The organism is Gemmatimonadota bacterium (assembly GCA_016713785.1).
Classification (GTDB): Bacteria; Gemmatimonadota; Gemmatimonadetes; order Gemmatimonadales; family GWC2-71-9; genus JADJOM01.
This window is the reverse complement of sequence record JADJOM010000001.1, coordinates 738561-852062: the sequence shown is the minus strand read 5'-3', so window position 1 is coordinate 852062 and position 113502 is coordinate 738561. Positions and strand designations below refer to the sequence as shown.

Annotated in this window: 100 protein-coding genes, 2 pseudogenes and 2 riboswitches (2 of these 104 running past the window's edge); of the genes and pseudogenes, 51 read left to right on the top strand and 51 right to left on the bottom strand. The window is 71.9% G+C overall.

Annotation, left to right across the window (positions count from 1 at the left end; all coding sequences use genetic code 11):
* Positions 1-100: the start of a M20/M25/M40 family metallo-hydrolase gene (locus tag IPJ95_03735; protein ID MBK7922728.1), read on the bottom strand. Its footprint begins 968 nt before the window's first position; only the first 100 of its 1068 coding nucleotides appear in the window; the start codon lies at positions 98-100; the stop codon falls past the left edge of the window.
* Between the two features lie 165 nt (positions 101-265).
* Between IPJ95_03735 and IPJ95_03730 the strand changes: the two genes are divergently transcribed.
* From IPJ95_03730 to IPJ95_03700, 7 genes are all read left to right on the top strand, one after another.
* On the top strand, positions 266-1978 hold the full coding sequence (locus tag IPJ95_03730; GenBank protein MBK7922727.1) for a hypothetical protein: 1713 nt from the start codon (positions 266-268) through the stop codon (positions 1976-1978).
* A 53-nt stretch (positions 1979-2031) separates the two neighbouring features.
* Positions 2032-3213 (top strand): aminotransferase class I/II-fold pyridoxal phosphate-dependent enzyme, encoded by a 1182-nt coding sequence (locus IPJ95_03725; GenBank protein MBK7922726.1) that lies wholly within the window; start codon positions 2032-2034, stop codon positions 3211-3213.
* A gap of 46 nt (positions 3214-3259) precedes the next feature.
* On the top strand, positions 3260-3625 hold the full coding sequence (locus IPJ95_03720; protein ID MBK7922725.1) for a hypothetical protein: 366 nt from the start codon (positions 3260-3262) through the stop codon (positions 3623-3625).
* 81 nt (positions 3626-3706) lie between these two features.
* Entirely contained in the window at positions 3707-5764 is a 2058-nt protein-coding gene (locus IPJ95_03715; GenBank protein ID MBK7922724.1) for a TonB-dependent receptor, read from the top strand.
* 18 nt (positions 5765-5782) lie between these two features.
* Positions 5783-6208 (top strand): hypothetical protein, encoded by a 426-nt coding sequence (locus IPJ95_03710; GenBank protein ID MBK7922723.1) that lies wholly within the window; start codon positions 5783-5785, stop codon positions 6206-6208.
* A 247-nt stretch (positions 6209-6455) separates the two neighbouring features.
* A complete protein-coding gene (locus IPJ95_03705; GenBank protein ID MBK7922722.1) occupies positions 6456-6974 on the top strand; it encodes a sigma-70 family RNA polymerase sigma factor in 519 nt (172 codons plus the stop codon).
* Positions 6971-7708, top strand: a complete 738-nt coding sequence (locus IPJ95_03700; protein ID MBK7922721.1) for an anti-sigma factor — start codon at positions 6971-6973, stop codon at positions 7706-7708. The genes IPJ95_03705 and IPJ95_03700 overlap by 4 nt, the downstream gene beginning before the upstream one ends.
* A gap of 4 nt (positions 7709-7712) precedes the next feature.
* Here the strand turns inward: IPJ95_03700 and IPJ95_03695 are convergent, their stop codons facing one another.
* The 5 genes from IPJ95_03695 to IPJ95_03675 form a co-directional block, all read right to left on the bottom strand.
* Positions 7713-9119, bottom strand: a complete 1407-nt coding sequence (locus tag IPJ95_03695; protein ID MBK7922720.1) for a HAMP domain-containing histidine kinase — start codon at positions 9117-9119, stop codon at positions 7713-7715.
* On the bottom strand, positions 9116-9805 hold the full coding sequence (locus tag IPJ95_03690; GenBank protein MBK7922719.1) for a response regulator transcription factor: 690 nt from the start codon (positions 9803-9805) through the stop codon (positions 9116-9118). Before IPJ95_03690 ends, IPJ95_03695 begins: the two co-directional genes overlap by 4 nt.
* Positions 9806-9818: 13 nt before the next feature.
* On the bottom strand, positions 9819-10343 hold the full coding sequence (locus tag IPJ95_03685) for a hypothetical protein (GenBank protein MBK7922718.1): 525 nt from the start codon (positions 10341-10343) through the stop codon (positions 9819-9821).
* Between the two features lie 151 nt (positions 10344-10494).
* Positions 10495-12003 carry a D-alanyl-D-alanine carboxypeptidase/D-alanyl-D-alanine-endopeptidase gene (gene dacB, locus IPJ95_03680; GenBank protein ID MBK7922717.1) on the bottom strand — a complete coding sequence of 503 codons (1509 nt, stop codon included), beginning with the start codon at positions 12001-12003 and terminating at the stop codon, positions 10495-10497.
* Positions 12004-12249: 246 nt separating this feature from the next.
* Positions 12250-13410 (bottom strand): acyl-CoA dehydrogenase, encoded by a 1161-nt coding sequence (locus tag IPJ95_03675; protein MBK7922716.1) that lies wholly within the window; start codon positions 13408-13410, stop codon positions 12250-12252.
* Positions 13411-13656: 246 nt separating this feature from the next.
* Between IPJ95_03675 and kdpF the strand changes: the two genes are divergently transcribed.
* The 5 genes from kdpF to IPJ95_03650 all read left to right on the top strand — a co-directional run bounded on the left by kdpF (position 13657) and on the right by IPJ95_03650 (position 21554).
* A complete protein-coding gene (gene kdpF, locus IPJ95_03670; GenBank protein MBK7922715.1) occupies positions 13657-13746 on the top strand; it encodes a K(+)-transporting ATPase subunit F in 90 nt (29 codons plus the stop codon).
* Positions 13743-15485, top strand: a complete 1743-nt coding sequence (gene kdpA, locus IPJ95_03665; GenBank protein ID MBK7922714.1) for a potassium-transporting ATPase subunit KdpA — start codon at positions 13743-13745, stop codon at positions 15483-15485. The genes kdpF and kdpA overlap by 4 nt, the downstream gene beginning before the upstream one ends.
* Positions 15486-15489: 4 nt before the next feature.
* Entirely contained in the window at positions 15490-17562 is a 2073-nt protein-coding gene (gene kdpB, locus IPJ95_03660; GenBank protein MBK7922713.1) for a potassium-transporting ATPase subunit KdpB, read from the top strand.
* Positions 17563-17571: 9 nt separating this feature from the next.
* Positions 17572-18153 carry a potassium-transporting ATPase subunit KdpC gene (kdpC, locus tag IPJ95_03655; protein ID MBK7922712.1) on the top strand — a complete coding sequence of 194 codons (582 nt, stop codon included), beginning with the start codon at positions 17572-17574 and terminating at the stop codon, positions 18151-18153.
* Positions 18154-20372: 2219 nt separating this feature from the next.
* Positions 20373-21554, top strand: coding sequence for a response regulator (locus IPJ95_03650; protein MBK7922711.1), 1182 nt, complete (start codon positions 20373-20375; stop codon positions 21552-21554).
* 8 nt (positions 21555-21562) lie between these two features.
* On the opposite strand, the gene IPJ95_03645 is transcribed toward IPJ95_03650, so the two are convergent.
* The 10 genes from IPJ95_03645 to IPJ95_03600 all read right to left on the bottom strand — a co-directional run bounded on the left by IPJ95_03645 (position 21563) and on the right by IPJ95_03600 (position 36108).
* Complete coding sequence (locus tag IPJ95_03645) at positions 21563-23335, bottom strand: bifunctional homocysteine S-methyltransferase/methylenetetrahydrofolate reductase (protein ID MBK7922710.1); 1773 nt, start codon at positions 23333-23335, stop codon at positions 21563-21565.
* A 53-nt stretch (positions 23336-23388) separates the two neighbouring features.
* Positions 23389-27060: a methionine synthase gene (metH, locus tag IPJ95_03640; GenBank protein MBK7922709.1), complete on the bottom strand. Its 3672-nt coding sequence runs from the start codon at positions 27058-27060 to the stop codon at positions 23389-23391.
* Positions 27061-27121: 61 nt separating this feature from the next.
* A riboswitch (SAM riboswitch) is annotated at positions 27122-27195 on the bottom strand.
* 26 nt (positions 27196-27221) lie between these two features.
* Positions 27222-27518: a DUF167 domain-containing protein gene (locus IPJ95_03635; GenBank protein MBK7922708.1), complete on the bottom strand. Its 297-nt coding sequence runs from the start codon at positions 27516-27518 to the stop codon at positions 27222-27224.
* A gap of 29 nt (positions 27519-27547) precedes the next feature.
* A complete protein-coding gene (locus IPJ95_03630) occupies positions 27548-28138 on the bottom strand; it encodes a YggT family protein (protein MBK7922707.1) in 591 nt (196 codons plus the stop codon).
* A 3-nt stretch (positions 28139-28141) separates the two neighbouring features.
* Positions 28142-28615 carry a hypothetical protein gene (locus IPJ95_03625; protein ID MBK7922706.1) on the bottom strand — a complete coding sequence of 158 codons (474 nt, stop codon included), beginning with the start codon at positions 28613-28615 and terminating at the stop codon, positions 28142-28144.
* Positions 28596-29570 (bottom strand): acyl-ACP desaturase, encoded by a 975-nt coding sequence (locus IPJ95_03620; GenBank protein ID MBK7922705.1) that lies wholly within the window; start codon positions 29568-29570, stop codon positions 28596-28598. The genes IPJ95_03625 and IPJ95_03620 overlap by 20 nt, the downstream gene beginning before the upstream one ends.
* Positions 29571-29680: 110 nt before the next feature.
* Complete coding sequence (locus IPJ95_03615) at positions 29681-30112, bottom strand: GNAT family N-acetyltransferase (GenBank protein MBK7922704.1); 432 nt, start codon at positions 30110-30112, stop codon at positions 29681-29683.
* Between the two features lie 214 nt (positions 30113-30326).
* Entirely contained in the window at positions 30327-31664 is a 1338-nt protein-coding gene (locus tag IPJ95_03610) for a YfcC family protein (protein MBK7922703.1), read from the bottom strand.
* A gap of 45 nt (positions 31665-31709) precedes the next feature.
* The gene (locus IPJ95_03605) at positions 31710-31979 is read right to left on the bottom strand and encodes a hypothetical protein (GenBank protein ID MBK7922702.1); all 270 of its coding nucleotides are present in this window, start codon (positions 31977-31979) and stop codon (positions 31710-31712) included.
* A 46-nt stretch (positions 31980-32025) separates the two neighbouring features.
* Positions 32026-36108: an AAA family ATPase gene (locus IPJ95_03600; GenBank protein MBK7922701.1), complete on the bottom strand. Its 4083-nt coding sequence runs from the start codon at positions 36106-36108 to the stop codon at positions 32026-32028.
* 258 nt (positions 36109-36366) lie between these two features.
* Between IPJ95_03600 and IPJ95_03595 the strand changes: the two genes are divergently transcribed.
* A complete protein-coding gene (locus tag IPJ95_03595; protein ID MBK7922700.1) occupies positions 36367-36801 on the top strand; it encodes a hypothetical protein in 435 nt (144 codons plus the stop codon).
* A 27-nt stretch (positions 36802-36828) separates the two neighbouring features.
* Here the strand turns inward: IPJ95_03595 and IPJ95_03590 are convergent, their stop codons facing one another.
* Positions 36829-37548, bottom strand: a complete 720-nt coding sequence (locus IPJ95_03590; GenBank protein MBK7922699.1) for a YIP1 family protein — start codon at positions 37546-37548, stop codon at positions 36829-36831.
* A gap of 86 nt (positions 37549-37634) precedes the next feature.
* Between IPJ95_03590 and IPJ95_03585 the strand changes: the two genes are divergently transcribed.
* Positions 37635-38192, top strand: coding sequence for a hypothetical protein (locus IPJ95_03585; protein MBK7922698.1), 558 nt, complete (start codon positions 37635-37637; stop codon positions 38190-38192).
* Positions 38193-38243: 51 nt separating this feature from the next.
* Here IPJ95_03585 and mgtE read toward each other — a convergent pair whose 3' ends face one another.
* From mgtE to IPJ95_03570, 3 genes are all read right to left on the bottom strand, one after another.
* Positions 38244-39590 carry a magnesium transporter gene (gene mgtE / locus IPJ95_03580; protein MBK7922697.1) on the bottom strand — a complete coding sequence of 449 codons (1347 nt, stop codon included), beginning with the start codon at positions 39588-39590 and terminating at the stop codon, positions 38244-38246.
* 89 nt (positions 39591-39679) lie between these two features.
* Positions 39680-40006, bottom strand: a complete 327-nt coding sequence (locus tag IPJ95_03575; GenBank protein MBK7922696.1) for a divalent-cation tolerance protein CutA — start codon at positions 40004-40006, stop codon at positions 39680-39682.
* 75 nt (positions 40007-40081) lie between these two features.
* Positions 40082-40459, bottom strand: coding sequence for a hypothetical protein (locus IPJ95_03570; GenBank protein MBK7922695.1), 378 nt, complete (start codon positions 40457-40459; stop codon positions 40082-40084).
* Between the two features lie 53 nt (positions 40460-40512).
* Here IPJ95_03570 and IPJ95_03565 point away from each other — a divergent pair, with 53 nt between their 5' ends.
* Complete coding sequence (locus IPJ95_03565; GenBank protein MBK7922694.1) at positions 40513-41319, top strand: phosphatase PAP2 family protein; 807 nt, start codon at positions 40513-40515, stop codon at positions 41317-41319.
* 86 nt (positions 41320-41405) lie between these two features.
* Here the strand turns inward: IPJ95_03565 and IPJ95_03560 are convergent, their stop codons facing one another.
* Positions 41406-42599 carry a saccharopine dehydrogenase NADP-binding domain-containing protein gene (locus IPJ95_03560; GenBank protein ID MBK7922693.1) on the bottom strand — a complete coding sequence of 398 codons (1194 nt, stop codon included), beginning with the start codon at positions 42597-42599 and terminating at the stop codon, positions 41406-41408.
* A gap of 540 nt (positions 42600-43139) precedes the next feature.
* Here IPJ95_03560 and IPJ95_03555 point away from each other — a divergent pair.
* From IPJ95_03555 to IPJ95_03520, 8 genes and pseudogenes are all read left to right on the top strand, one after another.
* Positions 43140-43574 (top strand): response regulator, encoded by a 435-nt coding sequence (locus tag IPJ95_03555; GenBank protein ID MBK7922692.1) that lies wholly within the window; start codon positions 43140-43142, stop codon positions 43572-43574.
* A gap of 124 nt (positions 43575-43698) precedes the next feature.
* Positions 43699-44511 (top strand): molybdate ABC transporter substrate-binding protein, encoded by an 813-nt coding sequence (modA, locus tag IPJ95_03550; protein ID MBK7922691.1) that lies wholly within the window; start codon positions 43699-43701, stop codon positions 44509-44511.
* Between the two features lie 50 nt (positions 44512-44561).
* Complete coding sequence (modB, locus tag IPJ95_03545) at positions 44562-45359, top strand: molybdate ABC transporter permease subunit (protein MBK7922690.1); 798 nt, start codon at positions 44562-44564, stop codon at positions 45357-45359.
* Positions 45325-46398, top strand: a complete 1074-nt coding sequence (locus tag IPJ95_03540) for an ABC transporter ATP-binding protein (GenBank protein MBK7922689.1) — start codon at positions 45325-45327, stop codon at positions 46396-46398. The genes modB and IPJ95_03540 overlap by 35 nt, the downstream gene beginning before the upstream one ends.
* A gap of 82 nt (positions 46399-46480) precedes the next feature.
* A pseudogene (locus IPJ95_03535) lies at positions 46481-46627 on the top strand (helix-turn-helix domain-containing protein).
* A 36-nt stretch (positions 46628-46663) separates the two neighbouring features.
* Complete coding sequence (locus IPJ95_03530) at positions 46664-46870, top strand: TOBE domain-containing protein (protein MBK7922688.1); 207 nt, start codon at positions 46664-46666, stop codon at positions 46868-46870.
* Positions 46863-47459, top strand: coding sequence for an ABC transporter permease subunit (locus IPJ95_03525; protein MBK7922687.1), 597 nt, complete (start codon positions 46863-46865; stop codon positions 47457-47459). The genes IPJ95_03530 and IPJ95_03525 overlap by 8 nt, the downstream gene beginning before the upstream one ends.
* Before the next feature lie 4 nt (positions 47460-47463).
* Positions 47464-48585 carry an ABC transporter ATP-binding protein gene (locus tag IPJ95_03520; GenBank protein MBK7922686.1) on the top strand — a complete coding sequence of 374 codons (1122 nt, stop codon included), beginning with the start codon at positions 47464-47466 and terminating at the stop codon, positions 48583-48585.
* A 7-nt stretch (positions 48586-48592) separates the two neighbouring features.
* Here the strand turns inward: IPJ95_03520 and IPJ95_03515 are convergent, their stop codons facing one another.
* The gene (locus tag IPJ95_03515) at positions 48593-49912 is read right to left on the bottom strand and encodes a hypothetical protein (GenBank protein MBK7922685.1); all 1320 of its coding nucleotides are present in this window, start codon (positions 49910-49912) and stop codon (positions 48593-48595) included.
* Between the two features lie 166 nt (positions 49913-50078).
* Between IPJ95_03515 and pruA the strand changes: the two genes are divergently transcribed.
* Positions 50079-51707 (top strand): L-glutamate gamma-semialdehyde dehydrogenase, encoded by a 1629-nt coding sequence (gene pruA / locus IPJ95_03510; protein MBK7922684.1) that lies wholly within the window; start codon positions 50079-50081, stop codon positions 51705-51707.
* 33 nt (positions 51708-51740) lie between these two features.
* Here the strand turns inward: pruA and IPJ95_03505 are convergent, their stop codons facing one another.
* Positions 51741-53036 (bottom strand): amidohydrolase family protein, encoded by a 1296-nt coding sequence (locus IPJ95_03505; GenBank protein MBK7922683.1) that lies wholly within the window; start codon positions 53034-53036, stop codon positions 51741-51743.
* A gap of 135 nt (positions 53037-53171) precedes the next feature.
* Here IPJ95_03505 and IPJ95_03500 point away from each other — a divergent pair, with 135 nt between their 5' ends.
* Positions 53172-53381 (top strand): hypothetical protein, encoded by a 210-nt coding sequence (locus tag IPJ95_03500; GenBank protein ID MBK7922682.1) that lies wholly within the window; start codon positions 53172-53174, stop codon positions 53379-53381.
* Entirely contained in the window at positions 53378-54160 is a 783-nt protein-coding gene (locus IPJ95_03495) for a hypothetical protein (GenBank protein MBK7922681.1), read from the top strand. Before IPJ95_03500 ends, IPJ95_03495 begins: the two co-directional genes overlap by 4 nt.
* Before the next feature lie 54 nt (positions 54161-54214).
* Here IPJ95_03495 and pqqE read toward each other — a convergent pair whose 3' ends face one another.
* The 6 genes from pqqE to IPJ95_03465 all read right to left on the bottom strand — a co-directional run bounded on the left by pqqE (position 54215) and on the right by IPJ95_03465 (position 62153).
* On the bottom strand, positions 54215-55684 hold the full coding sequence (pqqE, locus tag IPJ95_03490; GenBank protein MBK7922680.1) for a pyrroloquinoline quinone biosynthesis protein PqqE: 1470 nt from the start codon (positions 55682-55684) through the stop codon (positions 54215-54217).
* The gene (pqqC, locus tag IPJ95_03485; protein MBK7922679.1) at positions 55668-56417 is read right to left on the bottom strand and encodes a pyrroloquinoline-quinone synthase PqqC; all 750 of its coding nucleotides are present in this window, start codon (positions 56415-56417) and stop codon (positions 55668-55670) included. Before pqqC ends, pqqE begins: the two co-directional genes overlap by 17 nt.
* Before the next feature lie 7 nt (positions 56418-56424).
* Complete coding sequence (gene pqqB, locus IPJ95_03480) at positions 56425-57333, bottom strand: pyrroloquinoline quinone biosynthesis protein PqqB (GenBank protein MBK7922678.1); 909 nt, start codon at positions 57331-57333, stop codon at positions 56425-56427.
* Positions 57334-57686: 353 nt separating this feature from the next.
* A complete protein-coding gene (locus IPJ95_03475; GenBank protein ID MBK7922677.1) occupies positions 57687-59093 on the bottom strand; it encodes a sigma-54-dependent Fis family transcriptional regulator in 1407 nt (468 codons plus the stop codon).
* Entirely contained in the window at positions 59090-60619 is a 1530-nt protein-coding gene (locus tag IPJ95_03470) for a HAMP domain-containing protein (GenBank protein MBK7922676.1), read from the bottom strand. Before IPJ95_03470 ends, IPJ95_03475 begins: the two co-directional genes overlap by 4 nt.
* 76 nt (positions 60620-60695) lie before the next feature.
* The gene (locus tag IPJ95_03465; GenBank protein MBK7922675.1) at positions 60696-62153 is read right to left on the bottom strand and encodes a pyridoxal-dependent decarboxylase; all 1458 of its coding nucleotides are present in this window, start codon (positions 62151-62153) and stop codon (positions 60696-60698) included.
* A gap of 344 nt (positions 62154-62497) precedes the next feature.
* Here IPJ95_03465 and IPJ95_03460 point away from each other — a divergent pair.
* From IPJ95_03460 to IPJ95_03445, 4 genes and pseudogenes are all read left to right on the top strand, one after another.
* Positions 62498-62806, top strand: a pseudogene (locus tag IPJ95_03460) (tetratricopeptide repeat protein).
* A 250-nt stretch (positions 62807-63056) separates the two neighbouring features.
* A complete protein-coding gene (locus IPJ95_03455) occupies positions 63057-63614 on the top strand; it encodes a hypothetical protein (GenBank protein ID MBK7922674.1) in 558 nt (185 codons plus the stop codon).
* 121 nt (positions 63615-63735) lie between these two features.
* Positions 63736-66375, top strand: coding sequence for an insulinase family protein (locus IPJ95_03450; protein MBK7922673.1), 2640 nt, complete (start codon positions 63736-63738; stop codon positions 66373-66375).
* Positions 66376-66550: 175 nt separating this feature from the next.
* On the top strand, positions 66551-67372 hold the full coding sequence (locus tag IPJ95_03445; GenBank protein ID MBK7922672.1) for a hypothetical protein: 822 nt from the start codon (positions 66551-66553) through the stop codon (positions 67370-67372).
* On the opposite strand, the gene IPJ95_03440 is transcribed toward IPJ95_03445, so the two are convergent.
* From IPJ95_03440 to IPJ95_03425, 4 genes are read right to left on the bottom strand one after another with little or no spacing between them, the layout of a single operon-like run.
* A complete protein-coding gene (locus IPJ95_03440) occupies positions 67369-67833 on the bottom strand; it encodes an SRPBCC family protein (protein MBK7922671.1) in 465 nt (154 codons plus the stop codon). The genes IPJ95_03445 and IPJ95_03440 overlap by 4 nt on opposite strands.
* The gene (locus IPJ95_03435) at positions 67830-68264 is read right to left on the bottom strand and encodes a hypothetical protein (GenBank protein ID MBK7922670.1); all 435 of its coding nucleotides are present in this window, start codon (positions 68262-68264) and stop codon (positions 67830-67832) included. The genes IPJ95_03440 and IPJ95_03435 overlap by 4 nt, the downstream gene beginning before the upstream one ends.
* A 14-nt stretch (positions 68265-68278) precedes the next feature.
* Positions 68279-68587 carry an S-adenosylmethionine decarboxylase gene (locus tag IPJ95_03430; GenBank protein MBK7922669.1) on the bottom strand — a complete coding sequence of 103 codons (309 nt, stop codon included), beginning with the start codon at positions 68585-68587 and terminating at the stop codon, positions 68279-68281.
* 41 nt (positions 68588-68628) lie between these two features.
* Positions 68629-69087 carry a cyclic nucleotide-binding domain-containing protein gene (locus IPJ95_03425; GenBank protein MBK7922668.1) on the bottom strand — a complete coding sequence of 153 codons (459 nt, stop codon included), beginning with the start codon at positions 69085-69087 and terminating at the stop codon, positions 68629-68631.
* Positions 69088-69112: 25 nt separating this feature from the next.
* On the opposite strand from IPJ95_03425, the gene IPJ95_03420 reads away from it, so the two are divergent.
* The 4 genes from IPJ95_03420 to IPJ95_03405 are packed head-to-tail and all read left to right on the top strand — an operon-like array spanning position 69113 to position 72205.
* Complete coding sequence (locus tag IPJ95_03420; protein MBK7922667.1) at positions 69113-69715, top strand: CDP-alcohol phosphatidyltransferase family protein; 603 nt, start codon at positions 69113-69115, stop codon at positions 69713-69715.
* A gap of 42 nt (positions 69716-69757) precedes the next feature.
* The gene (locus IPJ95_03415; GenBank protein ID MBK7922666.1) at positions 69758-71317 is read left to right on the top strand and encodes an amino acid permease; all 1560 of its coding nucleotides are present in this window, start codon (positions 69758-69760) and stop codon (positions 71315-71317) included.
* Positions 71318-71333: 16 nt separating this feature from the next.
* Positions 71334-71747, top strand: coding sequence for an OsmC family protein (locus IPJ95_03410; protein MBK7922665.1), 414 nt, complete (start codon positions 71334-71336; stop codon positions 71745-71747).
* The gene (locus tag IPJ95_03405; GenBank protein ID MBK7922664.1) at positions 71744-72205 is read left to right on the top strand and encodes a hypothetical protein; all 462 of its coding nucleotides are present in this window, start codon (positions 71744-71746) and stop codon (positions 72203-72205) included. The genes IPJ95_03410 and IPJ95_03405 overlap by 4 nt, the downstream gene beginning before the upstream one ends.
* 62 nt (positions 72206-72267) lie before the next feature.
* On the opposite strand, the gene IPJ95_03400 is transcribed toward IPJ95_03405, so the two are convergent.
* Entirely contained in the window at positions 72268-72459 is a 192-nt protein-coding gene (locus IPJ95_03400; GenBank protein ID MBK7922663.1) for a hypothetical protein, read from the bottom strand.
* 273 nt (positions 72460-72732) lie between these two features.
* On the opposite strand from IPJ95_03400, the gene IPJ95_03395 reads away from it, so the two are divergent.
* Genes IPJ95_03395 through IPJ95_03385 form a run of 3 tightly spaced genes read left to right on the top strand, consistent with a single transcriptional unit; the run spans position 72733 to position 75638 of the window.
* A complete protein-coding gene (locus IPJ95_03395; GenBank protein MBK7922662.1) occupies positions 72733-73035 on the top strand; it encodes a hypothetical protein in 303 nt (100 codons plus the stop codon).
* Entirely contained in the window at positions 73011-73700 is a 690-nt protein-coding gene (locus IPJ95_03390) for a DsbA family protein (GenBank protein ID MBK7922661.1), read from the top strand. Before IPJ95_03395 ends, IPJ95_03390 begins: the two co-directional genes overlap by 25 nt.
* 30 nt (positions 73701-73730) lie before the next feature.
* Positions 73731-75638: a potassium transporter Kup gene (locus IPJ95_03385; protein MBK7922660.1), complete on the top strand. Its 1908-nt coding sequence runs from the start codon at positions 73731-73733 to the stop codon at positions 75636-75638.
* 90 nt (positions 75639-75728) lie between these two features.
* Here IPJ95_03385 and IPJ95_03380 read toward each other — a convergent pair whose 3' ends face one another.
* Complete coding sequence (locus tag IPJ95_03380) at positions 75729-76142, bottom strand: DUF411 domain-containing protein (GenBank protein ID MBK7922659.1); 414 nt, start codon at positions 76140-76142, stop codon at positions 75729-75731.
* 92 nt (positions 76143-76234) lie between these two features.
* Positions 76235-78193, bottom strand: a complete 1959-nt coding sequence (acs, locus tag IPJ95_03375; GenBank protein MBK7922658.1) for an acetate--CoA ligase — start codon at positions 78191-78193, stop codon at positions 76235-76237.
* 326 nt (positions 78194-78519) lie between these two features.
* Positions 78520-78612, top strand: a riboswitch (cyclic di-GMP riboswitch).
* Between the two features lie 96 nt (positions 78613-78708).
* On the opposite strand from acs, the gene IPJ95_03370 reads away from it, so the two are divergent.
* From IPJ95_03370 to IPJ95_03345, 6 genes are read left to right on the top strand one after another with little or no spacing between them, the layout of a single operon-like run.
* Positions 78709-79023 carry an STAS domain-containing protein gene (locus IPJ95_03370; GenBank protein MBK7922657.1) on the top strand — a complete coding sequence of 105 codons (315 nt, stop codon included), beginning with the start codon at positions 78709-78711 and terminating at the stop codon, positions 79021-79023.
* Between the two features lie 15 nt (positions 79024-79038).
* Entirely contained in the window at positions 79039-79407 is a 369-nt protein-coding gene (locus tag IPJ95_03365; GenBank protein MBK7922656.1) for a response regulator, read from the top strand.
* Positions 79394-80110 carry an ABC transporter ATP-binding protein gene (locus IPJ95_03360; GenBank protein MBK7922655.1) on the top strand — a complete coding sequence of 239 codons (717 nt, stop codon included), beginning with the start codon at positions 79394-79396 and terminating at the stop codon, positions 80108-80110. Before IPJ95_03365 ends, IPJ95_03360 begins: the two co-directional genes overlap by 14 nt.
* Positions 80103-80783, top strand: coding sequence for a heme exporter protein CcmB (locus tag IPJ95_03355; protein MBK7922654.1), 681 nt, complete (start codon positions 80103-80105; stop codon positions 80781-80783). The genes IPJ95_03360 and IPJ95_03355 overlap by 8 nt, the downstream gene beginning before the upstream one ends.
* Positions 80780-81481, top strand: coding sequence for a cytochrome c biogenesis protein CcsA (gene ccsA, locus IPJ95_03350; GenBank protein MBK7922653.1), 702 nt, complete (start codon positions 80780-80782; stop codon positions 81479-81481). Before IPJ95_03355 ends, ccsA begins: the two co-directional genes overlap by 4 nt.
* Positions 81471-81650: a hypothetical protein gene (locus IPJ95_03345; GenBank protein MBK7922652.1), complete on the top strand. Its 180-nt coding sequence runs from the start codon at positions 81471-81473 to the stop codon at positions 81648-81650. Before ccsA ends, IPJ95_03345 begins: the two co-directional genes overlap by 11 nt.
* Before the next feature lie 135 nt (positions 81651-81785).
* Here the strand turns inward: IPJ95_03345 and fabF are convergent, their stop codons facing one another.
* The 6 genes from fabF to IPJ95_03315 are packed head-to-tail and all read right to left on the bottom strand — an operon-like array spanning position 81786 to position 86762.
* Entirely contained in the window at positions 81786-83036 is a 1251-nt protein-coding gene (gene fabF, locus IPJ95_03340; GenBank protein ID MBK7922651.1) for a beta-ketoacyl-ACP synthase II, read from the bottom strand.
* Between the two features lie 54 nt (positions 83037-83090).
* Entirely contained in the window at positions 83091-83549 is a 459-nt protein-coding gene (locus tag IPJ95_03335) for an SRPBCC family protein (protein ID MBK7922650.1), read from the bottom strand.
* Positions 83549-84244 (bottom strand): methyltransferase domain-containing protein, encoded by a 696-nt coding sequence (locus IPJ95_03330; protein ID MBK7922649.1) that lies wholly within the window; start codon positions 84242-84244, stop codon positions 83549-83551. The genes IPJ95_03335 and IPJ95_03330 overlap by 1 nt, the downstream gene beginning before the upstream one ends.
* Positions 84241-84732 (bottom strand): flavin reductase family protein, encoded by a 492-nt coding sequence (locus tag IPJ95_03325; GenBank protein ID MBK7922648.1) that lies wholly within the window; start codon positions 84730-84732, stop codon positions 84241-84243. The genes IPJ95_03330 and IPJ95_03325 overlap by 4 nt, the downstream gene beginning before the upstream one ends.
* A complete protein-coding gene (locus IPJ95_03320; protein MBK7922647.1) occupies positions 84729-85952 on the bottom strand; it encodes an FAD-dependent oxidoreductase in 1224 nt (407 codons plus the stop codon). Before IPJ95_03320 ends, IPJ95_03325 begins: the two co-directional genes overlap by 4 nt.
* Positions 85953-85997: 45 nt before the next feature.
* Positions 85998-86762 carry a DUF92 domain-containing protein gene (locus tag IPJ95_03315; protein ID MBK7922646.1) on the bottom strand — a complete coding sequence of 255 codons (765 nt, stop codon included), beginning with the start codon at positions 86760-86762 and terminating at the stop codon, positions 85998-86000.
* Positions 86763-86891: 129 nt separating this feature from the next.
* On the opposite strand from IPJ95_03315, the gene IPJ95_03310 reads away from it, so the two are divergent.
* The 7 genes from IPJ95_03310 (at position 86892) to IPJ95_03280 (ending at position 100625) form a co-directional block, all read left to right on the top strand.
* Positions 86892-87485, top strand: a complete 594-nt coding sequence (locus tag IPJ95_03310) for a hypothetical protein (GenBank protein ID MBK7922645.1) — start codon at positions 86892-86894, stop codon at positions 87483-87485.
* Positions 87485-88660 carry an aminopeptidase P family protein gene (locus IPJ95_03305; GenBank protein MBK7922644.1) on the top strand — a complete coding sequence of 392 codons (1176 nt, stop codon included), beginning with the start codon at positions 87485-87487 and terminating at the stop codon, positions 88658-88660. Before IPJ95_03310 ends, IPJ95_03305 begins: the two co-directional genes overlap by 1 nt.
* 597 nt (positions 88661-89257) lie before the next feature.
* On the top strand, positions 89258-92395 hold the full coding sequence (locus IPJ95_03300) for a TonB-dependent receptor (protein ID MBK7922643.1): 3138 nt from the start codon (positions 89258-89260) through the stop codon (positions 92393-92395).
* Between the two features lie 89 nt (positions 92396-92484).
* The gene (locus tag IPJ95_03295) at positions 92485-96495 is read left to right on the top strand and encodes a T9SS type A sorting domain-containing protein (GenBank protein ID MBK7922642.1); all 4011 of its coding nucleotides are present in this window, start codon (positions 92485-92487) and stop codon (positions 96493-96495) included.
* A 55-nt stretch (positions 96496-96550) separates the two neighbouring features.
* Positions 96551-97672: a PorV/PorQ family protein gene (locus IPJ95_03290; protein ID MBK7922641.1), complete on the top strand. Its 1122-nt coding sequence runs from the start codon at positions 96551-96553 to the stop codon at positions 97670-97672.
* Positions 97673-97746: 74 nt separating this feature from the next.
* A complete protein-coding gene (locus IPJ95_03285; protein MBK7922640.1) occupies positions 97747-99207 on the top strand; it encodes a GWxTD domain-containing protein in 1461 nt (486 codons plus the stop codon).
* Positions 99208-99284: 77 nt separating this feature from the next.
* A complete protein-coding gene (locus IPJ95_03280) occupies positions 99285-100625 on the top strand; it encodes a hypothetical protein (protein ID MBK7922639.1) in 1341 nt (446 codons plus the stop codon).
* Between the two features lie 352 nt (positions 100626-100977).
* Here IPJ95_03280 and IPJ95_03275 read toward each other — a convergent pair whose 3' ends face one another.
* The 3 genes from IPJ95_03275 to IPJ95_03265 all read right to left on the bottom strand — a co-directional run bounded on the left by IPJ95_03275 (position 100978) and on the right by IPJ95_03265 (position 106347).
* Positions 100978-102375 (bottom strand): aryl-sulfate sulfotransferase, encoded by a 1398-nt coding sequence (locus tag IPJ95_03275; protein ID MBK7922638.1) that lies wholly within the window; start codon positions 102373-102375, stop codon positions 100978-100980.
* Between the two features lie 169 nt (positions 102376-102544).
* On the bottom strand, positions 102545-104344 hold the full coding sequence (locus tag IPJ95_03270) for an ATP-binding cassette domain-containing protein (protein ID MBK7922637.1): 1800 nt from the start codon (positions 104342-104344) through the stop codon (positions 102545-102547).
* Between the two features lie 104 nt (positions 104345-104448).
* On the bottom strand, positions 104449-106347 hold the full coding sequence (locus tag IPJ95_03265) for a protoheme IX farnesyltransferase (protein ID MBK7922636.1): 1899 nt from the start codon (positions 106345-106347) through the stop codon (positions 104449-104451).
* Between the two features lie 223 nt (positions 106348-106570).
* Here IPJ95_03265 and IPJ95_03260 point away from each other — a divergent pair, with 223 nt between their 5' ends.
* A complete protein-coding gene (locus IPJ95_03260) occupies positions 106571-107932 on the top strand; it encodes an amino acid permease (protein ID MBK7922635.1) in 1362 nt (453 codons plus the stop codon).
* A 116-nt stretch (positions 107933-108048) separates the two neighbouring features.
* Here the strand turns inward: IPJ95_03260 and nadC are convergent, their stop codons facing one another.
* From nadC to IPJ95_03230, 6 genes are all read right to left on the bottom strand, one after another.
* The gene (nadC, locus tag IPJ95_03255; GenBank protein MBK7922634.1) at positions 108049-108921 is read right to left on the bottom strand and encodes a carboxylating nicotinate-nucleotide diphosphorylase; all 873 of its coding nucleotides are present in this window, start codon (positions 108919-108921) and stop codon (positions 108049-108051) included.
* Positions 108921-109523 (bottom strand): DUF2911 domain-containing protein, encoded by a 603-nt coding sequence (locus IPJ95_03250; GenBank protein MBK7922633.1) that lies wholly within the window; start codon positions 109521-109523, stop codon positions 108921-108923. The genes nadC and IPJ95_03250 overlap by 1 nt, the downstream gene beginning before the upstream one ends.
* A gap of 20 nt (positions 109524-109543) precedes the next feature.
* Entirely contained in the window at positions 109544-110563 is a 1020-nt protein-coding gene (nadA, locus tag IPJ95_03245; protein MBK7922632.1) for a quinolinate synthase NadA, read from the bottom strand.
* Entirely contained in the window at positions 110560-112158 is a 1599-nt protein-coding gene (locus tag IPJ95_03240; protein ID MBK7922631.1) for an FAD-dependent oxidoreductase, read from the bottom strand. Before IPJ95_03240 ends, nadA begins: the two co-directional genes overlap by 4 nt.
* Positions 112159-112240: 82 nt before the next feature.
* The gene (locus IPJ95_03235) at positions 112241-113317 is read right to left on the bottom strand and encodes an LptF/LptG family permease (protein MBK7922630.1); all 1077 of its coding nucleotides are present in this window, start codon (positions 113315-113317) and stop codon (positions 112241-112243) included.
* Positions 113318-113502 carry the 3' end of an LptF/LptG family permease gene (locus IPJ95_03230; GenBank protein MBK7922629.1) on the bottom strand. The gene runs 1354 nt beyond the window's last position, so only the last 185 of its 1539 coding nucleotides appear in the window; its start codon lies off the right edge, out of view; it ends in the stop codon at positions 113318-113320. It abuts the gene before it with no gap.

Below are 113502 nucleotides of genomic sequence, written 5' to 3'. Positions count from 1 at the left end.
CGGCCTGGGCCCGCCACGCGCGGGCGGGGAGGGTCTCGTAGGAGGATGGGCCGGGCGAGTCGAGCAGCGACTTGAGGAAGGTCAGCGAGCGCGATTCCATGATCGTTTCGATGGTGGACGGGGAAGGGGAATCTGGCGCGACACCGCCGATTGTCCAGCGGGCGCGACAGGAGTGACGAGGATCACTTCTATAGTGGTAGCGGCGTCGTTGAGCCGGGGGCCCCGAATGCCGATACTGGGGGTAACCCAATAACGAGTGACGTTCGTGCCTGCTCTGCGTTCTCACGCCGCCCTTGCCATTGCCCTGCTTGCCGCCTGCGCCGCCCCGGAAAAGAGTGGAGGTCTGGATCCCGAGCCGGTCCTCGAGCGGGTGGTGATCACCCCGGCGAATGTCGCGCTCGCCGCCGGGGATTCGTTCGACTTCGCCGCGGTCGCGGAGTATTCCGATGGCAGTTCCGGCTCAGTGCCGGTGAGCTGGGCCTCGACGGGAGGGACCGTCACCGGCGCGGGCGTCTACCACGCGGGGGTGGCCGCCGGGTCGTTCATGGTGATCGTGGTCACCGCTGACTTCCTGCACGCGGACACGGCCGTCGTATCGATTGCGGGCGCGGGCGGCCCCTCCCTCGCTGGGCTCAGCGTCCAGCCGGCGTCCCTGACCCTCGACCCGGGGGCCACGGCCGGCTTCAGCGCCGTGGGCAGTTTCAGCGACGGCTCGAATGCCGCGGTGGTTGCTTCCTGGAACGCGACCGGTGGCTCCGTCACGCAGGGGGGCAGCTACCATGCGGGCGCCGCCGCCGGGGCCTTCCGGGTCATCGCCTCGCACCTGGGCTTCACCGACACCGCCCTGGTGACCATTCGGGACACCACGACACCGGCACCCACGCTGACCGCAGTCACCGTGACGCCCGCCGCCGTCACGGTCGACCCGGGGAGTACCACCGCCTTCAGTGCGACGGGCAGCTACAGCGACGGCTCCTCGGGAGCCGTTGGCGCATCATGGACGGCAACCGGTGGCACCGTGAGCCAGGGGGGGAGTTACCAGGCGGGGGCCACGGCGGGGTCGTTCCGGGTGGTGGCGGGGTATCAGGGCCATGCGGACACCGCGCTGGTGAGCATCCGCGACACCACGACGCCGGGCGGAGGCACCGTCCTGCTCACCGAGGGCTTTGACGACGCCAGCGTCTCGGGCCGCGGGTGGTACGACAACACCAACCCGGCCGTGGTGGCGACCGGCCAGCATGGCGGCGCGGGGGCGCTGCAGATGGCCTGGGCCACGGGGAGCACCACGCCGGCCAAGGGCGCGGCGGTGCGCCACCTCTTCACGGCCACGGACCGGATCTACGTCAGCTACTGGGTCAAGTACAGCACCAACTGGATCGGGTCCGGCGTGAACTACCACCCCCACGAATTCCACGTCATCACCGACCAGGATGGCGCCTTCGTGGGCCCGTCGGCCACCCACCTCACCACCTACATCGAGCAGAACTACCAGAATGGCGGGGTCCCCCGCCTGTCGATCCAGGACGCGCTGAACATCGACGTCACCAAGCTCAACGTGAACCTGACCGGCGTGACGGAAAACCGCGCGGTGTCCGGCTGCAATGGCTCGACCGACGGGTATCCCGACTCGTGCTACCAGTCCGGGACGCAGTGGCGGAACGAGAAGATCTGGAAGGCCGCTGCCCCGGCGTTCCTCCCGAATCCCGGTCCCGGCTACAAGGGTGACTGGCACCGGGTCGAGGCGTACTTCCAGCTCAATACGATCCAGGGCGGGAAGGGCGTGGCCGACGGCATCGCCCAGTACTGGTTCGACGGGCAGCTGCTCATCGACCACCAGAACGTGCTCTTCCGCACGGCGCAGCACCCGACGATGAAGTTCAACCAGTTCGTGATCGCGCCCTACATCGGGACCGGGTCCACGGTGGCCCAGGCGATGTGGATCGATGATGTCGTCCTCGCCACGGCGCGGGTGCCCTGAGGGAGGCGCGCCCGGCGCTGGGAGCGGGTCCCGGCCACCGCTAGATTGCCCGCATGACCCCTCCCCCCGCCCGACGGACCCACGCCTTCCGTGAGTCGGTGATTCGCGGGATGTCGCGCCTGGCCGCCCAGCACGGCGCGATCAACCTGGCGCAGGGCTTCCCCAACTTCCCCGCGCCCGACCTCCTCAAGGAGGCCGCGGCGCGGGCCATCCACGACAATATCAACCAGTACGCCATCACCTGGGGCGCCCGGCGGCTCCGCGAGGCGGTGGCGCGGAAGTACCACGCCTGGTACGGGATGGCCGTGGATCCCGACGCCGAGGTGACCGTGACCTGCGGCGCCACCGAGGCGATGATCGCCACGCTGATGGCGCTGATCGACCCGGGCGACGAGGTGATCGTCTTCGAGCCGTTCTACGAGAACTACGGGCCCGACACCATCCTCTGCGACGCCGCGCCGGTGTTCGTGCCGCTCCTGCCCGGGGCGCCACTCGACCTCGACCGCCTGGCCCGGGCGTTCGGCCCGCGCACCCGGGCAATCATCGTCAACACACCGGCCAACCCGAGCGGCCGGGTGCTCACCCGCGAGGAGCTCGAGGGGATCGCGGTGCTGTGCCAGCGACACGACGCCTGGGCCATCACCGACGAGATCTACGAGCACATCCGCTACGGCGCGCCTCACGTCCCGATCGCCACGCTCCCGGGCATGCGCGAGCGGACGGTGACGATCAGCGGCGCGAGCAAGACCTTCAGCATCACCGGCTGGCGCCTGGGCACGATCGTGGCCCCGGCCGGCGCCACCGATGCCATCCGCAAGGTGCACGACTTCCTCACCGTCGGCGCCCCGGCGCCGCTGCAGGAGGCCTTCGCCACCGCCCTCGACCAGCTGGGCGCGGACTACTACGACGGCATGGCCGCCGGGTACCTCCGCCGCCGCGACCTGCTGGGCGACGCGCTGGCACGGGCCGGCTTCCGGTGCACCCTGCCGGAGGGCGCCTACTACATCCTGGCCGACTTCTCCGGGCTGTCGGATCTTCCGGACACGGCCTTCGCCGAGTGGCTGGCGCGGGAGCGCGGGGTGGCCCCGGTGCCGGGGTCGTCCTTCTTCAGCCGACCGGAACTCGGCCAGCGCCTGGTCCGGTTCGTCTTCTGCAAGACGGATGACCTGCTCGTCGAGGCGGCCGCGCGCCTGCAGGGGCGCGGGGGCCGCGACGCCCGGGATGTCCAGCGGTGACCCCGGTCATTTGCGCGCAAGCCGGACCGTCCCTATCGTTGGCGCCATGACGGTTGCCCTGCGCCCCCTCCGCGGAGCCCTCGCCTGCTGGCAGGTGCTGCTGCTGCTCGCGCTCCAGCTGAGCGACGGCAGTGGGGCGCACAATTGTCCGGCCCACGACCACGCGGCGCCCAGCGGCCTCCACGGCGCGCACCATGGCCCCGCGCCGGCCCAGCCCAACGACCATCCGGGACCCTGCACCTGCCTCGGCGCGTGCCATGGTGCCGCCCTCGCCGGCGCGCCGTCGCGGGCCGTCCAGCTCACGACGATCATCCCCGCCCGTGCCGCCGCGTATGCCCCCCGCCTCGCCGCGCCGCCGCGTGTGGCGCCCCGGCTCCTTCCCTTCTCCGTCGGCCCTCCCTCCCCCGCCTGATCCCGTTCCCGTCCGTGTGCGCGCGCGCCATCCTGGCGCGGCGCGCAACGTGACACTCGCCTGACATTCGCAAGGCTTGCCATGGCCCCGCTGGTGCCTGGCGCGCCGGTCCTCCGGGCCGGGGCGCTGCTCGTCCTCGTCCTCGCCGCCACCCCGCTCGCCGGGCAGGCGCGGGACACCGTGCCCGTGGTCCTCGAGACGCTCGAGGTGACCACGGAGCGGATCCGTGCCGTGCCGCCCCCCGAGCTGGTGGTGTCGGTGCCCGGCGCGGTGGTGCAGAAGCAACAGGCGGCCAATGCCTATGACCTGGTGCGGCGCGCCGCCGGCCTCGAGGTGCACGAGCAGGGACAGGGGCCGGGCTGGGCGTCGGACGTGGTGATACGCGGCTTCACCTCCGACCACTCCTCGGACGTGCTGCTCGTCCTCGACGGGGTCCCCATGAACCTGCCGCTGCACGGACACGTCGAAGGCTACGCCGACTGGAGCATCCTCTCGGCGGCGGCGGTGGGCGGGCTCCGGGTGATCCATGGCAGCGCGAGTCCGCTCTACGGGAACTTCGCCTTTGCGGGAGCCGTGGAGGTGCACACGATGGTCGACGCCACCGGCAGCGCGGCGTCGATCGGCGGGTCCAGCGCCGGGGAGGCCGCGGGGTGGTTCCGCACCGGGCGGCGGGGGGCCAGCGGCGGGAGCCTGGTGGCGGTGGATGCCCGACGGGAAGGGGGCTGGCGGGACAACAGCGCCAGCTGGCTCGGCAATGTCCTGCTGCGCGGCTGGCGGCGGCTCGGGAGCCGCACCCGGCTCGAGGGCGGCCTGGCCGCCTACGGGGCGGGGTGGGACTCACCCGGTTTCCTGTCGGTGGCAGACTACAACGCGCATCGCCTGACCCGCGCCGCCGACCGCACCGACGGCGGGTCCGGCGGGCGGGTGGTGCTGCAGGGCACCCTGCTCCACCCGCTCGCCAACGGCACCCAGCTCGACCTCCAGGGCTGGGCCCAGGGCGTCCGGTCCACGGTGTTCCTGTCCATCGCCGAGGATGGCGTGGTGGCGCAGCAGGAGGAACGGGACCGCCGCGCTGCGGTGGGCTTCGCCGGCAGCTGGCGGGCCCCGGCGGGCGCGGGCGACCTGGCGCTGGGCCTCGACGGCCGCGCGGATTGGGACGACTACCAGCTCTACGGGACCGTGCGGCGGGACCGGGTCGAGACCCGCCAGCTCAACGACGGCGGGTTCCGGCAGGGCGGGGCCTATGCCCGGTGGCGCGGATTCGTGTTCGGCCGGCTGCAGTACGACCTGGGCCTGCGCGCCGACCTGCTGCACGTGCGCGTCCGCGACCAGGCGATTCCCGGTGATCCGTTCCACTCCCGGACGCAGGGAGCCGTCTCCCCCAAGGTGGGGGCCCGGCTGCTGCTCGGCGGGCCGTGGAGCGCCGTGGCCACCGCCAGCCGCGGGTTCCGCAGCGCCATCGGCACGATCTCCGATCCCAAGCAGCCGCTGGTCACGGCCTGGTCCGGTGAGCTCGGGCTCCAGGTGACCGCCGAGCGCGTCTCCGGGCAGCTCTCCCTGTTCCAGACCAACGCGCGGAATGAGCGCATCCTCGATCCCGTCTCCCTGCAGCTCTCCGACGCCGGGACCAGCCGGCGTCGCGGGATCTCGGGAGCCATCGGCGTGGCCATCACCCCGCGGGTCCGGCTGGCGGTGGAGGGCACGTTCAACGATGCCAGGATCACCGGCGCGACCGGCGAATCCGCCAGGACGCTGGTCACCCCCGGGAGCCTGGTGGCGCCGCCGCGCCCCAGCTTCCATGACGTCCCGCTCACCCCGGGCGCCAGGGTGCCGGGCGTCGCCCGCTACCACGGCCGCGCGGAGCTCACCCTGCAGGCCACCGCGACCGTCGAGGGCCGGGCGCAGCTCCGGTGGACCGGGCCCTTCACCCCGATCGGCGAGCCGGGGGTACGGACCCGCCCGTATGCCATCTCCGACATCGGCGCGTCGCTCCGGCTGCGCCGCCTCGGCACGCTCGACCTCGACCTGCAGAACCTGTTCAACGCGCGGTACCCGGAGATCCGCGCGTCCGGCTTCATCAACCCCGGCGCGCCGCGGACCCTCCGGGCCGCGCTGCGCCTTCCCCTCGCTGGATCCTGATCACTGGAGAATCCCGACATGTCGATGCCCCACCGCCTTCCCCGCCTAGCCCTCCTCGCCGTCGGCGCCGTCCTTGCGGCGTGCAGCGACAGCAACGAGCCGGCCGCCGAGGACCACACCCCGGTCCGGTTCGAGGTCGCCGTGAATGGGACCCTCGTCACCGATGACACGCTCCGCCTGACCACCGGCGGCACTGACAGCGTCCGGGTGACGTTCTACAACCAGTCCGACGAGAACCTCGACGTGGCGGAGGACGAGCACTTCAGCCTGCTCACCTTCACCCCCGCGGCGGGACTCACCGCCACGATGGATGCCGCGCACCACTTCCGGCATGGGGTCGCGGTCACCGCCACCGCCGGCGACACGGGCACCGTCGCCATCGGATACGGGCATGACGCGCTGGCCGATGAGCACACCTTCTCGCTGGCGTTCCTGATCCAGTAGCCGCCGGGAGATCCGGCCGCCCGCGCGCCTCGTTGCAGGGACAGGGACGATCCCCCGGGATCGTCCCGCCTGCAGCGGGGCGCGTTGCGTTCCGGCTCTGGCGCCCGGGACGGCCGGGGTGCCATTCTTGGCCGTGCCCGATTTCCGACGGTCGTCCCCACGGGATGAGTCTTCCGGTCCGCGCCTGCTGGCCGCGGAGCGGGAGCGTGGCCTGCTCGCCGGCCTCCGGGCCCGTGACGAACGGGCCCTGGTGGAGCTGGTCGATCTGGTCACGCCCTGGTTGCTGGCCGTATCCGAGGCGATGCTCACCGACCGGGACGAGGCGGAGGAGGTCGTGCAGGAGACGTTCACCATCGCGTGGCGCCGGATCGACCTGTTCGATGCCGCGAGCGGGCGGCTGGTGCCGTGGCTGCTGCGCATCACGCGCAATCGCGCCGTCGATCGCTTGCGCGCGCGACGACGCCAGGTGGAGAAGGTCCGGCGGCTGGAGGCGCACGGCGCCCTGGGTACGGGGAGCGTGGCCGCGACGGAGCCGGACGAATCCGCGGCCCCGGGCTGGCACGTGCACACCGCCGTCCACCACGCGCTGGCGGCCCTGCCGCCGGAGCAGCGCGAGGCGGTCCAGCTGGCCTACTTCGAAGGGCTCACCCATTCGGAGATCGCGGGACGCCTCGGCGTTCCGCTCGGTACCGTGAAGACCCGGCTGCGGCTTGCCTTCGACAAGCTGCGCGCCGGGCTGGCCTCGATCAGGGATTGGGTCGTATGAACCCGCATGCATGGTTTGTCGAGCAGCGCGCCGCGTTCGTGGCCCGGGCCCTCGCGCCCGACGAGGAACGCGCCTACCACGAGCACCTGGCCGGCTGCGCCGAGTGCCGCGAGGCGGTGGAGCAGCTGGAAGGGGACCTGGCCTGGCTGCCGATGGGGCTCCCGCCCGCGGCCCCGCGGCCCGGGCTCAACCAGCGGCTGGTGGCCGGCGCGCTCGGGGCACGGCGGGGGGCGCCCCGGTGGTGGGTGCCCGCGGCGCTCGCCGCCTCGCTGGTGCTGGCTGCGGGTGCCTGGTTCTGGGCGCTCGCGACCACCCGTGCCTTCGAGACCCAGCTGGCCGGCGAACGGGCCCGCCTGGCGGAGGAGCTGGCGATGGTGCGCGACACGCTGGGCATCATCCGGGGTGCCGCGATGGTGCGCCACGCGAGCATCGCGATGGACGGCCGGCAGGGCGGGCTGCTGATCTTCGCGGACGAGCGGACCCATCGGTGGAACGTCGTGGTCTACGGGCTCCCGGTGCCGCCCGCCGGCGAGACCTGCCAGTTCTGGTTCATCACCGAGTCGGGGATGGTCCGGAGCGTCACCGTGCCCTCGGACGGCCGGACGCCCGCCTTCCTGACCCTGCCGATGCCGCCCAATGCCCGGCACGTGATGGGGGCCGCGCTCACCATGGAGCCGGCGGGCTCCAGCGGCGGGGCGCCGGCCGGGGTGCAGCTGGCGCACCTGATGCTCTGAGGGGTCAGGCGGGCGGGGCGGGGAGTCGGAGGGTAAAGGCGGCGCCGGGCTGCACCGGGTCCAGGCGGAGGCTGCCGCCATGGGCCTCCGCGATCGATTGGGCGATGGCGAGTCCGAGGCCGGTGCCGGGTGCGGCGGTACTGCCGCGGGTGAAGCGCTCGAAGATCCGCTCGCGCTGCTCGAGCGGCACCCCGGGCCCGAAGTCCCGCACCGTCACCCACGAGGTGCGCTGCCCGTCCTCCCCGCTGGTCCCGGCCGACAGCTCCACGGGGGAGCCGGGGGCATGCAGGAGGGCGTTGTGCACCAGGGCCATCAGCGCCCGCTCCAGCATGCTGCGGTCGCCCAGCACCGGGGCCGCCTCGAACTCGCCGTGGCGCAGCTCGCGCCCGGCCGCGGTGGGCAGCGCGCGCGCCCGGGCGAGCACGGGATTCACCAGGTCGTCGAGGTAGAGCCGGTCCCGGGCCGGGTGCAGGGCCTGGCTGTCGCCCCGGGCGATGAGCAGCAGGTCGCCGACCAGGACGCCGAGCTCATCCGCCTCGGTCGCGATGCGCGCCAGGGCCTCGCGGTCGCCCGCCGGGTCGGCCGCCGCGCGCAGCGTGACCTCGGCGTCGCTGCGGATGATCGCCACCGGCGTGCGCAGCTCGTGGGCCACGTCGGCGAGGAACGTCCGCTGCCGCTCCGCGACGCCGCGCTCCCGCTCCAGCGCGGCCCCGAGTCGCTCCACCAGCAGGTTGAGCGCGTCGGTCAGGGTGGTGATCTCATCCCCGGCCGCGTGGGGCGCCAGCCGGGTGAACCGCGCCGCCCCGTGCTCCACCTCGCCCGCGATCCGCTCGGCCGACTCCGCCACCCGCACGATGGGCCGCAGGACCAGTCCCGATGCCCAGGCGCCGCCGAGTGCGCCCAGGACCAGGATCAGCGGCAGCACCGTCACGAGCGAGCGTCGCAGGCGCACCAGTCGGCGCTCCAGCGGCAGGGTGCTCATCGCGATGACCACCTCCGTGCCCGCCAGCGGCACCCGGACCACGCGGGCCGGACCGTCGCGCAGCTGCAGGGTCATCAGCCGGCGCGGTTCGCCGCGGGGCGGCACGTCGTCGAAGTGCGCCTCGTCGGGGATGCGCTGGCTCACCGCCACCAGCCCGCCCGCGCTGTCGAACGCCACCAGCGTCCGGTCACCATAGGCCAGTTCACCCACCACATGCCCGGCGGTGCCCGCGGGGTTGGTGAACTCGGCGCTGTCCATCGCGAAGAGGGAGCGGACGCTGCGCGCGGCATCGGTCAGGCTGTGGTCGAAATCCCGACGGTAGCTGCGACCCAGATGGAGGTACAGCCCGAGGGCTCCGAGGCCCAGGAGGACCGCGAAGCCCGTGGCAAAGACCAGCGCGAGGCGGGTCCGGAGCCCGAGCGGATTCACCCGGTGCGGCCGCCCCGGGTGGGATCGAGGGAATAGCCCGCGCCACGGACCGTGTGGATCAGCGGCGTGAGGCCGGGCTGGTCGATCTTGCGTCGAATGCGGGACACGTAGACGTCGATGATGTTGGAGAAGGGGTCGTAGTTCTCGTCCCAGACGGCGCCGCTGATCTGGGCCCGGCCGCAGACCTGTCCGGCCTGCCGGGCAAGATACTCGAGGAGCGCGTATTCCGTCGTGGTCAGCTCCACCGGGCGGCCAGCGCGCGTCACGGCGCGGGCCGCCGGATCCACCACCAGGTCGGCGACGACGATCTGGGCGGGCCGGGTTTCCGGCGCGCGGCGCTGCAGCGCCCGCAGCCGCGCCACCAGCTCCTCGAAGGCGAACGGCTTCACCAGGTAGTCGTCCGCGCCGCTGTCCAGGCCATGGACCCGGTCCTCCACCGTGTCACGGGCCGTCAGCATCAGGATCGGAACCGGGATCGCGCGCTTGCGCAGCTCCGCCGCCAGCCCGAAGCCGGAGCCGTCCGGCAGGTTCACGTCCAGGATCACCGCGTCGTAGCGCTCCAGCTCCAGCTTGACCCGGGCGGCCGCGAGCGTGTCCGCGGTGTCGACGGCGTGGGCGGCATCACGGAGGCCGCGGGCGAGGCTTTCCGCCAGGCGGGGCTCGTCTTCCACGAGGAGTACGCGCATATGCGTGACGTCCTCAGTCGTCGTCGCCATCGTCGTCGCCTCCACCCGCCCCCGGGCCGTCGGCTGGTTGCTCGGCGGCCGGCGGGGCCAGTGCCGTGCCGGCCCGGATCTCGTCGTGCCGGATCACGCCGCCGGCGAGCGCCGCCCAGCCGAAGAGCCCGGCGCTGGCCAGGAGCCCGGCGGCGGTGAGGCCGGTGAGGCCGATGGTTACCGGGCGGTCACCGCGGCTCTGCCACAGCGTCACCAGCGCCACGGCGCCCGTGATCATGATGGCGATCAGCGCCGCCTCCGCTCGCTCCTCGTGCTCATGCACCATGCGCTCCTGCATCCACGCGGCATCCTCGACCTGTTCCTCCGCCGGCTCCCCCGTGAGGAAGACCGGGTAGGACAGCGCCGCGACGATCACCGCGGCACCGAGGGCGGTCCGCTGCACGTCGCGCGATCGGCGGAACAGTCCCCAGAGCAGGAGGGCGAGGACCAGCGGGGTGCCCAGGACGGGGAGGTGATTGAACATCAGGTGGAGGTGCGTCGCGCTCATGACCGGTTCCGTTGAATGGACGCGGTCAATCTAGATCCCGAGCGATGAATTCATGATGAACACCCGCCGCCGGTTGGCGCGGGTCGGGGATGCGGCTGTATGTGGTTGGTGTGGAGGGGCTTGCGTGACAGGTGCGATGCCGCGCCGGGGACTACTCCCGGGCCTGGTCGCCACCCAGTTCACCGATCGGGTCGGTCATGTCCTCGGCACCGTCGGCGGGAATCGAGGCGCCGTCGGCGCCCAGCAGGCGGAAGGCGGCCCATTGGTGCCGCTTGGCGGTCTTGGAACGGGGCCCGTTGTACAGCAGTGAGACGAGGAACATGCCGTCGCGTCGGCCCAGGTATCCCACCAGGCTGGAGACGCCATTGAGGGTGCCGGTCTTGGCCCGGACCACCCCCGCCGCCGGCAGGCCGCCCGCCAGGCGCGCCAAGGTGCCCACGCCGTTGGCCGGGAGCAGGTAGGGGAAGTTCCGCCCCGCCGGCGTGTTCTGGAAGTTCGCCATGTAATAGATGAAGGTGGCCGACGTGACGCGGTCCTGGTGTGACATGCCGCTGCCGTCCACCAGCTTCACGCCGCCCGCCACGCCGGCCATCTGCTGGACGTGCTCGGTCAGCAGTTCAGGGCCGCGGTCCGGGCCGGCGGCCCAGCGCAGCAGCAGTTCGGCGCCGATGTTGAGGCTGCGCCGGTTGACTTCGTACGCCACCGAATCGAAGGTCGCCGATTCCACGGAGGCCATGACCTCGGTGGGCGGGTTCTCCACCAGGATCGGGGACGGCGTCCGGTCCCACGCGATGCCGGCCTGCTCGAGCGCGCGGGCCCACGCGGCGGCCAGCACCGCCCGCGGATCGCCGGCCACCGTCACCAGGCGGCGCACGCCGGCGCCCACGCCCACCGCGCCCGTCACCAGGTAGCCGCCGTCCGCCATGCGCCGGATCCGGAGCCGCGAACGGCGGCCACCCACGGTGCTGGCGTGCACTGTCACCAGCGCATTGAGCCCGGCGGGCGAGGTCTGCACCAGCGTCGGCCGCGCGCCGACCTTGCGGCCCGGCGCGACATGCAACCACACCACGTTCTCGTGCAGGGTCAACGCGCCGACCAGCGGGGTGTAGAGGCTGCCCCAGTTGCCCCGGTTCCACACGGTGGGGAAGTGCGCCTCCGCCGGCGTGCCGTCGGCGCTCAGGACCGTGAGCGGTCCCCGCAGCTGACGCACCCCGGAGGCGGCGAGCTGGTTGGCCAGGTCCTGCAGCCTGGGCCCGCTGCCGTCGGGGCTTTCGAGGGTCGGATCGCCGTTGAGCTCGAGGGCCCAGCGACCGTTCCACTCCCCGGTGCTTTCATCCAGGGCGCCGTAGCCCACCACCCGCGTGCTCTGCCGAGCATCGCCACCCAGGACCGAGCGGGCGTAGCCGGTGGTGAGCAGCTTCACGGTGCTGGCGGGGATGAGCGGGGTGTCGGGGTTCACGCTCCAGAGGATCTGGCCCTGCTGGTCCGCGACCACGATGCCCCAGGTCCCCGGGGCCGAGCGGCGGGCAGTCCGGTACCACTGGTCAAGGCGGGTCTTGAGGGTCCGGGGGAGCTCCTGTGCCACGCCTCGCGACGGCACCGCCGTGGCGCAGAGCGCCACCGCGGAGACGGTCAGGATGCAACGTGTGATCAGGCGCACAGGGCAAAAAACTCCGGGGTCTCTCAGAATCCTCGGCAATCCTGCCGGTCCGCTGAAGCGATTCGGGTGAACCGGCCAATCTACCGGTGGGCGCCAACTTGGCAACCCATGGCAGGGCAACAACTTGGAACGGGGTGTCGGCGCGGGTTGCCGCCGGCTGCCGGGAAGAAGTGCAAGAGGGGGGCCAGCGGGGGCTCAACCTCCGGCCGGACCAGCGGGCCCGGCCGGGGGGTGAGCGAAGCGGGGTTACTTGAGCAGCAGCTTGGCGATGGTCTGCAGCTGCATGTTGCTCGTGCCTTCGTAGATCGTGCCGATCTTGGCGTCGCGGTAGAACTTCTCCGCGGGGTACTCCTTGGAGTACCCGTATCCGCCGAAGAGCTCGAGGCACTTGCTGGTGGTGCGGTCGGCCATCTGTGAGCTGTAGAGCTTGGCCATCGCGGCCTCACGCTGGAAGGGCAGCCCCCGGTCCTTGAGCCGCGCGGTGTTGTACACCAGCAGCCGGGCGGCCTCGAGTTCCGTGGCCATCTGGCCCAGCTGGAACTGCACCCCCTGGAACTCGCCGATCGCCTTGCCGAACTGCTTCCGCTCCTTCACGTACGCCACCGCGGCGTCGAGCGCGCCTTGGGCCACGCCGATCATCTGTGCCCCGATGCCGATGCGGCCCTCGTTCAGCGTCTCGATGGCGATCTTGTAGCCGATGCCCACCGGCCCGAGCACGTTCTCCTTGGGCACCCGGCACGACTCCAGGATCAGCTCGGTGGTGCTCGAGGCGCGGATGCCCAGCTTGTTCTCCTTCTTGCCCACCGCGAAGCCGGGGAAATCGCGTTCCACCAGGAAGGCGGTGATGCCCTTGTAGCCCTTGGCAAAGTCGGTGTTGGCGAAGATCAGGAAGATGCCGGCCTCGCCGCCGTTGGTGATCCAGAACTTCCGGCCCGTGAGCTCCCAGTGGGTGCCCTTGTCGTCGGCCCGGGTCTCGAGCGCGAACGCGTCGCTGCCGCTGGCGGGCTCCGACAGCGCGAAGGCGCCGAGGAGGCTGGCGGTCAGGCGGGGAAAGAGGCGGGCCTTCTGCTCGTCGTTGCCCCAGCGCAGCAGCGCGTTGTTGAACAGGGTGTTGTGGACGTCGACGTAGATGGCCGCCGAGGCGTCCACCCGGGCCAGCTCCTCGATGGCGAGGGCGGCCAGGAAGATGCCGCCGCCCGCGCCCCCGAACTCCTCCGGGACCTCGATGCCCATCAGGCCCAGCCCGAAGAACTTGGCGATGATGGCGGGATCGAACTTTGCCGCCTCGTCCATGGCATGGACGTGGGGCAGGATCTCGGTCTCGGCGAACTCACGGACGGTGCTGCGGAACAGCTCCTCTTCTTCGGAGAGGATGCTGAGCGGGCCCGGCTGGCTCTGGTTGGTCATGGGCGGAAAATAAGACCCGCCCCCGTCCGCGGCGAGCCGGGGCACCACCCCACCCCTCCGGGGGCCGATCCTGACGAAATCCTGATGCCCGGGCCCCCCTTCCAGACCCCGCCCTGATCTCCCCGCCCCTAGCTTGTCCGTCACCCCAACTGGACGTGGCTGTGGAACTCCTGCTGCTGGTGCTGGCGATCGGTCTCGGGCTCCTGACCTGGGGGCTGGTGCGCCTGGCGGAAAAGGTCTAGCCCCATGGTGCTGCTCATCGTGGTGGGCGTCATCGCCCTGTGCCTGCTTGGCTACCTGCTCGCGGCCCTCCTCCGGCCGGAGATGTTCTCATGACCACCAACGCCCTGCTGCAGCTGGCCCTCTACCTCGGGGTGCTGCTCGCGCTCGTCAAACCACTGGGGAGCTACATGGCCCGGGTGTACGAGGGCGAGCCACACCCGCTGGGCCGGCTGCTGGCGCCCGCCGAGCGGCTGTGCTATCGCCTGCTCGGGGTGCAGCCGCACGAGGAGATGACCTGGCAGCGGTACGCCGCGGCCGTCCTGCTCTTCAGCGGGGTGAGCTTCCTCGCCGTCTACCTGCTGCAGCGTGCGCAGGGAGCCCTGCCGCTCAACCCCGCGGGGATGCCCGCCGTGAGCCCGGCGCTGGCGTTCAACACCGCCATCAGCTTCGTCAGCAACACCAACTGGCAGGCCTACGGTGGCGAGGCCACCCTGAGCTACCTGACCCAGATGCTCGGCCTGACGGTGCAGAACTTCGTCTCGGCGGCCGCGGGCATGGCGGTGCTGGTGGCGCTGGCGCGCGGCATCGCGCGGCACGAGACCAGCCAGCTGGGCAGCTTCTGGGCCGACCTGGTGCGCGGCACCGTGTACATCCTGCTGCCGCTGTCGGTGGTGCTGGCGCTGTCGCTGGTGTCGCAGGGGGTGGTCCAGAGCTTCGCGCCGTACCAGTCCGCGACCCTGGTCGAGGCCATGGGGCCCGACACGGCGCGCGTCACCACCCAGGTGCTCCCGCTGGGCCCGGCGGCGTCGCAGGTCGCCATCAAGCAGCTGGGCACCAACGGCGGCGGCTTCTTCAACGTCAATTCGGCGCATCCCTTCGAGAACCCCACGCCGTTCAGCGACTTCCTCCAGGTGCTGTCCATCCTGCTCATCCCGGCGGCGCTCTGCTACACCTTCGGCCGCCTGATCCGGGACCCCCGGCAGGGCTGGACCCTGCTCGCCGCGATGACGCTGGTCTTCGTGGTGCTGCTGGTGCCCACCGTGCTGGCGGAGCAGTCCTCCTCCCCGCCGCTGGTGGCGCTGGGCGCCGACCAGGGGGCCACGCCGCTGCAGGCGGGCGGCAACATGGAAGGGAAGGAGGTCCGCTTCGGCGTCACCGGGTCCGCGCTGTGGGCGGTGGCCACCACCGCGGCCTCGAACGGCTCGGTGAACGCCATGCACGATTCCTTCACGCCGCTGGGCGGCCTCATGCCGCTCTTGCTGATGCAGCTGGGCGAGATCATCTACGGCGGGGTGGGCTCGGGGCTCTACGGGATGCTGCTGTTCGCCATCGTCACGGTGTTCATCGCCGGCCTCATGGTGGGCCGCACGCCCGAGTACCTGGGCAAGAAGATCGAGGCGTACGAGATGAAGATGGCAAGCCTCGCCATCCTGGTGCCCAACCTCCTGGTGCTGGCCTGCACCGCCGTGGCCGTGGCCACGGGCGCGGGACGGGCCGGGGTGTTCAACCCGGGCCCGCACGGGTTCTCCGAGGTGCTGTACGCGTTCAGCTCCATGTCCAACAACAACGGCAGCGCGTTCGGCGGCCTGGGGGCCGGGAGCACCTTCTACACCGTGCTGGGTGGGGTGGCCATGTGGCTCGGCCGGTTCGGGGTGCTGGTGCCCACGCTGGCGGTGGCCGGTTCGCTGGCGCGAAAGAAGAAGGTCCCGGTCGGCGTCGGCACGCTCCCGACGCACACGCCGCACTTCGTGCTGCTGCTGATCGGGACGATCGTCCTGGTGGGCGCCCTGACCCACCTCCCCGGCCTGGCGCTCGGCCCGGTCGTCGAGCACCTGCAGCTCCACGCGAGGTAAGTCCATGTCGTCGACTGCGGCCGCGCGGCCCCTCTTCGATCCGGCCATCACGCGCTGGGCCATCCTGGCCAGCGTCCGGAAGCTCAACCCGCTGCACCTGCTCCGGAACCCGGTGATGTTCGTGGTCTGGGTCGGGAGCCTCCTGACCACCATCCTCGGCATCCTGGCGGCGTCCGGTCACCTCGCGGAGCGTGCCGGCTTCATCCTGGCCATCGCGGCCTGGCTCTGGCTGACCGTGCTGTTCGCCAACTTCGCCGAGGCCATGGCGGAGGGGCGCGGCCGCGCCCAGGCGGACACGCTGCGCAAGGCCCGCGCCGACGTCAACGCGAAGAAGCTCCGGGATCCGGCCGTCAAGAGCGACTTTGCCAACGTGCCCGCCAGCACGCTCCGCAAGGGCGACATCGTCCTGGTCCACGCCGGAACGCTGGTCCCGGGCGATGGCGAGGTGATCGAGGGCGTGGCCTCGGTGGACGAGAGCGCGATCACCGGCGAGAGCGCCCCGGTCATCCGCGAGAGCGGCGGGGACCGCAGCGCGGTGACCGGCGGCACCCGGGTCCTGTCCGACTGGATCGTGGTGCGGGTGAGCGCCAACCCGGGCGAGTCGTTCCTCGACCGGATGATCGGCATGATCGAGGCCGCCCAGCGCCAGAAGACGCCCAACGAGATCGCGCTCGAGATCCTGCTGGCCGCGCTCACCATCGTGTTCCTGGTGACCGTGGTGACGCTGCACCCCTTCTCCGAATACGCCGTGCGGGCCAGCGGGCAGGGGGCCCCGGCGACGATCACCGTGCTGATCGCCCTGCTGGTCTGCCTCATCCCCACCACCATCGGCGGGCTGCTCTCCGCCATCGGCATCGCCGGCATGGACCGGATGATCCAGAAGAACGTGGTGGCGACCTCGGGCCGCGCCGTGGAGGCCGCCGGCGACGTCGACGTGCTGCTGCTCGACAAGACCGGCACCATCACCCTGGGCAACCGGCAGGCGGTGGCGTTCCTCCCGGCGCCGGGCGTCACCGAGGCGGAGCTTGCCGACGCCGCCCAGCTCTCCTCGCTGGCCGACGAGACCCCCGAGGGCCGCAGCATCGTGGTGCTCGCCAAGGAGAAGTTCGGCCTGCGCGAGCGCGACATTGCGAGCCTGGGCGCCACCTTCGTGCCCTTCAGCGCGCAGACCCGCATGAGCGGCGTGAACCTTGACGGGCGCCAGGTGCGCAAGGGCGCCGCCGACACCGTCGAGGCCTGGGTGCGGTCCAACGGCGGGGAGTTCCCGGCCGCGGTGCACGGTGCCGTGGAGGGCATCGCCCGGCAGGGTGGCACCCCGCTCGTGGTGGCCGACCGGACCCGGGTCCTCGGCGCCATCCAGCTCAAGGACATCGTGAAGGGCGGCATCAAGGAGCGCTTCGCGGAGCTCCGTGCCATGGGCATCCGCACCATCATGATCACCGGCGACAACCCGCTCACCGCCGCGGCGATCGCCGCGGAGGCGGGGGTGGACGACTTCCTGGCCCAGGCCACGCCCGAGGCCAAGCTCGCGCTGATCCGGACGCACCAGGCCGGTGGCCGGCTCGTGGCCATGACCGGGGACGGCACCAACGACGCCCCCGCCCTGGCCCAGGCCGACGTGGCGGTGGCCATGAACAGCGGCACCCAGGCGGCGAAGGAAGCCGGGAACATGGTGGACCTCGACTCCAACCCCACCAAGCTCATCGAGATCGTCGAGACCGGGAAGCAGATGCTGATCACCCGGGGCGCCCTCACCACGTTCAGCATCGCCAACGACGTGGCCAAGTACTTCGCCATCATCCCGGCGGCGTTCGCCACCACCTACCCGGCGCTCGGCGCCCTCAACGTGATGGGGCTGGCCACGCCGGCCAGTGCCATCCTCTCCGCGGTGATCTTCAACGCGCTGATCATCGTCTTCCTGGTGCCGCTGGCCCTGCGCGGGGTGCGCTACCGCCCGCTCGGCGCCCAGGCCCTGCTGCGCAACAACCTGCTGGTCTACGGGCTCGGCGGCCTGGTGGTGCCCTTCGTCGGCATCAAGGCGATCGACCTCCTGCTCGTGGCCCTTCACCTCGTCTGAGGCCCGACCATGCGCACCCTGCTCCGTCCCGCGGTCGTCTCCCTGCTGCTGCTCACCCTGCTCACCGGCGTGCTCTACCCCGTGGCGGTGACCGGGATCGGCGCGGCGCTCTTCCCCCACCAGGCCGCGGGCAGCCAGCTCCGGGCCGGGGACCGGGTGGTCGGCTCGGCGCTCATCGGCCAGCCCTTCAGCGGGCCGCAGTACTTCTGGTCCCGGCCCAGCGCCACCGGCCCGGTGCCGTACAACGGCGCGCTCTCGAGCGGCTCCAACCTCGGCCCCTCCAACCCGGCGCTGCACCAGGCGGTGGCCGACCGCATCGCGGCGCTGCGCGCCGCCGATCCCGACAACCTCGCGCCGGTGCCGGTGGACCTGGTCACCGCCTCGGCGAGCGGGCTCGATCCCCACATCACGCCGGCCGCCGCGGAGTTCCAGGCGGCACGGGTGGCGCGGTCGCGCGGCTTGCCGGTGGACAGCGTCCGGGCCCTGGTGGCCCGGTACACCGAGGGGCGCCAGTTCGGCATCCTCGGCGAGCCCCGGGTGCATGTCCTGCGCCTCAACCTTGCGCTCGATGGCGTGACCGCTGCACCATAGGGGATGACCGTGAGCCGCCCGGACCCGGAGTCGCTCCTCGCCCGCATCCGCGCCGAGGAAGCGCAGGCCGCGCGGGGGCGGCTCAAGATCTTCTTCGGCGCCAACCCCGGCGTCGGGAAGACCTTCGCCATGCTGGAGGAGGCGCGGGCCCGTCGGCGCGAGGGCGTGGACGTGATCGTCGGCGTCGTGGAGACCCACGGCCGCACCGATACCGCGGCCCTGCTCGAGGGGCTCGAGGTCCTCCCGCGCCGCAGCGTGACGCACCGCGGCGTGGCCCTCACCGAGTTCGACCTCGACGGCGCCCTGGCCCGCCGGCCGTCCCTCATCCTGGTGGACGAACTTGCCCACACCAATGCGCCCGGCTCGCGCCACGAGCGGCGGTACCAGGACGTCGAAGACCTCCTCGCCGCCGGCATCAGCGTCTACGCCACCCTCAACGTCCAGCACCTCGAGAGCCTGAACGACGTCGTGGCCCAGATCACCGGCGTGGTGGTCCGGGAGACCGTGCCCGACGAGGTCTTCGACCAGGCCGACGAGATCGAGCTCGCCGACCTCACGCCCGACGACCTCCTGCGGCGCCTGGAGGAGGGCAAGGTCTACCTTCCCGAGCAGGCGGTGCGGGCGCGCGAGCAGTTCTTCAAGAAGGGCAACCTGATCGCGCTGCGCGAGCTGGCGCTCCGCCGCGTGGCCGAGCGGGTCGACGCCCAGATGCGCCGCTGGCGGGAAGAACACGGGATCCGCGAGGTCTGGCCGGCGGGGGAGCGGCTGCTGGTCTGCGTGGGGCCCAACCCCGCCGGCCGGCGCCTGGTGCGGGCGGGCCGGCGGATGGCCGCGAGCCTCCGGTGCGAGTGGATCGTCCTGCACGTGGAGACACCGGGGGTCGGGGTCACCGAGGCGGAGCGCGCGCAGCTGGTGGAGACCATGCAGCTGGCGGAGGAGTTCGGCGCCAAGACCGCCACCGCCAGCGGCCCCCTCGTGGCGGAGGAGGTGCTCGGCTTCGCCGCGCTCAACAACGCCACCCGGATCCTGGTGGGCAAGCCGACGCACCCCTCCTGGCGCGACAAGCTGTTCGGCTCCACGCTCGACCGCCTGGTCCGGGGCAGCGGCGACGTGGACGTCTACGTCATCACCGGGGACGCCGGGGAGGAGCGGCCCGCCCCGCGGCGCCCCCTGCTGACGCGCCCGGCCCCCGCCCGCGAGTACGGCTTCGCGCTGCTCGTGGTGGCCACCTGCACGCTGATCGGGTGGCTGGTGCTCCGCCGCCTCAGCATCACCGACGTGGCGATGGTCTACCTGCTCGGCGCGATGGTCGTGGCCTCCCGCTGCAGCCGCGGGCCCTCGCTGCTCTCGGCACTGCTCAGCATCGCCACGTTCGACTTCCTGTTCGTGCCGCCGATCTTCACCTTCGAGGTGTCGGACCTGCACTACGTCCTGACCTTCCTGGTGATGCTGGTCGTGGCCCTCGTGATCAGCGGCTTCACCCTCCGCATCCGGGAGCAGGCCCAGTCGGCCCGGGAGCGGGAGCAGCGCACCGCCGCCCTCTACGCGCTGAGCCGGGACCTCGGCGCCGTCCGCACCGCCGAGGAGATCGTCGCCACCGCCCGGCGCCACCTGCTCGACAGCTTCCACTGCGAGGCCCAGCTGGTGGCACTGGGTCCCGACGGGCGGCTCGCCGCCCTCGCCCCCGTGGCGGCCCGCCCCGCGCTCGACGATCGCGAGCTGGCCGTGGCCGACTGGGTCTTCCGCCGCGGCGAGATCGCCGGCGCGGGGACGGCCACGCTCCCTGCCGCGGCAGCGCTCCACCTCCCGCTGGCCGGCGGGGCGGGAGTCATCGGGGTGCTCGCCGTCGCGGCCGATGACCTTACCCCCTTCCAGGACCCCGCCCGCCGCCACCTGCTCGAGACCTTTGCCGGACAAGTGGCGGTGGCGCTGGAGCGGGTGACGCTCGTCGCCGGGGCCCAGCAGGCGCGGCTCGAGACCGAGGCCGAGCGGCTGCGCACCTCGCTCCTGAGCTCGCTCTCCCACGACCTCCGCACCCCCCTCGGCATCATCACCGGCGCCGCGAGCAGCCTGCGGCGCGCCGGCGACGACCTGGCCGCGCCCGCGCGCGCCGAGTTGCTCGAGTCGATCCTCGACCAGTCCGCGCGGATGAACCGGCTCATCCGCAACCTGCTCGACATGATCCGGCTGGAATCCGGGAGCCTCCAGGTGCAGAAGGAATGGCAGCCCCTGGAGGACGCCGTGGGCGTGGCCCTGATCCGCATGGGCGACCGGCTGGCGGATCACCCGGTCTCGGTGCACCTGCCCGCCGACCTCCCGCTGGTGCCGCTCGACGCGGTGCTGCTGGAGCAGGTCTTCATCAACCTGCTGGAGAACGCCACCAAGTACACCCCGTCGGGCACCCCGATCGAGGTGTCGGCGGCGGCGCTCCCGGAGGCGGTGGTCGTCACGATCGCGGATCGCGGGCCCGGCATCCCGGCGGGCGAGGAGGAGCTCATTTTCGAGAAGTTCCGCCGCGGCGCGGACGCCGAGCCGGGCCAGGGAGTGGGGCTCGGGCTCACGATCTCCCGCGGCATCGTCCTGGCGCACGGCGGCCGGTTGTGGGCGGAGAACCGGCCGGAAGGCGGTGCGGCGTTCCGCTTCACCCTGCCGATCACCGGGCCGGCGCCGCAGCCCATTCCCGAGGAAGCCGAGGCCGGCGCGTGAACGGCCCGCGGCCCGTGGTGCTCCTCATCGAGGACGAGCCGCAGATGCGGCGCTTCCTCCGGGCCGCGCTCGGCACCCAGGACTATGAGCTGGTCGAGGCGCCCACGGCGCGGGAGGGGCTGGCGCAGGCGGCGAGCCGCGTGCCCGACCTCATCCTCCTCGACCTGGGGCTCCCCGATGCCGACGGCCTGGATGTCACGCGGCAGCTGCGGGAGTGGTCCCGGACGCCGGTCATCGTCATCTCGGCCCGGGGCCAGGAGCGCGACAAGGTCGCGGCCCTCGACGCCGGGGCCGACGACTACCTCACCAAGCCATTCGGGGTGGAGGAGCTGCTGGCGCGGATGCGGGTGGCGCTGCGGCATGCGGCGCGCGGGGCCGATGGCGAAGGGCCGGTCTACGAGGGCGGGGGGCTGCGGGTGGACCTCGCCCGGCGCCAGGTGTTCCGCGCCGGGGAGGAGGTGCACCTGACGCCCAACGAGTACAAGCTGCTGGCCACCCTGGTGCGGCACGCGGGCAAGGTGCTGACCCACCGGCACCTGCTCAAGGAGGTCTGGGGGATGAACGCCATCAACCAGACGCACTACCTGCGGGTGTACGTCACCCAGCTGCGCCACAAGCTCGAGGCCGACCCCACGCAGCCCCGCCTGCTGCTCACCGAACCGGGCGTCGGCTACCGGCTGCGCGCCGCGGACTGACCGCGCCGCTACGGCGCGATCACCTGCAGCGCCACGCTCGCCCGCCCCATCGGCGCCGCCACCTGCACCCCGCGCACCCGGGTGCGGATGGCCGCGAGCATCTCCCGCGCAATCAGGATCCCCTCCGCCAGCGCCGCGTCCTTGCCGCGCGCGGACGCCACCCGCATCCGGTCGAGGATCACCGGGGGCACCGTCACCCCGGGCACCTCGTTGGCGAGGAACTCCGCGTTCCGGAGGGATACCAGGGGCCAGAGGCCCGCGATGATCGGGACCTGGTACGGGGCCACCCGCTCCAGGAACCGGTCCAGCTGCTCCAGGTCGAACACCGGCTGGGTCATGGCGTATTCGGCCCCCGCCTCGACCTTCCACGCAAAGCGCTTGAGCTCGCGTTCCTGGTCCACCGCCGCCGGATTCACGCCGACCCCGATCACGAACCGCGTGGTGCCCCCGAGCGCGTTGCCGCCGGGGTCGAGGCCGCGATTGAGCCGGCTCACCAGGTTGGCCAGGCCGATGCTGTCGATGTCGAAGACGGCGGTCGCATCGGGATAGGGGCCCATCTTCGGCGGGTCGCCGGTGACGATCAGCAGGTTGCGGACCCCGCTGGCCGCGGCGCCGAGCAGGTCGGAGAGCATGCCCAGGAGGTTGCGGTCGCGGCAGGCGTAGTGCACCACCGCCTCGAGGCCGATCTCGCGCTGGATCAGCAGCCCCGAGAGCAGCGCCCCCATCCGGCTCTGGGCCCGCGGCCCGTCGGGGACGTTCACCGCGTCCACGCCTGCGGCCTTGAGTTCGCGCACCTGCTCGAACATCGGGGCCGGATCCACCCCCTTGGGCGGCACGATCTCCACGGTGGTGATGAACGCGCCCCGGGCGAGCTTGGCCCCGAAGGCCGAGCGCTCCGCCAGCGGCACCGGCGTCTGCGGCTCCACCCGGGCCGGCTGCGCGGCGAACTGGGCCACGTGCCGTGGCGCCACGCTCTTCACGAAGCCGATCATCGCCTTGATGTGCTCGGGGGTGGTGCCGCAGCAGCCGCCCACGAAGCGCGCCCCCGCTTCCACGATGCGGCGGGCGTACTCCGCCATGTACTCGGGGCTCGCCATGTAGATCTTGCGGTCGCCCACCTCCCGCGGGAGGCCGGCGTTGGGCTGCGCCGACAGCGGAACGCGCACTACCCGCGCCAGCTGCTCGATCACCTCGAGCACGCCGTGCGGCCCCACCGAGCAGTTCACCCCCACCACGTCGGCGCCCATCGCCTCCAGCCACGGCCCGAAGGTGGCCGGCTCGGTGCCGTAGTAGGTCTTGCCGTCGGTGCCGACGGTCATCTGCGCCACCACCGGCAGGTCGGAGCGGGAGCGGATGGCCTCGAACGCGGCGCGCACCTCCTCCACGTCGCTGAAGGTCTCGATGATGAAGCCATCGACGCCCCCCGCCAGCAGCCCGTCCACCTGGCGGCTGAAGGCGTCGCGCGCCTCGGCCACGCCCATCTCGCCGAACGGCTCGATCCGGACCCCGAGGGGCCCGATGGCGCCCAGCACCGAGGCGCGGCTCCCGGCGGCGTCCCGGGCCAGGCTCGCGGCGGCCTGGTTGATCCGCTCGGTGTCCCCCGCCAGGCCGTACTGGGCCAGCTTCACCGGGTTGGCGCCGAAGGTATTGGTCTCCAGCAGCTCCGCGCCGGCCCGGACGTACTCGCGGTGGATGTCGCGGATGAGGTCCGGCTGCTTGAGCACCAGCTCGTCGTAGCAGACGTTGAGGAAGATGCCCCGGCTGTAGAGCAGGGTGCCCATGGCCCCGTCGAAGACATGGGTCTGGCCGTCGTCGATCAGTTCGCGCAGTGTGCTCACCGCTCGTACCCCAGGTTCGGTGCCAGCCAGCGTTCGGTCTCCGCCACGGTCATGCCCTTACGGCGCGCGTAATCCTCGACCTGGTCGCGGCCCACCCGGCCCACCCCGAAGTACTGCGCCTCGGGGCGCCAGAAGTAGTACCCGCTCACCGAGGCCGCCGGCAGCATGGCGCAGCTCTCCGTCAGCACCATCCCGGTGCGCGCCTCGGCCTCGAGCAGGCGGAAGAGCGTCTGCTTCTCGGTGTGGTCGGGGCACGCGGGGTAGCCCGGCGCCGGGCGGATCCCCTGGTACTGCTCCCGGATGAGGGCGCGGTTGTCGAGCGCCTCGTCCCGGGCGTACCCCCAGAGCTCCCGCCGCACCCGCTCGTGCAGCCGCTCGGCGAACGCCTCCGCCAGCCGGTCGGCCAGGGCCTTGGCCAGGATCGCGGTGTAGTCGTCGTGCGCCGCCTCGGCTTCCGCCACCAGGCCGTCGAGCCCGTGCCCGGCGGTCGCCGCGAACAGCCCGAGGACGTCGCCGGAGGGCGCCACGAAGTCGGCCAGGGCCAGGTTGGGCCGGCCCGCCGCGCGCCGGGTCTGCTGCCGCAGCGTGTGGAGCGTGGCGAGCGGCGCCGCATCAGGGCCGCCCTCCGGGGGCAGCACGTGGATGTCGTCACCCTCGCGCGCCGCGGGGAAGAATCCCACCACCCCGCGCGCCTCGAGCCGCCGCTCCCGCACGATCCGGTCGAGCAGGCGGCGCGCGTCGTCGTACAGCGACCGCGCGGTCTTGCCCACCGCCGGGTCGTCCAGGATGGCCGGATAGTGGCCCACCAGCTCCCAGGCCTGGAAGAACGGCGTCCAGTCGATCCGCTCCACCAGCTCCTCCAGCGGATAGGGCGCGAAGGTGCGCAGCCCCAGGAACGCCGGGCGGGGCGCCGGCGCCGGGCTGGCCAGCGTGAGCCCGTTGGCGCGTGCCTCCGCGAGCGTGATGCGGCGGTCGCCGCCGTCCTGGTCCTTCCGCTCCTCGCGGAGCGCGGCGTACTCCTCCCGCACCTGCCGCTCGAAGTCCACCCGCAGGGTGTCACTCAGCAGGCTGCTGGTCACGCCGACCGCGCGCGAGGCGTCGAGCACGTGGACCACCGGGCCCCGGTAGCGCGGCGCGATCTTCACCGCGGTGTGGATCCGCGAGGTGGTGGCCCCGCCGATGAGCAGCGGCAGGGTGAACCCCTCGCGGTCCAGCTCCGCCGCGACCATGCTCATCTCCTCGAGCGAGGGCGTGATGAGCCCCGAGAGCCCGATCACGTCCGCGCCCGTGGCCCGGGCCGTCTCGAGGATCTTCGCGCACGGCACCATCACGCCGAGGTCCACCACCTCGTAGTTGTTGCACTGCAGCACCACGCCCACGATGTTCTTGCCGATGTCGTGCACGTCGCCCTTCACCGTGGCCAGCACCACCTTGCCCCGGGCCCGGGTGTCGGCGTTGGCCGCCTTCTCCGCCTCGATGTAGGGAATGAGGTGCGCCACCGCCTTCTTCATGACCCGCGCGCTCTTCACCACCTGCGGCAGGAACATCTTCCCGCTGCCGAAGAGGTCGCCCACCACGTTCATGCCCCGCATGAGCGGCCCCTCGATCACCTCGATGGGCCGGGCCGCCCGCTGCCGCGCGGCTTCCGTGTCCTCCAGGATGAAGGCGTCGATGCCCTCCACCAGCGCGTGGGCCAGGCGCTCCTCCACCGGGAGCTCGCGCCAGGCCAGCGCCACCGCCTCGGGGCGCTTCTCGCCGGTGGCCCGGTACCGTTCCGCGATCTCCAGCAGCCGCTCGGTGCCGTCCGGCCGCCGATTGAGCACCACGTCCTCCACCCGCGCCAGCAGCTCCGGCTCGATGTCGTCGTAGATCGCCAGCTGGCCCGGGTTCACGATGCCCATGTCCATCCCGGCACGGATGGCGTGGTACAGGAACACCGAGTGGATGGCCTCGCGGACGTGGTCATTGCCCCGGAACGAGAACGAGATGTTCGATACCCCGCCGCTCACCAGGACGTGGGGCAGCGCCGCCTTGATCTGGCGGGTGGCCTCGAGGTAGGCCACCGCGTACCCGTTGTGCTCCTCGATGCCCGTGGCGATCGCGAAGATGTTCGGGTCCACGACGATGTCTTCCGGCGCGAACCCCACCCGCGCCGTCAGCAGTCCCACCGCCCGACGGGTGATCGCCACCTTCCGCTCCACCGTGTCGGCCTGGCCCTGCTCGTCGAAGGCCATCACCACCACCGCCGCGCCGTAGCGCCGCACCAGCTCGGCCTGGGCCAGGAACGCCGCCTCCCCCTCCTTGAGGCTGATCGAGTTGACGATGCCCTTGCCCTGCAGGTTCTGCAGCCCCGCCTCGAGCACCGACCACCGGGAGCTGTCGAGCATCACCGGCACCCGGGAGATGTCCGGCTCCGACGCCAGCAGCCGCAGGAAGCGGGTCATCGCCGCCTCGGCGTCCAGCATCCCCTCGTCCATGTTGATGTCGATGACCTGGGCGCCGCTCTCCACCTGCTGCCGGGCCACCTCGAGCGCCGCCTCGTACTGCCCCTCGAGGATCAGCCGGGCGAACCGCCGCGAGCCGGTCACGTTGGTCCGCTCGCCCACGTTCACGAAGTTGGTCTCGGGACCGATCACCAGCGGCTCGAGCCCCGCCAGCCGGCACCGGGGCGGGAGGTGCGCGGGCGCGCGCGGCGCCAGCCCGGCCACCGCCGTCGCGATCGCCGCGATGTGCTCCGGCGTGGTGCCGCAACAGCCGCCCACCACGTTGACCAGTCCGCTCGTGGCGAACTCCCGGATCACCTCCGCCATCGCCGCGGCCGACTCGTCGTAGCCGCCGAACGCGTTGGGCAGCCCGGCATTCGGGTGCGCGCTGATGCAGACCGGCGCCACCCGGGAGAGGTCCTGTACGTACTGCCGCAGCTGCCGCGCGCCCAGCGCGCAGTTGAGCCCCACGCTGAGCGGCCGCGCGTGCGCCACCGAGTTCCAGAAGGCCTCGACGGTCTGGCCCGAGAGCGTCCGGCCGCTCTGGTCGGTGATCGTGCCCGAGATCATCACCGGCACCCGGAACCCGAGTGCGGCGAAGGTCTCCTCGACCGCCACGATCGCCGCCTTGGCGTTGAGCGTGTCGAAGATGGTCTCGATCATCAGCAGGTCGGCGCCGCCGTCGAGCAGGGCCCGCGCCGCCTCGCCGTAGGCCCGGACCAGCTCGGGAAAGGTCACGTTCCGGGCCGCGGGGTCGTTGACGTCGGGGGAGATCGACGCCGTCTTGCTCGTGGGACCGAGGATGCCCGCCACGTATCGCGGGCGCCCCGGCGTCCGCGCCTCGTACGCGTCGGCTACCGCGCGCGCCAGGGCCGCCGCGGCCCGGTTGAGCTCCGGCACCAGCGCCTCCATGCCGTAGTCGGCCATGGAAACGCTGGTGGCGTTGAAGGTGTTGGTCTCGATGATGTCTGCGCCGGCCTCGAGGTAGGCGGCGTGGATGTCACGGATCACCGCCGGCCGCGTGAGGCTCAGCAGGTCGTTATTGCCCCGGAGGTCACGGGGCCAGTCGCGGAAGCGCTCGCCGCGGTAATCGGCCTCCGCGAGCCCCTCGCGCTGGATCATCGTGCCCATGGCCCCGTCCAGCACCAGGATGCGTTCCCCGAGCAGGGCGGGGAGGCGGTGCAGGCGGTCGGCGCGGGCGGCTGGCGCAGGTTGGGTCAAAAGAGAATCCCCGTGGGCCTCGACGGCTCCCCGGGGGGTGGCCGTTTTAGCAGTTGTTTAACGTGGCTGCAATAGGCGCAAATCACCACGGACTGGAATGTCAGTCGGGGAATCTACCCGGACGGTCACCCATCGCCAACCTCGAGCCGCGCCGCGGCGGTTTCCGGTCCCACCCCCTGCACCTCGACCACCTTGCGCCGGCTGCTCGCCCCCGCGCGCAAGGTCACCGCCCCCCGGCTGACGCCGAGCCGGTCGGCCAGGAAGCGGAGCAGCGCCTCGTTGGCCGCGCCGTCCACCGGGGGCGCCGCGAGCCGGATCTTGAGGGCATCGCCGTGCCGGCCTGCACACTCCGTGCGCGAGGCCCGCGGCTGCACGTGACAGGTCAGGCGGATGCCGGCGGGGGTGGGATCGATCGGGGGCATGCGGTGGGCCGGGCGGGGCGGCGGCCCCGCTACCCCACCCGCCAGAGCCAGCTCATGACCAGGCCGCGCGCCAGCCAGAGCATGAAGTAGGCGACGATCGGGGTCAGGTCGATCATGCCGAACGGCGGGATGACCTTGCGGAGCGGTTCGATCAGCCAGTCGGTCAGGAGGTGCACCACTCGCATCGGCTTGGCGTAGGGCGAGACCGCGAACCACGACGCCACCACCCGCACGAAGATGGAGAGCATCAGCACCGAGAAGAGCCCGTCCACCGCGAAGCGCACCAGCCCGCCAGGCCCGGCCGACGCGGAGACCGCGAGCGAGAGGATGGTGCCGATCAACCACTCCACCAGCGCCAGCAGGGCCAGTCCACCCAGCAGGGCTACCCAGAAGAACGCATACGGCGCGTTGACCGGATTTCCGCCACCCCGGTAGAGGCGGCGCTCGAAGGGGCGGAGGAAGGGCTGCCCCAGGCGCCGCGTGAACCGCGGCAGGGCGCCGAAGGGAGACAGGTGGCCATGCTTCACGGCCCAGTGCGTGCCGGCCACGAGCGCCGCCACCAGGAAGGAGGTGAAGACCAGGGCCCGGGCCGCGAGGACCAGGCCGGCGACGAGGCTCATGACCTACTCGGGCTTGGGCGGGGGCGGGAGCGGCGGCACCGTGAAGGGCTGCGTTCCACCGGCGGCAAGGGTGCAGCTGACCTCGAAGGCGCCGCCCCGCAGGCTGGCGTCCTCGAGCACGGCGCTGGTCCCGGTGCAGCTCGTCAGCATCCGTCCTTCGGTGCGCCGGAACACCACCGTCACCCGCGGCTCGCCGCCCTGGCGGCCCAGCCGGCGGACAAACTGGGGCGCCAGGCTGTCGATCCCTGCCTGTCGCAACGACGAGGGCAGCCGGTTCTGGTGCGCACTGCGGTAGGCCATGACGCGATCCACGATGTCGGCCAGGTCGCGCCCCAGCAGCTCGGCCTCCGCCTGGGCCGGGTCGATGGGTGGCCCGGACGCCGCCCGGGCGGGCGCTTCCGCACCGCCGCACCCGGCCAGCGCTCCCAGCGCGAGGAGGCCCGCGAAGGCCCCCGCCCTATTCCATGGCGAATTCACGGTTGAACACCACCTCGAAGCTGAACGTCTTGGCGCGGCTCTTGGACTCGATGTGCTCCGCGATCCGGGTGAGACGGGCCGGGATGCCGAGGATCTTCTCCTGCGCCTTGCGCCCCAGGTCGTTGAGGCCGGTGAGGGTCTCGAGCCGCCAGTAGCGGATCTGCTCCTGCACGATCCGCAGGTAGTCCCGCGGGCCGTAGATGCCGGCGCGCCGGATCACGTCGGCCAGGTCCCGGAAGCCAGGCATGGTGTGCCCCGGCATCTCGATGCTCGGCATGATGTGCGCGGCGGAGATCAGCGCCTGGTCCGGGTCCCGCTGCAGGATCTCCTCGAAGATGGTCCGGTAGAAGCTGAAGTGCCGGGCCTCCTCGGTGGCGACGTTGGTGAGCACCTCGGCCAGCAGCGGCTCGTACTCCCCGATCAGCCGCCCGGTCTCGCTGTGCGACTGCTGGGTGGCCCGCTCCTGCAGCGTGGTATACGCGAAGACCCGGTAGGGGTCCTTGTCCCAGTCCGGCTGAAACCCGCTCTTCAGGTAGCTGAACTGCATCTCCTCGAGCCGCCGCTGGTCCACCAGGCGGGTGTCGCGGATATAGTCGTGGAGGATGACCCCGTGCCGGTCTTCCTCGGCGGTCCACAGGTTGTTCCAGTCCCGCCAGTGGCTGTCGTCGCCGAGGTACACGGCCAGCAGCCGGTGGAAGTGGGGCAGCCCCTCCTCGGTGAGCATGTTGAGTGCAAGCGCCGCCCGCGCCGAGTCGGGGATGCCTGCTGCCCGGGATCGCAGGTCGGCCACGTGCCGGTCCGGGTCCGCGCCTGGCGGGGGCCCGAGCAGCTCGCTCGGGAACCAGAGCGGACGCTTCTGCTCGTGCGTCTCCATGAGTTCCCGGACCTTGGACTCCAGATCCCGGAGGACCTCGATCTTGGTGAGGAACGCGCGTGCGCCGTCGGTCAGGGCCATGTGCCCGCTGGGGTCTGGGAGAGAGGAAAGTGGCGGCCTGCGCAGACCGCAGGCCGCCACGGAAAGATATCAGCGTCGTCCGAAAGAATATGCGTCGCGTCAGGAGGGCGCTAGAGCGCCGGTGCGAGCCGCTTTTCCATCAGGTACCAGGTACGCCCGCCCTGGTAACCGGTGCGTCGCAGCACCCGCAGCCAGCCATTGGCCAGCAGCTCCGGCTCGCGCGCGGCGTCGTCGGTCCAGAACTCCACCAGGTGCGCCCCCTGCAGCCCCGCGTGCTGCTCGAAGGCCTCGAGCAGCCGGTGCCCATGCCCTTGGTGCCGTTCCTCGTAGCGGACCGCGATCTCCGTCAGGTGCGCCACGCCGCCCCGGAGGTTGTAGCGCAGGCCACCGATCCAGTCCCCGATCGCATTGCTGAGGATGAGGTAGTGCTCGTCGAGGTGCACCGGATCGCCGGTCGTCGCCTCTTCCTGTTCGGTGAGGTCGGCAAACCAGTCGGCGAATTCCTCGCCGTTTTCCATTTCCCGAATGATGAGTTCGCTCATGCTACCCTCTCTTATCGGAAGCGGGACCGAAAGGTTCCAGCCACCATCCGGGGTTCAGAGCAACCTTGGTGCCACTCGGGAGCGTCGTTGTCGGGTATTTCGACCCAGCTAAGATATTGCAGTCATTCGATTTAGGAAATAGCCTCGCAGCCCCATGGAGACAGGACTGTCCGGAATCCCGGACAGTGTGCCACGACGGCAGCCGTCCGGGAGGTCAGACCCCGAGCGCGATGGCGGCCAGCAGCGCCGCCGCCCCCAGCCCGAAGAGCAGCAGGGTCAGCCGGAGCCCGAACCGGAGCCAGTCGCTGTACCGCACCCCCGCCGCGGCCAGGAGGGCCATCAGGGCCCCGTTGGTGGGGCTCAGGAGCTCGGTCAGGCCGGCGCCATACTGGTACGCCAGCACCGTCACCTGGCGTGAAAGGCCGAGCAGGTCGGAAAGCGGCACGAGGACCGGCATGGTCAGTACCGCCTGGCCGGAAGTGCTTGGGACGGGGACATGCAGGAGCGCCTGGACCCCCATCATGCCGATGGCGGAAAGCGCGAGCGGCAGCCGGGCGATGGGGTCGAAGAGGCCCTGGACGATGGTGTCGATCACGCGGCCGTCATCCAGCACCACGAAGATGGCCCGGGCGAACCCGATGAGCATCGCGGCGTAGGCCATGGACCGGAATCCGTCCACGAACCCGTCCGCCGTCCCGGCCACGCCGCGGCGGCCGAGCAGCCCCGCCGCCACACCCATCACGAAGAAGAGCGCACTGAACTCCGGGAAGTCCCAGGCCCAGCGCCGGGCCCCGACGATGAAGAGCACGAAGGCCGCCAGCACCACCCCGAGGATGGCGAGGTCCCGGGGCTGCAGTGGCTCCGCGGCGCCCGCTCCAGCACCGTCGCATGCTGGTGCCACCCGTTCGCGGCGCGCATGGCGCATGGTCCCCCAGGTCCACAGCAGCAGGGCCAGCAGCAGCACGCCGAGCCGGAATCCGAGCCCTGAGCCGGCGGGTAATCCCGCCACCTTCTGGGCGATGACCACCTGGAACGGGTTCACGGGGCTGAATGCGGCGCCCACGGCGGAGGCGCCGATGCTGATCGCGCAGGCCACGATTGGCGGGTAGCCGAGGCGGGCGGTGAGCAGGAGGAGGACGGGCACAAAGGCCAGCAACTCCTCCGACATCTGGATCAGCACCCCGCCGAGCCCGAAGGCCACGCAGGCCAGCGGGATCACCAGCGTCTCGCTGCGCCCCAGTCGCGCCACCACGTGCTGCACGGCGCGGGTCGAGGCGCCCGTCTGCTCCACCACGGCGAACCCGCCCCCGACCAGGAAGACGAAGAAGATCACGCCACTCGCCTCCGCCAGTCCGCGCGGGATGGCGACCAGGGCCTGGAAGGGCCCGACGGGGGCGGGATCGCTGCGCTGGTAGGTGCCCGCCACCACCAGGCGCCGGCCGGTGTCAGGATCATCGCGGCGCTCGAAGGCGCCGGCGGGGAGCAGGTGGGTGAGCGCTGCCGCCACGAACAGGCAGCCCAGCAGGAGGACCAGCGGATGGAGCGAGCGCATCGGGTGGGGCAAGGCGGGGGCGCCAGCGGCGCCCTCGCTACGCCGTCAGCGGGTCTTGCACTGCCGGGAGATCGGGGGCGTGCGATCGCAGGCGATGGACTGGTCCATACCGCTCGCGAGGATACCGCAGGCAGTGGTCTGGGCCGCCCGCTCGGCCTCGGCCTCGGTCTCGTTGGAGGCGGTGGCGCAGTTGCGCTTGCCGTTGAATTCCACGCACACGGTGCACTCGTGCTTCTGGGCCGAGAGGGTGTTGAACAGCAGCAGGGCCCCGAAGGCCACGATGAACACGATGGTGATGATGGAGGAGCGTTTCATGATCGGCAGGGGATAGGGGTCGGACGGGCACGCGCGATGCTCAACCCTACTTGAGCGCGCGTGCCAGCGCCAGCCGGGGGTCGTAGTCCGCGTCGTCCAGCCGGGACCACTCGACGTCGTCCCGCACCCCCTGCCAGATCTCGAGTGGCCCGAGCAGCATCGCCGCCCCGCCATCCGCCGCGCCGGTAATCCTCGCGGCCATCGGGCCCTCGTTGTAGGCAGTCAGGCGAGAGCGCCACAGCGGCACGGCATTGACCGCGACTCCGCAGCCCCCGTCGGGGAAGACCTGCACTCTCAACCTGAACTCTCGACCAGTTCCCAGCACCGGCGGGACGGCCACGATGGTTGCGGACCCGCCACCGGACACGCTGAGGCTGCTGTCCATCCCCGCCCCCTCACGGCCCGGGTATCCCGCCGCGCACGAGAATCGATGGAGCCGGTTGCGGCGGAACGGCATGTCGCCATCGCGGTGATTCCAGCTACCGAGGGCGGCGGAGTCGAGACCGAGAATGAGCTCCAGTCCGATGCGCTGCCACTTGTCAGCGGTGATCCTAGTGGAGGCCAGGACCTCGATGCCAAGGCCGTTGATGGCGTTCCACCCCCTCCGGCTGTAGGCGCCGCTGGGGAAGGAGCCGTCTCCGTTCCCCAGGAACGCCGGGCGGCCATCGGGGCCTGTCCGGAGTACCGGGCTGGGCGATCCGAAGCTGATCCATCCGGGGGCGATGCCCCGGCTCCAATCCTCGCGATAGACGGTTTCGTGAACGCCCGGGGCCACCCGCACCCACACGGAGTCGCTCAGGGGGCCCAGCCGTGCGATCACCCAGGTGGCACCGGGCGCGAGCGGTCGGAGACGGCCGACGGGGGTGGCCACGGCCACGGCGGAGTCGGAGGTGAACCACTCCACCGATGTCACCGGCGTCCCCGCCGGGTCGGCCGGGCTCCGCGCCGTCACCACCAGGTCGTAGGAAGCCCCGAGCCGGAGGGTGGGCCCGAGATTCCTGATCTTGAGGGCCGTCACATGGGACCGCGCGGGCCGCAGCCGGCGCCACCAGGCCTGGAGGTCCGACATGAACTGCGTGCTGGACAACACCCGTCGCCACTCCCCCAGGGCCTCCACTGGCGCCACGTAGAGTTCCTCCCGCGTCACCCCGTCCCAGGCGGCGGTGAAGGCGAGCCACTTCCGGTCGGGGCTGAGCGTCCCGGTGGAGATGTTCCAGAGACGGCGGGTCATCTGGCCGGTGTCGAGGTCGTACTCGAATACCGACCTTGCCGCTCCCTGCGAGGCGGTGATCAGAAGGGTCCGGTCGTCGCGCCAGCCGAGGATGGATGGCGCCGACCGTGGAGGCAGCTCATGGCACCGCGGTAAAGCGCCCGGGCGCAGCGGCATCCAGCAGAGTTCGAAGGAGCCATCGCGTTCACGCTGGAAGGCGACGCGGGTCCCGTCGGGAGAGACGGCGGCACCAGATTCCGCCGCCGGACCCTGGGTCAGCTGGGTGACGGCGCGCGTCTGGAGGTCGATCCAGGCGATGTCGTAGGAGTATTCGCGCGAGACATAGCCGGTATCGTTCCGGGGACTGAAGGCCCCGGTGGTGAACACCAGGGACCGGCCGTCGGGCGTGGGGGAGGGGCCCACGTCGTCTGTGGGGCTGCGGTAGATGACCGACGTGTCGCCGCGCTCGTTCACGTAGAAGATGTCCTGCAGCCAGTCCGGTCCGGCGTTTCGCGTGAAGTAGTAGGCTCCGGGGATCGGCGCGGGGAAGTACCCGTCGATGCCATCCGCCTGCACGGGCATCGGGTGCGCCTTCAGGCCCGTGGCGTCGATGGGCCGGTCCGGGTCCCAGTGGGCGCGGCGGATCGGCAGGTCATACTCCCGGTCATCGGCTCGAGCGTTGCTCTCCCAGAGCACGAGCACGGCGTCGGGCCGGCGGCTCCACGAGACCAGCCCGGTGATCCCGGCGATCGCCGCCAGGAGGATGACCGCCGCGCCAGCCAGCCGGCGGGCCGAGCTGTAGCGGATCCGGGTCCAGGGCGGGATCTGCCGGACCTGGAGGACGACCTCGTCGGCCGGGGTGCCCTCGCCCAGGAACTCGTAGGCGATCTCCCCGACGCGGCGGCCGTCCCCGAGCGCGCGTGCCATGACCAGGTAGCGGACGAAGACGCCGCTGCGGGCGGCGTGCCTCCCGGCGAGGTGCAGGTGCTGGCCCGCCAGCACCAGCTGCTGGCGTGGCGCGGCGGGGTCGGCGGCGAGGGCCTGCCCCAGCGCCTCGTGCAGCGGGCCAGCCGCCTCGCCCGGGGCGGTGGCGATGGCATCGGCGGCGATCTCGTCATGGGCGGGCCGCCACTGGTGGCCATCGCGCTGCAGGAAGCCGCGCTGTTCCAGGACGCCGAGCACGGCGGCCAGCGAATCCTCCGGCAGCCCTGCTGCCCGGAGGATCAGCTCGCTGGGCAGCGGGGTCCCCGCCAGGGCCAGCAGGAGCAGCACGCGGCGGCTCTCCCGGTCGAGCTGTTCAATGCGGTGCCTCAGGGCGCTCCCGCTCTCGAGGCCGCGGGCCAGCGCCTCGGGCGCCTCACAGTGCCAGGTGCCGTCGGCCAGGAGCAGCCAGCGCCGCTCCATCGCCAGCTGCAGCGTCTCGAGCAGCAGGAGCGGCGAACCGCCGGTGGAGCGCGCCAGGGCGGGTGGCAGGGTCGGGGCCCACGGCTCCTCGGGCAGCCGCCCAATGCTCGAGACGAGGATGCCGACCTGATCTGCCGTGAGCGGTGGCAGGCTCAGGGACTCGGTGCGCTCCGCGCCGAGGTCGGCGCCGGCCACCGGGCGCGCCGCCGACACGATCAGCAGGCCCGGCGCACTGAGTTGCGCCAGCAGGCTGGTGAGCACCTGCCGGGAGCTGGGGTCGAGCCAGTGCAGGTCGTCCAGCAGCAGCGCCATCCGCTGTTCCTCGGCCAGCACCCGCAGCAGCTCCGCGAGGCCGGCGGCGCGCCGCCTGAGCGCCTCATCCCCGGTTGAGGCATCCGCGGGCTGGCTGAAGCGGCTGGAGAGGGCGGGGCAGAGCGCCACCAGGATCCCGGCCGTGCCCGGGGAAACGGCCGCCGCACCGGGCTGGGCGGCGAGCTGCTCCGCGAGGGCCGCGATGAAGCTGTAGCCGATCTCGCGCTGGCCGGGATGGGCGCGCAGCGCCACCACCCGGGCGCCCAGGGTGCGCAGGCGGACCGCGACATCAGCCAGCAGCCGGGTCTTCCCGAGCCCCGCCGGCGCCACGACGTGCAGGTGGCGCGCCGCGGACCCAGGCGACTGCCAGGCGCCAACGATCGTCCCGAATTCCCGCTCCCGGCCCACCAGCTCGGCGGCGAGCCCGGGCGCCTCCGCCCCTGGCTCCGCTGACCGCAGCGCCAGCTGGGCCCGCGCAAACAGTGTCCGCGTGGCGGGGTCGGGGGAGCGGCCAAGGCTGGCCAGGCGCTCCTCGAACTGGTCGACCTCGAGCGTCAGGGCCAGGCGGTCGCCGCCCTGGATCAGCGTCTCGAAGAGGAGCCGCCAGCTGCTTTCGCTGGCGGGATCGGCGTCCCGCGCGCGGCGGGCCAGATGATTGGCGTCCCGGAGGTTTCCTTCATTGAGCCACTGCCGCACCAGCGTCTCGGCGACGCGCAGGAAGGTGGAGCGCAGGCGCTGCCGCTCCACGTCGGCCCAGTGCTCGAATTCCACCCCGCCCGGCGCGGCGAATTCGGCCAGGAAGTCGCCGCGGTAGAGCGCCGCCGCCTGGGCCAGCTCCCCGCCCTCCACCGCGGCCAGGAACCGGTCTCGGTCGAGTTCCAGCGGGGCGGTGAGCTCGAGGCTGTCCCCGCGGGTGACGAGTCCCTCAGTGCCGAGGAGCTGTCGCAGGTACCAGACCGTCTGCCGCAGCGCGTGGCGGGCGCGGTCAGGCTCGAGGTCGGACCAGAGCAGGTCGATCAGGTGTTCGCGGGAGGCGGTGCGGCGCGGGGAGCAGGCCAGGTAGGCCACGAGGGAGAGCGGCTTGCCGGGGCCGAGCAGGATGTCGGCCTCGACCCCCCGGCGCGACAGGGCCGCGGCGGTGCCGAGGACCCGAAGGTCCAGCGGGGAAGGGTCGGGGGGCACATCCTGCCGGGTCCGGCTCATCTGACGCTCAGGTGACGGGGCGGTGCTAGACTGGCCGCTGCCTGACGCAGCAGCATCCCCGGTCACCATCACGGTCAGTGCCTTCCCTGGGTCGCACCGAGAAGGTAGGGGCCGCCCGATGGGTCAGCAAGGCGGCGTACGCCGTGGCCGGGGATCCCCCGCCTCTCATTCTCTTCACACACCTCGCCGATAGTCTGGTCAACCCCAGCCTCCCCCTGGCCCGGGGCCACCGCGCCCTGCTGCGCGGGTCCCGGATCCATGCGGCGTATGCTGGTGGCTGGCACGTGCCTGACGTTCGGTGCCCTGCTGGGCGGGTGCTCGCGCTTTGCCCCGGACGATGCGGAGCGTTTCGAGCCACCGCCGCTCTACCTCTCCTGGTGGAGCCGGACGGAGCAGTGCTCCGGCCGCACCGGCAACATCGCCCGCGTCCAGTGGTTCAAGGTGCCGGGGCACGCCTTCGAGTGCCCCACCGGCTCCTGTGCCGGCCGGTGGGAGGACAACCACAGCATCTATGTCGCGGAGGACTGGCTGGAGCACGAGATGGTGGTGCGGCACGAGATGCTGCACGAACTGCTCAACGGATCGGGTCATCCCGATCCACCCTTCGGCGATCCCTGCCCACTCACCTGGAGCACCTGGTCCGGCAGCGCCGGCGAGCTGCGCCAGGAGGGAACGCTCCCCGGGCTCGACTGAGCCGGTCCGGGGAGATCACGCAGCGGTTCAGCTCGCCCGCAGGGCACCCCAGATGGCCGGGAGGGCCCCGACGCACCAGACCAGGATGCCGACGACCAGCGCGCGCGCCAGCGGGATGCGCCCCAGCACCGCCACGCCGATGGCAAAGATCGCGGTCACCCAGAGGGTGAAGAGGTCCAGCCGTCCCACCAGCGCCAGCACCATCGGGCTCAAGGCATCCACGTCGAGGAAACGGGCGACGCCGAAGGAGATGCTGTAGCGCGACGTGATGCTCGACTCGGGCAGCACCAGGATCTGCACCGCGCCGATCACCGACTCCAGCACCCGTGGGACCATGGCATAGGTCGCGACCATCATGGCCTGGGCGGGATCGGCCTTGGCCCCGAACAGCTTGCCGACGAACCAGGCCACCAGCCCGAGCAGCAGGGGGGTGAGCAGCGCGTACAGCCCGATACCCACCACCATGAACTTCTTGGCGAAGCCCTTGCCCTGCTCCATCATCTCCGGGGTGAGCTGGGGGTTCTGCTTCATGGCCTGCACCATGCCGCGCTTGAACTCCACGTCGAAGATCGGCTCCATCACGCCCTTGAACGCGAAGCTGAGCCCCACGATCAGGAGCGTGACCACCAGCAGCGCCAGCCCGAAGGCGGCCGTGTCCCGCCGGCGCTCGAAGACCGCGGCGGGCTGGTAGAGTACATCCAGCAGGTCCTCGAACAGGGACGGTGCGCCGACGGGGCGTTCGGTCATCGCGGGTCTCCGGAGGGGGGTCAGGCGGTGAAACGTAGGGCGGGGCGGAAAGGTGTCAAACGGCGCGGGCGGCGCTATCCTCCGGCATGCGCCCGCTCCTGCTCTTCGTCGCCATGCTCAGCGGCATGCCCCTCGCCGCCCGTCGCGCGGAACCCCCGGCGGTGGTGGTCGTGGAACGGGAGGTGCTCGACTCCATGAGCGCCATCTGGGCCAGCAGCAACGCCAACTGGGACCAGCTCGCCGACCTCAACTGGATGGAGCGGAGCCTGGGCACCGTCCGGCCCACCCAGCGCGAATACCTCGGCTGCCTGCAGGGGGAGCTCCGCGGCGACAGCGCCCTCGTACGCGGATTCGTCCCCGCGCGCAACATGAAGCGGCTGATGCTCGCCGTGACGGGCGATTGCTCCGGGGTCCCCGGCTACCTCGGCACCTTCCACACCCATCCGTACCTCGCCGACACCCAGAACCGTGCCACCAAGCAGCGCTTCCTGGCTCCGCGGGACATGATGAGCTTCCGCGACTCCGACGACCGGCTGGCGCTGGTGGTGTGGGACGTGGACAGCCTCGACGCCGCGCTGCGGGTGGGCGGCGACAGCATCCTGCATCCGGCGCCGGTGGTGGTCCTGGAGGCAGCAGGGCGGTAGGGCGGTAGGGCGGTAAGGCGGTAACTTGGCCCGCTTCCCGCTTCCACTCCCTTATAGCAGCGTCCCCCGCAGCACCAGGTACGCCACAGAGAAGTAGATCACCAGCCCGGTCACGTCCACCAGGGTGGCCACGAAGGGCGCCGAGGCGCTCGCCGGGTCGAATCCTACTCTCCGCAGGATGAAGGGTAGCATCGAGCCGGCGAACGAACCGAACGCCACCACGCCGACGAGCGCGGCCGCCACCGTGATCCCGATGAGCAGGTGGTGGGGACCGTAGTCGTACCAGCCGAGCCCGTGGACCAGTTCGATCCGGGCGAGGCCGATGGCCCCGAGTATCAGGCCGAGGGTGAGTCCGGTGGGGAGCTCCCGAAGGGCCACGCGCCACCAGTCGGCGAGGGTGACTTCTCGCACGGCCATGGCGCGGATCACGAGGCTGGTGGCCTGGCTGCCGGAGTTGCCGCCGGAGCTGATGATGAGCGGGATGAACAGCGCCAGCACCACGGCGCGGCTGATCTCGTGCTCGAAGAAGCCCATGGCGGTGGCGGTGAGCATCTCGCCCAGGAACAGGACGCAGAGCCAGCCGGCCCGCTTCCGGATCAACTCCCAGAACCCGGTGTCGAGGTAGGGCTCCTCCACGGCGGCCATGCCGCCGAACTTCTGCACGTCCTCGGTCTGCTCGCTGATGAGCGCGTCGATGACGTCGTCCACCGTGACGATGCCGAGGATGTGGCCCTGGTGGTCGAGGACGGGGATGGCGAGCAGGTTGTAGCGCGCGATCAGGCGCGCCACCTCCTCGCGGTCGGTGAGGGGGGTGACGGTGACGGGCTTCCGGCCCTCGCCGATGTCCATGACCGAGGTGCCGGAGTCGGCCATGATCACCTCGCGCAGGCTGGTGACCCGCACCAGGCGCTGGGTGCCCTGCTCCAGCACATAGACCGCGTACACCGTCTCCTTGGCGCGCCCCACGCTCGCGATGTGCTGGCGCACGTCGAGCGCGGTCCAGGTGGACGGGATGCCCAGGAACTCCGTGGTCATCAGGCCACCGGCGCTCTGGGGCGGGTAGCTCATCAGCCGGGCCAGCTGCTCGCGGGTCGGCGCATCGAGCACGTGCAGCAGCCGGGCGCGGTCGCCTTCCTTGATCTGCCGGAAGAGCCGGACCTGCTGGTCGGCGGAGAGTCCCTGGACCAGTGGCGCGGCGGCCGCGTCGGGGAGGTGCTCCACCAGCTCCTCGCGGCGCTCGAGCATCGGCTCATCGAGTACCTGCACCGCCACATGGAAGGGCAGTGCGGTGAGCACCCGGGCGGCGCCGTCGGGGGGAAGGTCGTTCAGCGACTCGGCGATGTCCGCCGGCAGCAGCTCGGCGCACGCCGCCACGAAGTCATCGGCGTCGCCGGCCAGGAGATAGAGGAACTCGCCCGGGGGCGGGGTGGGTCGGGTCGTCGGCACGGGGCCTCCGAGGCGGGCCGCCGCGCGGCGGCCCGCGGTGGTCAGGTGGGACCGGACGTCGTGTCCGCGATCCAGGCGAGGTAGGGCGGGTGCCCCTCGACGATGGGGATGGCGATGATCTCGGGGAGCTCATAGGGGTGCAGCGCCCGGATCAGGGCCGCGAGCGCGGGGTAGGCCGCCCGGGTGGTCTTGAGCTGACAGCACCACTCGGTGGCCTGCTCCACCGCGCCGTCCCAGCGGAAGGTGCTCCGCAGGGGGCCGTGCACCTGGGCGCAGGCGGCCAGCCGGGCGTCGACCGCGGCGGCGGCGATGCGTGCGGCGAGGGGCTCGTCCGGCGTGGTGGTGGAGACGACGAGAAGGTCGGTCACGCATCCCCCGGATACGGCGAGGGGCGGGCACCCGGCCCGCCCCTCAGTTCGGCACCGCGAACGACGCTGCCGCGGTCAGGACGGGATCTTGGTGTCGCTGCCGGTCTTGCCGTCATCGATCGGGACGATGGCGGTGCGCCAGCCGCTCGCGAAGGTGACCACGATGCGGTGGCTCTGCGGGTCGCCGGAGATGTCGGTGATGTCCTTGCCGAAGTTATTGCGGGCGTAGTTGATCACCACGTCCACCTGGGCCTCGGGGCCGGAGTTGTAGGGCCGCGCGAACTCCCGCCCGATGGCGACCGCGATGGCCTGCTCCCGGCCGTAGCGCGCGAACTGGTCGGCCGGCACGAGGCCGTCCTGGCTCGCCACGTGGCGGGTGACGTTGTAGTCGCGGCAGGCGCCGAGCAGGCTGACGGCGGCGAGGGCGACGAGGATCCGATGAGGTGCGCGCATGGACATATATGGAAAGGGGGGATCGAGACGCCCGAAAGTACTAGATTGCGGCCATGCCGCGCAACCTCGGCGCCCGCGGCGCCCTCCTCCTCACGCTGGCCACCCTCGTGCTCCCCCATGCCCTGCCCGGCCAGGCTCGTGCGGAGGCGCTCGCCTCCTGGTCCCCAAGCCTCTCCTCGCCGCCCGAGGCGCTGCCCCCGCCGCGCCCGTCGACGGGAGTGCCCCGACCCATCCGCTGGTACCATGGCCTGGCCGCCCTGGGCGCGGTGGCGGTGCTCACGCTCGGCGATGAGACCCTCCAGGACGAGACCCAGTCCCACCGCACCTCCGGCGGGGACGACCTGGCCCGGGCCGCGCGCCGGCTGGGGGAGTTCCCGGTCTACGCCGTCCCCGCGCTCGGGACGCTGGCCGCCGGCGCTCTGCTGGGCGATGGCCGGGTGGCCCGCGCCGGTGGCCGGATGACCGCCGGGCTGTTCACCGCCGCCCTGGTGACGAACCTGCTCAAGCCCGTGGTGGGCCGGAAGCGGCCATCGGCCTCCACCGATGCCTTTCTGTTCAAGCCCTTTTCGGGTCGTGATGCGTGGCCCTCGGGTCATACCACGATGGCCTTCGCGCTCGCGGCGGGCCTGGGAGACGAGATCGGGAGCGTGCCGGTCTCGGTGGCGCTCTACGGCGCGGCCGGCCTCACCGCCTGGTCGCGGGTCAACGACAACCGGCACTGGGCCAGCGACGTGGCGGCCGGGGCGCTGGTGGGGATCGCCAGCGCCAAGCTGATGAACGGGCGGTGGCGCGTGTTCGGGATCTCGGCGCCGGGCTTCCTGCTCGAGCCGGGCGGGGTGGGAATCAGGGCGGCATTCTGAAGGATGGAAGGTCATGGAAAGCGGGAAGCGGGTGAGGCCCTCAGGCCTCACCCGCTTCCCGCTTTCCGTGCCGTAGGGCCCTGCGGTTATGCCGCCAGCGGCTCCTCGATCCAGATGTACTCCGGGTCGATCACGCCGGTCTGCTCGTCGCGGATGTGCCACGGCATCCCGCTCACGTCAAGCAGGCGCATGAACGGATCGGGGTCGAACTGTTCCGGCGAGAAGACCCCGGCGCCCCGCCATTCGCCGCCGGCGATGAGCCGGGCCGCGATGACCGGCGGCACGCCGGTCTGGTAGGCGGTGGCCTGCACGCCAAGCTCGCGGTAGGCCTGCTCGTGGCTCGTGATGTTGTAGATGTAGTAGGCCCGCTCCTGGCCATCGCGCAGGCCGCGCGCCAGGGTGCCGACGCAGGTCTTGCCCCGCATCCGTCCGGCGAGATTCTTGGGCTCGGGGAGCAGCGAGACCACCAGGTCGCGCGGCGAGACCTCGACGTCACCCACCCGGACCTTCTCCTTGCCGTTGAGCCGGAGGTCCTTGAGGACCTTGAGGGTGTGCCAGGTGGTATCGTCGAGGCAGAGCTTGAAGTCGGCGACCTTGAGGCCCGGGAAGAACATGGGCATGGTCCGGGCTTCCTCATGGTCCACGTAGTACGTATTGAGGACACCCAGCTCGGGGAAGTCGAACGGCTCGAAGCCGGACAGCGCCTCCTCGAGGTGATACTGCCCGTCGCGCCAGGAGACGGCGCCGCAGGTGCACTCGTCGATGAACACCCAGGGCGAGAAGACCGGCAGGAACCCGCTGTGTCCCTCGCAGACGGAGTTGTCGCCGTCGCGGATGCGGAGCTCGGTGACCTCGTCGAGCAGGTGCTTCGCGGCGTAGGCCGCGTAGATGTTGCTGGTGCCGGGATCGGCGCCCATCCCCAGCAGGGCCAGGCGGCCGGCCGCCCGGAACTCGGCGTCCAGCGCGAACTGGTCGGGCAGCTTGGGCGTGCCGTCGTTTTCGGCTCCGCCGGACGCCATGTCGATGTAGTCCGCGCCGGCCTCCAGGCAGGCACGCATCACGACGAGGTTGGTGGCGGGCAGCGCCGCGTTGAGCAGAATCGTACTCTGGGTCTCACGGAGGGCGCGGGCCACGGCGACCTGGTCGCCCGCGTTCAGCGTCAGCGCCATCACGTGCGGGCGTCCGATCCGGTCGGCCAGCTGCTGGGCCCGGCCCGGGACGGCATCCGCAATGACGAGCTGGTCGCAGGTAGGTTCCTGCGCGAACCTCAGGGCGGACACGGTCCCCACCGCGCCACAGCCCAACACCAGGACTTTCACAAACTCCTCTTTCAGTTGTGAAGCGGGACTCGGTCTGGTGACCATTCGAGCCGGTGGGGCTCTCCCCCCCTCAGCTAGGGCCGCCTGCGCGGCCCTACCGGCTCCCCAAGTACACCTCGCCCCCCCCGCAGATAGGGGTCGCGACCCAAGGGTGCTGTCAGTCGCGAGATCGAACCCTCCGGTTGGTCGGAGGATGCAAACGCGGCCCGTCTGAGACGATGGCCGCACCGCCAGTCTTGCCCGCGGTCCCGGATCTGTCCAGCCCCCCCCGGGGGGCCTCATCAGATGGACGTTCGGGCTTGCGGCCGGTTCTCGGGTGGCATCGTCATGGGGCCCATGCGGTTGCCCCGGAGGAGCGACCCGAAGATACCCCGTTGTTGCATGGCCGATTATCGGGCACTGTCGTCTCGCCAAGGCGATCGCGGCGTGGCGCGACCTCCAGCGCATACCTGAGGATGGCGATAATTTGGGAAGCACCTTTCGATCCGGAGCATGCCTCGCATGAGTGAAGAACGGCGGCCGTCGATCCGGCTCAAGTACCAGCTTGCCGGCACCGGGACCCAGGCGCCGCCGGGCAACACCGTGCTGGTCGTGGACGACGACGCCGACATGACGCGCCTCATCGGCGCGATGCTCGCCACCCGGGGCCTCACCGCCGTCGCTGCGTACGACGCTATCCAGGGTTTCCTGGTGGCGCAGCGGCAGCACCCGAAGTTCATCCTGGTGGACTGGCACATGCCCGCCGGCGGCGGGCCGCAGCTGCTGCGGAAACTCAGGGATAATCCCGCGACGCACGGGATCCCCGTCGTGGTGGTGACGGCCGATGGCTCCCCCGCGATCCCCGAAGAAGCGATGGCCCTGGGTGCCCGAGGGGTCCTGCACAAGCCGATCGACACGGACCATTTCGTGGAGGTGGTGAAGTCGCTGGTTGAGTAGCAGGGTCTCCCGATGAGTGCAGCGGGGCGGGCGGATGCCTGCCCCGGTTTTTTGCCCCTTGATAGACTCTATATGTCCCTATATATCCTACATTGTCCATTTTATGATCCCATATGAGGTGCGAGTGAACCGTTCCCCCAACCGAGCCCACCGGTGGCTGGCCAGCGGTCTCTTCCTGTTGGGCGCCCTGCTGTCGGCGCCCCTGGCGGCGCAGCAGACGCTCACGGTCTTCGCCGCCGCCTCGCTCACCGAGGCGTTCACCGATCTCGGGAACGCGTTTGAGCGGGACCACCCCGGGGTGACGGTGCGGTTCAACTTCGCCGGGAGCCAGGCGCTCGCCACGCAGCTGGCGCAGGGGGCCCGGGCCGACGTGCTGGCCACCGCGGACCAGCGCTGGATGAGCTACGCGAAGGAGCACCGGCTGCTGTCCACCGAGCCGGCGACCTTTGCGCGCAACCGGCTTGTGGTCGTCCTCCCACGATCCAATCCCGGCTACGTGGAGAAGCTGCAGGACCTGACCCGGCCTGGCCTCAAGCTGGTGCTCGCGGGGGCGCAGGTGCCGGTGGGGGCGTACAGCCGGGAGGCGCTGCGCCGCCTGAACGGCGCGCCGGGTTTTCCGGCGGGCTATGACCGCCTGGTGCTGGGCAACCTGGTGTCCGAGGAGGAGAATGTCCGGGCGGTGGTGGCCAAGGTGCAGCTGCGTGAGGCCGATGCCGGGATCGCGTACGTCACCGACGTGACCGCCCGCAGCCGCGAGGCGTTGACCCTTCTCCAGATTCCCGATCCGTACAATCCGATCGCCGAATACCCCGTGGCGGCCGTGGCCGGAGGCCAGGCCGCACTGGCCGAGTCGTTCATCGCCCTGGTGCTCTCGGCCGAAGGCCGGCGCCTGCTCGCGGCGCGCGGGTTCCTGACTCCCGGACGCGTGGCGCCCTGATGCCCAACCAACCACGCCCGGCGTGGCGGGAACTGGCGGGGCAGGTCGCCATGTTCGGGCTGGCCGCGCTGCTCGCCCTGCTGGTGGCGCTGCCGGTGGTGGCGCTGCTGTTCCGGGTACCGCCCGCAACCCTGATGGCGCAGCTCGGCTCGTCCGGGGTGCGGGAGGCGCTGCGGCTGAGCCTGCTCACGAGCGTGGCCGCCACGGCGGTGTCCGTGCTGCTCGGGCTTCCCATGGCGCACCTGCTCGCCACCCGCGAGTTCCCCGGCAAACGGGCGCTCGAGGTGCTGATGGACCTGCCCATGGTCATCCCCCCGACGGTGGCCGGGTTCGCCCTGCTGATGGCCTTCGGCCGCGCGGGGCTGCTCGGTGGCACGCTCTCGGCCTTCGGTATCACCCTCCCGTTCACCACGGCGGGCGTAGTGGTTGCCCAGGTCTTCATGGCGGTGCCGTTCTTCGTGGGGGCGGCCCGCGCCGGCTTCGCGGCCGTGGATCCGCGGTTCCTGGACGCCGCGGCCACGCTCCGGGCCGGCGAGATGCACACCTTCTGGCGGGTGCGGCTGCCGCTGGCGCTGCCGAGCCTGGTGGCCGGCGTGGGCATGGCCTGGGCCCGGGCGCTCGGCGAGTTTGGCGCCACCATTACCTTTGCCGGCAACCTCGCCGGCACCACCCGCACCGTCCCGCTCGACGTCTACCTGCTGCTGCACGAGGACCTGGCCGCCGCCGCCACGCTCTCGCTGCTCCTCATCATCATGGCCGCCGTCCTGCTCGCCGCGATGCGGCAGGCGGGACTGGGCCTCTTCGCGCCGCCCCGTGCTCCGCGCTTCGCTCCGCCACGCGCTCGGTGAGTTCCGCCTCGAGTGCGAACTCGAGGCGGCACCCGGCAGCACGCTGGTCCTGGTCGGCGAGAGCGGCTCGGGCAAGACCACGGTGCTGCGGCTGCTGGCGGGGCTGCTCCGTCCGCAGGCCGGGCAGATCCGCGTGGGCGCGGAGACCTGGTGCGACATGGCCGACGGTTCCTGGCTGCCGCCCGAGGCCCGCCCGGTGGGCTACCTCTCGCAGGACTACGCGCTGTTCCCCCACCTCCCGGTGCTCGACAACGTCGGCTTCGGGCTGGTGGCTTCGGGGGTGGGGCGCCGGGAGGCGCGGCGGCGCGCGGGGGCGGCCCTCGAGCGGCTGGGGCTTGGGGACTTCGCCGGCCGCCGGCCCGCCGAGCTCTCGGGCGGCCAGCAGCAGCGCGTGGCGCTGGCGCGGGCCCTGATCCTCGAGCCCGCGCTGCTGCTGCTCGACGAGCCGCTCTCGGCCCTGGACCTGGAGACCCGCCACGCGGTGCGGACCGAGCTGCGGCGCACCCTGCGTGCGCTGCCCTGCGTCACCGTGTTCGTGACCCACTCCCCGCTCGAGGCCATGCTCTTCGGCGACCGGATCACCGTGCTCGACCGCGGCCGGGTGGCGCAGAGTGGCGATGCGCCGGCGCTGCTCCGCCGGCCGCGCACCCGCTACGTGGCCACGCTGCTCGGGCTCAACCTCCTGCCCGGGCGGGTGCGGCACCGGGGTCCGGGCGAAGAGGTGGCGCTCGAGACGCCGCGCGGCCTAGTCACGGTGCTGGCCGCCGAGGCGGGCGAGGAGTTGTTCCTGGTGGTGAGCCCCGACCAGGTGACGCTCTCGCGGGAGCCGCCGGGCGCGAGCGCCCGCAACGTCTTCCCCGGCGTGGTGGAGGAGATCCTCCCGGAGCCGCCGCACGGCGAGCGGGTCCGCGTGGTCCTGGGTCCGGCGCCGTCGTTCGTGGCCGAGGTGACCGCCGAGGCGGCGGCGCGGCTCGGCCTCTCGGTAGGCCAGCCGGCCTACGCCTCGTTCAAGGCCACGAGCGTGGCCGCATACGCCTGAACCACCGGCTGCGCCCGCCCCTTCCGCCCGCCTCCCGGACGCGCCACCTTACCCTTCCGTCGAATCCCATCCGGAAGGTCGTCTGCACCTGCTCACCGTCGCCGAGACTGCCCGCCTGCTTCACCTCAACGTGAAGCGGGTGCAGGCCCTGGCGCGCGCGGGGAAGCTGCCCGCCACGCGCGTGGGCCGGAAGTGGCTCTTCCCGCGCGACCGGGTGGAAGCACTGCTCGGCGGGCCGCCGCGCGCGCCGGCGGCCGCCGGCAGCGTGGAGCTGAGCGCCCGCAACCAACTGCGGGGCCGCATCCGCGGACTCACGATCGAGGGACTCATGTGCGAGGTCCGGCTCGAGATCGGGGGCCAGGAGCTGGTGTCGATCATCACCCGCTCCTCGGCGGAGCGGCTGCGGCTCACGGTCGGCGACGAGGTGCTGGCGGTGATCAAGTCCACCGAGGTCATGATCGGCCGTGACTGAGCCTTCCGCGTTCGCGCTGTCCGTGGCCGGGCTGGCCACCGGGCTCGCCTGCCTGATCGGGCTGCCGCTGGCCTGGCTGCTGGGGCGGCACGCCTTCCGCGGCAAGTCGCCGCTGCAGGCGCTGCTGCTGCTGCCGCTGGTGCTCCCCGCCACCCTGCTCGGCTACTGCGTGGTGCTGCTGGGCCAGCAGCCGGCGGTGGCGCGTGGCCTGGCGCTGGTCGGGCTGGTGCCCGCCTTTGACTGGCGGATGGGGGTCCTCATCGCCACCACCGGCGCGCTGGCGATGTTCGTGCGCTCGGCGCAGGCGGAGTTCGCGCGGGTGGACCGGCGGCTGGAGCAGGCGGCCCGGACCCTGGGCCGCTCGGAATGGAGCCTGTTCTGGGCGGTGACGCTCCCGCTGGCGTGGCGCGGGGTGGCCGCCGGGGTGGGGCTGGCATTTGCCAGGGCGGTCGGCGAAGTCGCGCTCACCCTGCTGGTGGCGCGGGTGGCTCCCACGCCGTCGCAGGCCGGCACGGTGGGGCTGGTGGCCCTCACCTGCGCGGTGCTGCTCCTCCTCTCGACCGCCCGCCTCACCCGCGCGGTGAGCTGACACCATGCTCTCCGTCGAACTGCTCAAGCACTTCCCCGACTTCACCCTCGACGTCCAGTGGACGGCCGAGGAGGGCGTGGTGGCGCTGTTCGGCCCCTCGGGCGCCGGCAAGACCCTCACGCTGGAGTGCCTCGCGGGGCTGGTCCGGCCGGATGGGGGCCGGATCGAGCTGCGGGGACAGACCCTCTACGACTCGGTGCACGGGGTGCACCGCCCCACCCGGGACCGCCGGCTCGGCGCAGTGTTCCAGGGGTATGCGCTCTTCCCGCACCTCACGGTGGCGGAGAACCTCGCCTTCGGGCTGGAGCGGCTGGCGCGGGCCGCGCGGAAGCAGCGCACCGAGGAGCTGCTGGAGCGGCTCCGGCTCACCGAGGTGCGCGGGCTCCGTCCCGCCGCCCTGTCGGGAGGCCAGCAGCAGCGCACCGCGCTCGGCCGCGCGCTGGCGCCCGACCCCGACCTGCTGCTGCTCGATGAGCCGCTCGGCGCGCTGGACAGCCCGCTGCGCCGCAGCCTGCGCGACGAGCTGGCGGGCATGCTGCGCGGCTTCGGCAAGATGGCGGTGGTGGTCACCCATGACCTGGCGGAGGCCTGCCAGCTGGCCGACCGGATCGTGGTCTACGACCGCGGCCGCGTGGTGCAGGTGGGCCCCAAGGACCTGGTGCTCTCCCGCCCGGCAAGCGCCGACGTGGCCGCCGCGCTCGGGGTGCGCAACGTGCTCGAGGGGGTGGTGCTGAATGCAGGGCCGGATGGTGTGCAGCTGGTGTGGCGCGGTCACCTGCTCGTGGCGGCGCATGGCGCGGCGGGGAGCGCCCAGCCGTCGCCCGGGGACCGGGTGGCCTTCTTCATCCGGCCGGAGCATGTACGGCTCATGCGGAAGGACCGCTACGGCGCCGCCGACGCCCGCCAGGTGAACCTGGTCCGCGGCACGCTCGTCGGCGAGGTGAACATGGGCGCCGCCTACTCGCTGCAGTTCGTGGTCGAGGGGGAGGGCACCCCGCCCGCCCGCGGGTACGACCTCGAGATCGCGGTGCCCAAGCTGGTGCACGAGAAGCTCTGCCTGCACTACGACCGGCAGTGGACCGTCTCGGTCCAGCCGAGCGCCATCGAGCTGCTTCCCACCGCCTGAACCCCCGTCAGGGCCGGGCGCCGCCCGCCAGTCTCGGCGCCACCCACCGGTAGACCAGCAACAGCCCGAACACGAGCACGAGGAGCTGTGCGGCCCGCCAGGCCGCGTGGTCCACCATGCCGCGCCCGGCCGTGGTGAGTCCCTGGCCGGCGCCGACGGCGCTGTTGAGCGCCTCGGTGGCGGCGCGCAGCTCGCGGAGCGCCACGGTGTACTTCTCCACGTCGAACGAGGCGGCACCGCCTGGCGCCGCCGGATCCCGGAGGCTCGCGACCAGCCGGTCGGCGGCGCGGATGGTCTCGCCCAGGGTGGCCGCGGTCTGCTGCGAGAGGGTCATCAGGCGCTCCCCCGACTCCGCGAGCGCGCGTCCGTCCCGGGTGACGGCCCCCGCCTCGTGGAGCAGCCCGCGCAGGGTGGCTTCCCGGGCGTCGAAGGCGGCGAGCAGCGCGGTGCGCTCGCTGCCGATGAGGGCCGGGAGGCTCTCGGCCTGCGCGGTGAGGCGGGCCATGCTCCCGGAGAGGAGGCTCACGCTGCCGAGGGTCTGCCGGGCCTCGGGCGTGTTCATTGCCTCCCAGCTCAGCGCCTCCGCCTGCCAGCGGGAGAGCACCGGGAGCCGCTGGGCCAGGAAGAGGAAGCGTTCGCCGAGGAGGCGGGTCTCCTCGATCTGGCGGGTGGCATCCTCGATCGGCGCGAACAGCCCCTTGGCCCGGGCGCCGGCCGCGGCGCCCGGGAGGTCGGCGACGCGGACCACGCCGGGGAAGGACGTTCCCTCACGCGCGGCCGTCCACTGGTCGACGCGGTCGCGCAGCGCCTGCAGCTCCGCCGGGCCGTAGACGCGCCCGCCGAGGGCCCAGATGTCGCGCTCCAGGCGACTGAGGGCCAGCTGCAGCGGCTCCCGGGCGGCGGGGGCGAGCCCCTTGGCGCCCGGCGGGGGCTGGAGCGCCTGGCGCTGTGCGGCGGCGGAGACCATGAGGTCGAGCAGGGCGGCCTCCGGGTCGGGTGCCACCGCGAGGGTCACCGCGCTGGTCCCCACCTCGGTCTGCACCAGCTGGGTGAGGAGGCGGGTCTCGGGGGAGGAGTCGCGCTGCCGGGCCGCGGCGGTGGCGCGGGCCACCTCGCCCAGGGCGCGGTCGGCGTAGGCCATGAGCCGGGTCTGCAGCTGCCCCACGGTGAGCGTGCCGCCATCGAGCGAGAGCTGGGCGCCGCCGGAGGGCGCGGCCGCCGGGGCCGGCGTGACGGGGCGGGTGGCCACGCCCTGACGGGTGCCGCAGCCGGCGAGCAGCGCGACGAGGGCAATGGGGACAAGGGGCATGCTGTGGCGCGACGCCATCGGAGGCTCCGGGACCGGCCGAACGTGAGGCTGCCGTGGGGACGAGGTTACCGGCTCCCGGCGGCTCGGGGAAGGGCATGGGCGTCCGGAGACGCGGCAGGGGGCCAGACTTGCTCGGCTCGCGCCGGGGGCGCTACACTCCCGCCTCCTCGCTCCGGTGGAATCGATGAACGGCGTCCCGAACATCCCGCGTCCCGCGAACGACCCGATCCTCGGCTACGCGCCGGGCAGCCCCGAGCGCGCCACGCTCAAGGCCGAGCTGGAGCGGCAGGCCGGCGAGACGATCGAGATCCCGGTGATCGTCGGCGGGAAGGAGGTGCGCACCGGCGACCTGCACCCCGTGGTGAGCCCGCACGATCATCGCCGCATCCTGGCCCGGGCCCACCACGCCGACGCCGCCACCATCGCGGCGGCCCTCGCCGCCGCGCGCGAGGGGTGGCGCCGCTGGTCGGCGATGCGGTTCGCGGACCGCGCGGCCGTCTTCCTCAAGGCGGCCGACCTGCTGGCGGGCCCGTGGCGGGCCCGGCTCAACGCCGCGACCATGCTGGGCCAGAGCAAGACGGCGTTCCAGGCCGAGATCGACAGCGCCTGCGAGCTGATCGACTTCTGGCGCTTCAACGTGTACTTCGCGGAGCAGCTGCTGCGGGAGCAGCCGGCCTCGTCGGCGCTCACCTGGAACCGCATGGAGCACCGGCCGCTCGAGGGCTTCGTCTACGCCATCACGCCCTTCAACTTCACCGCCATCGGCGGCAACCTGCCCACGGCGCCCGCCATCATGGGCAACGTGGCCATCTGGAAGCCGGCGCAGACGGCGCTGCTCAGCAACTACTACGTGATGAAGCTGCTGGAGGAGGCGGGGCTGCCGCCGGGGGTGATCAACTTCCTCCCCGGCGACCCGGTGGCGGTGAGCCACGCGCTGCTCGCCGACCGGGGGCTCGCGGGGATCCACTTCACCGGATCGACCGCGGTGTTCCAGAGCCTGTGGCGCACGGTGGGGCAGAACCTGGGCAGCTACGCCGGGTACCCGCGCATCGTCGGCGAGACCGGCGGCAAGGACTTCGTGCTGGCGCACCCGAGCGCCGACGTGGACGCGCTGGCGGTGGCGCTGGTGCGCGGCGCATTCGAATACCAGGGCCAGAAGTGCAGCGCCGCCTCGCGCGCGTACGTGCCGGCCAGCCTGTGGCCGCGGGTCAGGGAGCGGGTGCTGGCCATGATGGCCGAGCTCCGCATGGGCGACGTGCGGGACTTCCGCAACTTTCTGGGCGCCGTCATCGATCAGCGGGCCTGGGACCGGCTCACCGGCTACCTGGCGCAGGCCCGGAAGGACCCGGGCGTGACGGTGCTCGCGGGCGGGAACGCGAGCAAGGAGACCGGCTACTTCGTGGAGCCCACGCTGCTCCAGGTGGACGATCCGGCCTACCGGACCATGTGCGAGGAGCTGTTCGGTCCGGTGCTCACCCTGTACGTCTACCCCGACGCCCGGTGGGCCGAGACGCTCACGCTGGTGGACCAGACCAGCCCGTACGCGCTGACGGGCGCCGTGTTCGCCCAGGACCGGCGGGCGGTGGCCGAGGCGGATGCCGCCCTCCGGCACGCGGCGGGGAACTTCTACGTGAACGACAAGCCCACCGGCGCGGTGGTGGGGCAGCAGCCCTTCGGCGGCGCGCGGGCCAGCGGCACCAACGACAAGGCGGGCTCGATCCTCAACCTGGTGCGCTGGGTCTCGCCCCGCAGCATCAAGGAGAACTTCGTCCCGCCCAAGGACTACCGCTATCCGTTCATGGCGGCGGAGTAGGGCGGCCCGGCCGGGCGCCGCCCCCGCCGGCGCTCACTGCTTGACGATGGTCCCGTCCTTCATCACGAAGCGCACCCGCTGCAGTTCCGTGATATCGGCCAGCGGGTCGCCGGCCACCGCCACGAGGTCGGCGAAGCGTCCCGCGGCCACCGCGCCGAGGTTGGCCGACTGGTCGAGCAGCCGGGCCGCGGTGCTGGTGGCCGACTTGATGGCCTGCATCGGTGTCATGCCGTAGCGCACCATGTAGTCGAGTTCCTTTGCCTGGTTCTCGGTCCAGGCGTAGCCCCCCGCGTCGGTGCCGTAGCTGATGTAGGGGGCGAGCCCGCGCCGCACCGCCTCGCCGAACGCCTGGCGCTCCAGCTCCACCATCACGGGCCAGATGCCGCCCCGCCCCTCCGCCACGTAGGCCCCGACGAAGATCGTCGGGCACCAGTACACCTTCTGCCGCACCATCCGGTCGATCAGGTCGGGGGTGAGCCCGTCGCCATGCTCGATGGTGTTGAACCCGGCGCGCAGGGCGGCATCGATGCCGTCCCAGCCGATGGCGTGGCCGGCCACCTTCCGCCCCAGCCGATGGGCCTCTTCGGCGAAGGCCTTGAGCTCTTCGTCGGTGAAGTTGAGCCAGCTGTGCAGCCGGCCGTCTTCCGCCACGAAGTAGCGGCGGTCCACGTAGACCTTGATCCAGTCGGCGCCGTACTTGACCTGCTCCCGCACGGCGCGGCGGATGTTGTCCACCCCATCCACGATCTGCACCCCGTCAGGCACCCGGAGCTCCCAGGAGTACCCGGACAGCGGGTACATCCCGGTGGCGCTGAAGGCCCGGGTGGCCACAAACAGCCGGGGCCCGGGGATGATGCCCCGGTTGATCGCGGTCTTCACGTCGACGTCGGCGTACATCGCCCCCTCGGTCTCCAGGTCCCGCAGGGTGGTGAAACCGTTCTCGAGGGCGGTCCGGGCCGCGACCGTGGCCCGGATGGTGCGGTACGGAATCGATTCCTTGAGAAGCTGGACGTCGTAGTCCTCGGCGGTGATGTCGCCCTGGAGCAGGATGTGGGTGTGATTATCGATCAGGCCGGGCAGGACAGTCATCCGGCTCAGGTCCACCTGGGGGGCGTCCCCGGCCGTCGCCACGAGCTCGGCCCAGGGCCCCACCCGGACGATCCGCCGGCCCTCGACCAGGATGCCCTGGTTATCCCGGGGCTGGTCGCCGAGGCCGTCAATCAGGCGCCCGGCGTGGACCAGGACCCGCTGGGGCGCCGCCTGGGCCGCGGCCGCCGCGGGGAGGCCGAGCGCCAGGACGGTGGCCAGACCGGCGACGTGGCGCATCATGTTTGAACGTGGCATACTCCCGATACCCCTAAGGAAGGATCCTGCGTGGACCGCGTGCGGAAGAGCTCGGTTGGAGATATTCCCGTTCTGATGCCGGATGGCAAGCCATCCCGGCGGCGGGGAGCGGGCTCGCGCGTGCCGCGGTGGCTGCTCTGGCTCCTGCTGGCCGCGGTGGTGGCGGGGGCAATCTACGTGGTCCGGACCCGGCGGCAGGGCCGCGCCCCGGCGCCGCGCGCCGCCCAGGCGCAGGGCGACAGCCTCAGCGTGTCCGGGGATTCCTCCGCGCCGACCAGTGGCGGGACCCGTTCCCGCCCCGACACCGGGCGGGCCCGGCCGCCCAGGTGAGGCCCCTCGTCGCGGCCGCGCTCCTCCTGGCAGCGCCTCTCGGCGCACAGGGGGTGCCGGCCTACCATCCGCTGCAGCTCGACTGCGCCCGCTACCGCCAGGCCATCCACACCACCATCGAACTCGAGAGCCGGGGCGAACGCACCCGCGAGGTGACCGATCGGGACGGCGTGCTGGCGCTGCGCGCCACCGCCCGCGACTCCCTGATCGTCCTCGAGGCCTGGTTCGACACCCTGTTCCTGGCGCGGGAAGGCGCCGGGGAGCGCCTGGTGCCCGAGACCGATGCGCTCATCGGCGGGCGCTACCGGGGGCTCCTCTCTGCGGAGGGCGGGTTCACCGCCACCGATCAGCCGTTCGTGCCCGATGACGTGGCCCAGGTGGCCGACGTGGGCGACGCCCTGCAGGAACTCCTGCCGCCGCTGCCGAGCGGCGCGCTGGCCCCCGGCGCCGGGAGCCGTGACGCCTTTGGAACCGTCCTCCTGCGGCTGCCCGATGGCACCCGCGAGGGCCGCCGGGTGGCGCGCTACCGCCTGACGCGCACCCTCGAGCGCGAGGAGCAGCGACTGCTGCCCGACTCGAGCACCGTGCGGGCGCTGCGCCACGAGCACGAAGTCGGGACCTTCGAGTGGTCCCCCGAGGTGGGGGTGGTGCGCTGGGAGCGGACGATCACGATCGACGTGGAAGTGCCGGTGGGCGGGCCGGTGAAGCGGCCGTTCCGGACCCGCATCACCCAGCTGGTCACGATCGAGCGGGCGGGGGCGCTGGCGAGCTGTCGGTAGGTTCGGGAAGCGGGAAGCGGGGGCCGGCCGATGCGCCGGCCCTTCTTGTGGGTGCTACACCGGTGTCACCTGCCGGTAGATGTAGTCGAGCGGCGCGGTGGTCTCGGTCAGCGCCTGCTCGACCAGCGCATGCTGCGGGGCCAGGCTGCAGACGGGATCGGTGGCGGTGGCGTCCCCGGTGAGGGCAAAGGCCTGGCAGCGGCAGCCGCCGAAGTCCTGGGCCTTCCGGGGGCAGCTCCTGCAGGGCTCCTGCATCCAGGCATCGCCTCGGAAGGCGTTGAAGATCGGGGCCTCCCGCCAGATCCAGCCCAGGTGATGGTCGCGCACGTTGACGAACGGCAGGCCGGGGATCTGGGTGGCGCCATGACAGGGCAGGGCGCGGCCATCCGGCGTGAGCAGGATGTAGACGTTGCCCCAGCCGCCGTAGCAGGGCTTGGGCCAGGTCTCGTAATAGTCGGGCAGCACGTAGATGATCTGCATCCCGCCGCGGTGCTGTTCCAGCGCCGCCTCCGCCACCCGGCGCGAGCGCTCCACCTGGTCGCGGGTGGGCATGAGCATGCCCCGGTTCCGGAGCGCCCAGCCGTAGTACTGCGTGTTGGCCAGCTCCAGGCGGTCGGCGCCCGCCTCCGCCGCGAAGGCAATGATCTCGGGCAGCCGGTCAAGGTTGCCGCGATGGAGCACCACGTTCACCGAGAAGGCGAGGTCGAGTTCCTTGACCAGCCGGGCGGCCTCCTGCTTCTGCCGTCCCAGCGTGATGCCGGCGATGCGATCGGCGTTGGCCTGGTCGGTGTCCTGGAAGGAGACCTGCACGTGGTCGATGCCGGCCGCCTTGAGCCGCTCGGCCCGCGCGCGGGTGAGCCCGAGCCCGCTGGTCACCAGCGTGGTGTAGAGCCCCTCCGCGCGCGCGTGCGCCACCAGTTCCTCGAGGTCCTTCCGGACCAGCGGCTCGCCCCCGGAGAGCCCGAGCTGGAGCACGCCGAGCTCGCGGGCCTGAGTGAAGACGCGCTTCCAGTCGTCGGTGCCCAGCTCGGCATCGGCGCGGGACATCTCGAGCGGATTGGAGCAGTAGGGGCAGTGCAGCGGGCAGCGGTAGGTGAGCTCGGCGAGGAGCGTGGTGGGCGTGCCGAGCTGCGGCGCCACCGCGGGGCGGCTCGGCGGCTCGGCGGCTCGGCCCTGGAGTGCTCCCTCACCCCCGGGTCGCGCGGACGCGCTCCCCGAGGGGGCCCGGTCGCCGCTCGGCGCTGCGGTGGCGAGGGCCGCCGGCGTGACCAGCCCGCGCCGCGCCAGGTCGCCGAGGTACTCGCGGACGTCGGCGAGCACGTCGGCGTGGTAGCGGCTGCTCAGCTCGGCGGCGATGGCCTCCACGGTGCGGCTGCCGTCGCAGCACTCGAGGATGGCGCGGCCCGAGTCGTTGAGGAACATCGCGCCCTCGGGCCACAGCAGCACCGGCCGGTCGCGGACCCGGTCGTGCCCCAGCCGCGCCAGGCGCCAGAGCCGGGGGCGCGGGTCAGTCGCGGTAGGCATTGTGGATCACGTCGATGAGGGCCCACAGCATCTCGATCTTGAACCGCAGCGCCTCGAACGCCGCCTGCTGCGTCTCGACCGTGGTGCAGTGCCGCTGCACGATCGCGAGCCCGTGCAAGACGTCCCGCGGGGCCTGGACCAGGCGGCTGCGGAAGTAGTCGAGCGCCTCGGGGGGGATCCAGGGGTAGTGCCTCGGAAACGCCTCGATGCGCTGCTGGTGGATCTTCGGCGCGAACAGCTCGGTCAGCGAGCTGGCGCAGCCCTCCACCCAGGGCTTCGACTTGCAGAACCAGACGTACGATTCGCAGATGGTGCGGACGGCGGGCAGGACGTGCCGCTCGTCGTCCATCTCCTCCCGCGGGACCCCCAGCGCCACGCCCAGCCGGATCCACAGCTCGATCCCGCCCTCGCCGGGCCGGGTACCGTCGTGGTCCACGATCCGCTGCAGCCACTCGCGCCGCACCGCCGGGTCGGGACAGTTCGAGAGGATGGCCCCGTCCTTCCGGGGCACCACCCGCTGGTACGCCAGCCGGTTGGCCACCCAGCCCTGGAACCGCCGCCGGGTCAGGGTGCCGGCGTACATGTGCTGGTGGAAGGGGTGCTCCACGTAATAGGAGCCGTGGAAGTTCCGCAGGGCGGCCTCGAGCTCCTCGGGCGTGAGTGGCCGGACCAGGTCGGGAATCGGCGGCCGGGGCGGCGTGGCGAGGGCGGAGGCCTGCAGGGCGCTGGTCATCGGGGGCTCACAGCCGGAAGCGCATGCCGTCGTCGCCCACCTGGATGCCCGCCGCCATCACGGCGGCGCGCTCCGGCGAGTCCTCGACGAGCATCGGGTTCGAGTTATTGATGTGGGTGTACACCTTGCGCGCGCAGGGCAGGCGCCGGAGGACCGCGAGGCTGCCGCCGGCGCCACTGACCGGGAGGTGGTCCATCTGCCGGGCGGTGCGCTCCGAGAGGCCGAGCCGGATCATCTCGTCGTCGGCCCAGAAGGTGCCGTCGAAGAGGAGCAGGTCGGCCGGGGCGAGCCGCGCGGCGAGTGCCGGATCGAGCCCGCCGCATCCGGGCACGAAGGCGAGCGTCCCGCCGGTGCCGCGGTCAGTCACCAGCAGCCCGACCGTGTGGCCGGGGAGGTCACGGCGCGCGAAGCGCGGCGGATCGCCCGGCACGGCAAAGGGCGTGACCAGAAGCCCGCTGCCGCCGCCGTCGTGGTAGCGGAGCTCCACCGGCGCATCGAGGGCCAGTTCGTGTTCCGCGACCCGGGCAAAGGCGAAGGTGACGGGCACGATGCGCGAATCGTGGTTGAGGACCTCGAGGACGGCGCGGGTGGCGTAGAGCGCCAGCCGCCGGCCCTCGCGCAGCAGGGCGATGCCGAGGGTGTGGTCGAGTTCCGCATCGGTGGGGACGATGCCCTCGACCGGCACGTGGCGCAGCGCGTCCGGGGGGCGGCCGTCGAGGTGGCGCAGCTGGTCGCGCACGTCGGGCGACGCGTTGAGCAGGAACCAGCGCCGGCCATCGGCGGAGACGGCCGCCGACGACTGGCTGCGGGGATGGGCCCGGGCCGGGTCCGTCCGCGCGATCCGGCAGGGGGGGCACCAGCAGTTCCACTGGGGGAACCCGCCGCCCGCCGCGGTGCCGAGGAGGATGACGTCCATGGGAGCGGAAATGGAAACGGGGCCCGCGATGATCGCGAGCCCCGTCCGGTGCGTCGGACCTTAGAGGGTTGCGACGTACGCGGTGACTTCCATGGTCACGGCGACGACTTCGGCTTCGGGCTTGGTCCAGGTCATGGTCGCTGCTCCGCTGAGAGGTAGGCTGTCGTTGGGTGGAACCACCCAGCCAGGAAGAGGGAACTCCTGACGTCGCCCGGAAGAACGCAGAGCGCGTGCCGGGCGGCCATGGGTCAGGACGGCCAGCCTAACTGCCGAACAGCATTCGTGTTACCCGCCATGTGCCCGGATTCCGGCCGGGCACCACGTGCTGGGTGAGGTAACCCAACTGGGCCGTATCACCCACTCAGGCCGTACTTCTTGAGCCGGTACCGCAGCGTGTCACGGGAGATGCCGAGGCGCTGGGCGGCACGGGTCTGGTTGCCGCCCTCGTCTCGCAGGGCCTGCTCCAGCAGGGTCCGCTCCCACTGTTCCAGCGTCATCTCGGGGGCCCGGCGGCCCGGCGGCTCGGCGGCCGGAGGCACGACGGCGTCGGCGGACTCCACCGCCGGCCGGGTCGCGCTGCCTCCGGGAATGGTCAGCGCGAGGTGCTCCGGGGAGAGCTCCGGCTCCTGGCTCCACAGCACCGCGCGCTCGATCACGTGGGAGAGCTCGCGCACGTTGCCGGGCCAGGGGTAGGCCCGCATGACCTCGCGCGCGGCCGATCCCAGGCGGCGCCCCTGCCGGCCGTACTTGGCGGAGAAGCGCCGCAGGTAGAACTCGGCCAGCAGGAAGACGTCCTCGCCCCGCTCCCGCAGCGGCGGCAGCTCCAGGATGATCACCGCCAGGCGGAAGTAGAGGTCGCGACGGAACCGCTCCCGCTCCGACTCCCGCGCCAGGTCGCGGTTGGTGGCGGCGAGGATGCGGACGTCGATCTTGCGGTCGCGCACGCCCCCCACCCGCCGCACCACCCGGTCCTCGATGGCCTTGAGCAGCTTGCCTTGCAGCGCCAGCTCCACGTCGCCGATCTCGTCGAGGAAGAGGAATCCGCCCTCCGCCGCCTCGAAGAGGCCGAGCTTGGATTCCCTGGCGTCGGTGAAGGCGCCGCGTTCATGCCCGAACAGCTCCGACTCCATCAGCGTGGCGGGGAGCGCGGTGCAGTTCACGTCGATGAACGGCTTCTCGGCCCGGGGGCCCGAGGCATGGATGGTGCGCGCCACCAGGCCCTTGCCGGTGCCGGTCTCGCCGGTGATGAGCACCGGTGGCGTGTCGTCGAGCGCCGCGATCTGCCGTGCCCGCTCCAGCACGGCGCGCATGGCCACCGACTGGCCCACCACGTCGCCGAAGGGCTCGTCGCGCACGGCGCGGTGCCGGTAATAGGAGAGCTCCTGCCGGAGCGCGCTGGTCTCGCGAGCCCGGTCGGCGAGGAGCTTCACCTCCTCGAGGTCGAGCGGCTTCTTCACGTAGTCGAAGGCGCCGAGCTTGACGGCCTCCACCGCGCCCTCGATCGAGCCGTGGGCGGTCATCACGACGACCGAGATGCTGGGGTCGAACTCGCGGATCTTCCGCAGCAGGGCGATGCCGTCCATTCCCGGCAGCCGGACGTCGGTGAAGACCACGTCGGGCCGCAGCGACTGGAGCAGGGGGAGCGCGGCCTCGGCATCGTCGGCCACGGTGGCCTCGTAGCCCGAGGCCTCGAGGAACGCCTTGATGGCGCGGGCCAGGGTGCGCTCGTCGTCCACGATCAGCACGGTACTGCCGCTCATGCCTGGCTCCCGGCCGCCGCGGTGGGCAGCCAGAGGGTGACGGTCGTGCCACGCCCCCGCTCGCTCGCGAGGTGCAGGGTGCCGCCGTGCTGCTCCACGAACCGGCGCGCCGTGGCCACGCCGAGCCCGGTGCCCTCCGGGCGGGTGGTGAAGAAGGGCTGCCCCACCTGTGGCATCGCCTCCGGGGCGATGCCGCGGCCGGTGTCGGTCAGCGTCAGCCGCACGCCGGGCCGGCCATCGGCGCCCGGCACCGCGTCTGCCGCGAGGGTGAGGCGTCCGCCGTCCGGCATGGCGTCATGGGCGTTGGAGATGAGCTCGACCAGCGTCTGCTCCAGTTTGACGGCGTCGGCCGCGATGTCGGGGAGGTCGTCGGGCAGACGGAGGTCGTGAACCACCCCCTGGGCCCGGCCGCGCTCGGCGAAGGCCGGCAGCACCTGCTGTACCAGGGTCGCCACCCGCTCCGGCAGCGGACGAAAGGGCGCCGGGCGCGAGAAGGCAAGGAGGTGGGTGATCCGGCGGTCGAGCCGGTCCACCTCGGCGATGATCGCCGCGAGCTGTTCCGGCGCCGCCGGCGACTGGGGGTGGCGGAGCACCAGCTGGGCGGAGGCCCGCAGGCTGGCCAGCGGGTTCTTGAGGCCGTGAGCCACCGCCGCGGACATCTCGCCGATCGAGGCCAGCTTCTCCGACTGCACGAGCTGCGCCTGTGCCCGTTCCAGCTGGGCCACCTTGCCCTGCAGCTGCTCGGTCAGCCCGAGCATGTCCGCCCGCGACTGCCGCAGGCTCCCCGTCATCTGCGCGAACGAGCGCGCCAGCTCCCCGATCTCGTCGTGCGAGCGGGCCTCGATCGGGTGCTCCAGGTTGCCCTGCGCCACCACCGCCATCGCGGCGCGCAGCTCGTTGATGGGCCGGGCCAGGCTCCGCGCCATGAGCCAGGCCGCGACGAGCCCCGCCACCACCGCCACCAGGAAGATCGCGATGAGCGCGCGCTGCTCGTTGCGCACGATGGCGGCCACCCCGGCGAAGGCCCCCGTGACGCTGGTCTCGCGGGTGCGGCGGTAGACCTGGCGGTTGAGCGCGGTGAGTGCCGGCTGCAGCCGGGTGCGGAGCTCGAGCTGCGCGGTGCGGTAGGCGAGGGCGCGGTCCCCGCGGTCAGCGAGACCGAAGACGCTGTCGCTCATCCGGGTGAACTGCCGCTGCAGGGCCCAGACCTGCTCCGCGAGCGGCGCCTCGTCGGGCCCGAGCTCCGCGCGCCAGCGGTCGTACCAGTACTGCACCACCTCGCCCGCCAGCTGGTACTCCTTGCGCGCGCCGGGATCCAGGCCCGTCAGGTAGCGCCAGACCACCTCGGTCTGGTTGAACATCGCCGTCTCGAGTTCGGCGTAGGTGCGGCTGCGGCCCAGGCGGTCGCCGAGCGTCGCCAGGGCGCGCTGCTCCAGTGCGTTGCTGCGGATGGCCTCCACGCCGATGAGCAGGGCGGGCAGCACCATCAGCGACACGCCGAGCAGGAGCTTGCGCTGGAAGGTCATGCCGGGAATTAGCGCCGCGCGGCAGGCAGGGGGAAGGGGCGCCGGGGCCGGGGGGCGGCCGCGGCCCGGCGCTCGGTCAGGTGTTGCGCTCCAGCGCCTGGCCCAGGCCGGCGAGCCCCGCCAGCAGCCGCTCGAGGTGCTCCGGCGCGGTACGCGGGTTCATGAGGGTGGTGCGCAGCACCCGCTGCCCGCCGAGGACGGTGGTGGTGATCCACCCCTCGCCGGAGCGATTGTAGCGCTGGCGCAGCGCGAAGTTGAGCTGGTCGAGCGCCTCGCCGGTGACGGTGCCCCCGCCGGTGTAGCGGAAACAGAGGATGTTCGCCTCGGGGGCGTGGACCGCCGCGAACGCGGGATGGGCCTCGACCAGCCGGTGCAGCGTGGTGGTCATGTCGCAGAGGCGGTCGTAGAGCCGGCCGATGCCGTCGGCGCCGTAGCGCTCGAGCGCGAGCCAGAGCTTGATCGCGTCGGCGCGGCGGGAGCACTGGAAGCTCCGGACGCCCTGGTCCCAGACCCGCTCGCCCGCCGCGCCGTGGAACAGGTAGGGCGCCCGCTGGGCGAAGGCCTGGTCGAGGTCCCGCTCCTCGCGCACCAGCACCAGCCCGGCGGCCAGCGGCAGCAGCATCATCTTGTGCGGGTCCCAGGCGATCGAGCGTGCCCGCGCGATTCCGGCCAGGCGGTGCCGGTGCCGCTCCGAGAGGAGCGCCGACGCGCCGTGCGCGCCATCGACATGCAGCCACAGCCCGCGCCGTTCGCACTCCGCGCCGATGGCCTCGAGGTCGTCGAAGGCGCCGACCGGCGTGGAGCCGGCGGTCGCCACCACGGCCATGACCGCGCGGCCTTCGCGGGCCAGGCGATCGAGGGTGGCGCGGAGGGCCGCCACGTCCATGTGCCAGTCGCGCATCGGGACGGGGATGCCCGAGCGGAGCCCGAGGCCCAGGGCGCCGATGGCGCGGGTCACGGCGTAGTGGGCCTGTTCGCCATAGACCACCACCGGCGGGTTGGCCCCGACGCCCTGCTCCCAGGCGTCGGGGAGCGCCGCGGCGCGGGCCGCGAGCAGCGCGGAGAAGGTGGCCTCGGTGCCGCCGGAGGTAAGGGTGCCGCCGCAGGCGGGGCCGTAGCCCGCGAGCGCGCCGAACCAGCGCACCAGCTGGTGCTCGATGGCGTTGGCGCTGGGGGCCATCTCGCGCACGGCGGTGGAGCCGTTCACCGCGCTGATCAGTGCCTCGATCCAGATGGTGGCCGGGAGCGGCGCCGAGACCTGGTGCCCCATGTACATCGGGTGGGTGAGGCGGGTGACGTCGCCGAGCACCTCGCGCTCCAGGCGCTCGAGGACCTCGGCGAGCGGGTGGCCTCCGGTCGGGAGCGGGCCGGCGAAGCGCGCGGCGAGTTCTGCCGCGGTGCGCGCGGTCGAGACCGGGCCCTCGCCGCGGCCGGTCTGGGCCAGGTAGCGCGCCACGAGGTCGAGCACGCGCTCGCCGGCGTCGCGGGAGGCGTCGTCGGCAAGCGCGTCGAGGATCGGGTCGGGCAAGGGCATGGAGGGGAGAATCTACCACGGCGCGCCGGGGGCGGCGCCCGAGCCTCGTGGGCCGTCGGGCCGCCGCCCTGGGTCCGGCTGGTCCGGACGAAGCGCAGCAGCGAGCGGGGGGCCGCGGTCGTCGCGCACGAAGGCCGCCACCCTGGGGGCGATCGGGGTGATGTGGCGGTCGACCTGCGTGTGGTCGGTTCGGGCGCAGGTTCTCCGGCCCCCGGTCCGTCAACGGTCGCGGTTTCGGTTGCCGGGCCCCCGCGACCGTGCCCAAGCCGTGACCGCGCAAGCTCTTGTCCCCGCCGCGGGGTCTACCTACCTTGTCCCATACTCACCGCCGGAGGCCCTCCCTGATGCCGGAACGGTTCCTCAGCTCCGACGATTACGATGAACATGCGCACCAGCTCTACAACGAAGGCCGCTTCGACGAGGCCCTCGATCTCCTCCGGGAAGGTCTCCAGCTCTATCCCAACGCCGTAGAGCTCCACGTGGGGCTGGCGTACGCCTACCTCGCGCGCGAGGACTACGCCTGGGCGCGCCAGAACTTCGAGCGCGCGCTGGCCCTCGATCCCGATCACGAGGATACCCTCGCCGGCTACGGCGAGGTGCTGCTCAAGCTGGGGCAGCGGGCCCCCGCGCTGGCCGCCTTCGACCGCATCCTCTCCCTCGGATTCCGTGAAGACCACGAGCTGATGCTGCAGATCGGCCGCGCGCTCTTCCGCGAGGGCCTCGTCGCCGCCGCGCAGCAGTTCTTCGAGTACGCCGTCAACGCCCAGCCCGACTGCCCCGAGGCCGCCGCCTGCGTGGGCTACGCCTGCCACCGCATCAACGACGATTCCGGCGCGCTCTACTGGCTGCGCCGCGCTGCAGATCGATCCGCAATACAGCGAGGCCCGGATCTACCTCGCCAACATGCTCTACGACCGGGGCGAGTCCGAGGCCGCGATGCACCACCTGCACCAGACCGTGCCGGAGGATCACTTCGACGAGCTCGGCATCTGGCGCTACGTGGAGCTCAAGAAGACCGTGTTCCGGCTGCGCGAGGACGATCCCGAGCTGCGCCCCTGGCATGCCCGGCTGCTCGAGGTCTCCGGCGAGCCCGACCCGCTCGACACCATGCTGGCCGAGGTCGAGGCGCTGCAGCCCGACGGCACCACCCGCGACCCGACGCAGCTCGAGCTGTTCGGCACCCTGCTCACCGAGCTGCAGGCGATGCAGAAGCGGCCGCTCCCCGCGGGGACCCACACCGTCGCCACGCTCAGCGGCCGGACCATCCGCGGCACCTGGGACGAGATCCTCGACGAGATGAAGCGGGCCGAGCGCGAGTGGGCCGATGCGCCCCTCAGCGAGTTCATGGCCGACCTGGCCCGCCGCGGCGCCGCGGAAACCGGGGTGGTCATCCCCACCACCGACGCCGAGGCGTTCATGCGCGGCAGCGCCCGCGCCGGCGTGGTGCGCATCATCCAGTAGCGCCGGCGGTCAGGGGGAGAGCCAGGGCCACGGGAAGCGGAGCCACACCGCTTCCCGTGGCCCGTTCCCCCCTCCCCGTCTCCCTTTTTCATTTTCCCGCGCTCCCTTTACCCTTCCCCGCATGACCACCACCCCTGCCGCCTGGACCGCCGGCGTGCGCCGCGAGGTGCTGCCCAACGGCCTCACGCTCCTGGTCCAGCGCGACCGCTCCGCCCCCGTGGCCGCCGTGGTGACCCACGTGAAGGCCGGGTTCTTCGACGAACCGGACCGCTGGGCCGGGATCTCGCACGTGCTGGAGCACATGTTCTTCAAGGGCACGCCGAGCCGCGGGCCGGGGCAGATCGCCCGGGACACCAAGGCCGCCGGCGGCTACCTCAACGCCGGCACCGGCTACGATCACACCACCTACTACGTGGTGCTCCCGGCCGACCACCTGCGCGAGGCGATCGCCATCCAGAGCGACGCGCTGATGCACGCGGCCATCGACGCCGACGAGCTCGCCCGCGAGCTGCAGGTGATCATCCAGGAGGCCCGGCGCAAGCTGGACAACCCCGGCGCGGTCACCGCGGAGACGCTGCACGAGGTGATGTACGACCACCACCGCATCCGCCGCTGGCGCATCGGGTACGAGAAGGACCTCGCCGGCTTCACCCGTGCCGACGTGCACGGCTACTACGCCTCGCGCTACGTGCCGGAGCGGACCGTCGTCGCCCTGGTGGGCGACGTGGACGAGGCGGAGATGCTCGCGCAGGGCCGCGCGGCGTACGGCGGGTGGGCGCCGGCGCCCGGCGCCGTGGATCCGTCCCCCGCCGAGCCGGACCGTCGCGAGGTGCGCGCGCGGACGCTCCGCGGGGACGTGAGCCAGGCCGAGGTGGCGCTCGGCTGGCGCGGCGTCCCGGCGCTCGATCCGCGGGCCATCCCGCTCGACCTGGCCGCGGGCGTCCTGGCCTCCGGGCGCGGCAGCTGGCTGTACCGGGCGTTGCGCGAGCCCGGCCTGGCCACCGCCGTGAGCGCCTACCACTACTCCCCCACCGAACTCGGCACCTTCACCCTCGGCGCCGACTGCGACCCCGACCGCCTCCCCGCCGTCGTCGGGGAGCTTGCCGCGGCGGCGTCGCGCCTGGCCACCGACGGGCCGGCCGACGACGATCTCGAGCGGACGCGCACCCTGCTGCTGGCGCGCTGGTCGCGACGGCTGGAAGACATGGACGGCCGGGCCGCCGCGCTCGCCGCCGCCGAAGCGCTGGGTGACTACCGGCTGCTCGACCGGGACTTCGAGCAGCTCCGCGGCACCCCGGCCGGGGAGGTGCGCGACGCCGCGGCCCAGGTGCTCGATCCCGGGGCCGTCAGCGCCGTCACCTACCTGCCCCGCGACCGCGGGGCCGAGTTGACCACCGCCGACCTGGTACGCGCCTTCGAGGCCGCCGGCGCCCCGCGGACCCGTGGGTGGCCGGTGCCGGTGGCCGCGCCAGCGGCCACCGTCAGGCGGGCGCGCGGAGTCACGACGGCGGGCGCGTGCGTGGCGGAGGTGCACCATGCCGCGCTGCCGGGGTTTGATCTGCTGGTGCGCCGCAAGCCCGGCGTGCCGCTGGTGCACCTCGGGGTCTATGTGCCGCGGGTGGAGTTCGATCCCGCCGGGCAGGCGGGCGTGAGCGCCCTGGCGGTGCGCAGCGCCATCCGCGGTGCCGGGGACCTCGACGCCACCGGCCTCGCGTTTGCCTTCGAGCGGCTCGGGGGCACCCTCGGCGGCAGCGTGGCGCTGGACTGGCTCGGCTTCAGCACCTCGGTGCTTGCGAGTGGCCTGGCGCCGGCAGCCGACCTCCTGGCGCGGGTCCTGACCGCGCCGTCCTACGATGCGCCGCACGTGGAAGCCGAGCGTCGTCTGCTGGTCGAGGAAACCACGCAGGCCGCAGACGACATGTTCCGCTATCCGTTCCAGCTTGCGTTCGCGGAGCTGTTCGGCCAGCAGGGCTACGGCGTTCCCGCGCTCGGCCTGCCAGCCGATCTGGCCGGCATCACCCCAGACCAGGTCCGCGCCTGGCACCGGCGGGCGCTGCTCGGGCCCCGCGGGGTGGTGGTGGCGGTGGGCGACCTCGATCCCGAGACGGCGATGGGCCTGCTCGGCGGCGTGTTCGGGGACGCCGTGCGCGCGCCCGCCAGCCTGGCCCAGCCGGTGGCGTGGCAATTCCCGGCCGCGGGCGCACCGCGCGTGGTCATGCGGGAAAAGGCGCAGACGGCATTCGCGATGGCCTTTCCCGGTCCGGCCCGTCGCGACCCGTCACGCCACGCGGCGGAGGTGTGGAGCGCCGTGGCCAGCGGGCTCGGGGGCCGGCTCTTCGAGGCCCTGCGTGACCGCCGTTCGCTGGCGTACACGGTCCTGGCGTCATCCTGGCAGAAGGCGCGCGGCGGGGCGTTTCTCGCGTACATCGCCACCGCACCCGAGCGGGAGGAGGAGGCTCGTCGCGAGATGCTGCGGGAGCTGTCGCGGTTCGCGGCGGAGCGGGTGAGCGCCACCGAGCTGGCCCAGGCCACGAGCTACCTCGCGGGACAGACCGCGGTGGGGCGCCAGAGCGGCAGCTCCGTGCTGGCGGAGATCCTCGAGGCCTGGCTGGCGGGTGGGGGCCTGGCCGACCTCGAGGGCACGGCGGAGCGCTATCGCGCGGTCACCGCGGAGCAGGTGCGGGTCGTGGCCGAAACAGCCCTCGGCCCGGCACAGGGCCGGGCGGAGGGGGTGGTGCGGGGGAGCGGCGGCGGGAGGTAGCCGTGCCGAGGTCGGGGAAGGTAACGGTCCTGGTGGGCCGGAGCGGGGGGGGCCGGAATGCGGACGCCGGGCGCACGCATCTCCCAGCCTCCTCCTCGCCCTTGTTGCCTCCACGAAGACTCCCTCCACCGCTTCCGGCTACGCTCCGGGCCGGGGCCGGCCGATACTCCGGACCATGACAGGACCCATCAGCCAGCGGCCCGCCGCTGCCATCCCGCCCGCCCCCCGGGCCGCCCCGCAGCCCGGTCCCGGGCAGGTCCCCGGCGAGGCGCCGCCGGCCCGCTCCCTCCCCGGGAGCGCCCGCGCCTCGGCCGCGCAGCTGGCCCTGCTCCAGGCCCTCCTGCGTGCCGGCGACTACGCGCGGGCCGCCCACCTGCTCGAGACCCTCGGCGGGGCCGGCGGCGCGGAAGAGCACTGCTGGTATGCGCGACTCTGGCTGCTGGCGGGGGAGGGGCGGGTCGAGGAGGCGCTCCACCTGGCGCGCGAGGCCGGGGCCCGGCTGCCCGGGTCGGCGGCGGTAGCCTGGCTGCAGGCGGTGCTGGAGCGCGCCGGCGGGGACCGGCAGGCGGCGGTGGAATCGGCGCTGCGCGCCGCGGCCATCCTCCCCGGGGTGCACGGTCCCGAGGCGGTGCTCACGGCCCTGCTGGCGGAGACCGACGACGAGGGCGCCCCGCCGCCACCGCCGGGGACCAGCATGGAGGCGCCGGAGCCGCCACCGCCCGCGCCGTGGCTGGACCTCACCCGCGCCGCGCTCACCGGCGCCGCGTGGCTGCATCCGTTCGGCAGCGGGTTGTCCTACCAGCAGCGCCGGGTGTTCATGCCCAACGGGTCGCGCGCCGCGGAGCTCGAGCCGCGCGACACGGAACCGCCGTACCGGTTGTGGCTGCTGGGCGTGGCGACGATCGCGGCCGCGATCGTCGCGGTCTTCAATCCGCTGCTGGCCGCCGCGGCGCTGGCGCTGGTGGTGGCAGTGCTCAGCCGGCCGCGCCGGCGCTAGGTGGTGCCGGCGCCTGCGCCGAGGAGCCGGGCGACGGCGCGGGCGCGGAAGTCGAAGATGCGGCGGAGCTGCAGCGCCACCAGTGGCCAGGCCAGGGCGCCCGCGGGCGCGAGCGGCAGCCGGTAGCGCACCTCGTCGTCGATGCGGGTGCCGCCGCGCTCGTCGCGGAAGCGATGGGTGTGCACCCACATCGCGTAGGGACCTTCCACCTGCTCATCCACGAACCGCTCCCCCGGCTGCCACGCGGTGATGAGCGTGCGCCATCCCAGCGGCACCCCGAACAACACCAGCCGGTAGTCGATCACGGCGCCGGCCCCGAGGGGGATCGGGGCCGGGGTGAGGATCCGGAACCGGAGCTCCGGCGGGGTGATGCGCTCCAGGTTGGCGGCGTCGGCGAAGAAGGCAAACGCCTGGGCGCGGGGCCGCGGCAGCCAGACGCTCCGCGTGAGCCGGTGGATCACCGCGAGGCGAGCGCCTTCACGATGCGGCTGCGGAACATGTCGATGGTGACCCGGCCCATCTCGGTCTCCCGCGCGATCCACTCGGCGTTGCGGAACGCGCGCGGGCTGGAGGCGGCGCGGAGGTCCGCGAGGTACGGCTCCACCCGCGCGAGCAGGAACAGCCCCTCACCGTTGTTCTCGACCAGGAAGTCGGGGTTGATGATGCCGTGCCGGGCCATGGAGTACACCATCTCCCAGTAGCCCGTGGTCTGGCGCCAGGCGCGGTTGAGCGGGTGGTCCTGGCGCAGCACCGCCACCGCCTCCTCGGAGTTGCGCGGCCAGTAGTCGCGGTTGATGGCGTTGCGCGACTCGCGCATGACCTCCTCCCGGCGGAGGTCGTAGATCTTGAGGATCAGGTCGGCGTCGAGGTGGTCGGGCGATTCCTTCAGCATGGTGGGCTCGGCGGCTAGACGGGACGGGGCACCACCCCCAGCCGGCGCGCGACGACCTCGAGCGCGCGGGCGGGTGGGGTGGCATTCGGGGTGACGACATCCACCAGGCAGCGGCCGGTGGCGGGTTCCGCGTGGAGCACGATGTGCCCGCCGTGCCCCAGCAGGCCCACGGCGATGCCCTGCGGGCCGGTGCGGGTGACCGGCGGCCCGTGCGGGGTCAGGCCCAGGGCGCCCGCGGCCGCGATGGCGAGCGCGGCGAGGGCCTGTTCGTCGGCGAGGGTGGGGGCGGTGATGCCGGTCAGTTCGGTGAGGGCGTGCTGCATCGAGGCCCGGTGCTCGGCCCCCGGCCGGGGGGCCGGACCGCCTAGAACATCGAGATGGCGAGGAGCGAGCGGAGGTTGTCGTTGGTGACCCGCAGCCGCGACGACAGCAGCCGCACCATGGACCAGAGGATCTTGTAGGCCATGTCGCGATTGAAGTCGAGCAGGATCTCGAAATCGGGCCGCGAGATGGTCATCAGGGTGACGGGACCGTTGGCGATGGCGTCGGTGCTCCGCTCGGAGCGATCGAAGACCGCCATCTCGCCGAAGCAGCTGCCGGGCTGCAGGACGGCGAGCGCCTCCTCGCCGGCCCCGGGGATGTTCCGGCTGATGCGGACCTCGCCCTTCACGATGATATAGAAGCGGTTGCCGGGCTCGCCTTCCTTGAAGACGTGCTGCCCGCCCTGGTACGCCTGCTCCTTGCAGATTTCCGCGACCCGCGCAAGTTCACCCTCGTCCAGGTCGGCGAAGATCGCCGTCTTCTTCAGCAGCTGCAGGTCCATGGGCGTCAGGGTTGGAGGGTGAGCGATGGACGGGCGAGACGGCCTCTCAGCCGACCCGGCGACCCAAGGTACTCCCCGGGGGGAGGGGGAGCAAGGTCATCCGTCACCCTCCGCGGCGGGCTTCACCGTCGCGGATGCGCTCACGCTCGCGCGCATCCCGCTCGCGGTGGCCTTCGTGCTGGTGCCGCACGACCTGGCCCGCCTCGGCATCCTCCTCGTGGCCGCGGCCACCGACCTGCTCGACGGCGCGCTGGCGCGGCGGCTGGGCAGCTCCCGGTTCGGGGGCTTCATCGACCCGGTGGCCGACAAGCTGTTCATGCTCGCCGCGTTCATCGTGGTGGCGCTGTCCCACCGGCTGGCGTGGTACGAGATCGCCGGCGTGCTGCTCCGCGACCTCGTGGCCACCCTCGCCTTCCTGGGCACGTACGTCTCCGGCCGGCCGATGGCCATCCCCGCGCGCCTCGGCGGCAAGGCGGTGACGGTGGCGCAGGTGCTCACGGTCATCGCCTTCCTCACCGACTCGCCGCTGCTGCGGCCGCTCGCGTGGGCCACCGGCGCCATCGCGCTCTACGCCATCTGGGACTACAATCAGGCCGCCCCCAGGGCCCGGCGGCCGGTCGGCCGCTGACCGCCGCATCCCCTCACCTCCTTCCCCCGGGAGACGCACGCCATGGCCGAGACCACGCGGGCGCACGACAAGCAGGTGCTGCACCGGATGGGCTACGCGCAGGAACTCTCCCGGCGGATGTCGCTCTTCTCCAACTTCGCGATCTCGTTCTCCATCATCTGCATCCTGGCCGGCGGGATCACCGCCTTCCCGGTGGCGCTCAGCGCCGGGGGCGGCTTCTCGGTGGCGGTCGGGTGGCTGGTGGGCGGGTTGTTCGCCATGAGCGTCGCGCTCGCCATGGGGCAGATCGCCTCCGCCTTCCCCACGGCCGGCGGCCTGTACCACTGGGGCTCGATCCTCGGCGGGCGCGCCTGGGGCTGGGCCACCGCCTGGTTCAACCTGCTCGGCCTGGTGTTCGTGGTCAGCTCGGTGGACGTCGGCGTGTGGCTGCTGTTCAAGTCGCTGGTGCTCAAGCCCATGTTCGGGCTCGAGCCGGCCTGGGTCGTCCCCGTCACCAGCGGCTTCGACCTCGACATGTGGCAGCTGATCGCGGTGGGCGCACTGCTCGTGTCGCAGGGGCTGATCAACCACTACGGCATCCGGCTCACCACCCGGCTCACCGACTTCAGCGGCTACCTGATCTTCGTGGTGGCGGTGGTGCTGGTGGGCGCGCTGCTCACCGGGTCCACGGTGCCGCTCGACGTCGGCCGGCTGGTCACCTTCGCGAACTACACCGGCGATGCGGGGGGCGGCGTGTTCCCGGCCACCGGGGCCGCGCCCTTCGCCTTCCTGCTCGGGCTGCTGTTCGTCTGCTATACCATCACCGGCTTCGACGCCTCCGCGCACACCTCCGAGGAGACCCACGACGCCCAGGTGAACGTGCCCCGGGGGATGTGGACGGCGGTGCTGGTGTCGTGGGTGGCGGGATTCCTCATGGTCTGCACCTTCGTGCTGGTGCTGCCCACCGTGCAGGAGGGCGCCGGCCAGGGGTGGAACTCCTTCTACTATCTGTACGAGCAGACCGCCATGCCGGCCGGGGTGCGGGCCTTCCTGAGCATCGGGATCGTCGTGGCCAACTTCCTCTGCGCGCTGGCGGGGCTCACCTCCACCTCGCGGATGATGTTCGCCTTCGCCCGCGACGGCGGGTTGCCCGCCTCGGGCCTCCTCCGGCACGTGAGCCCGCGCTTCCGGACCCCCACCTACGCCATCTGGACGTCGGTGGTGGTCGCGTGGCTCTCCACGGTGTACAGCGGCGCGTTCGTGGTGCTGGCCACCGGGTGCGCGGTGTTCCTCTACCTCTCCTACGTGATGCCGGTGCTGGCCGGGCTGCTGGCGGAGGGGAAGGGGTGGACGGAGAAGGGGCCCTTCAACCTCGGCGCCTGGTCGAAGCCGGTCGCCACCCTTGCGGTGGTCGGGGCGATCGTGCTGGCGATCACCGGCTTCTTCCCGCCCAACGAGAAGGTCTTCTACCTCACGGTCGCGATGGTGGTGGTGATGGTCGGCGCCTGGTTCGCGCTCGAGAGCCAGCGCTTCCTGGGGGTGCCGATGGGCGGCGTCATCGCCGAGCGGCAGAAGCTCATCGCCGAGATCGAGGCCCGCTACGAACAGGAGCCGGGGCGCTGAGCCGCCGGACGATCCGATGACCAACCCCAACCTGCGGTTCGCCACCCTGGACTGGAACCGGGGCCTCGTCTTCACCGGCGGGGCCCCCGGCGGGCCGGCCATCACCGTGGATGGCGACTCCGTGGCGGGGCCCAGCCCGGTGGTGCTGCTCCTGGTGGCGGCGGCGGCGTGCAGCGGGGCCGACGTGGTGTCGATCCTGGAGAAGATGCGGGTGAAGCTGGCGGCCTGCCGGGTGGAGGTGACCGGTACCCGCCGCGAGGCGGATCCCCGGCGGTTCCTGGCCATGCACCTCGTGTTCCGCCTGGCCGGCGAGGGGCTCGACGCGGCCCGCGCCGAGCGGGCGATTGCGCTGTCGCTCGAGAAGTACTGCTCGGTGGTGCACACCCTCGCGCCCGATGTGGCGCTGACCCACGAGCTCATCCTCGCATGAGGCGGGCCGGACTCCTGCTGGCGCTGGTGCTATGGCCGGGCGCGCTCGGCGCGCAGGAGCCGCGCGGCGTGGAAGCTGGCGCCCAGGGCCTCCTGCTGGTCGGGCGCCGCGACTTCGCGGGTGGGGGCGCCACCCTGGGCTGGCGGCCGGGGGGAGGGGTGCGCCTGCAGCTGGCCGCCCTGGGGGGAGACCGGGCCGGCCTGGCGGCGCGGGGCGAGCTGGTGGGCCACCTGCTGCTCGAGCCGGCCCGGGTGGGCGGGGTTGGGCTTTACGCGCTCGGCGGCGTGGCCGGGACGTTCGCGGCGCGGGCGCGGGGCGACCTGGTGCTCGGGCTGGGGCTGGAAACCCGTCCCGGCGGACGCCTGGGCCTGGTCGTCGAGGCCGGCGTCGGCGGCGGCGTCCGGCTGGCGGTCGGGCTGCGGCGGCGCTGGCTGCACGGGCCGCGGCGCCCCCGCTGACAACAACGCCCCGGTCCGGACGGGACCAGGGCGTCAGTTCCTGCGCGATCGGGTGCGGGCCGTCAGGTGACCGAGGCGGTCTCGGTCTCGGGTTCCGCCGAGGAGGCGGGCCGGTTCATGACCGGCTGACAGTACCGCTCGCCGAGCGTCCGCAGCTGCCCCCGCTCTTCCTCGCTCAGGTCTTCATACCGCTCGGCGAGGTAGAGCATGGTGTCGTCGAACCACTCCTTCTGATGTTCCGGAAGGGCTTCCAAAACGCCGCACCTGAGGATGTGGCTGAACAGCTCATCTCGGGCCTGATCGAACAGCCGGGGTGCCTGGGGAGCGGGGGTGGTCCGGCGGGGCTTCGCTTTCGCCATGCTGTGGTGTCTCCAATGGGCCTGTAGGTACGGCCGACAATATAACCTGCGGCACCGAACCCCGGCAAATGACCCCTCCTACCCCCCCGGGGTGGGGGGCTGATTAGATTCCCTGCCCTATCACGGCCGGGGTGGGCGGCAGCAGCGCCGGCCGGTCACGAGGCGGTCATGAGCGAGCACGAGGAGACCTACGGCCGGGCCCGGGAGCAGCAGCTGCTGGCGCTGCTCCGGCACCTGGCCGAGCGCATTCAGGCGCTGGACCAGGCGGGGGGGCTGCTGGGCGCGGCGCCGGAGCTGCAGCGGCTGCTGGGCGACGCGCGGAGCGAGCTCTTCCACTACGAAGTGCGCTGCACCTACGACACGCCGGAGGTCGCCGACAGCCGGCGGATCGTGGACGAGGCGCGGCAGCATCCCTATACCCCCGACGAGCTGGAGGACGACGAACCATGGCGGCCGCCTCAAGCGGGTTGAACCGCTTCTATGTCTTACTCGGCGCCACGGCGGTGGCCGCCGCCGCCGCGCTGGCGTTCGTGACCCTGCGCAAGCCCGACGTCAGCATCCCCGCGAACGTGGTGGTGCAGGCCGCGGACACCACGGGCTTTTCCGGGTACTACCTGGGCTCCGACAGCGCGCCGATCACGGTGACGGAATACGCCGACTACGAGTGTCCCGCCTGCCAGCAGTGGTACACCATCCAGTTCCCGACCATCGAGGAACGGCTGATCCGGACCGGCCAGGTGCGCTGGCGCTACCGCGACTTCCCGCTGGACATGCACCGCAACTCGCGCCCCGCGTCGCATGCCGCCGCCTGCGCCAGCGAGCAGGGCAAGTACTGGGAGATGAGCCACCGGATCTACTCCTGGGAGCCCAACTGGACCCTCAAGGCGGATGGCAACGGCATCTTCCGGGACCACGCCAAGGCCCTGGGCCTCGACATGGCGCGCTACGACAGCTGCATGGAGACCGCCAAGTTCGCCGGCCGGATCCAGGCCGGCCGCAACGAGGGCGGCCAGGTCGGGGTCGGGTCCACGCCGACCTTCCTGATCAACGGCCGGCTCTACCCCGGTGGCGGCGCGGTGCACTACGACATGCTCAAGGCGATGCTCGATTCGCTCGGTCGCACCACCTCCCGCTAGGATGAGCCCGCAGCCGGTGGCGGGGGCGGCGTGAGCGACCAGCACGGCCACGCGCCCCCGTCCGGGAAGGCCCTGGCGGCGCTGTCGCTGGCGGCTCTCGGCGTCGTCTACGGCGACATCGGCACCAGCCCGCTCTACGCCCTCAAGGAGTGCTTCGGCGCCGCCCACGGCATCCCGCCCACGCGGGAGAACGTGCTGGGGGTGCTCTCGCTCATCGTCTGGGCGATGAACTTCGTGGTCTCCTACAAGTACATCGCGGAAGTGATGCGGGCCGACAACCGGGGCGAGGGGGGCATCCTCGCCCTGCTGGCCCTGGTGCGCGGGGAGGACAGCCGGCGCCGGACCGTGCTGGTGATGCTCGGGCTCTTCGGCGCCGCGCTGCTCTACGGCGACGGCGTGATCACCCCCGCCATCTCGGTGCTCGGCGCCCTCGAGGGCATCGAGTACGCCACCCCGGTGCTCACCACCTGGGTGGTCCCGCTGACCGTGATCATCCTCATCGGGCTGTTCCTTTTCCAGCGCCGGGGTACCGCCCGCGTGGGGGTGGTGTTCGGCCCCATCATGATCGTCTGGTTCCTCTGCATCGCGGCCCTCGGCATCCACGGCATCCTGCGGGAGCCGGGCGTGCTGGCGGCGCTCAACCCCTGGTACGCCGTGGACTTCTTCATCCGCGACGGGCTGCAGGGGTTCCTCATCCTGGGCGCGGTGGTGCTGGTGATCACCGGTGGCGAGGCGCTCTACGCCGACATGGGGCACTTCGGGAAGCGCCCGATCCGGCTGGCCTGGTACTCCATGGTGCTCCCGGCGCTGATGCTCAACTACCTGGGCCAGGCCGCGATGCTGCTGCAGCAGCCGGAGAAGGTGGTCAACCCGTTCTACGCCCTGGTGCCGGAACGGCTGCTGTACCCGATGGTCGTGATCGCCACGCTGGCGGCGATCGTGGCCAGCCAGGCGCTGATCTCGGGGGCCTTCTCCCTCACGCAGCAGGCGGTGCAGCTCGGCTACTCGCCGCGGGTGACCATCAAGCACACCTCCGAGAGCGAGAAGGGCCAGATCTACGTGCCGGAGATCAACTGGGCCCTGATGGTGGCCTGCATCTGGCTGGTGCTGACCTTCCGGAACTCGAGCAACCTCGCCGCGGCCTACGGCATCGCGGTCACCGGGACCATGGGCATCACCACCGTGCTCTTCGGCGTGGTGGCGCGCGAGAAGTGGGGCTGGACCCGGGCCAAGGTGCTGTGGATGTGCGGGCTGTTCCTGCTGGTGGACGCGGCGTTCTTCCTGGCCAACCTGGTGAAGTTCGCGGAGGGGGGCTGGTTCCCGATCGTGGTGGCCATCGGGGTCTTCACCCTGCTGAGCACGTGGAAGCGCGGCCGCACCCGGCTCTCCAGCATCATGGAGAGCAACTCCCTGCCGATGGAGCTCTTCCTGGGCGACGCCGTCAAGCGCTGCGCCCGCGTGCCGGGCACCGCGGTGTTCATGACCTCCCATCCCGGCGGTGCGCCACCGGTGCTGCTGCACCACGTGAAGCACAACAAGGTGCTCCACGAGCAGGTGGTGCTGATGTCGGTGAAGACGGAGGACGTGCCGTACGTGGCGGACGAGGACCGGCTGAGCTGCGAGGACCTGGGCCAGAAGTTCTACGTCGTCACGGTGCGGTTCGGCTTCATGGAGAGCCCGGACGTGCAGGCCGCGCTGCGCGGGCTGCAGGCGTTCGGCGTCTCGGTCCGGCCGCTCGAGACCACCTACTACCTGGGGCGCGAGACCCTGATCGTCACCCCTGAGAAGACGCCCCGCCCCGACGACGCGCCGCCCGCGCTGTCCCTGTGGCGCAAGCGCCTGTTCGTCATCATGACCCGCAACGCCCAGACCGCCACGACGTTCTTCAACCTCCCCCCCAACCGGGTGGTGGAGATGGGGGCGCAGATCCAGTTCTAGGCCGCCGCGGCGGCCCGGCCGGACGATGAACGGGCGGCCCCCCAGCTGGGGAGGCCGCCCGTTGTCGTCACCCGCCCGGAAAGTCCGGCGCTAGTGCCGGGCCCACAGCGTCGAGCCACCGCGCGCGTCGAAGGCCACGACCTCGTACGGGTCCTTCCCCATGTCCATGCCCGGCGAGGCGGGCGGCATGCCAGGCGCGGAGAGGCCCACCACCCTGGGCTTCTCGCGGAGCAGCCGCTGGATGTCGCCGGCGGGCACGTGCCCCTCGATCACGTATCCCGCCACCATCGCGGTGTGGCACGAGACCAGCTTCCGGGGGACGCCGAGTTCCGCCTTGATCGGCGAGACATCGTCCTGTTCCACCGACTTGACCGTGAACCCGTTGGCCTTGAGATACGTGATCCACTCTTTGCAGCAGCCGCAGGTCGGCGAGTGGTACACGGTGATCGTCGGCGGCGCCCCGGTGCGGGGCGCCGGCGCGGCGGCCGCGGAAAGCACGGCCATGCCGGCCAGCAGGAAGAGCAGATGACGGGCGCGCATCGGGACACTCCACGGGTGACGATCCGGGAAGTCTACACCGCCGGCCGCCGGGACGCCTACCCTTCCTCGCTCTCGTACTGGTCCTTGAGGCGGGCGACCACCGTCGGGTCGGCGAGGGTCGTGGTGTCCCCCAGGGCCCGGCCTTCGGCGATGTCCTTGAGCAGCCGGCGCATGATCTTGCCGCTGCGGGTCTTGGGCAGGTCGGCGGAGAAGAGGATGTCGTCGGGACGCGCGATGGCGCCGATCTTCCGGGCGACGTGGTCCTTGAGGTCGTCCTTGAGCTCGGCGGTGGGGCGGTTGCCTTCCTTGAGCGTCACGAACGCGGCGATGGCCTGGCCCTTGAGGTCGTGGTGCTTGCCGACCACGGCCGCCTCCGCCACCGAGGGGTGGTCCACCAGCGCGCTCTCGACCTCCATGGTGCCGATCCGGTGCCCGGCCACGTTGAGCACGTCGTCCACCCGGCCCAGGATCCACCAGTACCCGTCCTCGTCGAGCTTGGCGCCGTCCCCCGCGAAGTACTTGTCGCCGAACTTGGACCAGTAGGTCTGCCGGTAGCGCTCGTCATCGCCGTAGATGGTGCGCAGCATCCCGGGCCACGGTTCGGTCAGCACCAGCAGCCCGCCGCCCTGCGGCAGCGGGACGCCCTTCTGGTCCACCAGCTGCGCGGAGATGCCCGGGAAGGGGATCGTGGCCGAGCCGGGCTTGGTGGTGACCACGCCGGGGAGGGGCGTGATCATGATCCCGCCGGTCTCCGTCTGCCACCAGGTGTCGACGATGGGGCAGCGGCCCCCGCCGATGTGCTGCTGGTACCAGATCCACGCCTCGGGATTGATCGGCTCGCCCACGGTGCCGAGGAGGCGGATGGTCGAGAGGTCGTGCCTGGCGGGAAGCTGCTCCCCCCACTTCATGAAGGCGCGGATGGCGGTGGGCGCCGTGTAGAAGATGGTGACGCCATAGCGGGCGATGATCTTCCAGAAGCGGTCGCGCTCGGGCCAGTCGGGGGCGCCCTCGTACATGAGCACCGTGGCCCCGTTGGCGAGCGGGCCGTACACCACGTAGGAGTGGCCGGTGACCCACCCCACGTCGGCGGTGCACCAGAAGAGATCGCTTTCCTTGAGGTCAAAGACGTACTTCATCGTGGCGGCCACCTGGGTGAGGTAGCCGCCGGTGGTGTGCACGATCCCCTTGGGCTTGCCCGTGGTGCCGCTGGTATAGAGGATGAAGAGCAGGTCCTCGGCGTCGACCGTCTCGGCGGGACACTCGGGGGAGGCCTGGTCGAGCAGCCGGTGCCACCAGTGGTCCCGTCCCTCGACGATGTTGGCGAACGACTCGTCGCCGGCGGCGGCCCCCGGCCGCCGCTGGACCACGACGACGTCCTTGATCGTCGGGCACTGGGCGATCGCGTCGTCGGCAAAGCGCTTGAGCGGCAGCACCGCGCCGCGCCGGTACCCGCCATCGGCGGTGATGAGGCAGACCGCCTGGGCGTCGTTGATCCGGTCGCGCAGCGACTCGGCGCTGAACCCGCCGAAGACCACCGAGTGCACGGCGCCGATGCGGGCGCAGGCCAGCATCGCGATGGCCGCCTCGGGAATCATGGGGAGGTAGATGGCGACCCGGTCCCCCTTCTTCACCCCCAGCTTGCGGAGGGCGTTGGCGCAGCGGCCCACCTCGCGGTGCAGCTCCCAGTAGGTGATGGTCCGGCGGTCGCCGGGCTCGCCCTCCCAGATGATCGCCGCCTTGTTGCGGCGCGCGGTGCCGAGGTGCCGGTCGACGCAGTTCACGGCCACATTGAGCTGGCCGCCAACAAACCACCGGGCGTGCGGGGGGGTCCACTCGAGCACCGTGTGCCAGGGCGTCATCCAGTCGAGGGCCCGGGCCTGCTCTTCCCAGAAGGCCAGCCGGTCGCGGCGGGCGGCCTCGTAGAGGTCGGGCTGGGCGTTGGCCTGGGCCGCGAAGTCGGCCGGGGGCGCGAAACGGCGGTGCTCCTGGAGCAGCGTCGAGATCTGGTCGGTCATGGGGGTGGGTTCGGGGTGAGGTGCGGCCAGCCGGGGACCCGCGGCGACCCGCAGGCTGGTGGCGCGGCCGGGGTGCGCAGTCCATCGCCCTCAGGATGGACCGAATGTGACACTTTCGGCAAGTGGCCCGCGACATCCGTCGCGGCCCGGCGGCGGCGCGGCGGGCACTTGCAGTTGGCAGAGGGTCACCGCGCGGTGCGAGGGGAAAAGCCGTTGCGGGGGCCCAACGACACTTTCTAACATATTGTGGTTTCAGCACTTGGGAGATTGGCACCGGGCTCGCCTTTGACCCGGTCGGAGGCCACAAGGTCTCTGAAAACCGATCCGCCCGATAAGAGCACACCCGGAGTGATCCGGGGCCGCAAAACTAGAGGTCTCGCGCGTGCCGAATGGCGTGCCTGAGATAGCTCGGTGCCGAAGGCGGGTGCCCCGCGCGATCCCCGCGCGATGCGCCCCGCACGAAGGTCAGGCCGGCGGAAGCATCGCGCTCTCCTTGAGGGAGCGCCGGAGGCAACATGCAGGCGACCCAACCCGCAGTCCTCGAACTCGCCGCCCCCGAACATCTCGGGCTCGAAAGCCGCACGATCTTCCGCCAGAGCGCGGTGGGCCTGCTGGAGCAGCTGCCGGAGCGCACCGGCCGGCTGGTGATCGACCTGCGCGGCACCCGGACGGTGGATTCCGCCGGTCTCGGCGCCCTGATGCTGATCCAGCGCAAGGCCTCGGAGCGGCGCCAGGTGGTGGTGCTCAAGCGGCCCAACGACGAGCTCCGCTTCCTGCTGGTGCTGACCAAGCTCGACGACCTCTTCGAAGTCGAGGCCGACGCGGCGTAGGGGCTATATTGGGGGATGGGTTCTCCCCCAGCCCGCCGGCGGGTACTCTTCGTCGAGGACGAACCCGCCCTGCGCCAGAGTTACGAGCGCGCCTTCCAGGTCCGGTACCACGCGGTGTTCGCCGCGTCCGGCCGGGAGGCGCTCGAGCGCTTCGCCGAGTCGGCGCCGGAGGTGGTGGTGCTCGACCTCCGGCTCCCCGACACGGACGGCATCGCGCTGCTGCGGCAGTTCCGCCAGGCGCGGCCCGACCTCCCGGTGGTGATCACCTCCGCCTACATGAGCCTGGAGCCCCAGCTCGAGGTGCTCGCCCTGCCGCATCACGGATACCTGGTGAAGCCCTTCGACCTGACCGACCTCGCCCGCCACATCGATGCCGCCCGCTAGCGCGCCGCTCGTCACCGCCCGGGGCCTGGCGCGGCGCTACGGCCCGGTGCACGCCCTGCGCGGGCTGGACCTCGACCTGCACCCCGGCGACGTCCTGCTGCTGCTCGGGCCGAACGGGGCGGGGAAGTCCACCCTGCTCCGCTCGCTCGCGGGACTGCTGCGGCCGCAGGCGGGCACGGTCACGGTGGCGGGGCGGACCCTCTCGGGTGACGATCCCGACGCGCGCCGGCCGATCGGGCTGCTCTCGCACCAGTCGCTGCTCTACGACGAGCTGACGCTGCTGGAGAACCTGGTGCTGGCAGGCCGGCTGTACGACATCCCGGATCCCCGGGCCCGGGCGGAGGAACTGCTGGCGCGGCAGGCGCTGCTGGAGCGGAAGGACGACCGGCCGCGGCAGCTCTCCCGCGGCATGCAGCAGCGCGCGGCGATCGCGCGGGCGCTGGTCCACGACCCGCGACTGCTGCTGCTCGACGAGCCGTTCACCGGGCTCGACGCCGTGGCCGGCGACCGCCTGCGCGCGCTGCTGCGCGAGCACTGCACCGGGGAGCGGGCCATGGTGGTGGTCACCCACCACGCCTCGGAGGCGTGGGACCTCGCCACCCGGGTGGGGATCCTCACCGGCGGCCGCTGGGCCTACCTCGAGCCGCGACCCGCCGACCTCGGCGCGTTTCACCAGATTTACCAGGAGCTGGCCCGTGGGTAAGGGGCTGCGCCACGCGCTGGCGATCGCGGGGAAGGACCTCCGGGTGGAGCTGCGCACCCGCACCAGCCTGCTGTCGGCGGCGGTGTTCGCGGTGCTGGTGCTGATGGTGTTCAACTTTGCCCGCGACCCGACCGCGGTGGCCACCGTGGACCTGGCGCCCAGCGTGCTGTGGGTGACCGTGGCGTTCGCCTCGGTGGTGGCGATGAACCGCGCCTTCACGGTGGAGCGCGAGAACGGCGCCTTCGACGGGCTGCTGCTCGCGCCGGTGTCGCGCGAGATGCTCTACGTCGGGAAGTACCTCGCCAACCTGGCCTTCGTGCTGGTGGTCGAGGCGATCACGCTGCCACTGTTCGTGCTGTTCTTCAACGTCGGCCTCGGCTCGGCGCTGCCGGGGCTGCTGGCCACCCTGCTGCTGGCCACCATCGGCTTCGTGGCGGTGGGCACCCTGTTCAGCGCGATGGTGGTGAAGACCCGCTTCGCCGAGCTGATGCTGCCGATCCTGCTGCTGCCGTTCATGGTGCCGCCGCTGGTCTTCGCGGTGAAGACCACCGTCCCCCTCTTTGCCGGCCGTCCGTTGAGCGAGGTGGTCCCGGGGCTTAGGTTCCTTGCGCTCTATGACGTGGCCTTCGTGACCCTCTCGGTGCTCCTCTTTTCCGCCGTGGTGGATGAATGATCCCTGATGCCGCCCGCGCCCGCTCCGTGATGACCCGGGGCATGGTGCTGACGCTGCTCGGCCTGCTGGCGCAGGTCGCGATGACCGTGATGACCTTCGCCTTCACACCCATGGAGGCCCGCCAGGGCCTGGCGCAGAAGATCTTCTACGTCCACGTGCCCGCCGCCACCATGGCGCTCTTCGTGGCGGTGCCGGCCACCGCCATCGCCGGGCTCCTCTACCTCTGGCTGCACGACGTCCGGCTCGACCGCTTCGCGGCGGCGAGCGCCGAGGTGTCCACCGTGTTCTGCCTCATCGTGCTCCTGACCGGCCCGCTCTGGGGCAAGCCGGTGTGGGGCACCTGGTGGACCTGGGACGGCCGCCTGACCCTGACGCTGTTTCTCTTCTTCCTGCTGCTGGGCTACCACACGCTCCGCTCCGCCCTCCGCGACCCGAGCGACCGGGCCCGTTTCAGCGCGGTGCTCGGCGTGATGGGATTGGTGCTGGTGCCGTTCATCCACATGAGCGTGTACATCTGGCGCGGCCTGCACCCCAAGCCGGTGGTCATCAAGCCCAGCGCGCCGAGCCTGCCGCCCGAGATGCTCCGGACGCTCATGGTGGGATTCGCGGCGGGCCTGCTGCTCTACCTCGGGTTCGTGGTGCTGCGCTACGGCATCCAGCTTTCCCGTGACGCCAGGGAGGCCGCCCATGCAGGCTGACACCCTGGCCGCCGTCCCCGACAGTCTCACGGCCGCCACCCAGGCGGCGGTGCCCTTCATCCCGCCGTCCAACGCGCCCTACCTGTATGCCGCCTTCGGGATCGCGACGGCGGTATACCTGGTCTACGCGATCCTGCTCATCACCCAGGCCCGCGCCGAGCAGAAGTAGCCGGCCCTGCGACGCACGACGGTGGCGCCCCGATCGCCGGGGCGCCACCGTGCTTTTTCCCTGCCGCCGGGCCGCCAATCCCTCGCCCCCGGGTCGCGGCGTCGCGCCGTTCCCGAAGGGGGCTCGGTCGCCGCCCTACCGCCCGTCCGCCCGCCGGAACACCAGGCAGGCGTTGATGCCACCGAAGCCGAACGAGTTGGACAGGATGTACTCCGGGTCGGCGGCCAGCCCGCCGCCGGTGAGGTAGGGCAGGTCACAGGCCGGGTCCGGCTCCGTCAGGTTCACGGTGGGGGGCAGCCAGCGCCGCGCGCTGGCCAGGGCGCAGATGGCCGCCTCGAAGGCGCCGCTCGCGCCGAGGGCGTGGCCGTAGTAGCCCTTGGTGCCGCTGATGGGGATCCGCGCCGCGGCCTCGCCGAAGACCTGGCGGACCGCGCCGGTCTCGGTGGGATCGTTGAGCGGCGTGGAGCTGCCGTGGGCGTTGATGTACCCCACCTCGCCCGGGGTGACGTGTGCCCCGTCCAGCGCCATGCGCATGGCGCGGGCGGCCTGGACCCCGTCAGGCCGCGGCACCGTCATGTGGTGGGCATCGTTGGTGGTGCCGTAGCCCGTCACCTCGGCGTAGATGCGCGCGCCCCGGGCCAGCGCCCGGCCGCGTTCCTCCAGCAGGAGCACCGCTGCCCCCTCCGCCATCACGAAGCCGTCGCGCCCCTTGTCGAAGGGGCGGCTGGCGGCGCCGGGGTCGTCGTTGCGGGTGGACATGGCGCGGATGATGGCGAAGCTGCCGAAGCAGAGCGGGGCCAGCGGCGCCTCCGCGCCGCCCGCCAGCATCACGTCGGCGTCGCCCCGGGCGATGGCGCGGTAGCCGTCGCCGATGGCCATGGTGCCCGAGGCGCAACTCATGCCGTTGGTGGCGTTGGGCCCGGTGATGCGGAACTCGATGGCCAGGTTACAGCTGCTGGCCCCGGCGAACACGGTGAGCGCGAGCGCCGGGTCCACCCCGCGGGGCCCCTCCCGCAGGTAGTTCGGGTACTGCTCCTCCGCGTACGCCACGCCGCCGAGCGCGGTGCCCATCATCGCGCCGATCCGGTCCCGGTCCTCCCGTGCCAGGTCGAGCGCGCCGTCGTCGAGGGCCAGCCTGGCGGCGGCGACGCTGAACTGGCCGAAGCGGTCGAGCCGCTTGCCCCGCTTGGCCTCGAGAAAGTCCCCGGGGCGGAAATCCGGCACTTCGGCGGCCATGCGCGAGCGGAACGGGGAGGGGTCGAACCGGGTCACCGGTCCCACCGCCGAGCGCGCCGCGCCGAGCCCGTCCCACAGGGCCTCGACGCCGGTGCCGATCGGCGTGATGGCGCCGATGCCGGTGATGACGACGCGTCGGGAGTCGGACATGCGGTGATCCGTGGTTCGAGGGAGGCGTGAGGGAGGAGGGGCGCTGGCCACCGGCTACGGCGCCCGTTCCACCGCGCGGGCGATGCCCGCGAGCGTCCGGGAGGCGATGCCGTGCACGAAGACCGGGCCGATCACCAGGTTGGCGGCGACCCCGCGGATGAGGGGCCAGCGCGGGCCGTCCCACACGTGGACGATCCGGACGAACGTGGCCGCACCCTGGGGCTCCACGGTCCACACCACGTCCATGCCGGTGGTGATGCCGCGGATGTGCCGGTAGCGCACCTCGCGGCGGACCGGATCCACCCACATCTCGGAGGTCCACCAGGTGGGCCAGTTGAGCGGCCCGAACGGGCGATTGGCGCTCATGGCCACGATGGCGAGGTCGGGCCGCCGCTCCTCGATGCGCACGGAGCGGTAATGGGGCAGGATGGCGGGCCAGCCCTCCACGTCGGCCGCGGCGGCGAAGACCCGGTCGGCGGGGGCGGCCACCAGCCGCTCGTCCACGGTGCGCATCAGGGGCGCGCGGCGGGCCAGGTGGCCACGAGCCGGAAGCCGGGGGTCCGCTCCACCCGCGCCGGGAGCCCCGCCCCGGCGAGCAGCCCACGCAGGCCCGCCGCGGTGAAGCCGCGCTGCACGCTGGTGATGCCGTCGTGCCGGGTGGCGGGGTCGAAGCCCAGGGCGCGGGAACCGATCCAGAAGCCGGCCTGCGCCAGCCGCGAGCGCCGCAGGTCGGCGATCACCACGCCGACGCGCGCCACCCGGTCCGCGTCCCGGCAGAACGCGGTGATGGCCGCGGGCGCGAAGTGGTGCAGCAGCTGGCTCGCGATCACGAGGTCCACGCTCCGCGCGCGGAGCGGGAGCGCGGCGGCGCAGCCGAGCACCGCGGGGAGGCCGCCCTCGCGTGCGAGCGCCGCCGCGGCGCGGTGCCGCTCGAGGCCCACCGGCCGCAGGGCCAGGCCGCGCGCCCGGCCCCACGCCACCGCGCGCGCCATGAGGTCGCCGGCGCCGCAGCCGACATCGAGCACCGTCAGGGGGCCCCGGGGCGAGCCGCCGAGCAGGGCCTCGAGCCCGTGCCGCACCGCCCACCAGCCGCCGAACCACCGGTTGGCGCGGGCGATATGGTGCAGCGAGAGGCGGACGGCGGCGGGATCGGCGTCGGGGTGGTCGAGCAGTTCGTCGCCGTGGGCGGCGAGCAGGGCGGCGTTCATCCGCGCTGCAGCGCCCCGTAGTCGCCGCGGAAGTAGAGCAGCGGGGCGCCATCGCGGGTGGCGCCGCCGGTGACCCGGCCCACGAAGAGGGTGTGGTCGCCGAGCGGGAAGTCGGCGAAGCGCTCGCACTCGACGTGGGCCAGCGCATCGTCGAGGACGATCATGCCGCCGGTGCTCTCCCGCCAGGCGACGCCGTCGAAGCGCCCCGCCGCCGCCTCGCGCGCAAAGCGCCGGCTCAGCGCCTCCTGCCCCGCGGCGAGGATGTTGACCACGAAGTCGCCGCTGGCGGAGAGCGCGCGGTGCATGTCGGCGGAGACGTCCACGCACACCGAGACCAGCGGCGGCGCGAGCGACACCGAGGCCAGGCTCGAGGCGGTCATCCCCACCGGCGCGCCGGCGCCGTCGCGGGTGGTCAGCACCGTGACGCCGGTGGCGAAGCGGCTGAGCAGCTGCCGGAAGAGCTCGGGATCGGCGTCGGGTCGGCTCACAGCACCATCCGGGAGAGGAACCAGGGGTTGAGCACCGCGCGGGCGGGGACGAAGTCGCCCGTCACGCCGATGAAGGTGTCGGCCAGGCCGCGGCGGTGGAGCCGGTCCACCACGCGGTCGAAGAGGCGGGGCGCCAGCATCCCGTACCCCACCAGGCGCTCGATGGTCCACCGGCCGAGGAACGCCGCGCGGCGGGCCCGCAGGTACGGGGCGAGGGCGTGGCGGGTGACCGGGCCGGGGTGGGCCAGCGCCGCCATCGCGGCGGCGGCCGCGAGCTCGGCGCCGCGGAGCGCGCTGCAGATGCCCTCGCCGGTGAAGGGGTCGAAGAAGTCCGCGGCGTCGCCCACCAGCAGGGCGCCGTCGGCCACCACCCGGCGCGCCCGCGAGGCGAAGGGGCCGGTGACCAGCACCCGGCGCGTGAGGCTGGCGGGGTCCACCCGGCCGCGGACGCCGGGGTAGCGCGCCAGCTCCCGGAAGAAGAACCCGGGGGCGTCGCCGCGCGCGGCGGCGGCGCGGCGCGCGGGCACCACCAGCGCCACGTTGGCCACGCCATCCCGGGTGAGGCGGTTGAGCCCGACGTAACCGTCGTCGCCGACGTGCATCTCGGTGAGGCCCTCGAGGCCCGGCACCCCGGCCACGTGCGCCACGAAGGCAATCCGGGCCAGCCCGCCGAGCCCGGCAGGGGCCGAGCCGCCCAGCCGGCGTGCGACGACCGAGCGCAGGCCGTCGGCGCCGATCACCAGCCGGGCGCGGACCGCCGCGCGGCGGCCGGCGGCGTCGCGCAGCACCGCGCCCGCCACGCCCCCGGCCTCGTGCAGCAGCGCCTCGACCGCGAGCTCCTCCTGCAGCCGGGCGCCCGCGCCGGCGGCCGCCTCCACCAGCGCGTGGTCCAGCACCCGCCGCGCGATGGCGAGCCCGGTGTCGCGCCACGGGGGCACCGCCGCCCCGGCGAAGCGTCCGGTGAGCGTGGCGCCGCGCGGCCCCACCACCGTGGTGCCGAGGATTGGGGCGCCCTCGCGCTCCACCCGCGCCAGTACCCCGAGCCGGTCGAGCTGCCGCACCGCCTCGGGACTCAGGTATTCGGAGCAGGGCTTGTCCCGGGGGAAGCGGGCCCGGTCCACCAGCTGCACCGCGAGTCCCGCGCGTGCCAGGTGCCACGCGGTGGCCGCGCCCGCCGGACCGGCGCCGACGATCAGGACGTCGAGGGGAGAGGAACCCATGGCAGGGAAAGTGGTCGGCCGGGGAGCGGATGCCAACCAGCGCCGTCAGCCGCCCAGCATCCGCCAGGCCGCCCACCCCGCCACCGCGGCGGCGGCGGTGGCGAGGGCATTCACGCCGTCATTGCCGAGCCAGGCCACGCCGGCCACCCGGCGGGCACCGGCACCGCAGCGATGCCGGGCGCGCTCGGTCGGGGCGTCACAGTGGTCGCAGTGGAAGCGGCCCTGGAGCGTGGCCCCGAGCAGCGAGTCGAGCAGCATGCCGAGGGCCCCGATGCCCAGCGCCGCGGCGCCGAGCCTTGGGGTGCCGGCCACCACGGCCGCCGCTCCCGCCACCAGGAGCGCGCCGGCCACCGCCCCCATGGTGCCGAGCGGCGTGAGGCCACCGCTGGTGCCGGCGGGCACGGGCGCCCACGTGAGGATGTGGCGCGGCGCGCGGCGGCTCCAGCCACCGACGGCGGTGGCCCAGGTGTCGGCGGCCGCGGCCGCGAGGCTCGCCGTGACGATCCAGAGTCCCGCCTCCGGCACCAGCGCGCCCAGGGCGGCGGCGCCGCCGTTGGCGAGCACCTGCCAGGCGTCCCGGGTCTGCCCCTTGGCGCCGAAGGCGGCGCTGCGGTCGGGGGCGCGGCGGCTCACCCAACTCGCGCCCACGAAGAAGGCCCCGAGCGCCGCCATCCCGGCCCAGCCGGTGCCGGCGAGGATGGTGGTGCCGACGGCGGTCGCGGCGAGCCCGCCGCCCCGGGTCAGGGCTCGCAGGCGCCAGCCGGCCGCCGAGATCAGCGCCGAGCACAGGAGGGCGGTCAGGAGGGGCATGGGAAGAAGGTCGGGGTCCGGTACTCGGTACTCCCTCCGGACCACTATATATTGTACCCCGCTTCCCCCACAGCCCAAGCCGCGTCTCCTCCGCCCCGGATCTCCGTGTCCGTTCCCACGATCATACCGATGAGCCTGCTCGAAGCCCTGCGCAACCTCGACACCCCGGTCGAGGACGGGCTCGAGGAGCTGGCGGGGGAGATCGTGGCCAAGCGGCTCGGGCTCTCGTCCACGGTGGCGGCGCAGATCGCGCGCTACCAGGACCAGGTGCGGCGGGGGGAGCCGGTGTCGGTGGATGAGGCGGTCTCGGTGTTCCGGCTGGCGGGCCGGCGGCCCGACGCGGCGCTGGTCTTCGCCGACGCCGGGCGGCGGGCGGCGCGCTACGCCGGGCGGAGCGCGCCGGTGCTGGCGCGTGCCGCCACGCGGCTGGTGCCCGGGGGGCTGGGCCGCTCGCTCGGGGCTGGCGCCGCGCAGCGCGCCGCGCGCAAGGTGCTCGGCCTGGAGCTCACGGTGGGGGAGAGCGGCGCGATGGCGGAGATCGCCAAGCCGCTGTCGATCCTGGCGCTGCCCGAGGGCGAGGCCTGCGCCTTCTACGCCTCGGCCCTGGCGGAGCTGCTGCGGCTGCTCACTGGGTTCGAGGGAGCGATGGTCCACGAACAGTGCCGCGGGAAGGGCGACGACAGCTGCCGCTGGCGCGCCACCGCGGTGGGAGGATACGACTGATGCTGCTCGACGGTCTCGACCTGGCCAAGGTCCGCGCCACCCTCACCACGCTCGGTCTCGACGGCTGGCTGCTGTTCGACTTCCGCGGCATCAACCCGATCCTCTCCCGGCTGCTGGGCGAGATCGGCTTCTCCAGCCGGCGGCTGTTCGTGCTGATCCCGCGGGAGGGGGAGCCGGTGGCGCTGGTGCACAAGATCGAGCTCAAGCCCTTCCAGGGGGGGAGCTTCCCCGGGACGGTGATCCCCTACGCGCGCTGGGAGGAACTGCACGCCGGGCTGGCCACCCTGGTGCGGGGCCGAAAGGTGGCGATGGAGATCTCCCCCGATGACGCGGTGCCCTACCTCGACAAGGTGCCCTACGGGGTGGTCGAGCTGGTGCGGCGGCTGGGCGGGACGGTGAGCGGGTCGGGCGGCCTGGTGACCACGTTCGCCTCGGCGTGGAACGCGGCGGAGCTGGCGGGGCACCTGCAGGCGGCGGAGGCGCTGGCGCGGATCGCCAACGAGGCGCTGCGCTGGGCGGTGACCCAGGGGGGGACGGGGCTCACCGAGAGCGCGCTGCAGCGCCGGGTGATCGACGCGATCCACGCCGCGGGGCTGGTGTTCGACCACGCGCCGATCGTGGGCTTCGGGCCCAACGCCGCCAACCCGCACTACGAGCCGGTACCGGGGCAGGACCTGACGCTGGCACCGGACCAGGTGGTGCTGCTCGACCTGTGGGCGGGGCCGCGGCTGGGGACGGTGTTTGCCGACCAGACCTGGATGGGCTTCTCGGGGCGCACGGTGCCGGCCAAGGTGCAGGAGGTCTGGCGCACGGTCCGGGATGCGCGCGACGCCGCGATCGCGGTGGTGCAGCGGAAGGCCGGGCGGGAGCCGCTGTGCGGCTTCGAGGGCGACGCGGCGGCGCGGGCGGTGATCGAGGCGGCGGGGTACGGCGCCTACTTCGTGCACCGCACCGGGCATTCGATCGACAGGGACCTGCACGGCTCCGGGCCGCACCTCGACAACTACGAGACCCACGACGACCGCGAGATCCTGCCGGGCGCGGGTTTCTCGATCGAGCCGGGGATCTACCTGCCGGGCGAGTTCGGGGTGCGGAGCGAGGTGAACATGGTGTGGGCGCCGGCGGGCCCGCGGGTGACGCCCTCGGTGCCGCAGGTGGAGCTGGTGACACTGTAACGGGGGCGGATGGGGGTGGCGCCCGGCGCCCGGGCGGCCCCCGGCCATCCTCGGAAGACGCGTCGCCGCGGGATTTGCTCTCGCGCCGGTTCGCGCTCGATGTGCGGGTCCAGGGGAGCCGGGCCGTCCCCATCGGTGATGGGGGTGGGGGGGCATGTTTCACGAATGTTCATGTGTTTCAAGCGGTTACGGGAATAAGGGGAGTTGAAAGCTGCCACATCCCCCTTCCTTGACACGTGATTTTGCTCACTCCATATTCATGCCACCGATCAGGCCGCGATCGGCGTTTTCCGTATCCTCATCTGTTCTTGTCCGCAGGACTTCCATCTGGTAGGGCTGGGCGCAACTCGTACCCGCACGCGGGTCGAGGGTGGCCGTACGGCCATTGGCGCCTCTGAGGTTTTCGCGTCAGCAGCAGTTCTTGGTATCACGCCATCGGAGGACGGCTCCATGAAAGAAAGCTGTGTTGGCGCCTTCGCTCGCGCTGCGCGGTGGCTCGCGCTCGCGGCAGTCGCGCTGATCGTCGGAGCGGGCACGCTCCACGCCCAGGCGACTGGTAAGCTCGAAGGCCGAATTCGCGACCAGGCCGGCGCGCCGGTGCCCGGCGCACAGGTCACGATCGAGGGGACGGCCTTCGGCGCCGTAGCCAACAACCAGGGCTATTACTTCATCAACAACGTGCCGGCGGGGTCGGTCGACCTCAGGGCGACGTTCGTGGGGTATAAGCCGGTTCGGGTGGTGGGCCTGCGGGTCGTGGCCGGCCAGACCATCACGCAGGACTTCCAGCTCGAGCAGTCCCCGGTCGAGCTCGAGGAGATCACCCAGATCGCCGCGGTGAACGCGCTGGTGCCGCGCGACGCGGTCACCACCAAGCAGAACATCAGCGGCGAGTACACCGAGAAGCTGCCGGTGGACCGCATCGCCAACGTGCTGGCGCTGCAGCCGGGCGTGGTGGCGCAGAACAACGGCGGCATCACCATCCGCGGCGGCCGTCCGGACGAGGCGGCGGTGTACGTGGACGGTGTGCCGGTGACCGCGGGCAACCGCGGCGGCCAGTTCCAGGGCACCAGCGCGGGCCGGGTCGACGTGTCGACCGGCGGCTTCGAGCAGGCGTCGGTGACCACGGGCGGCACCTCGGCCGAGTTCGGCAACGCGCAGTCGGGCGTGATCGCGATCGAGACCAAGAGCGGCGGTTCCACCTGGAACGGCAGCTTCGGGTACGAGAACGACGAGATCGGCGGCAAGAACCACTCGCTCGGGTACAACCGGATCCAGGCGAACGTGGGCGGCCCGATCATGAACAACCTGAGCCTGCACGTCGGTGGCGACATCGAGGGCATCAAGTCGGCCGGCCAGGGTCTCGACGGCCAGAAGGACCCCGTGTTCGTGCCGGTGGGCGTGGACACGACGGTGGCGGTGCTGACCAACAGCAACCTCGACACCACCTTCGTCGACGTGACCAAGTTCGCGATGTTCACCGGTGAATGCGACGCCTTCAAGGGCAGCAGCAACAACGCCATCGCCGACAACTACGGCTACGACTGCCAGGGCGCCCGCCTGCCGGGCACCGCGACGTCGAGCTACCGGCTCAACGGCAAGCTGCAGTACACCTTCGGCGCCGGCAACCGGATCGCGCTGACCGCCCTCCGCACCCAGGGCAACAACCGCAACTTCGCGTACGGCTCGCTCACGGCCCCGGAGAACATGACCGGCGGCTGGACGGCCAACAACGTCCTCACGCTGAACTGGACGCAGAACCTGTCCAAGTCGACGGAGCGGGCGCTGGCGCTCGAAATGTACGGCTCGTACCAGTGGGACCGCGCGATCACGGGCCCGCTCACCCGCTCGGGCGAGCAGGACACCCGCGATCCGTTCGGCGGCTTCATCGTCAAGCCGCTCGACTTCCTGTTCGACTTCGACAACTTCCCGACGGAAGACCTCTACAAGAACTTCCAGACCAACTCCGGGACGCTGTCGCCGTACGACATCAAGAACAACACCCAGTACCAGGCCGTGAACGAGTACCGCAACAATCCCTACGGCGTCAACGAGACCTTCGCCGGGTTCGTGGACCGGGGCGGCCCCGCCGGCCGGATCTCGCTCTACAAGGAGAGCCGGGCCATCGGCAAGGCCAACCTCGACTGGCAGGTGGACCGCTACAACCGCATGAAGATCGGCGGCGAGTACACCAAGTACCACATGGTGAGCTACAGCTCGGGGCTGACCAGCCAGGCCTTCTCGGACGCCTACAACGAGAAGCCGGTGCGCTGGAACGCCTTCATCGAGGACCGTCTGGACCTCGGCGACGTGGTGCTGGTGGGCGGCCTGCGGTACGACTACTACAAGAGCGGCGCCGAGCGGCCGTACTACACCGACTCGCTGGGCAACCGCTCCTGGTTCCCGCGCATCTCCACGATGCCGGGCTACGACGTCACCACCTTCGACACGCTGCTGGTGGCCGACAAGAGCCATGATTACCTGAGCCCGCACATCCAGGTGTCCTTCCCGGTGACCGAGCGGACGAACTTCCGTCTCTCGTACGCGCACCAGGTGCAGGCGCCGGACTTCGGCCTCATCCTCGGCGGCATCAACACCGACCTGAGCGTCACCAACACCAACCACGTCTACGGCAGCGACCTCGACTTCGGCCGCACCGTGACGTTCGAGTTCGGCATCCGGCACTCGTTCAACGACGACATGGTGCTCGACATCTCGGCGTACAACAAGGACAAGCTGTCCGACGCCGCCGGCCGCCTGGTGTCGTTCTTCGATCCGCTCAAGAAGCAGAACGTCGACATCCGCGTGGTGACCAACGCCGACTTCGGCAACGCCCGCGGCATCGACATCCGCTTCGACCGGCGCATCGGCGAGCTGTTCAACGGCAGCATCGCGTACACGTTCGAGGAAGCCAAGAACACCGGCTCCGATCCGTTCACGTACATCAACTTCGGCTCGCGCATCCTGAACTCCCTCGGCGGCGGCAACAACCCGCCCCCGCAGGCGATCCTGGCCACCAACCAGAACCGGCCGCACAACCTGGCCGGCCAGCTGGCGCTCAACTTCCCGAACAACTGGAAGCAGGGCTCGGCCGTCGGGACGGTGCTCGAGAACGTCGGCATGTTCGCGACCTTCCGCTTCGCCAGCGGCACGCCGTACACCCGCTGTCCGGTGGCGGTGGCCGAGGACGACAACGTGTTCAGCGGCACGGTCTGCTCGCGGCGCATCGAGGGCGACTACAACGGCGCCCGCCTGCCGTCGCTGAAGCAGTTCGACCTGCGCGTGACCAAGGGCTTCGGCATCGGCGGCCTCGATTTCGTGGCCTACACCGAGGTCCGGAACCTGTTCAACTTCCGCAACACCAACGCGGTGTTCACGCAGACCAACGACATCCGCAACAACCGTGAGCGCGATCGGGTGCGCAACGACGAGCTGGACGCCTTCGCCAACGAGGCGTCGGCCAACAGCGTGCGCGGCGCGGACGGCACCATCGACCTCACCTTCGGCGGCGCGTCGGCCGGCGGGTGCGGCTCCTGGGTCAATCAGGGCGGCGAGTCAGCCACCCCGAACTGCGTGTACATGATCCGGGCGGAGCAGCGGTACGGCAACGGCGACGGCCTCTTCACCGAGACCGAGCAGGTGCGGGCGTCGGACGCGCTGTACAACGTCTTCCGCGGGCTGTCCAGCTTCACCGGCGCCCCCCGGCGGATCCGGCTCGGGTTCGAAGTCAACTTCTAGGCCTCACGGCGGGCCCGGTCCGGGGAACATCCCGGGCCGGGCACCCCGCATATCTACAGAGCGAGGGGAGAATGCACTCACGTATCCGTATGAAAGGCATCCTGCTGGCGGCGCTCGTCGCGGTCCTGGCGAGCGTGGCCCTGCCGGGAGCCGCATCGGCCGAGCCCCAGCCCGGGGCCAAGAAGAAGGGCTTCCGGCTCTTTGCCCGGGCGCTCGGCGCCATGACCGTCAACCGCATCTACTGCGGCCTGGCGTCGGACGGCCGGGTCTGCGTGGACTCGACCAACTCCTCCACCATCGGTGGCGGCTTCTGGCCGAAGGGCACCGCGGACCAGTACGTCTTCAACTCCGGTCTCCAGGTGGCCGGCATCATCGGCACCGACGGCGGGGTGTGGGCGGGCGACACCGTCGGCGGCTTCTTCTTCGATCCGAAGGGCACCACCGAGCACGGTGAAGAGGTCCAGCCGCTGTACAACGCGACCGGCCTCGACGCCAATGGCCGCGACGTGGCCGGCAGCCAGTGGCCCGAGGCGGCCTGCGTGCCGAGCGGCACCGACGCCGACGCCTCGCTCTTCTCGTCACTGCTGCAGACCGGCACGGACAGCGTCATCGCCCCGGGCTGCCGCATCTCGGCCTCGCAGGGCGACGTCTGGTTCATGTCGTGGGAAGGCAACCCGTCGCTCAAGGCCGGCCGCGCGCACCCGCTGGGGGTGGCGGTCGAGACCCGTGGCCTCGGCTGGAACTACCCGAAGGGCAATGAAGACATCCTGTACTTCATCTACTCCTTCTACAACATCACCTCCAAGAACCGCGCCGACTACAACGCGATCCGGCCGGCCCTGGCGGACATCCTGTACCAGAAGGCGCTCGACTTCCACGCCCAGAACCTGGCGCAGGGCGTTGACCTGCCGGATGGCGGCTACACCATCGAGAACATGTTCGCCGCCTTCTCGGCCGACATGGACGTGGCCGAGGCGGGCTCGAACTACTCCGGCGTGAACCTGCCGTTCGCGCTGGGCCACACCTACGACCACACCTTCTCCAAGCCCACCGGCTGGACCTTCGATCCCTCGATCTTCTCGCCGCCGTTCTTCAGCGGCGCGGGCTTCGTGGGCGTGAAGTACCTGAAGAGCCCGACCGGCGCCGGCGCGATCAACCTGTTCGGCAACACCGTCAACGGCGGCGTCTTCGGCGACGCCCGCGACGTGGTGCAGCTGTACCGCTACCTGTCCGGCTCGCTGAGCCCGGCGGCCGGCGACCAGGCCTGCAACACCGGCGACCCGACCGTGACCCACATCTGCTGGGTCAACAACGGCTCCCCGGCCGACATGCGCTTCTTCCAGTCCTCCACCCCGCTCACCCTGGCCCCCGGCGGCCGCGGCTCGATCGTGGTGGCGTACATCTTCGCCGCGCCGGTGGTCACGGGCACCTGCCCGGGCCCGCTGTGCGACCTCCGCCCGGGCGATGGCCGCCTGCTGACGGACGCGGCGCTGCTGCCGACCACCGGCGCCAACCAGGTGGACTCGGTGAGCGGCTACCTCGGCTTCTCCGACCTGAACAGCGACAACATCGTCCAGCAGGGTGAGATGACGGTGGTCGGTGGCTCGCTGCTCGGCAAGGCGCTGGTGGCGCAGGCCGTCTTCGACGGCAAGTTCCTGCTCCCCTTCGCCCCGAACGCGCCGGAATTCTTCCTGGTGCCGGGCGACAACGAAGTGACCGTCCTGTGGAAGCCGAGCAGCTCGGAAGGCACCGGCGACCCGTACTTCGCCACCGCCAACGCGGCCACGGTGTTCAACCCGAACACCAGCGCCTTCGAGCCGAACGCGCTGTATGACCCGAACTACCGCCAGTTCGACGTCGAGGGCTACCGGGTGTACCGGGGCCGGGTGGACGCGCCGAACGAGCTGACCCTGCTGGCCCAGTACGACTACACCGGCACCGTCATCAGCGACTTCACCGGCATCGTGAATCCGCAGGTGACCTGCGCGCCGGAGTACAGCATCGACGTGGGGGGCGCCTGCCCGGTCAGCTTCCCGGCCGGCGGCAACCTGAAGGACGGCACCACCCTGACGGTGCACGAGGATTACGAGCTGGTGGGTGACGTGATCCAGCTCAACGCCGGCTCGGGGCGCATCCCGCTGGCCGACGGCACCGCCTACACCGTGAAGGCCGACACCGCGGTGGTGGGTGGCGGCACCAACGGCGCCTGCGGGCCCAAGTCCTCCTGCCCGGCGCTCGACGACACCGGCGTGCCCTTCGTCTACGTGGACCAGACGCCGCGCAACAACTTCCGGTACTTCTACGCGGTCACGGCCTTCGACATCAACTCCGTCGAGTCCGGCCCGACCAGCCTGGAGTCGCCGCGCAACACCAAGTCGGTCACCCCGGTCCGCAAGGCGTCGAACTACGCGGGCACCGGCCAGATCACCAGCACCGAAATCGTGGGCCGCGGCGTGGTCCTCACGGACAACGTCATGCCGACGATCAACCCGGTGACCGGCACCTTCAGCAAGCAGTTCCCGCCGTCGAACGCCTGGAACATCGGGCTCGGCGCCTTCGTGTCGAAGGTGCTGGCGCAGCCGGGCGCGCTGTCGGCCACGCTGGACAGCATCAACATGGGCTCGGCCTACGCTGGCGTCCCCCACGAGTACTGGTTCACCGTGGCGGCCCCGGGCCAGTCGTTCACCATGATGATCCCGCTGGAGCAGCCGGACGAAGTCGGCGTCACCACCGGCGCGGTGAGCTTCCAGGCGGTGCCGATCGACAACAGCCTGGCCAGCCGGTACGGCGGCAACAACAGTTATTACCTGCCGGGTTCCCTCGGCATGGCCGTGAACGGGCCTGACTACCTCGGCCTGTACGGGCGTGGCTGCGTCAACGGCCGGGCCGGATTCACGGCCAACGCCGGCTGCGACTACAACGGCTCGCGCTGGTTCGACGGCCCCTCGCCGACGACCAACGAGACCGTGGCCGACCCGATCGGCTGCAACACCGCCAACTTCTCCGCGATTCCGTTCACCTGCTTCAACAACGCGGGCGGGCTGACCGGGGTGACCACGATCTTCCAGGCGCAGTGCTACCACGCCGCGCCGGGCGGGGGCTGCCGGCAGGCCACCGGCATCTGGTCGGGGGTGCGGCGGGCGGCGGACTTCAACGTGTACTGGGGCAACGGCGGGACCATCGACTCGGTCATCGACGTGACCCACAACGTGGTGGTGCCGGGCCCGGCGGATGGCTACGCCAACAAGGTCAGCGCCACGTGGGGCATCCTGAATACCGCGGCCACCACCGGCACCCAGCCGGACGGACGGCCGCAGGGGACCATCCGCGACTTCGGCTGCGTCGAGCCGATGCGCACCCTGACCGGTGGCGGCAGCTCGCTCACCTGTCCGGGCGGCAACAGCGCCTACGTGCTGAGCAACACCGCGGTCCCCGGTGCGGTCGGGTTCTTCAGCGGCCAGGCGTGGCCAACCGCCACCTCCGCGAATTTCGTGGTGGCGACCAACCTTGGCTTCAACATGTACATCGTCGGTGACCTGTTCACCTTCGAGCTCGCTGGCGGGGCGGTTCCGGCGGCCGGCACCGTCTGGTCCATGCGGAGCTACGCCGGCGCCATCACCGGCGGCAACGGCTCGGGCGGCAACCTCGGCCCGTACACCTTCGCCAACCCCGAGGGCATCGCCAACTCGACCGACGGGCTGGGCCTGCGGCCCTTCACCTCGATCGGCTCGGTGATCCAGACCACGTTCGACGTGGACAACTCGATCAACGCGGTCACGGCCTCGAACCTGAAGCAGGTGCACACGGTTCCCGATCCGTACTACGTGACCAACGGGTACGAGCAGACCACGGACAACAAGGTCATCAAGTTCGTGAACCTGCCCCGCAAGGCGATCATCCGCATCTACTCGTCGAGCGGCGTGCTGGTGAACATCCTGGAACACAACAGCACCACGTTCGGCGGCGAGCTGACCTGGAATGTCCGTAACCGGAACAACCAGGTGGTCGCGAGCGGTGTGTACTTCTATCACATCGAATCCAACGATGGGACGACGGCCCGGCGGGTGGGTCGCATGACCATCGTCAACTTCGCCCAGTAGTTCCCCAGGGGGCGGGCCCACGCGGGCCCGCTCCACAGCCAGGAGATTGGATCAGATGAAGCACACCCTTTCCCCGCGCCTGGTGCTGCTGGCGGCCCTGCTGGGCGGAACGGCCTCGGGCCTCGCGGCCCAGGCCGGGACCAAGCAGGACAACACGGCCTACGGCAGCACGGCCGCGGAGTTCATGCTCCTCGGGGCCGGCGCCCGCGGCACCGCCCTCGGCGGTGCCTACGCGGCGGTCGCGAACGACGCGAGCGCACTGTATTACAACCCGGCCGGCGCGGCGCTCATGACCCGCCCCGGGATGGTGGTTGGCACCTACGACTACATCGCGGACACCCGCTACAGCTGGGGCGGCGTTGCCTTCCCCTTCGACGGCGGCTCCAAGACGGTCGGCTTCCAGCTGGGCACCTTCGGGTTCAAGGACCAGCCGGTGTACACGGTCGAGGACCCCGAGGGCAATGGCGCCACCTACGACGTGAGCGAGACCTTCCTGGGTGCCACCTTTGCCCAGAACTTCTCGGACCGCTTCTCCGCGGGCCTCACGGCGAAGTTCATCAGCGACAACCTCGGTGACGCCAGCGGCAAGGCGTTCGCCGTGGACTTCGGCACCAACTTCCACGCGGCGCTCAACGGGCACCCGGTGAAGTTCTCGTTCGTGCTGGCCAACCTCGGCACCAACATCTCGTACAGCGGGAACGCCCTGAACAGCGGCACTCCGCGCGACCCGCTGCCGGGCGAGGACGACGTGCCGGGCATTCCGCAGCCCACCCGGTTCCGGACCAAGGCCTTCCCGCTCCCGACCACTTTCCGGGTCGGCCTGGCGTACGACCTCCTGACCGGCAGCAGCAACCGGCTGACGTTCCTGAGCGACTTCAACCAGCCGAACAACAGCAAGGCCGGCTTCTCGGCCGGCGCGGAGTGGAGCAGCCGCAACCTCGGCGGGTCGAACTTCTCTGCCGCGCTGCGGGGCAGCTACAGCTACTCGGCGGCCAACAACCAGAGCCCGACCACCCTCGTCACCGCGCTGAACGACGAAGAGAACCTGCAGGGCCTCGCGGCGGGCGGCGGCATCGGCTACGGCATGGGGAACTTCAACCTCACCGTCGACTACGCGTTCAAGTACATGGGCATCCTCGGCCCGACCCACTTCGTCAGCTTCGGGCTCGGCTGGTAACGGCAGTCAGGGCGGGACAGGTTCCCGCCCGCTGGAGCGGGCCGCGAGGCCCGCTCCACGGAACAAGGAATCGAATGCGACGTTGCAATGGCGTGGCGACGCTCCTGAGCCTGCTGGCCGCCGCGCCGGCGGGTCTCCAGGCCCAGGGCGGACCGGCGGTCGAAGTCCGGGCACTCCGGTTCTACCGGGCCGAGAGCAGGCAGACCCTGGTCCAGGCGTTCGTGGAAGTGCCGTACACCCTGCTCGAATCGACAACGGGCACCGGCGGCGGTGACCTCAAGTACGGGGTCGACGTCACGGTCACCGACCAGGCGGGGGTGCAACTGGAGCAGGCGGCGTGGCCAGGCCGGGCCGCGGCCGGGCTCCGGCAGGCGGGGGCCTCGAAGCTCGAGATCCTGGACTTCGCGGTACCCGCCGGGCGGTACACCATCAGCGTCACGGTGACCGACTCGGTCTCCGGCCGGCACTTCAGCAGCAGCGCCACGGTGGAAGGATGGAGCAGCGCCCCCCGGGCCTCCGACCTCATGCTCTCGCCGAGCATGCGGCTGGCCACCGGGGACGACACGATGCCGAAGCTCGGGGAACTGCGACGGGGCAACACGCTCCTGACGCCCGTCGTCCGCCTCAAGCTCACGCCAGTCCGATCGAAGGCGTTCTACCTGGTCGAGGCGTACGCCCCGGCCCCGGACTCCGGGACGATGCAGGTCCGCCTGGAGGATTCGACCGGCAAGAGCCTCGTGACCACCCGTCCCGCCCGCGTGACGATCAACAGCGGCGGCGCGGTGCTCAAGGGACAGCTGGACCTCGCCGGCCTGCCGGCAGGGCGGTACCGGTTCGTCGTCACGATCGACGTGGGCGGCACCCACGAAGAGCGCACCGACGAGCTGGTGATGGCGGACTTCGAGGAGACCATGCAGCGCGAGGAGGCCCGCCTCGCCGCGCTCCGGGAAACCGACGAAGGCTACTTCAGTGTCATGAATGACGCGCAGATCGACGAGGCCGAGGCGCCGCTCGAGTACCTGACGAGCCGCGACTCACTGAAGGTCTACACCAAGGACCTGACCCTCGACGCCAAGCGCCGCTTCATGGTGAAATTCTGGACCGATCGCGACCCGACGCCAGGGACGCCGCGGAACGAGGCCAGGGAACGGTTCTACCAGCTGATCGACCAGGCGAACAAGACGTTTGCCGAGGGCGGCCGGAGCCGGACCCCGGGATGGAAGACCGACCGCGGACGCGTGTACGTGAAATACGGGGATCCGCTCGACCGGCTGGACCGACGGACGTCGACCGGGAGTGCCCCGCCGTACCAGGTGTGGCGGTATCAGCGCGGCAAGGAGCTGTACTACATCTTTGCCGACCGGACGGGCTTCGGGGGGTACAAGCTGATCGCCACGAATGATCTCAAGGAAACGCAGCGGCCCGGGTACGACGAGATTCTCGGGCACGAAGCGCTTCAGGACATCAGCCGCTGGCTGGGGATCGACCTGTTCCGGGAAGGGGCCGGGCGCCCGACGCTCAACCCCGACCAGTAACCAACGCAGGATCACGGCAGGACCCGTTCCAGGCGAGCGGTGCTCAAGTTTCCGACTTCTGAATGAGGTAGACAGTCATGAACCGTGTGACACGTGGTACGGTCGTGCTCGCTGCCGCGCTGGCCGCGCTCTCCTGCAAGGGCGATCCGACCGATTCACTCCGGAACGGCGTGGATAAACTGGTCGCGAACCCCAGCGCCATCTTCCTGCGCCCCGATTCCACCAAGGGCATCATCGTCGAGGCGCTCGACGAGCAGGGCAACCGCCAGGCGACGAACTTCAACATCGCCGCCAACCCCACCGGCGTCACCTTGGTCGAGGACACCGCCTACAACATCGTCTACGATGTTGACGGCAACGCCAAGCGTCCGTCGCCCTGGACCCGCGCCCGCTATGAAGTGACCGCGACGGCGCAGTTCGGCAACACCAGCTTCACCATCAACGCTGGTGGCAAGTCGCTGGTGATCCCCATCCGGATCCTGCCCGACACCGCCACGAGCGTCACGCTGTCGAACGCGGCGCCGAACCTCGGCGACACCGTGACCGCCACCGTGGGGGCGGGGTTCAAGTTCACCCCGGCCAGCGCCGTTACCGTCGCGGGCGCCACCGTCGTGACCCTCGGCATCAACGCCGACAGCACCCAGATCAGCTTCCTGTCCGGGCCGAGTGCCAACGGCGCCATCAACGTCTCGAACCTGATGATCTCCTATGGAGACGTCGGCGGCTACACTGCCACCTCCGGGGGCGTGACCTTCACCACCCCGACCATCGCCAGCGTGGCGGCCACCTTCTCGTCGGCCACGCCGGCGGCGGGCGCGGCGCTCACCATCACCCTGCCGGCCGGCTACAAGTTCGTCTCCGGCGCGGGCGTGACCTTCGGTGGTGACGATGGCTTCGGCACCGCGGTGGCGCCCGACAGCAACTCCATCACCACCGTCCCGCCGCCGGGCTTCACCGGCGCGCCGGACCTGGCCAACATCGCCCTCGACTTCCTGCTCGGCGCCGCCATCAGCGTCCCGACCGCGTCGAACGTGACCGTCGGAGCAGGCCTGGCCGGCACCGATGATCCCAATACCGCCCCGGCGCTGCCGATTCCGGGCCCCGGCACCTCGGTGGTCGTGTACGACAACGGCGATCCCTTCGCCGCCGCCATTGCCGGCGAGGACCGCGTGTATGCCATCACGCTCGGCGCGCCGACCACGCTGCAGATCAACCTGGCCTGGAACAACGGCGCCGACGTGGACCTCCTGGCAGTCGACGGTGGGGTCACCGGGTTCATCTGCGGATTTGCCGGCGCCACCGGCGCCAACCCGGAAAATCTGACCTGTGCCCTTCCGGCCGGCACTTCATACCTCATTGCCAACCTGTACGCTGGCACAGCGCCGGCCATCATTCGCTGGACGATCACCCAGCCGTAGCCCGACGGCTCCTTCCGGAGCCAGCCTGACCCCCGCCCCCGCCAGCCACGCTGGCGGGGGCGGGCTCGTTTCAGGAGGTGCTGCCGGCAGCTGGTGGGCGGGCGTTCACCAGGTGCGGGGACGCTCGGCTCCCCACGCCCGCGGGGCGGAACCGGACAGCTCCAGCCGCGCACCCCCGAGGGCCGTGACCAACTGCCGCAGCGTGGTCCGGACCAGCCATGAGAGGCGGTGCAGCCGGAACGGCCAGTCACGGACAGCGCGGAGATGGGGCCAAAAGCCCAAGAAAGGGAAACGGGCCCGGATCGCGGAAGCGCGATCCGGGCCCGTGCCCTGCCACCCCGGAGGGGGCGCCCTAGCGGTGCTCGGGGCCCCTGGCGGGGAAGTACAGCGACGTCAGCCGCTGGGCCCGGAAGACGTAGCTGCCGTTGATGCCGCTCAGCTCCCAGGTCCGATTGCCATCGGGATCGACCTCGATCACCCGGCCAGCCGGGCCGAAGGTCACGAGGGCGCCGCCGTTGGAGAGGACCTGGGTGGCACCGCCCACGGCGGCGAAGGTCGTGGGCGCATCGATGAACTCCCAGTCCAGCGTGGCGGTCATGGCCAGGGTGTCCAGCGTGTAGCGCACCAGGCGGCTCGGGATCTGGGTGCCGTTGTCGAGGAACTGCAGGTGATCCTGCCCCACCACCCGCAGCCCGTGCTGGCGCTGGAAGGCGCCCTTGATGTCGCCCTGGATGGTGAAGTCGCTGGCCAGGCCACCGAGGCGCCACACGATGTTCCCGGTGGTGGTGTCGATCTTCACGATCTCGTCGAGGCTGCGGAACGACACCAGCGGCAGTCCGTCCGCGTCCATCTCGATGGCGTTGCCGTGGGTGAAGTTGACCGCCACGCCGGTGAGCAGGGAAGGATCGCTCTCGGCAAACGAGAGGTGGTCGATCGAGCGCCACTGGAACGCCACCTGGCCCGACGGGTCGAGGTGCTGCACGACGGTGCTGGTCACCCGGGCCGTGTCGATGCCCCCGTAGGCGGTCAGGTCCTCGACCGTCTCCTCATCGCACATGATCCAGACGTCGCCGCTGGCCTGCACCAGGACGTCGTGAAACCTGGTCTTGTAGCCCACGCAGGCCAGCCGGCCGGTTTCCTCCCCCAGCACATCGTGGATGTAGTACCCGGAGGAATCCGCTGCGCTCAGCCAGGTGTAGGAGCCATCCGGCTGCCCGGTCCACGAGCCCAGCACCCCGCCGGGCCGGAACCGGTACCAGACCACCTTCCCGGCATTGTCGATGATCACCGGACCATTGGGCAGGCTGAGCAGCAGGTATCCGGGGAGGGTGTCGGTGCCGATGGTGCCGACGACGGGGACCCAGGCGGGGAGTGAACCGCTGGCAAACCCGAGGGTATCGGCCGGACGGGCCTTCTTTCCCTTCCGCTCGAGCATCACCTCGAAGGCATAGGCGGACGCGGTGTCCAGGCCCAGCACCGGCAGCGTCAGCACCGAGTCGGCCAGGAACGGATAGGAAGGGGTGCGCCCCGGGGTGGCGCTGTCGTGCCAGAAGCGGACATAGGCGCTGTCGTACCCGACGGCGGTGATGGTCACCGAGGCGCTGATCAGGTTGTTCACGTTCGGGTTGACGCTTGCCCCGACGAACCGGGCTGGCGGTGATGGATTCGTGGAATCGTCGGAATCGCATCCGAGCGAGGCGGCCACCAGCAGGGCCGCCACCGATGCAAGGCGAGGCAACAACAGGCGCATGGAACCGTCTGGGCTGGGAAGCGAAAGGGGGGTACCCGAGTGACCGATAAGCCTATCACGTGGAGGGGCTGGTTTCCAGAGGCAGCACCACCACGGCCAGGGCGGAGGTCCGCAGGGCCGAAGGGTCCATCCGGCGGCCATTCCCAGTGGGCCGCTGTTGCACAACGGACTAGCGGAGCACTGCCTCGGGGTCGTCCTCCCGGAACTGGTGCTGGTACAGCCGGGCGTACAGGCCGCCCTGGGCCAGCAGCTCCGCGTGGTTCCCCTGTTCCACGATGCGCCCGTGCTCCAGCACCACCAGCCGGTCGGCGCGGCGCACGGTGCTCAGCCGATGGGCGATGATCAGGGTGGAACGGCCCACCAGCAGCCGCTCCAGCGCATCCTCGATCAGTCGCTCGCTCTCGGTGTCCAGGCTGCTGGTGGCCTCGTCCAGGATAAGCACCCTGGGATCCTTCAGGATGGCCCGCGCGATGGCGATCCGCTGCCGCTGCCCGCCGGAGAGCTTCACGCCGCGCTCCCCCACCAGGGTGTCATAGCCCTGGGGCAGGCGCTCGACGAATTCATGCGCATGAGCGGCCCGGGCCGCCGCCTCGATCTCCGCCAGGGCGGCCCCGGGCCGGGCGTACGCGATGTTCTCCCGGATGCTGCCGCTGAACAGGGCCGGCTCCTGGGGCACCAGGCCGATGCTCTGGCGCAGGTCGGCAAGGGGAATCTCCCGCACGTCCCGGCCGTCGAGCGTCACCCGGCCCTCGGTGACATCCCAGAAGCGCGGCAGCAGCGACACCAGGGTGGTCTTCCCGGCGCCAGAGGGGCCTACCAAGGCGACCACTTCACCGGGGGCCACGGAGAGCGACACCCCCCGCAGCGCCCAGCGCTCGTCGGCCCCGGGGCGGTACTGGAATCCCACCCCCTCGAGTGCCACCCGGCCGGCCGCCGGCTGGGCGAGCGGCGCCGCGCCCACGGGGTCCGCGATCGCGCTGGGCTGCTCCAGCAGCTCGAACACCCGTTCGGCCGCCCCGATCGATTCCTGGTAGTTGCTGAAGAAGGACACCAGCGAGGCGACCGCCCCGGCGATCATGATGGTGTAGATCATGAACGTGAACAGGGTGCCGGGGGTGAGCTTGCCGTCAAGGACCAGGCGGCCACCCTGCCACAGCACCACGACGATGGCGGTGAAGGTGGCCAGGGTGATCACCCCGAAGAATACCCCCCGGACCTTGGCCCGGATCAGGGCCGCGGTCACCGCCTCGTCGATGCGGGCGGCGTAGCGGCGGCGCTCGTGATCCTCCTGCACGAAGCTCTGGACGGTGCGGATCTGGCCCAGCGCCTCCTCCGCCACCGCCGTGGCGTCGGCCACGCGGTCCTGCACCCCGGTGCTCATCCGCCGCAGCCGCCGCCCGAAGAAGATGATGGCTCCCACCGCGATGGGCACCGCCGCCAGGGCGGTGAGGGTGAGCCGCGGCTGCACGATGATGAGCATCGTGACGCCGCCGATCAGCGTGAGCAGCTGGCGGCTGAACTCCGCCACCTGGTGGCTCACCGTGCCCTGCAGCAGGCCGATGTCGGTGGTCAGCCGGCTCACCAGCTCGCCGGTGCGGCGCTCGGCGAAGAAGCCCACCGGGAACTCGAGCAGCCGGTTGTAGAGCGCGGTGCGCAGGCCGGCGATGGCCCGCTCGCCGGTGGCCGCCAGCAGGTACGCCTGCCCGTAGTTGAGCGCCGCCTGGGCCAGCACCACCGCCATCAGCTGCAGCGCCTTCCGGTCCAGCTGGTCGCGGCCGCCCTGCAGGAAGGCGGCGTCGAGGAGCCACCCGGTGAGCCGCGGGAACGCCAGGCTCGCCGCCGTGCTGGTGACCAGGCAGAACACCGCCAGGCCCAGCGCGGCGCGGTGCGGCCGGATGAGCGGCAGCAGCCGCTTGAGGGCCGTGGGTGAACGCAGCCGGCGGCGGGGCGGGGCGGTGGGCGTCGTCATGGCCGAAAACTACCGGGAAACGGGAGGGGCGAAACGGGGAAGGGGGAAGCCGGGTCGCCGCGACCCCGCTCCCCCCTTGGCGATGCCTGGCGCGGAGACCGGGGTCAGGGCGTCCAGCGGGGGGTGGGCCAGCCGTCCTCAGGGCGGTCAAGGATCAGCACGTCCCCACGCTCGAACCGGTGCCCGAAGGGCAGGGCGCGGTCCACGCCCATGGCCACGAACAGCAGGGCCAGGTAGAGCAGGGAGAACTTGTACATCTTCCACGTCGTCGGGGAGACGCCCTGCTCCCGCAGCACCCGGATGCTGAGCCACAGCAGCCTGCCGCCCAGCGCCAGCGCGGCCGCCGCGTAGAACAGGCCCAGCGCCCCGAACACCGTGGGCATCACGGTGAGCGGGATCAGCATCAGCGTGTAGGCCAGCATCTGGACCTTGGTCCAGTGCTCGCCCGAGACCACCGGCATCATGGGTACGCCCGCCTTGGCGTACTCCTGCCGCTTGATCAGGGCCAGCGCCCAGAAGTGGGGCGGGGTCCAGAAGAAGATGATGGCAAAGAGGTAGATGGCGGGCAGGTCGAGCGACCCGGTCATGGCCGTCCACCCCACCAGGGGCGGGAAGGCGCCGGCCGCGCCGCCGATCACGATGTTCTGGGTGGTGAGCCGCTTGAGCCAGGCGGTGTAGATCACCACGTAGAAGAGGTAGCCGCCGAAGGCGAGCCAGGCGGAGAGCGGATTGACCTGGCGCCAGAAGATCCAGAACGCCACCGCGCCCTGGCCCAGCCCGAAGGCGAGCGCCGCCCAGGCCGGGATCCGCCCCGACGGAATGGGCCGCAGCCGGGTGCGCGACATGAGGTTGTCGATGTCCCGGTCGAACCACATGTTGACGGTGTTGGCCCCACCCGCCATCAGGTAGCCGCCGAGCAGCACCCAGAGCACCAGGGCCAGCGACGGCATGCCGCGCCCCGTGATGAACATCGGGGCGATGGTCGTCAGCAGCAGCAGCGAGATGATCCGCGGCTTGGTGAGCGTCACCAGGTCCTTCCACACCGCCACCGGCGCGGGTGCGGGCGCGGGCGCGTCCATGGCCACCGAGGCGGCCCCGATGATGCCGCCCGGGTCGTTGGCCGGGTCGCGCTGGACCGCGCCCCGGGTGTCGAGCACCCGCCGGGAGCGGAACACCAGCACCACCGACGCCACCCACACCAGCGAGCCCACCAGCAGGTGTCCGGCGCGCAGCCAGGTGGGCATCATCTGGAGCATCATGGCCGCCCCGACGGTCACCTGCAGGACGGCCAGGCCCGCGAGCCACCAGGCGGCGCGGCGGTAGGGAGCCGCGCCCTCACCCCGCAGCTTCCCGGCGCCGAAGGCCATGCCGAGCGCGTGCCCCACGAACAGGAAGGCGAGCACCCGGTGCACGTAGTGCACCCGGCCCAGCGCCTCCGCGGGCGGGGTGTAGCCGCCGCCGCAGAGCGGGAACCCGAGGCAGTAGTGCCCGGCGTCGTAGTTGGCGACGAAGGCCCCGAAGGTGAGCACCACGAACGCGAAGCCGGTGCCGATGGCGGCCCCGGTCAGTGGGCGCCCGGGCACCACCGGTTCGCCACGGAGCCGTTCCCCGCCGCGGAGCACCGCCACCACCAGGATGGCCAGGAGCACCATCGCGTTGGTCAGGTGGATGACCACCGTCGGGGCGGCGTTGAAGTACTTGACCGTGACGGCGCCGAGGATCACCTGCAGCGCGAGCACGAGGAGGGAGGCGTACGCGGGGCCGCGGAGGAAGGCGTCGGTGCGGTGCCGCTTCCAGCTCAGCGCGGCGAGGCACACCACCATGGCGGAGAGCATCGCCGCCACCCAGCGGTGGCTCCACTCGATCAGCTCGAGCGGGTCGGCGAGGTTCGGGAACAGCCGGCCGTTGCAGAGCGGCCAGTCCGGCCCGCACCCCATCCCGGCCCCGGCGATGCGGGTGATCCCGCCCAGCGTGATCAGTCCGACCGCGAGGCCGGCCGCCATCAGGGCTACACGGCGGTACCCTTGGGCGCCGCCAGCGGCCTGCTCATTCATGCCTGTGACTCCGGAGATTTCGGTGCTGCCGGGTGCCGCCGGTCCCCCCGGCTGCGGGGGGGAAAGAACGGGCTTGGGACACGGGTTGTCAAGCGCGGCAACTCAAGGCAAGTTCATGCTTTAGCCAGTCGATTCCAGCGCAGGGCACTCCCCTCCCGACCCTCGGTCTGTCATGACAGAATCCCCCCGCGATCCCTGGGGCGAACGGTTGTCCCGCCGCCTCGGCCTGTGGAGCGCCGTGGCGGTGCTGGTGGGCTCCACCATCGGCAGCGGCATCTTCCGCACCCCGGCCTCGGTGGCCCAGCGGATCGACGACGTCCCGCTCTTCCTGCTGGCCTGGGTGGTGGGCGGCGTGGTGGCGGTGTGCGGCGCGCTCACCTACGCGGAGCTGGCGGCCGCCTTCCCGCGCAGCGGGGGGATGTACGTCTTCCTGCGCGAGGCGTTCGGGCCGCTGACCGCCTTCCTGTTCGGCTGGGCCGAGCTGCTCATCATCCGCCCCGGCGCCTACGGCGCCATCGGGATCACCGCCTCGGCCTATTCGCTGCGCACCGTGGGACTCGACCCCGCCGCCCCGGTGCTGGGCCTGCCGGTGCGGGGGGACCAGGCCCTCGGCGCCGGCTTCATCATCCTGGTGGCCGCGGTCAACTACTTCGGCATCAAGCGCGGCGCGGTGATCCAGAACCTGAGTACGGCCTTCAAGGTGGGCGCGCTCGCCGCGCTCATCGTCCTCGGCTTCCTGCTGGGCGATGGGCTGGGCGCCGGCCCGATGCTGGACCAGCGGGCGGCGGTGGCCGCCTCGCCCTTCCTGCTGGCGATGGTCTCGATCCTCTGGGCCTACGATGGCTGGGCCGACCTGGCGTTCGTGGGTGGCGAGGTGAAGGACCCGCAGCGCACCCTGCCGCGGGCGCTGGTCATCGGCACGTCGATCGTGGTGGTGCTCTACCTCGGCGCCAACCTGGTGTACCTCTACCTCATCCCGATCACGGCGATGCAGCAGGCGGAGCTGGTCGCCGCCGACGTGGCCAGCCTGCTGATCGGGCCGGCCGGCATCGTGGCCATCTCGGCCGCGGTAGCGGTGAGCACCTTCGGTACCCTCAACGGTTCCATGATGACGGCGCCGCGGATCTTCTTCGCGATGGCGGAGGACGGACTCTTCCCCAAGGCGATCGCCCGGGTGGACGAGCGCACCGGCGCCCCCACCGCCGCGATCCTCCTGGCCGCGGTCCTCGGCGTGATCTTCGTGCTGATCAAGACCTTCACCGAACTGGCGGACCAGTTCGTCATCGGCATCTGGCCATTCTATGCCCTGGCGGTGGCGGCGGTCTTCGTGCTGCGGCGTACCCGGCCGGACCTGCCGCGGCCGTACCGCACGGCGGGCTATCCGGTGGTGCCGCTGCTCTTCCTGGCGGGGTCGCTCTTCCTGCTCGGCAACTACCTGGTGTCGGAACCGAAGGCGTTCGTGGTCGACGTCGTGGTGATTCTCTCGGGCGTGCCGGTGTACTACGGCTGGAAGCGGTGGGCGGTAAGGCGGTAAGGCGGTACGGCGGTACGGCGGTAGGGCGGTACGGCGGCCGGGCGGCCGGGCGGCTCGGCGGACCCGCGGGAGTTGCGGTAGCTTCGGGATCCCGCTTCCCGCTTCCCGCCAAGTCCTCACCCCGCCTCGGCAACCTCCAGGGCCAGGTCCGCCGCCTGCACGCTATGGGTCAGCGCGCCGATGGAGATGTAGTCGACGCCGGTCTCCGCGAAGGCCCGGATGTTCTCGAGGGTGATGCCGCCGGTGGCCTCGAGTTCGATGCCGGGCGCAAGGGTGCGGGCGCGCACCGTCCAGGCGCGCACGGTGGCCGGGTCCTGGTTGTCCACCAGCAGGCGGGTGGCGCCGGCGGCGCAGGCCTGTTCCAGCTGGCCCCCCGTCTCGACTTCCACGAAACACTCGATGATGCCGCCGGCGCGCGCCTGTTCCAGCGCCTCGCGCAGGGTGCGCCCGCTGCGCGTGAGCGCCTGCCAGTGGTTGTCCTTCACCATGACCGTGGTGGCGAGGCCCAGCCGGTGCACGTGCCCGCCGCCGGCCACCACCGCCGTCACGTCGAGGAGGCGCAGGCCGGGCGCGGTCTTGCGGGTGTGGAGGATCCGGGCGCCGGTGCCGGCCACCGCGTCGACGTAGCGCCGGGTCAGGTTGGCAATGCCCACGGCGCGTTGCAGCAGGTTGAGCAGCGGCCGCTCCGCGCGCAGGATGCGCGCGAGGTCGCCGCGCAGCAGCCCGAGCGTGGTGCCGGCCGGGACGGTCGCGCCCGAGGCGTGGTACCAGGTGACGGGCGGCAGGCCGCACGCCGTGGCCACGGCATCGGCATAGGGCATCCCGGCCACGGTGCCGCCGCTGCGGAATTCGAGCACCCCCGTGCCCACCTGGCTGGCTTCGACGGTCACCTCGGTGGTGATGTCGCGGTCGCCATCCTCGGCCAGGGCCTCCTGGGCCACCCGCCGCGCGTCGGCGCCGATCAGGGAGCGCAGGTCGCGTTCGATCATCATCGTGGACTCACTCGCAGCACCACCCGGGTGCGTTCCCAGTCGAAGGCCAGGTTCATCCTGCCACTATCGGCCGCCACCCGCCGGACGGTGAGCGTCTCCACCGGTTCCGGCAGCGCCAGCACCGGGACCGGGGCCGACCCGACCTCGTGCGCCCGGACCCCGAGCGACAGGTCGTTTCCCCAGTGCCGCACCGACCGGTTCACGAACAGCATCCACTGCCCCCGCCCGGGCCGCAGGTAGAGGGCGTAGCGGCCCGCCTCGAGCGGGATCCCCGCCACGGTGGCTGGCCGGCTGAGGTAGAGCCGGGTGGGCTCGTTCGCCCCCATCCGCCACAGCGAGTCCCAGGGCACCAGCGCGCCGTAGATGGCGCGGCCGCGCATGGACGGGCGGCCGTAGCAGAGCCGGAGCGCGCCGTCGCCGAGGGGCGCGTCGACGGTGGCGAGGGGGCTGCCGCGCGCGCCGTAGGAGGACGGGCTGGTCCAGTCCCGCAGGCAGGGGCCCAGCATGAGGCTGGCGGGCACCAGCGACACCCCGGTGGCGGCACAGGTGCCCACCAGGCCCAGGATGATGGCGGAGACGATCCAGGTGCGGTGGCGCATTCTCGCTCCAGGGCCGCGGCCTAGTCGCCCGGCTGCGTCGCGATGCCCGGCCCGAGGGCCACCATGCGGTCGAGCGCGAGCCGCGCCCGGCCGGCGATGTCGGCGGGCACGGTCACGTGGTGCCGGTCGAGCGCGAGCGCGTCCCGGGTGGCCTCGAGCGTGATGGTCTTCATGAAGGCGCAGACCGCCGCGCGGTCCGCGGCGTAGAAGTGCTTCCCGGGCGCCAGCCGTTCCATGCGGTGCATGATCCCCGTCTCGGTGGCGATGATGAACTCGTCCACCTGCCGTTCCTTCACCAGCTGGATCATCCGCTCCGTCGAGGCGATGTGGACGCCGTCGGGCGGGATGTCGCCCTGGCCCATGGCGTAGATCAGCTGCCCCGCGCAGCCGCACTCCGGGTGCACCAGCACCTCCGCCTTCGGGTGCTCCTGCCGCATGCGGTCGAGGGTGTGGGGGTTGATGTCCTTGTGCACGTGGCACTCGCCGAGCCACACCTCGACCCGCCGGTGGGGCCGCATCCGCCGCACGTGGGCGCCGAGGAAGAAGTCGGGGCAGAAGAGGATGCCCCGGTCCTCGGGAATGGCGTCGATCACCTCGAGCACGTTGCCGCTGGTGCAGCAGTAGTCGAGCTCCGCCTTGGCCTCCGCGGTGGTGTTCACGTAGCCCACCGCGATGTAGCCCGGGAAGCGGGCCTTCCAGGCACGGAGGTCGGCGGCGGTGATGGTGTCGGCCAGCGAGCAGCCGGCGCGCAGGTCGGGGAGCAGCACCCGCTTGGCCGGCGCCAGGATGGCCGCGGTCTCCGCCATGAAGTGCACCCCGCAGAACACGATCACCTCGGCATCGGTGGCCGCGGCGGTGCGGGAGAGGCCGAGGGAGTCGCCCACGTAGTCGGCCACGTCCTGGACCTCGGCCCGCTGGTAGTTGTGGGCCAGGACCACGGCACGGCGTTGCGCGGCGAGGGCCCGGATCTCCGCCTGCAGCGCGCGGATCTCGGCGGCGGCGAGGCGGGTGGGCTCGATGACGGGCAGGGCCAGGCTCATGCGGGACTCCGGCTCGGAGGCGTGGCGGGCCGGGCCGCCGGGGGATAGTCGAGGCGGCGGTGGCCGCCGCGACTCTCCCGCCGGCGCAGCGCCGCGTGGGTGATCAGCCGCGCCACCAGCAGCATGTTGTGGGTGCGCCAGGCATCGGCGGGGAGCCGCGCGGTGAGGGCGGTGAGCGCGCGCCGGGCCCGGCGCAGGCCCGACTCGGTGCGCACCATGCCCACGTCGGTGGTCATGATGGCGCGGATCTCGTCCCGCACGGGGGCGGCCGACTCGTCGGCGTCGCGGGCGCGGGGGGCGGCCGGCGGGAAGGCCGGCACCTTGGCGGCGCGGTGCGCCGCCGGCCGCCACCGCGCGGCGAACGCCTCGGCCCGGAGGGCGGGCACCGGGTGCGCCGGGGCCCACTCGCCCCAGTCGCCGGGCCCGCGACGCGCCACCAGCGCGCGGGCCACGCGGTCGGCAAAGACCATGCCTTCGAGCAGCGAATTGGAGGCCAGCCGGTTGGCGCCGTGCACGCCGGTGCACGCGACCTCGCCGACCGCCCACAACCCCTCGCGGGTGCTGCGGCCGTCGAAGTCGGTCCGGATGCCGCCCATGGCGTAGTGCAGCGCCGGGGCCACCGGGATCAGGTCGCGGGCGGGATCGAGCCCGTGGGTGGCGAGGATCTGGGTCACGCCCGGGAAGCGGACGGGGAAGTCGCGGATCTCCCGGGCGTCGAGCCAGGCGCCCCCGGTGGCGTCGGCGGCCGCCACCGCGCGCGCCACGACGTCGCGCGGGGCCAGCTCGCCGCGGGGGTCGGCGTCGAAGGCGAAGCGGCGGCCGTCCCGGTCCACCAGGATCCCGCCGGCTCCACGCACCGCCTCGGTGATGAGCGGCGCCGGGTTCACCCCCGGCAGCTTGAGCGCCGTGGGGTGGAACTGCAGGAACTCGATGTCCCGGAGCTCGGCGCCCACCCGCCACGCCAGCGCCCACCCGTCGCCGCTGGCCACCAGCGGGTTGGTGGTGACCCCGTACAGCTGGCCCACGCCCCCGGTGGCCAGCACCACGTCCCGGGCCAGCAGCTCGACCGGCTGCCCGTTGCGGAGCGCGATCACGCCGGTGAGCCGGGATCCGTCGTGGCCCAGCGCCGCGACCTCGGTGTAGCGCAGGATCTCGACCAGCGGGTGGCGGCGCAGGATCTGGGTGAGGAACGCCACGATGGCGGCACCGGTGCGGTCGCCGCCGGCGTGGATGATGCGCGGCTGGGTGTGCGCCGCCTCCAGCCCGAAGCGGAGCGAGCCGTCGGGGCCGCGATCGAAGATGGCGCCGGCCTCGAGCAGCTCGCGGATCCGGTCGGGGCCTTCCTTGGTGAGGATGCGGACGGCCTCGGGGTCGGAGAGGCCGTCGCCGGCGGCGAGGGTGTCGGCGGCGTGCTGGCTCGGGCTGTCGCCCGGGCCGAGCGCCACCGCCACGCCCCCCTGCGCCCAGGCGCTGGCGCTGTCGGCGAGCACGCCCTTGGTGACCAGCACCGAGGCCTGCCCCTCGTTGGCGAGCCGCCAGGCGGTCCACAGCCCGGCGATGCCGGTGCCGACGATGATGGGGCGGGGGGAAGCCATGGGCGAAATATGGACCGGAAGGCGGTGGGGCGGTACGGCGCACGGGTGGTGGCGGCGGACCGCCGCCCGCGCGGCGGCGGGGCTAGGTGCGCACCCGGCGCAGCAGCCACAGCGCCGCGCCCAGGAAGAACAGGTTCGGCGCCCACGCGGCGGCCACCGGGTTCACCACGCCGGAGACCCCCACCGCCTTGGAGAGCTGGATGAACGAGAGGAACACCACCGTGGTGCCCAGGCTGATGGCGATGCCGATGGCGGTGCCCTGCCGCGGCGAGGTGATGGCGAGCGGCGCGCCGAACAGCGCGATCACCAGGCAGGTGGCCGGCAGCGCGATCTTGAGCGCCCGGTCCACCTCGATCTTGCTGGTGTCGTTGCCCGACCGCTTGAGCGCGTCGATATAGCGGGTGAGCTCCTTGTAGCGCATCTCCTCCGGCGCCTTGGGCTCGGCCAGGAGGTCCACCGGCTCCTGCGACAGCGCGCGCAGCCGCGCCGACTCGTACCGGAACGCCACCTGGGTGCCGTTCTCCAGGATGCGCCGGCTGGTCCCGTGCCACAGGTGCCAGGCATGCAGCGTGTCGTCGTAGGTGGCGCTGTCGGCGGTGACGGCGAGGTCGGGGTAGTCGGACCCGTTCCCCTGCCGCTCGAACACCAGCTGCCGCAGCATCCGGTTCTGCACGTCGAGGGAGCGGATGGTGTAGACCCAGCCCTGGTCGGCGCGGAACACGAAGTTGTACCGGGCGGTGCGCGGCTTGGCGAGCTTGGCCTTCTGCAGCTCCAGCTGCCGGCTGGTGGACTCCGGCGCCAGCTCCCCCACCACGAAGGCGAGCACCGCCGCGCCGCAGGCGGCCAGGTAGATCGGGAAGGCCAGCCGGTGGAAGCTCCAGCCGCCCGCCTTGGCGGCGGTGAGCTCCGAGTGCCGCCCCAGGTTGCCGATGGTGAACACCGTGGCGAACAGCACCGCTGCCGGCATCACCAGGAAGATGTTCTCCGGCAGGGCGTAGACGTAGCTCACCAGGATCTCGGGGAACTTGAGCCCGCGGTCGAGCAGCCGCTCCAGGTTGTCCGTCATGTTGATCATGATGGACACCACCGGGAAGCCGATGGCCGTGAGCACGAAGATCACCACCCAGGAGCGCAGCACGTAGCGGTCGAGCAGGCGCACTCAGGCCGCCTTCCGCCGGCGGAACCGGCTGCTGAGGGTGTCCCACAGCTCGGCCAGGTCGCCGCCGCGGGTGGAGCCCGACTCCTTGCTCACCCGCACGATGCCCACCACCGCCAGCGCCGCGAAGATCAGGTTGGGCGCCCACATCGCCAGCCAGGGGGCGACGATGGCCTTGTTGCCCAGCC

What these genes read in the sequence shown, in the direction of transcription:
- IPJ95_03715 (MBK7922724.1), top strand. Translation starts at nt 3,707, where the DNA reads ATGGCCCCGCTGGTGCCTGGCGCGCCGGTCCTCCGGGCCGGGGCGCTG.
- IPJ95_03420 (MBK7922667.1), top strand. Translation starts at nt 69,113, where the DNA reads ATGGACGGGCGAGACGGCCTCTCAGCCGACCCGGCGACCCAAGGTACT.
- IPJ95_03635 (MBK7922708.1), bottom strand. Translation starts at nt 27,518, where the DNA reads ATGCCCCCGATCGATCCCACCCCCGCCGGCATCCGCCTGACCTGTCAC.
- IPJ95_03675 (MBK7922716.1), bottom strand. Translation starts at nt 13,410, where the DNA reads ATGACCAACCAGAGCCAGCCGGGCCCGCTCAGCATCCTCTCCGAAGAA.
- pruA (MBK7922684.1), top strand. Translation starts at nt 50,079, where the DNA reads ATGAACGGCGTCCCGAACATCCCGCGTCCCGCGAACGACCCGATCCTC.
- pqqE (MBK7922680.1), bottom strand. Translation starts at nt 55,684, where the DNA reads ATGCCTACCGCGACTGACCCGCGCCCCCGGCTCTGGCGCCTGGCGCGG.
- fabF (MBK7922651.1), bottom strand. Translation starts at nt 83,036, where the DNA reads ATGTCCGACTCCCGACGCGTCGTCATCACCGGCATCGGCGCCATCACG.
- IPJ95_03295 (MBK7922642.1), top strand. Translation starts at nt 92,485, where the DNA reads ATGAAAGGCATCCTGCTGGCGGCGCTCGTCGCGGTCCTGGCGAGCGTG.
- IPJ95_03320 (MBK7922647.1), bottom strand. Translation starts at nt 85,952, where the DNA reads ATGGGTTCCTCTCCCCTCGACGTCCTGATCGTCGGCGCCGGTCCGGCG.
- IPJ95_03725 (MBK7922726.1), top strand. Translation starts at nt 2,032, where the DNA reads ATGACCCCTCCCCCCGCCCGACGGACCCACGCCTTCCGTGAGTCGGTG.
- IPJ95_03425 (MBK7922668.1), bottom strand. Translation starts at nt 69,087, where the DNA reads ATGGACCTGCAGCTGCTGAAGAAGACGGCGATCTTCGCCGACCTGGAC.
- IPJ95_03310 (MBK7922645.1), top strand. Translation starts at nt 86,892, where the DNA reads ATGAGCCTGCTCGAAGCCCTGCGCAACCTCGACACCCCGGTCGAGGAC.
- IPJ95_03720 (MBK7922725.1), top strand. Translation starts at nt 3,260, where the DNA reads ATGACGGTTGCCCTGCGCCCCCTCCGCGGAGCCCTCGCCTGCTGGCAG.
- IPJ95_03275 (MBK7922638.1), bottom strand. Translation starts at nt 102,375, where the DNA reads ATGCGCCTGTTGTTGCCTCGCCTTGCATCGGTGGCGGCCCTGCTGGTG.
- IPJ95_03690 (MBK7922719.1), bottom strand. Translation starts at nt 9,805, where the DNA reads ATGCGCGTACTCCTCGTGGAAGACGAGCCCCGCCTGGCGGAAAGCCTC.
- ccsA (MBK7922653.1), top strand. Translation starts at nt 80,780, where the DNA reads ATGATCCCTGATGCCGCCCGCGCCCGCTCCGTGATGACCCGGGGCATG.
- IPJ95_03645 (MBK7922710.1), bottom strand. Translation starts at nt 23,335, where the DNA reads ATGGGCACCCTGCTCTACAGCCGGGGCATCTTCCTCAACGTCTGCTAC.
- IPJ95_03515 (MBK7922685.1), bottom strand. Translation starts at nt 49,912, where the DNA reads ATGGCGTCGCGCCACAGCATGCCCCTTGTCCCCATTGCCCTCGTCGCG.
- IPJ95_03280 (MBK7922639.1), top strand. Translation starts at nt 99,285, where the DNA reads ATGAACCGTGTGACACGTGGTACGGTCGTGCTCGCTGCCGCGCTGGCC.
- IPJ95_03615 (MBK7922704.1), bottom strand. Translation starts at nt 30,112, where the DNA reads ATGAGCGAACTCATCATTCGGGAAATGGAAAACGGCGAGGAATTCGCC.
- modB (MBK7922690.1), top strand. Translation starts at nt 44,562, where the DNA reads ATGTTCGGGCTGGCCGCGCTGCTCGCCCTGCTGGTGGCGCTGCCGGTG.
- IPJ95_03590 (MBK7922699.1), bottom strand. Translation starts at nt 37,548, where the DNA reads ATGACCGAACGCCCCGTCGGCGCACCGTCCCTGTTCGAGGACCTGCTG.
- IPJ95_03345 (MBK7922652.1), top strand. Translation starts at nt 81,471, where the DNA reads ATGCAGGCTGACACCCTGGCCGCCGTCCCCGACAGTCTCACGGCCGCC.
- IPJ95_03600 (MBK7922701.1), bottom strand. Translation starts at nt 36,108, where the DNA reads ATGAGCCGGACCCGGCAGGATGTGCCCCCCGACCCTTCCCCGCTGGAC.
- pqqC (MBK7922679.1), bottom strand. Translation starts at nt 56,417, where the DNA reads ATGACCAGCGCCCTGCAGGCCTCCGCCCTCGCCACGCCGCCCCGGCCG.
- IPJ95_03285 (MBK7922640.1), top strand. Translation starts at nt 97,747, where the DNA reads ATGCGACGTTGCAATGGCGTGGCGACGCTCCTGAGCCTGCTGGCCGCC.
- IPJ95_03240 (MBK7922631.1), bottom strand. Translation starts at nt 112,158, where the DNA reads ATGGCTTCCCCCCGCCCCATCATCGTCGGCACCGGCATCGCCGGGCTG.
- acs (MBK7922658.1), bottom strand. Translation starts at nt 78,193, where the DNA reads ATGACCGACCAGATCTCGACGCTGCTCCAGGAGCACCGCCGTTTCGCG.
- kdpB (MBK7922713.1), top strand. Translation starts at nt 15,490, where the DNA reads ATGTCGTCGACTGCGGCCGCGCGGCCCCTCTTCGATCCGGCCATCACG.
- IPJ95_03605 (MBK7922702.1), bottom strand. Translation starts at nt 31,979, where the DNA reads ATGAAACGCTCCTCCATCATCACCATCGTGTTCATCGTGGCCTTCGGG.
- IPJ95_03650 (MBK7922711.1), top strand. Translation starts at nt 20,373, where the DNA reads ATGGCAGCCCCTGGAGGACGCCGTGGGCGTGGCCCTGATCCGCATGGG.
- IPJ95_03470 (MBK7922676.1), bottom strand. Translation starts at nt 60,619, where the DNA reads ATGACCTTCCAGCGCAAGCTCCTGCTCGGCGTGTCGCTGATGGTGCTG.
- kdpA (MBK7922714.1), top strand. Translation starts at nt 13,743, where the DNA reads ATGACCACCAACGCCCTGCTGCAGCTGGCCCTCTACCTCGGGGTGCTG.
- IPJ95_03250 (MBK7922633.1), bottom strand. Translation starts at nt 109,523, where the DNA reads ATGCGCCACCGCACCTGGATCGTCTCCGCCATCATCCTGGGCCTGGTG.
- nadA (MBK7922632.1), bottom strand. Translation starts at nt 110,563, where the DNA reads ATGAGCCTGGCCCTGCCCGTCATCGAGCCCACCCGCCTCGCCGCCGCC.
- IPJ95_03415 (MBK7922666.1), top strand. Translation starts at nt 69,758, where the DNA reads ATGGCCGAGACCACGCGGGCGCACGACAAGCAGGTGCTGCACCGGATG.
- IPJ95_03455 (MBK7922674.1), top strand. Translation starts at nt 63,057, where the DNA reads ATGCTCTACGACCGGGGCGAGTCCGAGGCCGCGATGCACCACCTGCAC.
- IPJ95_03270 (MBK7922637.1), bottom strand. Translation starts at nt 104,344, where the DNA reads ATGACGACGCCCACCGCCCCGCCCCGCCGCCGGCTGCGTTCACCCACG.
- IPJ95_03330 (MBK7922649.1), bottom strand. Translation starts at nt 84,244, where the DNA reads ATGAACGCCGCCCTGCTCGCCGCCCACGGCGACGAACTGCTCGACCAC.
- IPJ95_03620 (MBK7922705.1), bottom strand. Translation starts at nt 29,570, where the DNA reads ATGGCCCTGACCGACGGCGCACGCGCGTTCCTCACCAAGATCGAGGTC.
- IPJ95_03710 (MBK7922723.1), top strand. Translation starts at nt 5,783, where the DNA reads ATGTCGATGCCCCACCGCCTTCCCCGCCTAGCCCTCCTCGCCGTCGGC.
- kdpF (MBK7922715.1), top strand. Translation starts at nt 13,657, where the DNA reads ATGGTGCTGCTCATCGTGGTGGGCGTCATCGCCCTGTGCCTGCTTGGC.
- IPJ95_03475 (MBK7922677.1), bottom strand. Translation starts at nt 59,093, where the DNA reads ATGAGCGGCAGTACCGTGCTGATCGTGGACGACGAGCGCACCCTGGCC.
- IPJ95_03365 (MBK7922656.1), top strand. Translation starts at nt 79,039, where the DNA reads ATGGGTTCTCCCCCAGCCCGCCGGCGGGTACTCTTCGTCGAGGACGAA.
- IPJ95_03390 (MBK7922661.1), top strand. Translation starts at nt 73,011, where the DNA reads ATGGCGGCCGCCTCAAGCGGGTTGAACCGCTTCTATGTCTTACTCGGC.
- IPJ95_03395 (MBK7922662.1), top strand. Translation starts at nt 72,733, where the DNA reads ATGAGCGAGCACGAGGAGACCTACGGCCGGGCCCGGGAGCAGCAGCTG.
- IPJ95_03445 (MBK7922672.1), top strand. Translation starts at nt 66,551, where the DNA reads ATGACAGGACCCATCAGCCAGCGGCCCGCCGCTGCCATCCCGCCCGCC.
- IPJ95_03505 (MBK7922683.1), bottom strand. Translation starts at nt 53,036, where the DNA reads ATGATGCGCCACGTCGCCGGTCTGGCCACCGTCCTGGCGCTCGGCCTC.
- IPJ95_03630 (MBK7922707.1), bottom strand. Translation starts at nt 28,138, where the DNA reads ATGAGCCTCGTCGCCGGCCTGGTCCTCGCGGCCCGGGCCCTGGTCTTC.
- IPJ95_03405 (MBK7922664.1), top strand. Translation starts at nt 71,744, where the DNA reads ATGAGGCGGGCCGGACTCCTGCTGGCGCTGGTGCTATGGCCGGGCGCG.
- IPJ95_03685 (MBK7922718.1), bottom strand. Translation starts at nt 10,343, where the DNA reads ATGAGCGCGACGCACCTCCACCTGATGTTCAATCACCTCCCCGTCCTG.
- IPJ95_03315 (MBK7922646.1), bottom strand. Translation starts at nt 86,762, where the DNA reads ATGCCCCTCCTGACCGCCCTCCTGTGCTCGGCGCTGATCTCGGCGGCC.
- IPJ95_03360 (MBK7922655.1), top strand. Translation starts at nt 79,394, where the DNA reads ATGCCGCCCGCTAGCGCGCCGCTCGTCACCGCCCGGGGCCTGGCGCGG.
- IPJ95_03435 (MBK7922670.1), bottom strand. Translation starts at nt 68,264, where the DNA reads ATGCTGAAGGAATCGCCCGACCACCTCGACGCCGACCTGATCCTCAAG.
- IPJ95_03410 (MBK7922665.1), top strand. Translation starts at nt 71,334, where the DNA reads ATGACCAACCCCAACCTGCGGTTCGCCACCCTGGACTGGAACCGGGGC.
- IPJ95_03565 (MBK7922694.1), top strand. Translation starts at nt 40,513, where the DNA reads ATGCCGCGCAACCTCGGCGCCCGCGGCGCCCTCCTCCTCACGCTGGCC.
- IPJ95_03610 (MBK7922703.1), bottom strand. Translation starts at nt 31,664, where the DNA reads ATGCGCTCGCTCCATCCGCTGGTCCTCCTGCTGGGCTGCCTGTTCGTG.
- pqqB (MBK7922678.1), bottom strand. Translation starts at nt 57,333, where the DNA reads ATGGACGTCATCCTCCTCGGCACCGCGGCGGGCGGCGGGTTCCCCCAG.
- IPJ95_03290 (MBK7922641.1), top strand. Translation starts at nt 96,551, where the DNA reads ATGAAGCACACCCTTTCCCCGCGCCTGGTGCTGCTGGCGGCCCTGCTG.
- IPJ95_03465 (MBK7922675.1), bottom strand. Translation starts at nt 62,153, where the DNA reads ATGCCCTTGCCCGACCCGATCCTCGACGCGCTTGCCGACGACGCCTCC.
- IPJ95_03595 (MBK7922700.1), top strand. Translation starts at nt 36,367, where the DNA reads ATGCGGCGTATGCTGGTGGCTGGCACGTGCCTGACGTTCGGTGCCCTG.
- IPJ95_03305 (MBK7922644.1), top strand. Translation starts at nt 87,485, where the DNA reads ATGCTGCTCGACGGTCTCGACCTGGCCAAGGTCCGCGCCACCCTCACC.
- IPJ95_03450 (MBK7922673.1), top strand. Translation starts at nt 63,736, where the DNA reads ATGACCACCACCCCTGCCGCCTGGACCGCCGGCGTGCGCCGCGAGGTG.
- IPJ95_03430 (MBK7922669.1), bottom strand. Translation starts at nt 68,587, where the DNA reads ATGCAGCACGCCCTCACCGAACTGACCGGCATCACCGCCCCCACCCTC.
- kdpC (MBK7922712.1), top strand. Translation starts at nt 17,572, where the DNA reads ATGCGCACCCTGCTCCGTCCCGCGGTCGTCTCCCTGCTGCTGCTCACC.
- IPJ95_03555 (MBK7922692.1), top strand. Translation starts at nt 43,140, where the DNA reads ATGAGTGAAGAACGGCGGCCGTCGATCCGGCTCAAGTACCAGCTTGCC.
- IPJ95_03585 (MBK7922698.1), top strand. Translation starts at nt 37,635, where the DNA reads ATGCGCCCGCTCCTGCTCTTCGTCGCCATGCTCAGCGGCATGCCCCTC.
- IPJ95_03335 (MBK7922650.1), bottom strand. Translation starts at nt 83,549, where the DNA reads ATGCGCACCGTGGACGAGCGGCTGGTGGCCGCCCCCGCCGACCGGGTC.
- IPJ95_03520 (MBK7922686.1), top strand. Translation starts at nt 47,464, where the DNA reads ATGCTCTCCGTCGAACTGCTCAAGCACTTCCCCGACTTCACCCTCGAC.
- IPJ95_03370 (MBK7922657.1), top strand. Translation starts at nt 78,709, where the DNA reads ATGCAGGCGACCCAACCCGCAGTCCTCGAACTCGCCGCCCCCGAACAT.
- IPJ95_03380 (MBK7922659.1), bottom strand. Translation starts at nt 76,142, where the DNA reads ATGGCCGTGCTTTCCGCGGCCGCCGCGCCGGCGCCCCGCACCGGGGCG.
- IPJ95_03700 (MBK7922721.1), top strand. Translation starts at nt 6,971, where the DNA reads ATGAACCCGCATGCATGGTTTGTCGAGCAGCGCGCCGCGTTCGTGGCC.
- IPJ95_03260 (MBK7922635.1), top strand. Translation starts at nt 106,571, where the DNA reads ATGACAGAATCCCCCCGCGATCCCTGGGGCGAACGGTTGTCCCGCCGC.
- IPJ95_03570 (MBK7922695.1), bottom strand. Translation starts at nt 40,459, where the DNA reads ATGCGCGCACCTCATCGGATCCTCGTCGCCCTCGCCGCCGTCAGCCTG.
- nadC (MBK7922634.1), bottom strand. Translation starts at nt 108,921, where the DNA reads ATGATCGAACGCGACCTGCGCTCCCTGATCGGCGCCGACGCGCGGCGG.
- IPJ95_03265 (MBK7922636.1), bottom strand. Translation starts at nt 106,347, where the DNA reads ATGGCGGCCGGCCTCGCGGTCGGACTGATCACGCTGGGCGGGATCACC.